A 114,788-nucleotide genomic window follows, 5' to 3' on the forward strand; every position below is an offset into this window, starting at 1 on the left:
GTTGCATACGATTTTGCGTTTGCCGACGGGGATTTTTTACGCGCAAGGCGTAAAAGCAAATGTGCTGTTTTTTGATAAATTTACCCCACTTGATGGCGAAAAATACCGCACGAGCGAAGTTTGGGTTTATGACTTGCGAACGAATACGAATTTAACGCTTGTTACAAATAGCCTAAAAAGCGAACATTTGAGCGATTTCATAGAGTGCTTTAAGGCTGGAAATTTTGATGAGCGCCATGAGAGCGAGAGATTTAAACGCTTTGAAATCGCTGAAATTTTGAAGAGAGATAAGACAAATTTAGACATTTTGTGGCTAAAAGATGAAAGCTTAATGGATAGCGAAAATTTGCCAGAACCTGATGAAATTTTGGCTGAAATTTTGGGTGATTTGAAAACGGCTTTGGGTGAGATAGAGAAAATTTAAAATTTTAAATTGTATAAATTTGTCCTTAAATAAAAAACAAAACGAAATTTTATTTCACCCAAATTCCAGAAATTTAAAACAAAACCCAACTTTAATATGATAAAATGCAAGTGTTTTTTTAATTTTTTTATAAGGATTGCTTATGAACGCATTTTTTGTTTTAGGCGACGATGTGCGCGATATCACAGCTAAATTTGACGGCACTGTGGCGCTAAATATCGTCCCAGATGTGGCGAGCGAGAGCGAAATCATATCGCTTTTAGAAAAAGGCGAGATTGCACAAATCTCAAAAATGGCAATAGCCAAATTTGACGCAGTCTCAAAAAACGCAAAATGCGTAATCGTCTATGGCGCAAAAGGCTTCGATGAGGTGCTAAATTTCGGCCTTAGCAAGGATTTGGCTCTGCCTGTGGTGGGACTATATACGAGCGAGAGCAAGGCGAAAATCGCCGAGAATTTCGCCAAAAAATGTGGCGCACAAATTTTACGCTTCACCACAAAAGATGTCTGCGCTGATTGCCTAGGCGACGCGCTAAAAGGCGCGAAATGCGAAATTCTAACCCCAGTGAGATTTGAAAGCACTCTTTATGCCAAAGCAGCGTCAAACAAAAAATCAGTCGTCCTACCAGAAGCCGATGATGAGAGGATTTTGCGTGCTAGTGAAATTTTACTAAAAAGCGGCGCGGTAAATTTAGTCTTGCTTGGCGACGAGGCAGAAATTAAGGCAAAAGCTGGAAATTTAGGGCTGAATTTAGACGGCGTCAAAATCATAAACCCAGCAAACAACGAATTCTCTGATGAGTTTGCTAACACCCTTTACGAGCTTCGCAAAGCCAAAGGCATGGAGCTAGAAAAAGCGCAAAAATTAGTGCGAGACCGCACATTTTTTGGCACAATGCTAGTGTATAGTGGCAAGGCCGACGCTATGGTCAGTGGCGCTAGCACGACCACAGCCGAGACTATCCGCCCAGCACTTCAAACAATCAAAACAATGCCGGGCGTAAGCACGGTCAGTGGCTCATTTATCATGTGCCTAGATAGCCAAATCGTGATTTTCGCAGACTGCGCTGTCGTGCCAAACCCAGACGCAAACGCTCTTGCAAGTATCGCGATTAGCTCGGCAAATACTGCGCGCGCATTTGGACTAGAACCACGAGTGGCAATGCTAAGCTACTCTACCAAAGGTAGTGGCTCAGGCCCAAGCGTAGAAATCGTAGAAGAAGCCACTAAGCTGGTAGGCGAGCTAGCCCCGGATTTAGCAGTCGATGGACCATTGCAATTCGACGCAGCATTCGACCCTACAACCGCAAGCAAAAAGGCCCCAGGCTCAGCAGTAGCTGGCAAGGCAAATGTATTTGTTTTCCCTGATTTAAATGCAGGAAATATCGGCTACAAGGCAGTCCAAAGAACATCTGGCGCAGTGGCAATCGGCCCAATCTTGCAAGGTCTTAAAAAACCAGTTAATGATTTAAGCAGGGGTTGCAAGGTCGAGGATATCGTAAATACAGTGCTTATTAGCGCAATTCAAGCAGGAGTAAATTAATGGAAATTTTAGTCATAAACTCAGGTAGCAGTTCAATCAAATTTAAATTCCAAGATATGGATAATAAAACTTGCCTTGCAAGCGGCGTCATCGAAGAGATTGGCTCAGAGCACTCAAAAGCCAAAATTGAGGCAGGCGAATTTGAAAAAGAGGTCAAAGAGCCGATTAAATCGCACGAAGAAGGCATTGAGATAATGTATCGCTTGCTAAAAGAAAGTGGCACGCTAAAAGACATCAACGATATCGAGGGTATCGGACACCGCATAGTCCAAGGCGCTGATTATTTCGACAAAGCAGCCTTCGTAGATAGCGATGTGCTAGCCAAAATCGAAGAACTTTGCCCGCTTGCCCCTCTTCACAACCCAGCAGCAGTTGCTGGAATCAAATCATGTATGAGCGCGTCAAAAACTCCAAATGTGGCTGTTTTTGACACTACATTTCACCAAAGTATGCCAAAAGAGGCTTTCATGTATGCACTTCCGTATGAATTCTACGAAAAAAACAAAGTCCGCAGATACGGCGCACACGGCACTTCTCACTGGTATGTATCACGCACAGCGGCTGAATTTTTAGGCGTGGATTATGATAAATTTAACTGCATTACCCTACACTTAGGAAACGGTTCTAGTATCACCGCTATCAAAAATGGCAAATGCGTCGATACTTCAATGGGTATGACTCCACTCGAAGGCCTTATGATGGGCACTAGGTGTGGTTCGATAGATCCTGCGATTATCGCGTATATGGAGCGCGTGGCAGGTCATGGCGCACAAGAAATGGACGCGATAATGAACAAAAAAAGCGGACTTTTGGGCGTTTGTGGCACTAGCGATTTGCGCAAAGTCGAGGAAATGATAGAAGCAGGCGATGAAAAGGCAAAACTCGCCTATGATATGCTAGTCTATCAAATCGTCAAACTCGTAGGCGCATACTACGCAGTGCTTGGCAAAATCGACGCTATCGTCTTTACCGGCGGTATCGGGGAGAACGCAAATATCTTGCGCGAGAGAGTTTGCGAGAAGCTAGCGCATTTTGGTATCGCAATCGACAAGGCTGAAAACAATATCCGCAGGAAAATCAACCGAGATCTAAGCACGAGCGAGGCAAAAATCAAAACTCTAATTATCCCTACAAACGAAGAGTTAGCGATCGCCGAGCAAGTAGTCGAGGTGCTAAAAGCTAAAAATTTAGCCTAAATTCCGTAAATTTTAGGCGAGAAATCGCCTAAAATTTGCCTATTTTTCAAAATTTACGCTACAATATGCGCTTAAATTTTAAAATTTCACTTCCACACAAAATTTAAAATTTCACCGAATTTAAGGGTTTAAAATGAGTAAAATTTATTTTATCAGCGATTTGCATTTCGGACACGAAAACATCATGAAATACAGCCCAAAATACCGAAATTTTAAGAGCGTGGCCGAAATGGACGAGTATCTAATCGCCCTGTGGAACGACACTGTGAGCGATGATGACATCGTCTATAATCTAGGTGATCTCTCATTTCACAAAGACAGCGCCAAAACAGCGCGGATTTTAGAGCGATTAAACGGCTCGCATAGGCTGATTTTGGGCAATCACGACAAACAAATCATCGCAAACGCCGATTTGCAGGGCTATTTCGACGAAATTTGCGATTATAAATATTTCAAAGCCCCAGGCGTGAAAAAGGGCTTCGTGCTGTTTCACTACCCGATTTTGGAGTGGAACGGCGCGCATTATGGCTCGGTGCATTTATACGGCCATGTGCATGACAAAACCCCGCCACTAAAAGGGCGCGCGATTAATGTTTGCTATGATTATAACGGCAGATTTTTGGAATTTAAAGAAATTTTAAAAATGGCTGAGAAGCTGGATTTTAGCGGGTTTATCCACAACAGTAGCGATGATGAGAGCGAAGAGTAATGGGATTTTTAGCGTGGGTTTGGGTTTTTGGCATAGTTTGGAATACTGTGCCGAAATTTGACAAATTTTAAATTTGCGTGAATTTTCTAAATTCGGCGCAGAATTTAACTTCGCTCAAAATTCAAAGCTTCTTAAAATAAAACGCATCATCTTTTCGATAATCCAAAAATCATCGTATTCGCCGTCAATATAAATTTTGCAATTCTCAAATTCGTTTAAATCCATAGCGCACCTATTCAATCACAAGTTGCATTAGATACAAATCTTCGCCGTCGGTTACTTTTAAATTTCTGCTCCCGCATTTTGGGCAGATGAAGTTGTTTTGCTCCAAAACGCCGTTATATCCGCACTTTTCGCACTCTATAACGACATCTTGGATATGAATTTTTAGCTCGGCATTTTCGCAGACCGTGCCCTGCCTAAACACATCGTAGCAACTCTGCAAATAATGCGCTTCCACGCCACTAAGCCTGCCTACTTTGACTACGATTTCTTTGATTTCTCCGCCACCGTTTTCGTTTAAATTTTTCTCGCAAAGCTCCACTAGGCTTTGCACTATCGACATTTCGTGCATATTATCTCCATTTTATTAAAATGTTTTTATCATCAAATAATTGATTTTTTTCTCAATATCAATACCTGTAACTTCTAAAAAATATTTTCTCAAATCATCTTTGTCTTGTTTTGTAATTATAGGTATAATTTTTTCGCCATGCTTGGTTTTTATAGCTAAAAAACTAAACGAAAATAGACTGCCAAGCGACCCATTTCTGATGATAGAAAGTATCATGAACGGGCAGTAAATCACTATGATTAAACTGCTAAAAGCGTATGCCATATTTATCGCACCCACAAATAAAGAAAAAATCACTACTGCCAAAAAAATAGGCAGCAACATCGTCCTTTTGTCGATAATAAAATTCGTCTCTTTTAGCGAATTTGTTCCTATGGATATAATAGGACTTAGAGCGATTTTAGAATTAAAAAATTTAAATTCATCGTCGTTCGTGCCTATGCGTTTTTTGAACCAAATAGCCAGTATTATTGTCGCAATAATTGACGAAATAAAGATTATATTGTTGTTAAATTCGCTATAAATTGTCCTTGTAGTCATAAAAGTAATAACTCCATTATCAAAAAGTATCTTTGTTAAAATTAAATCAAAAATGGCAGGGAAAAACATATAAAACGAAATTTCTTTTATAAAATCTCTTATAACAATCGGATTTTCGTCATAATTTCGTAAATTTGATTTTTTGACATTTGGTTTATTTTCTAAATTTTCGTTTTCCAAATTTATCCTTTTTCGTTTAAATTTTTCTCGCAAAGCTCCACCAAGCTCTGCACTATCGACATTTCGTGCATATTATTCCTTTAATCAATAATAAATTTTTGCACCAGTTTTTAAAATTTAAACTCATCTCCATTGATTTTTAAATCAACAGAATTATCTTTTTTATTAATGCCTATTTCGGCAACACCGCCATTTTCACCCTTTTTATACCCTTTTAACTCTACAAGTTCTCCTTTATCAAAAATTCCAACTTGGATTAATTCTCCATTTTCGTTCCACATTTTTGCCTCGCCGTTTAATTTATCGTCTATATAAAATCCCTCTTGTTTTTTTACACCATTTTTATGATATATAGTATTAAGCCCGCTTTGTTTTCCATTTTTTAAATTTCCTATAATTTTTATCTCTCCGCTTTCATACCAAGCCGTAATATTTCCGTCTGAAAAACCATTTTTAAATTCTAAAATTGCAAATTTCGCACCATTTTTATAAAACATAGTTCTTGTGCCGTGAAATTCTCCATTTACAATTTCATCTATTGATTTAATTTCGCCACTTGAATATTTCTGAATAATTTTTCCATTGTGATTAGAAAATTTTGATAAGTCAATTAGCTTAGAACCAAATTTTAATATTTTTACTTCTTTATTGTTTTCATCATATCCATCGAAAATACTATAATACAAATAAACACCAAAACCACCAACTAGCAACATCAGAAAAACAAACAAATATTTTTTCATATCACACCCGACAAATTTAGCAAATCCTAGGCAAAAGCTCACCCTTTGGAAGCTCCAAAAATCGCCCTGAGCCATACGCATTTTGGATTATCACCCTATTTTGCGATTTTGCCGCGCCTGTTACTTCGCCGATGATTTCGGCATTTTTATCAAATTTACGCAACACTTCCAAAGCTTTTTCTTCATCGCCGTTAGCAATGACCGCGACAAAAGTGCCTTCGTTTGCCAGTTCGTAAGGCTCAAAACCTAGCAACTCACACACGCCCACGACTTCATCGCTCAGCGCGATTTTTTCTTCAAAAACCAAAATTTCATTGCCCGAAATCTCGGCAAATTCGTTTAGCACAGCGCTCAAACCCCCACGCGTAGCATCTCGCATGGCACTTATTTTCACGCCACTTGCTAGTAGCTCCCCTACTACGCCATTTAGCGGTTTGCAGTCGCTTTTAAGCTCACTTTCAAGCGAAAGCTCATCTCTGGCGGCCAAAATCACAGCCCCGTGTCTGCCGACATCTCCGCTAAGCAGGATTTTATCGCCGATTTTGATATTTTTCGCTTTTATGTTTGGCGCTAGAATTTGCCCTATTCCGCTTGTGTTTATGAAAATCTTGTCGCATTTGCCGTGCGGAACGACCTTGGTATCGCCACAGACAATTTTTACGCCACACTGCTTTGCTGTGTCGGCGATAGAAGCTAAAATTCTCTCAAATTCGGCGAATTCCAGCCCTTCTTCGATGATGAAACCAACACTGATAAAAAGCGGTTTAGCGCCGACCATACAAAGGTCGTTTATCGTGCCACAAACTGCGATTTTACCGATGTCGCCACCGCTAAAAAATATCGGCGTAACGACATACGAATCAGTCGTAAAAGCTAGCTCGCCACTGGGATTTGGCAAAATCGCGCTGTCGTTGCACTCACGCAAAATTTCATTATCAAACGCCCTAAAAATCGTATCATTGATGAGTTTATTCATCTCTTCGCCACCACCACCGTGGCTAAGTAAAATCGTTTTTTTCAAAATTTTATCCTTATTTTGTAAAATTTTACGCAAAATTTTATGAATTTCGTGCGTATTTGAAATACGCAGCACACGCGCCCTCGCTACTTACCATGCACGAGCCTATCGGGTTTTGCGGGGTGCAGACCTTGCCAAAAACCTTGCAATCATAAGGTTTTGCCTTGCCGCGCAGTATCTCGCCACAAATACACGCCCTATTTTCGCCCCTGCTCTGCAAATTTTGCAAAATTTCAGCGAATTTCACTCTCGCGTCAAATTCGGCGAATTCGGCTTTTAGCTTCATACCGCTTTTTGGGATTTCCCCTAGCCCACGCCACGAAAAATCGCAAATTTCAAAATATTTATCTATCAAATTTAACGCGGTTTTGTTGCCGTCAGTCTTAACCACGCGGTCGTATTCGTTATAGACTTCAAAAGTGCCATTTTCAAACTGCGTTACCAAATTTAGCACACCAGCCATAATGTCAAGTGGCTCAAAACCGCTCACGGCGATTGGTTTTTTGTATTTTGTGGCGATATTTTCGTAAATTTTGCTTCCTGTGATGACGCTGACATGGCTAGGTCCCAAAAATGCGTCGATTTTGGCGTCTTTATCTTGCAAAATGGCTTCCACAGGGGCTGGGACGGTTACATGATTTATGTGAAAAAATAGATTTTTAAGCCCCAAATTTATCGCTTTATCGACCAAAACCGCACTCATCGGCGTGGTCGTCTCAAAGCCAATCGCAAAGAAAATGACATTTTTATCAAGGTTTTCTAGGGCGATTTTTAGGGTATCGAGTGGGCTATAAAGTGCGCGTATATCGGCTCCGTTCGCACGCAGTTTTTGCAGGCTCGTGGTGCTTCCAGGGACGCGTAGCATATCAGCCAAAGTGCAAAAAATCACGCCGTCCATACTAGCTAACGCAATGGCTTCATCAATGCGAGTTCTAGGCATTACGCACACAGGACAGCCCGGACCATGCACGAAATTTATATTCTCGCCGACTAAATTTGGCAGACCAAATTTCATAATGCTGTGCGTATGACCGCCACAAATTTCCATTATATTTATGGGCTTTGTGCTTTTTTGCTTTATCGCTTCTGATAGCCCTAAAATCAGCTTTTTATCTCTAAAATCTTTTATCAAATCCATTTTTACTTCTTTGTAAGTTTATAACTTTCTTCGATTAAATCGTATGTCGTCGCCTCGTCGCAAACGCCAAATACCACGCTAATCCAATGCTTTTTGTTCATGTGATACGCCTCTATGACACTCTTACCGTCGCGCAAAATTTCGCCCAAATTCGGCTCGATTTTCAAATTTAAAATATCAAGCGTTTTTTCGCTCATAAACGCGCCAGGTTCGACGCCCAGAGTTTTTACGCTCACGCCCTTCATCAGCACGGCAAACCATTTTTTGTTTTTTTCGTGGCGAAAAACGCAAAAGCCCGGCGCACTTTTCCACAAATACTCAGGCTTTGCGCGATACCTGCGCCAGATTTCTTGGATTAGTGCTTCTGCTTCCACCACGCGCCTTATTTTAAAATTTTTGCTTTCGCTGTCATCTCGTAAATTTTAAATTCATAAATTTTAGTATGACTTAACGCACCCAAAGCCGCTGTCTCGAAAGCGTCCATAAATTTCGCACAGTATTTAGCGCTAAGAATTCGCAAAGCCACTAATTTGGCGTTTTTGTCTGTGATTTCATAGGCTTTTGTTTTTGCGACCACGCTTTTGTATTCGGTCGTAAAAACCCTATTTCCAAGCTCTTTTGAATTATCTTTTATCGCTTCAAATTCGGCGTCGTTTAAATTTGGCACAGCGTTGAAACTGACGCAAACCACGCTTACATCGCGTCCGCCAGTGAAAAGTTCAGCTTTGCGTCCTTTTGTCGCGCCGTGAATAAAAATACTCTCGCCACTACGCACGATTGAAAGCGGAATCGAAAAAATCTCGCCATTATCTCTCATGCATGAAAACACGGCATATTCGGCATTATCGATTATTTCGTAAGCCTCACTAACGCTTAAAGCTCTATCAATTCTACGCAAAATTTAGCCTTTGAAATTCGCTAGCCCCATATCGCCCTCATCTGCCGAAATTTCGCCACTATTCATCTCTTCGGCGATTTGTTCGTAAATTTTCAAGCTCTCTAAGGCGACGGCTGTGTCGATTTTTTCCATCGCAAAGCCCACATGAATAAGCACGAAATCCCCCACGCTAACTGGCTCAGAAATCAGATCCAAGCTCACGCCACGCCTCACACCAAGCGTTTCGACGGTCGCGAAATTATTTTCATCTATTGAAATCACTTTTGACGGGATTGAAAGGCACATTATTTGAATTCCTTTTTAAATTCCAAAAATTTTAGCCATTTTTCCACGCCCTCGCCTGTTTTGCTATCAAGTGCTATGACTGCGGCTTTTGGATTTAGTTTTCGCACTTCTTTTACAACTTCATCAACGCTAAAATCAAAATGCTCGATTAGCGAGTGTTTGGTGACTACGACCAAATCCGCTGCACGAAACATTACAGGGTATTTTGCGACCTTGTCGCTTCCTTCTGTAACGCTTAGAAGCACGACATTTGCGTGTGCGCCGACATCGTAGCTTGCAGGGCAGACGAGATTTCCGACATTTTCTATGAAAACCAAATCAAGCCCAGTGGTATCGAGGTGATGAAGCCCTTCATGCACCATAAATGCGTCTAAATGACATGCTTGTCCTGTGGTGATTTGATGAGCGCGCGCGCCTGCTTGCAATACGCGATCGGCGTCGCGATTGGTTTCTAAATCGCCCTCGATTACGCCGATTTTAAATTTACCGCTTTTGATAGTGGCTTCTAGTAGCGTTGTTTTGCCACTTCCTGGGCTACTCATCAAATTTACGCACAAAATCCCGTCTTCATCAAAATGCTCTCTGATATGCGCTGCTTCGGCATCGTTAGCTGAGAGAATTTTTGTGATTACTTCAACGGTTTTTTTATCATTTAGCACAGGGTGGGCGTGGTCGCCGTGAATTTCGCCGTGCTCGTGCTCGTGCGCATGCCCGTGAGAGTGAGCATGAGCGTGATTATGCTCGTGAGTGTGCGTAACTCCGTCAGAGTGCGTGTGGCTGTGAGTGTGTCCTGTGATAGAACATCCGCAATCTTTACACATTTTTTATCCTTTAATTTGAGATTAAATATATAAGAAAAATTAAAACCAAAGCCCACACCACCGACCAAATAACAAATTTTTTCCAAAATTTATTGCTACTTTGCTCGTGGGTTGCGACTTTGTTTTGTGAGTTTTCGTAAAAATCTTTTGCCCTCATATCCGCGCTACTTAAAACTGCGCGCCTGACATCGACGAATTCGCCATTATAGCGCATTGCCCCGTCTGGTTCGATCCTGTAAGAATCTATTTTTTTAACGCTCCATAAAACTTTATTGGTTGCGCTTTGCATTTTGATTAGGGCTGAAATTTGCCCCTCGCTATCAAGGGCGTAAAATTTTAAAATTTTATCGTATGTAGCCTTGTCGATTTGCCCTAAATCCGCTAAATAATCTAATTTTTCTTTAATACTTTTTTGGTGAAAAGTATGTAAAAACATAAAAATTCCTAATCGTAAAATAACTTACGATTTTACCTAAATTTAATTATTTAACGCTGAAATTTAGCCTTTAATGTAATCGCTGGCATTGTATGCCTTACCCGCGTCAAAATCCCGCAGTAAGCGCACTACAATGCCACTTAAAAGCAAAATCGCAATCAGGTTTGGAATCACCATAAGGCCGTTGAAAAGATCGGCTAGCTCCCAAACAAGGTCGATTTTAAGCAGTGAGCCCATAAAAACAAAGCCAATAACCAAAAGCTGTAAAAATTTCACCCCTTTTGGTCCAAGCAGATAGCGGATATTTATCTCAGCGAAATAATACCAGCCCATAATCGTAGTAAATGCGAAAAACAAAAGACAAATCGCCACAAAGCTATATCCAAGCTCTCTGCCCAAAAAATTCGACGAAAACGCCTCTTGCACGAGTGCAATCCCGCTAAATACAGCCTTGCCATCAGCCCCAAACTCCACCACGCCCGAGGTCAGTATCACAAAAACCGTAATATTTAGCACGATAAATGTATCTATAAAAACGCTCATAATGCCTAGCATGGCTTGATCGACTGGGTGAGCGACATTAGCAGCGGCGTGAGCGTGAGGGGTAGAGCCCATACCAGCTTCGTTGCTAAATAGTCCCCTAGCCACGCCATATCTCATAGCCATAGCGATACTCGCTCCCGTTGCTCCTCCCCATGCTGCACTTGGATCAAAAGCTGATTTGAAAATCAGCGAAATAGCGCCAGGAAGCTCGGAGATATTAGCGCAGATTATGCTAAATCCCACCAAAATGTATAAAATCGCCATAAGTGGGACGACCTTTTCGGCTACGCGCGCGATTGCACGCACGCCGCCGATAAAGATTATTGCGCAAACCACAGCCAAAATTTCACCGACATAGACCTTATCGATATTAAAAGCCTTGCTAAATCCGTCTGAAATGGCGTTTGCTTGCACCATATTTCCCATGCAACCAAGCGCTAAGATTATCGCTATGGCAAAAACCACGGCTAAAATTTTACCAAATTTTCCACCAATTCCTTTTGAGATATAAAACGCAGGACCGCCGATAATATGACCACTTTTATCCTTTGAGCGATAAATTTGAGCTAGACAGATTTCGGCGAAATTTGTAGCCATACCAAAAAACGCAGCCAACCACATCCAAAAAATCGCCCCAGGTCCGCCCATAATCAGCGCAGTGGAGGCTCCCACTAAATTTCCCGTGCCAACCTGCGCCGCAATCGCAGTCGAAATCGCCTGAAACGAGCTCATACCGTGTTTGCCTGCCTTTTTGCCATGGAGCGAAAAATCGCCCAAAAGTCTATTTCCGGCAAGCTTAAATTTTAAAATTTGAACGAATTTTAATCTGATTGTAAAATACACGCCAGTTCCGCAAAGAAGAGCTATGAGAAAGTATGGCCCCCAGATAAATGAGTTTATGTCGGTTACGATTTTGATAAAATTTTCCATTTTGTCCGCCTTAATCTGCCTCGATTTTGTTAAAAATCGATTATTTTACTTTTTTCGCGCTTAATAAAACTTAAAATTTTATAAATTTCAGTTTTAATTTATAATTGTAAGAATTTATGGCGCCAAATTTTGCTAAAATTCGCGCCGTTTTTAAAAAATTTGAAATTCATCGAGGCTAAAATGAATCTAAAAAACGAAAATATCTCCAAACTCTCAAATTTCCCAATTATGTTTTTTGCCGTAACAATGGGGCTTGGCGGGCTTAGTATCGCTTATCGCGCCATTAGCGAGGCGTATGGTGCGCCACATTTTATATTTGAAATTTTGCGATTTTTCGCCCTTGGCGTGTTTGCGCTAATTTCGGCGTTTTACACGGCAAAAATCATCAAATTTCCGCGCGCTGTGCAGGCAGAATTTACCCACCCAATCAAGCTAAGTTTTTTTGCTACATTTTCGATTAGCCTGCTTTTACTAGCCATTGCGTTTAACGATATTAGCGCACTTCATAGCGTATTTTACGGCGTAGCGATGATATTTCATGCGTTTTTGACGCTTTATATCATTTCGTTTTGGATACAAAAAAATATGCTCATCACCCACTCCAATCCAGCGTGGTTTATCCCGATCGTAGGCAATCTCATCGTAGTCATCGCCGCGAGCGAAAAAGGCGAATATCTGTGGTATTTTTTTAGCATTGGGATTTTCTTTTGGATTGTGCTTTTTAGCATTGTTTTTTACCGCATTATTTTTCACGACCAGCTCGCACAAAAATTCGTCCCAACGCTTTTTATAATGATTGCGCCCCCGTCCGTGGCGTTTCTGGGCTATATCAACATCGGCGGCGAGTTTGATATGCTCGCTAAAATTTTGATAAATTTAGTGCTATTTTTCACGCTTTTGATATTTTTCATGGCAAAAAGCTTTTTTGGGCTTAAATTTTTCCTATCATGGTGGGCTTTCACTTTCCCGACAGCGGCTGGGTGCATTGCCTTTATGAAGGCGTATTTTTTAAGCGCGGAAGTGTGGTTTGCAAGGCTCGGGCTTGGTATGTTCGCGCTTTTGTGTGTTTTGATTTGCATAGTTAGCTACCACACTATAAAAGGGCTAATCAACGGCGAAATCTGCGTGCAGGAGTGAAATTTAGCGCAAATTTCGCCAGATATTGCAAAATTTACGCTAGCCAAAACTACCAAAAATCTTAAATTTAGTATTAAACATTAACTTGCTATAATCGCCAAATTTAAATTTTAGAAATTTTAGGAGAAAAAATGGAAGGTTTCGCAGCTACCGTCGTGGTGATTTGTGCGCTAATCGCGCTGGTTTTGAAGCTTGGTGTCAAAATCGTGTCGCAATCTGAGATTATGATTATCGAGCGACTTGGTAAATTTCACAAGGTTTTAGACGGCGGATTTCATGTAATTGTGCCGTTTTTTGACAGCGTGCGTGCTAAAATGAGCGTTCGCGAACAGCTAGTAGATATCACAAAACAGCAAGTCATCACCAAAGACAATGTCAATATCATGGTCGATGGAATCGTATTTTTGAAAATCGTAAATGGCAAAATGGCGCTTTATAATGTCGAGGATTATCGCAAAGCAATATCAAATTTGGCTATGACTACACTTCGTTCAGCAATCGGCGAAATGAGCCTAGATCAGACCCTATCAAGCCGCGATCAACTAAATTCAAAACTCCAAGTCGCCCTTGGCGATGCAGCCGATAACTGGGGCGTGAAAATCATGCGTGTCGAAATTTCAGAAATTTCAGTCCCAAAAGGCATAGAGGACGCTATGAATATGCAAATGAAAGCCGAGCGCGAAAAACGGGCAATCGAGCTAAAAGCCGAAGCCGAAAAAGCTGCCCTAATTCGCACAGCCGAAGCGCAAAAACAAGAAAAAGTGCTAGAAGCTGAGGCAATCGAGCGTATGGCAGACGCGAAAAAATACGAGCAAATCGCCCTAGCCGTGGGTCAAAAACACGCTATGGATAATATCAATATGGCTATGGCTGCGTCGAAATTCGCCGCTGAATACCTGCTCGCGCAAAGTCGCGTAAATGCCTTCAACGAGCTAGCAAAAAGCGCAAGCAAGGACAAAGTCATCATACCGTATGAAACCAGCGAAATCATCGGCTCGCTCTCTGTGCTAAGCGAATTTTTAGGCAAGGCTGGGAATAAAAATTTAATCACGGAAAACAATCAATGAGCCCACTTATTTTTATCATAATTGGCGTTATTTTGGTGATTATCGAGCTTTTGGTGCTTGATTTCACCTTTGTGTTTTTTGGCGCAGGATTTTTGATCGTGGGGCTATTTAGCTTCGCGCTTCCGCTATCATGGGAGGTGCAAATCCTAGCCTCTTTTGTGCTATCTTTCGCGCTTTTACTCGCCCTAAAAAAGCCACTAAAATCCAAATTTTTCAAGCCAACCGAAGAGATTAAAGACAATTTCTTAGACGAGAGTGGCGAGGGCTATGTCAAAGAGGGTATGGTCTATTTCAAGGGCACGCTATGGCAAAGCGATGAGGTAAAAAACATGGCAGAAGGCACGAAAGTGCGCGTGCGTGGCGTCAAAGACGGACAAATCATGCTAGAAAAATAAATCAAAAAGAAGGTTAAATTTGAGTAGAATTACTAAATCACAGGCATTAAATTTGATAAAAAACGCCCCGCTTCACGAGCTTGGAGCTATGGCGTATGAAAAAAAATTAGCTCTTCACCCAGAAAAAATCACGACTTTTGTAGTCGATCGCAACATTAATTACACAAATATCTGCTTTGTGGATTGCAAATTTTGCGCGTTTTGTCGCAAAATAAACGAAAAAGACGCCTATATTTTGAGCTTCGATGAAATCGATGCGAAAATCGACGAACTAATCGCAATCGGCGGAACGCAAATCCTTTTTCAAGGTGGCGTTCATCCGAAACTAAAAATTGATTGGTATGAAAATCTAGTAGAGCACATAGCCCAAAAATACCCGCAAATCACGATTCATGGCTTCTCTGCAATCGAGATTGATTATATCGCTAAAATTTCAAATTTAACGCACAAAGAAGTTTTATCTAGGCTTCAAGCAAAGGGGCTTTACTCAATTCCAGGTGCTGGGGCTGAGATTTTAAGCGATAGAGTTAGGGACATAATCTCGCCTAAAAAAATCGGAGCTGATACTTGGCTAGGTGTGCATAAAGCAGCTCACGAAATAGGCATGAAAACCACAGCCACGATGATGTTTGGCACGGTAGAAACTGACGAAGAAATCATCGAACACTGGGAAAAACTGCGAAATTTGCAAGACGAAACAGGCGGATTTCGCGCTTTTATCTCGTGGAGTTTTCAATCAGCAAACACAAAACTCATCGCCGAACACCCAGAAATCAAAAAAACAAGCTCAAATCGCTATTTAAGGCTTCTAGCCGTAGCAAGGCTGTTTTTGGATAATTTTAAAAATATCCAAAGCTCGTGGGTTACGCAAGGCAGCTACATAGGGCAACTCGCACTTAAATTTGGCGCAAATGATTTGGGTTCGACCATGATGGAAGAAAATGTCGTAAAAGCTGCCGGTGCGTCCTTTCGCATGAGCGCAAACGAAATGATAAGCTTAATCAAAGACATCGGCGAAATCCCGGCTAAACGCAACACAAACTATGATATTTTGGAGATTTATAAATGATAAAAAGCGAAATTTTAGCAAAAAACACCAAAGTAGATTTTCTCACACAAATCGAAAATTCCCTGCCGGTGGCGAGTTTCAAGCTCGTTTTCAAAGCCAGTGGCGCAGTGAGCGAAAAGATAAATGGCCTAGCCAAACTCACCGCAAAAATGCTAAATGAGGGCACAAAGAGCCTAGGGGTAAATAAATTTTACGAAAAACTCGATATTTATGCGATAAATTTCGATATCGACGCAGGGTTTGAGACCTTCGTAATCGAGGTAAATTCGCTCAAAGAACACTTCGAATTTGCCCTAGAAATGCTGGATAACTTGCTAAAAGAACCAAATTTCACAGATGAAATTTTAGATAAAATCAAAACCCAAATTTTAGGCGAAATCGATATTTTAAAGAGCGAATTTGACTATATCGCAAACCAAGGCTTGCAAAACTGCCTTTATTCGGGCACCAAACTAGCCTCCCCGCTAATCGGCGATGAGGATAGTATCGCGCAAATCAGCCTTGAAAATGTCAAGGAATTTTTCGCCTCGCTTGATCTTGCAAACGCCTATGTCCTCGTAGTGGGCGACGCGCAGGGCGCAAGCGATGAGGCTAGCCTTGTGCGCAAAAATATAACCAAAATTTTAGAAAATTTTAATGCCACAAGCGCGCGCGAACTACCCGTTTTTGCGACAAATTCTACACCCAAATCTCAAATCATCGCCCAAAAAAGCGAGCAAGCCTATATCTATTTTGGCGCGCCATTTTTCGTAGAAAAAAGCGAGAAATTCATCGCAAATGTGGCGCTTTTTATCCTTGGTTCGAGCGGATTTGGCTCACGCCTCATGGAAAACATCCGCGTCAAACACGGACTTGCATACTCTGTGTATGCCAGAGCGAATTTCGACCTGTCTAAGCGCGATTTTTGGGGATTTTTGCAGACCAAAAACGAAAATTTAGCCAAAGCCTACGAGCTAATCAAATCCGAAATCGCAAATTTCGTCCAAAACGGCGTAAGCGAGAGCGAGCTAGAAAGTGCGAAAAAATTTATCCTAGGAAGCGCGGTTTTGCAAAAAGAGACTATGTTCAAGCGCGCAAATATCAGTGCCAACGAATACTATCAAGGCTTCGAATTTGGCGAGTTTGAGCGAAATTTAGAGCGCACAAAAAACCTAGATTTGCGCACGCTAAATGAATTTATCGCCTCGCACGCTGAAATTTTAAATTTAAGCTTTTGCGTGGTTTGCTCAGAAGTCGCAAAGTCAAATTTTAAATTATGAAATTTAGCCCCAAAGACAGCGCAACGCTCGCTAAAATCGGCGTTTTTTCATTGCTTGATTTAGCCTTGGCACTTCCAAAAAGCTATGATGATTTCAGCGTCAAAGATGAGCCAAACACAGGCGAAAACACGGTTTTGATCGAGTGCAAAACAGCAAGCCGTCGCGCCAACGGCATGCTCATCATCAGCGCATTTTGCCTAAGCTGGGAGTGCGAGATCAAAATCGTCATCTTCAACGCCAAAAGCTGGCACCACGGCGTCTTTAAAATCGGCAAGCAGATGTTTATCCACGGCAAAAGCGACAACGCTTACGGCGCGTGGCAGTTCGTAAATCCCAAAATCGTCACCAAAGTAGGCGAAATTATCCCCAAATACAAAAACGCCCTCACGGACGCCGCGACGCAAAAGCTCATTTCAAGCTACATTTCCAAGCAGGCCTTGCTTGATGAGGGGCTTGACGAAAATGAGGCTGAATTTTTAATGCAAATTCATCAAAACGACCAAAACAGCGTGCGTTTGGTGCAAAATTTAGAAGAAAACGAAAACGGGCTTGAAATTTTAAAATTCGTTGAAATTTATAATTATTTAAGAAAATTAAAAGCCAAAAAAATGGATTTTAAAGCGCAAATTTACCCTTTAAACGACATTTCCTCGTGGCTTAGCACCCTGCCTTTTACCCCCACAAACGACCAAATAAAGGCGCTTGATGATATCAGAGCCGATCTATCTAGCCCGCTTGCAAGGCGCAGAGTGGTAATGGGCGATGTGGGTTCTGGCAAGACGCTAATAATCCTTGGCGCAGCCTTGCTAAACTACCCACGCACCAGCTATTTAATGGTGCCAACCTCGATTTTAGCCGATCAAATTTACGCAGAAGCGGTGCGACTTTTGCCAGAGTTTATGAATATTTTAGAGGTCAAAGGTGGCGAGAAATCGCTAAATTTAGAGGGCGCGCACCTAGTCATCGGCACGCACGCCCTGCTCTATCATGATTTGACGCCATCAAATCTCATCATGGTCGATGAACAGCACCGCTTCGGCTCAAATCAGCGCGAAAAAATCAACGCCCTCACCCAGTGTGGCGAGTATCGCGCGCATTTCGTGCAATTTAGCGCCACGCCGATCCCGCGCACACTCTCGCTAATCCAATCCGAGCTTGTGAATTTTAGCTTTTTAAAGCAAATGCCTTACGAAAAACATATCCACACGCTAATCTTGCAAAACGCCGGATTTGAGGGCTTTATGAGCCATTTAAAGCGCGAAATCGACAAAGGAAATCAAGCAATCATCGTCTATCCGCTCGTCGAACAATCCGAAAAATTGATTTACCAAAGCGTCGAGGAAGCCGCGCCGTTTTGGCAGGCGAAATTCTCTGGCGTGTATGTTACACACGGGCGCGACAAGGAAAAAGAGGAAATTTTGCTGAAATTCCGCGATAATGGCTCACTGCTAATCACCACAACCGTCGTAGAAGTGGGCATTTCACTACCAAGACTTAGCATAATCTTAATCGTCGGAGCCGAGCGCATGGGGCTAGCCTCGCTTCATCAATTGCGCGGTCGCGTGGGGCGAAACGGTGGCGAGGGCTGGTGCTATCTCTACACGAAATTAAAGCAAGCGCCAGAAAGGCTAAAAGAATTCGCGCAAACGCTAGATGGATTTAAGGTCGCAGGAATTGATCTGAAAAACCGCCAAGGCGGGGATTTGCTCGATGGCTCGGTTCAGCACGGAGCGACATTTTCGTGGTATGATTACGAAGAAGATATAACCGAACGAGCCAAAAGCAGAGCGGAAAATTTCGCCGATACGCAAACAAGTAGCGAGATTAAATTTTAAAATCGCCAAATTTGCCCTGATTTGTCATTGCGAGCTAGTGGAGTAAATTCGCCCTGATTTGTCATCGCAAGATTTCCGCTACCGCAAGTTTTTAAATACTGCCCTGATTTTGTCATTGCGAGCGTAGCGAAAATTCCTTTGCCTCTAATTTGTCATTGCGAGTAGCGAAGCGACGAAGCAATCTACGAGTTTAAAATTCAAAGTGCGTGTTTTTGTTGTCATTGCGAGCGTAGCGAAGCAATCCAGGGAAATTCAGATAAATTTTGATAAATTGAAATTCTCTCTAAATTTTACTGGATTGACTTCGCCTACGGCTCGTCCAAACCTGTCGTGCTTCGCACGCCACCGCTACGCTTGTTTTGCTTCGAAAACTTCGTTTTCTCGCAATAACATATTTTTTTGTCATTGCGAGCGTAGCGAAAATTCCTTTGCCTCTAATTTGTCATTGCGAGTAGCGAAGCGACGAAGCAATCTACGAGTTTAAAATTCAAAGTGCGTGTTTTTGTTGTCATTGCGAGCGTAGCGAAGCAATCCAGGGAAATTCAGATAAATTTTGATAAATTGAAATTCTCTCTAAATTTTACTGGATTGACTTCGCCTACGGCTCGTCCAAACCTGTCGTGCTTCGCACGCCACCGCTACGCTTGTTTTGCTTCGAAAACTTCGTTTTCTCGCAATGACATATTTTTTTGTCATTGCGAGCGAAGCAAAGCGACGAAGTGCTGTTTTTGTCATTGCGAGCTTTCGCAGAAAGCGAAGCAATCTACGAGTTTAAAATTCTTTGCGGTGAATTTGCAAAAATACTGACCTTAAATTTTTCACTCGTAGATTGCCACGGCGACTGCATCGCCTCGCAATGACAGATTTGGGCGAATAGTCGCGGTGGCGCAAAAGTGATAAAAAATGTGATTAAGGGTTAAAGGCAATTTTCCCATTCACATTTGCATTTATAAATATCAAATTTTAGGGTTTTAGACTCCTCTAAATCAAACCATAAAGATGAAAAAGTATAGCCGTTTAAAATTTTAACGAAATTTCCGCCTTTTTGATAAGCCCTTTTTCTTATTTCGCTTGAAATATATAAACTCCCAAATTTTATATAATCGTCATAGTCGAACATTTTATTAAAATCGTCAATCATAAAATTTAATAACTCTGAACTATTTATCGCCTCACCCCCCAAAAACTCGCAGTTGCCTTTTTTATTTAAAAAGCGGTCTTTATTTGGACCACTTACAAAAGATAAAATAATATGCTCTTTACTTGCTTTTGCATAATCGCCACTATGGATTTGTTTATCTACACAGCCCCAAAACAAAAGAGCCATTAAAATCAAAACCAAATTTCTCATAAAATTCAAATTTCACCCTTTATCTTTTTAAGCCACTCATCTAGCGTTTTTTCGAAGCCGATTTGTTTGCTATGGTAAAATTTCACTTTCGCGCTAGTGTATTCTTGCTCCACCCAGCCACCGAAATCATGCGGATAAAGGTAGTTTGCGATCTCTTTGTCCGAGTTTATCAAATGCCTTGGCGTAGGCAAAATTTCGCCCTCTCGCACGAATTTCAAAGCCTCGTTTATGGCGTTGTAAGCGGAGTTTGATTTGGGCGAGTGTGCCAAATACACCGCGCATTGTCCTAGTATTATGCGAGCTTCTGGGTAGCCGATTTTGCTGACTGCCAAAAGTGTATTAACCGCCATATTTAGGGCATTTGGATTGGCGTTGCCGATATCTTCGCTAGCTAGAATCACCATACGCCTAGCGATGAAATCAGCGCTCTCCCCAGCCTCGATTAGGCGCGCCACATAGTATAGGGCGGCGTCCGCGTCGCTTCCGCGCAGGCTTTTTATCATCGCGCTTGCTAGTTCGTAGTGCGTATCGTCCGAGCTTACCCCCTGTGCTACGGCACTCGCGCGCAGTGTTTTTAGAGTATCGAGAGAGATTTTACTATCAGCCAAAATCGCAAATTCGAGCAAATTTAAAAGACTTCGCCCGTCCCCTGCGCTAGTGTGTATGAGATACTCTCTGGCATCATCATCGCACGCGAAGCCCAGCTCGCCCTGCACCCGCTCAAAAAGCTCTCTCATTTCCTGCGCTCCCAAAAGCTCAAACTCGAAAATCATCGAGCGAGAGCGAATCCCAGAGCTTATGACAAACTGCGGATTTTCCGTGGTCGCGCCGATGATAATCGCTTCATAATTTTCCATTGGGATTAAGAGGACCTCTTGCTGGGTTTTGCTTAGGCGGTGGATTTCGTCGATGAAAATCAGCGGTTTGGCTAGCACACCAGAGTGCGTAGATAGGATTTTGCGGATATCTTCGACTTTTAGGCTCGTGGCGTCAAGCTCGTAAAAATCGTAGTTCAGCTCGCTTGCGAGCACGCGCGCCATAGTGGTTTTGCCACACCCTGCCGCGCCGAAAAATATACTATGCGGAATTTTGCCAGAAGCGATAAATTTTTTAAAAAGCTCCACGATTTTTTTTTGACCTAGAATTTCATTTAAGCTTTTGGGACGAAATTTTAGCGCTAGACTTTGCATGATTAACCTTTGAAATTTAATGCGTGATTGTAGCAAAGTAAGGATAAATTTTAAGTTACACGCCAAATTTACGAAGCGCAAAGGCTTCGTAAATTAGCGTTTGATGAGTTTGAAAATAAAAGAGATTGCAAAAAGCACAAGAAAGACAAAAAACAGGATTTTCGCAATCCCTGCGCTTGTGCCAGCGATCCCGCCAAAGCCGAAAATTCCAGCCACGATTGCGATGATTAGGAAGATTATGGCGTATCTTAGCATTTTAGCCTCCATTAAAAATTTCGCCAAAGCGATTGGGGAAATTTTAACTCTATTTGGTAATGAAATGATAAATTTTTGTGAAATTTTGACAAATTTAGGTAAATTTTAAAAAACGCTACCGCAAGCGAGGCAGTATTTCGGGCTTGTGGCAGCGTGGAATTTCAAGTAAATTTCGTAAAATTTTGCGCTAAATTTTACGCAAAATTATTTCACAGGCAAGACATCATCGACATCTATTTCTACGCCGACTAAATCCTTATCCACCTCGCCGACTATGCGGATTTTAGTATCTGGGCTCACGACTAGGCCGTTCCAGTCATCATCGTCGATATCGACGGTGATAGAGGCGCCACTTTTATCCACGAATAGATATTTATCGTCGTTATTTAGGCGTTTTTTGATATTTCCCACTAGGGTTACCTTCGTATCATCGCGCAAATCTTTCGCCTCTTTGACGCTAACTACGCGGTATGATTTGGCGCCGTATTCGACGAACTCGCCCTTGCTGCTGCCATCACCTCCGACAAAACCACCCTTTGCCAAGGCAAATGCGCAAACCGCGCTAAGGATTAGAAATTTTTTTACCATAATTCGCTCCTTTTAAGAAATTTTTTATGTGATTTTACAATATTTGAATTAAATCTAAATTTAACGAATTTTTTTAATTTTAAAATTTGAAATTTTATACATTTTCGAGGGGGCGCGCTCGCTAAATTTCTCATCTACGATGATATCTGCGATATCTCTGGCATACTCCTCGTCGAATTTCTCGCCGTGCAAATTCGCCGAGCTCGAATACATCGCGCCAAATTGACGCAAAAATTTCGCATGCTCACAGCCTTGCACATAGCGAAGTGAAATTTGATTTGGGTAGATGAAGGTCGATTTTTTCGCCCTTCGCACGAGATTTTTAAATTTTTCTGGCACGCGCGCTATGGTTTTTAGCTCGTTTAAATTCGCCGTAGTTAGCACGCATGGGGTGTTTTTGGGGCGCATTTTCGCGCGGTTAATCTGCGTAAAGTCCTTGCTTAAAAAACCGGCTGTGGTGTCTGTCTGGGCTAGGTAAATCATAGCGGAAGTGAAATTTCGCCCGAAATTTGGGCGAAATTTTTATTTGTAGTTTGTGATTGCGCGAGATAGGATTGCCTCAGCCTTGCTAGCGTCCTCGAAATCCTTGACCTTCACCCATTTGCCCGGCTCCAATGCTTTGTAAGTTTCAAAGAAATTTTTGATTCTATCAAGGGTGATTTTTGGCAAATCGCTTAGAGATTTGATATTGTCGTATCTAGGGTCGATTTTGCTAACCGGCACGGCTAGAAGTTTTTCGTCCATTCCGCTTTCATCTTCCATAACCAAAACGCCGATTAAGCGGCATGGGATAACTGAGCCTGCTTGAAGCGGGTATTCATTTAGCACCAAAATGTCGGCAGGATCGCCGTCATCTGCTAGTGTATTTGGCACGAAGCCGTAGTTTGCAGGGTAAAACATCGCCGAATACATAACGCGATCGACGCAAACTGCACCGCTTTCTTTGTCGATTTCATATTTTATGTTTGAGCCGTAAGGGATTTCGATTACAGCGTTGATTTTATCAGGGTTTGAACCTGCTTTGATTTTAGAAATATCCATTTTTTATCCTTTTTATTAAATTTGTAAATTTACCACGCACTTATAGAAAATCCCGTGAAAACTCCGCCACCACCGCTGTTTCCTGCTACGCTCACGGATTTTTTGGCTTCACAACCAGCGCAAAAAACCAAAACAGAGAAAACAGCGCAAATTCTAAGGCAAAATTTCAAGCCAAATTTGGGGCTAAATTTCACAAGAATTCCCTAAATTTCACTCATTAGCCGATGATTTTTTTCGCGATTATATCGTTGATATCTTCGACGATTTCTTCGATTGTGCGTTCGCCATCAACTGAGTAAAAAATCTCTTTTTTGCCGTAAAATTCGCGGATTGCGCCGATTGGTTCGTTGAAGACTTTCATGCGGTTATAAAAGACTTGCTCGTTATCATCAGCTCCCCTTGCACGACCCAAAACGCGCTCTTTGGCTGTGTTTTCGCTAACTGCAACTTCGATTACTGCGCTAAGCTCGATCTCATCATCGCTTTTTAAAACTTCGTCGAGTTTTGTCATTTGCTCCACGCTTCTTGGGTAGCCGTCGATGATGATAAAATCTTTTGGCGAGCTTTTAATCGCAGAAGTTATCGTGCCTACAACCACTTCAAGCGGGACTAAATTTCCAGCTGAGATAAAGCTGTCGATTGTTTTGCCTAGTTCGCTACCGCTTGCTACCTCTGCGCGAAGCAAATCGCCAGTAGAGTAGTGAGCGATACTCTCGTTGTTTTGCGCGATCAAGCTAGCGTCTGTGGTTTTGCCGCTGCCCGGTGCGCCGATGATTAAAAATAGATTTTTCATTTTTTATCCTTTAAATTTATTCTAAGTCCTAATTCTTGGAGCTGTTCACTACTAACCTCGCTTGGAGCCTTTGTCATAGGGCATTGCGCTCTTTGAGTTTTAGGGAAGGCGATGACATCTCTAATGCTACTTGATTTAGTTACTAACATCATAAGTCTGTCAAAACCAATCGCGATACCGCCGTGTGGTGGCGCACCAAAGCTAAGTGCGTCAAGCAAGAAACCAAATTTTTCTCTTTGCTCGTCTGGCTCGATTTTAAGCAGTTTGAAAACCTTTTCTTGGATATCAGCTTTGTGGATTCTGATACTTCCACCACCAAGTTCCACGCCATTTAGCACGACATCGTAAGCGATAGAGGTGATTTCTTCCATATCTGGCTCATCGACATTGTTTGGCATAGTAAATGGGTGGTGCATAGCCGAGTAGCTTCCGTCGTCGTTTTGCTCGAACATTGGGAAATTTACAACCCACAAAAATTCGAGTTTGTTCTCGTCGATAATGCCAAGCTCGTTTGCAAGGAAAAGTCTAAATCTACCCATATAATCAAGCACAATTTTTTTCTTTCCAGCGCCGAAAAATACGACATCGCCGACTTTTAGGTCACAGCGTTTGACTAGCTTGGCCACATCTGCTTCATCGAAAAATTTAACCAAAGGTCCTTTAAGGCCATCTTCTTTGACTTGGATAAATGCTAGACCTTGTGCGCCAAATTTACGCACATATTCTTCGAATCTTTGCATTTGGCGTTTGCTAAATTTCAAATCTCCACCCTCGACGACAAGGGCTTTTACGCGGTTTTTCTTAGTCTCTTTTGCGATATTAGCGAAAATTTCATTATTTGAACGCGCGAAAATATCAGCCACATCGATAAATGGCATACCAAAGCGAAGATCTGGTTTATCGCTACCGTAATTCTCCATAGCGTCTTTATACTCCATTACGCGAAATGGCGTAGGAATATCGTGTCCGCAAGAGGCAAAAATATCCTTCAAAAATGTCTCAGCGACCTTCATTACATCGTTTTGATCGCAAAAGCTCATCTCGACATCTATTTGGGTAAATTCTGGCTGACGATCTGCGCGCAAATCCTCATCGCGGAAGCATTTTGCCACTTGGAAATATCTATCAAATCCAGAGCACATTAAAAGCTGTTTGAAAAGCTGTGGGCTTTGCGGAAGCGCATAAAAGCTACCCGGATAAACGCGGCTAGGCACCAAATAATCCCTCGCACCCTCTGGCGTAGCGCGAGTTAGCACAGGGGTTTCAACCTCGACAAAACCAAGTCTATCAAGCGCATTTCGTGCCGCAATAGCCGCTTTTGAACGCATTGCAAAGCGCTCAAATTTATCGCTCGTCCTTAAATCCAAAAATCTGTATTTTAGGCGAATTTCCTCATTTACGCTCTCATCTCCGATGACAAATGGCAATGCACGGCTCGGATTTTCGATGATTAGCTCATCGACTACGATTTCAATCTCTCCGGTTTTTAAATTTGGATTTTCCAAACCCTCGCCTCTGGCGCGCACTTTTCCGTTTGCGCGCAAAACATATTCGTTTCTGACATCGTTTGCTATTTCGTAAGCACTTTTGCTATCTTTTGGATCGCATACTAGCTGTAAAAGTCCGCTTCTATCGCGCAAATCGATGAAAATAACGCCACCATGGTCGCGGTAAGAATTCACCCAACCACAAACGCTAACATTTTCGCCGATATTTGCTTTGCTTAGATCGGTGCAATAATGACTTCGCAATGTGTTCTCCTTAAAAAAAATAATTAAAACCAATGATTATAGTTAAATTTTGCTTTTACAAAGCTAATTTTTTATAAAATCGCGCCATGGAAAATTTAATCGCATTACAAAAAAATTTAAAATTTGTCGGAATCATCGCCAAAACAGAGGCGGGAATTTTGCCCATTATGGAGGAAATTTCTAAAATTTTGCGCTTGGGGGGCATTGAAATTTTATGCGAAAAAACCTGCGCGCAGTATTTTGGCAAAACTGGATTTAGCATAGATGAGATTTTATCTCGCACCAAAGTTTTAATCAGCCTTGGAGGGGACGGCACGCTAATCGGCATAGCTAGAAGCGTGCTAAAAAAAGGCGCATATATAATAGGTGTAAATGCTGGCACACTTGGCTTTCTAACAGACATTAAAAATAGCGAATTTAACGCATTTTGGCGCGAATTTATGACTGGGAAATTTAGGCTAGATAAACTGCCAGTTTTGAGCGTGAGCTTGGAGCGCAAAAACGGCGAGAAGCTCGAAATCAGCGCATTTAACGATATGGTTATCACACGCTCTCATATCTCGTCAATGGCGAAAATCGACGCGTTTTTGGACGATACGCACTTCAACACATACTATGGAGACGGCGTCATAATCAGCTCGCCAGCAGGCTCAACAGCGTATAATATGAGCGCAAACGGCGCGATAATCTACCCGCTTTGCGAAGTTTTCGCTATAACGCCGATTTGCTCACACAGCCTGACCCAACGCCCGCTAATTTTGCCAAAAAGATACAAACTAGGCTTCAAAAACAGCGGAAATTCCGAGCTTTGCGTAGTCATCGACGGACAAAATTTTTACAATATGGACGAATTCAAAAGCGTGGAAGTAAAAATTTCAAAACACAAATCCCAAATAATCCGCGCTAGCTCATACGATTATTTCGCGGTTTTGAAGGAAAAATTGCGCTGGGGACATGCTGGATGTTAGAGAGAGTGTATATCAAAAATCACCTTAGCTTCAACGAAATCGAGCTAAATTTCGCCCCAGGGCTTAGCGTATTTACCGGTGTGAGCGGTGCTGGAAAATCTGTGCTAATGAACGCGATTTTGGCTGTGTTTGGGCTAAGGGAAGCAGAAGCAAAGATCATAGAAGCCGACATTAGCCACGAATTTGGGCTTGATGAGTTTGGCATAGAAAACGAAACGCCGAATAATTTCCGCATTTTGCGGGATAAATCCGTGCGGTATTTCATAAACTCACAACTAATTTCAAAGAAAAATTTGACCAAAATCGCGGGCGAATATGTGAAATTTCTAGGCGCAAAAAATGCCGATGAAATAAACTCTGCCTCGCTTTTGGAGTTGCTTGATTTTATGATTTGCAAAAATGATAGCACTCATGGCGCAAATTTGGCGAATTTTAGGGCTAAATTTAGCGAATTTTTAAGAGTGCAAAAAGAGCTTAAAAAAATCGAAGAAGAAGAAAACAAAATCGAAGAACTTAAAGAATTTGCCAAATTTGAAATCGAAAAAATCGAGCAAATTTCGCCTAAAATCGGCGAATACGAAGAGCTTTTAGCAATCAAAAAAAAGCTTAGCAAAAAAGATAAAATCGAAGAACTTTGGGCGAGAGCCGAAGGGATTTTCGAATTTGAGCGAAGCGTGATAGAAGCGCTAAATCTAAGCGAAATGGATAGCGCGTTTTTCGAAGATAGCATGAACGAGCTGCGCGTAAAAATGGAAAGCTTAAACCTAGACGAACTAGATGAAATCGATATCGAGGCAGTGTTAAACAGACTAGAAGCGCTTTCAGGCTTAAACAAACGCTACGGCGACATTGCCGGCGCGCTTGACACGCTTGAAAGGCGCAAAATAGAGCTTGCGCACTACGAGCAAATCAGCTTTGAAAAAAGAGATTTAAGCGCGAAATTTGGCGCGCTAAATTTGGAAATTTCAAATTTAGCTACTCTTATCAGCGCGAAACGAAAAGCAAGTAAAAACGCGCTAGAAAGCCTGATAAATCGCTATTTGGGCGATTTGTATATGCCTAGCGTGAGGCTGGAATTTTTAGAGCAGAGCTTGGAAGCAAACGGCAGCGACGAAGTGCGCGTAATGCTAAATAATACCGAATTTAAAAATTTAAGCTCAGGCGAGACAAACCGCCTGCGCCTCGCCTTCATCGGGGCAAATTTGGAGATTACAAACCAGGGAAACGGGATTTTAATCCTTGACGAGATTGATTCGAATTTGAGCGGAAAAGAGGCGATGAGTATCGCAACCGTGCTAGAAAAAATCTCGAAATACTACCAAATTTTCGCTATCTCGCACCAGCCACAACTCAGCTCCAAAGCCCACTCGCACTTTTTAATCACCAAAAATGGCGAAATTTCGAGCGTAAAACTGCTAAATGAGAGCGAAAAAATCACAGAACTAGCCAGAATGATTAGCGGAGAGACGATAAGCAAGGAAGCATTAGAATTCGCCAAAAAGTTAAAAAATTAGCTAAATTTAAGCCAAAAATGAAACTAATTTGGTATATTTAATCTTTGTTTAATTTTAATTTGGCTATTTTGGCGTAAAATGTTTTGTTTATAAATTTTTAAGTGAGTTTTATGATTATTGATACACATTGCCATTTAGATGATAGTAGCTATTTTAGTGACCTTGACGCCGTAGTTCAAAGAGCAGGCGAGCACGATGTCGGCACTATCGTCATCCCTGGTGCTAGTATGTCGGATTTAGCGCGCGCTAGGGAGATTTCTCACACTTATACAAATGTATTCTTCGCCGTGGGCGTGCATCCTTATGAAATAGATGAATTTGACATTAATACGCTAAAAGAGTTCGCAAACGACTCAAAATGCGTGGGTGTGGGCGAGTGCGGTTTGGATTATTATCGCTTAAATGATCTTAGCGACGAGGAAAAATCTAGCGAAAAAGCACGCCAAAAAGAGATTTTTTTGGCACAAATTGAGCTTGCCAAAGAGCTAAATTTGCCACTAATCGTGCATATTAGAGATGCAAACGAAGATGCTTATCAAATTTTAAAAACTCACGCAAATGAGCTAAACGGCGGTGTTTTGCACTGCTACAATGCAAGCCCACTACTCGCAAATTTAAGCGAATTTGGATTTTATTTTGGAATCGGCGGTGTTTTGACATTTAAAAACGCAAAAAATTTAGTCGAAATTTTACCAAAACTTCCACTCGATAAAATCGTCGTCGAAACAGACGCGCCATATCTTACTCCGCACCCTCACAGAGGCGAGCGCAACGAGCCAGCCTTCACGAGCCTTGTCGTAGATAAGATAGCCGAAATTTTGGATAAAGATGTAGAATTGATTAAAAGTATCACTACGCAAAATGCTTACAGACTTTTTGCAAATCAAATTAAAGGAGATTAATGAGAGTCATTAAAATCATTTTTTTGATGCTAATTTTCGCAGGTTTTGCGCACGCTAGCCAGTCAAAAATTTCACGGGTAAATCACGACTACATTATGAACGAATTTGGCATAGAAAACAACCTTTCAAGCCAAAAAGTCGTTGCTGACATTTACCGCTCTATCGATTCTTCGGATAAAAAATTATTCAAAGACATCATCACTTCACAAGCTCACAATGCCTTTTTGGTAAAAACCGAAATCGAAAGCATTGAAGCGCCTGAGTTTTTACTCTACCTTGCTATGGTAGAATCTCACCTCAAAAACACCGTTACTTCGCACGCCAAAGCAGGCGGTATGTGGCAACTCATGCCTACAACTGCCAAAAATTTCGGCCTGCGCATAGATACACATGTAGATGAGCGTAGAGACCCCGCAGCCTCGACGGACGCTGCGTTTTCGTATATTTTGCATTTAAGACAAAATTTCGGCAAATGGTACACTGCCCTAATGGCGTATAATTGTGGCGAAGGCTGTATGAACAGAGCCATAAAAGCGGCTGGAAACGATGATTTAGGCACCTTACTTTCTAGCAATGCAGTGCCAAAAGAGACCAAAAATTTCATCAAGCGCATTATCAAATTCGCCTACATCGCCCAAAGCGATAGTATGCAAAAGGTGCTAAGATTCGAAAACGAGCCGTGGGCGCTAAAACGCATTGCCGTAGCCCCAGGCACGAAGCTAAGCGCGATCGCCAAACAAATCGGCATTTCGCAAACCCAAATGAATAGCTACAATGCACACATTACAAACGGCGTATCGCCTAGCAACGGCAAGTATTTTTTCTATATCCCAGAGAGCAAATATACAGAATTTGTCCTAAGCAGAGGCGATTTTCAGGCGTATGAACCAAACCTTATCAAAAATCGTCCAAAGCTAAGTTTTGCGAAATTTAAGCCTCAGCACGAGCATATAATCAAGGTCGAACAGATCGAAAAAACCGCTCCGACATTTGCCTCTAAAACTGACGAAAAAATCCGCACAGTCGCAATGGCGTTTGATCTCAAATTTTAAATTCGGAGTAAATTTTGCATTTTAAAAAATCAATAATTTTTAGCGCGCTTGTCGCGCTAATCTTTGCTGGGTGTTTTTCATCACACAGAAATTATCCGTCATCTAGTTCAGGCTCAAAAGCCCCTAAAATCGGCAAAAACTCGCCTGCAACCATGCGCCCTTACAAGATAAATGGCAAAACCTACTACCCCGAGCAGGTCAGTATCGGCGATACGCAAAGTGGCATTGCTAGCTGGTATGGACCGGGCTTTAACGGCAAAAAGACAAGCAATGGCGAAATTTACGATATGAACGCCATGACCGCCGCGCACAAAACCTACCCGATGAATACTATGGTCAAGGTAACCAACCGCGACACTGGCGCAACTGCAACCGTGCGCATAAACGACCGCGGGCCGTTTGTGAGCGGGCGCGTAATCGACCTTAGCAAAAGCGCAGCTAATAAAGTCGGTGTCTTCGCCAAAGGCACGGCTCCTGTGAAGCTCGAAGTCGTGGGATTTTATGGTCAAACTATCAAAAAAGGCGCACCAAATGCGACGATTGTGGGCGGAAATTTTATGGTGCAAATCGGAGCGTTTAGAAACCAATCTGGCGCAGCACGCTTCACGCGAGAAAACGACGCTCTGCACGGATATCCTAGCGTAATGCGCGAGTTCGACCTTGACGGCGCGCCGATTTATAGGGTATTTTTAAGCGGATTTAAAAGCGAGAGCGAGGCACGCGATTTCATCGCCAGCGGCTCACTTCAAAACGCATTTTTCGTGCGTGAGTAAAATTTATGGCTAAAATTTAGGCGAAATTTCGCCTAAATTTGATTAAAATTATCTAAATATCTAAAATTTTGGCTTAAACGACAAAATCTAGGATAAAAACTGCTACAATCTCCCTTGTAATCTATATTTGCAAGGGGTCATTTAAATGAGAGCAAAAAATCTTAAAAAAAATGCAAATTCTGTGCTAGCAAAAACATAGTAAAAAATGGTAAATCAAAAAATAAAAAACAGCTTTATAAATGCAAAGATTGCACAGACAATTCATACTAAAAGCAGATATATCAGAAGTCGTCTATAATGATTATATTGCAAATTTAAATCTAAAATATCTATCTAAATTTAATAATTTATCTTCACGCACAATTCAAAGAGCCTTTACTAGACTTAAAGCAAAGTCCCCGCAAAAGCTAAATTTGAATAACAAAGAGATAATTATCCTAGCTGATACTACCTACTATGGCAAAGGTCTTGACTCATATAACCTGCACCGAATTTAAAATACTTTTAAATGACTTTGGACTCGAATTTAAGAAGTTTTTGAACGAAAAAACCATAAGTGAAAACGGCAAATCTTTTTATACTCACAAACGGCTTAGAAGTGCCTATTTTAGCCTTAAAAGAAATCTTTCTTTACTTTTTACTTACGAGAATTTGGACCTTGTGCCAAATACAAATAATTCATTAGAGGCAAATTTTAATGATTTAAAGACAAAACTTAGAAATCACAGATGGTTAAATTTAGCTAACAAAAAGAAATTTATATCTTGGTATTTTTTTATAAAAAACAGTATCAAAAAATAGTCTAATTGATAAAAGTCATCCTAAATTTTGTCGTTTAGGCCAAAATTTATAAAAACTATAATCTTGCATTTTTCGCTTTAATCTAGCTTGAAGCGAGCTATCATCTGGCGTATCAATCACAAAGCCGCCATTTGGGATTCCGCCGTGATGACCTGCTATGGCGTATTGCGCTATCAAAGAGCCATATGGATTTTGTGCGTATTTTTCACGCGTACACTGCGCCCCACAAATCGAGTGCTCGACACGGATATTTTTGCCATTAATTTTTGCCTGAAAATCTTTTTGATATTTACCCAAATCATGCAAAAGCCCGCACAAATACGCTAGACTTTTAAAAGGGGTAGTAGCGAAATTTTCGCATAAGATTGCTGAGTTTTGACTATGCTCTTTTAGGGTTTGGATATCGCCGTTTTCTCTTTTGTGTGCTATAAAAACCACAATCACCCCCAAATTTTAAAAGCTAAATTTATCCGAGTGTGATTTTGATACCCAAGGCCCTGCAAACCATATCAAAAATTTCGATATCTAAATTTGGATTATATTCATCAAGTATGGCAAAAACCTCTGCTCTCATATCCTCGCTATGACCTGGGTGCGCTTCGTCGTAGAGGGCCCCAACCAAATCAACAAGGCTAAAATTATCGATATTTTTCTGCCTCATTGCAGTTTTTAACTGCTTTGAAATTTGCCATTTGAAATTTTGCATTTAAGCTTGCTCGCCCTCTGGTTTTGCGAACCACTGCTTAATAAAAATCCCCACATAAATCGCCAAAGCAGCCCCGTAGCAGATATATTCGCTACTGATGAAATCGAAATATCTCACGCACATATTTGGCACGAGCATTAGTGGCACAACGCATAGTAGCAATGCGCGCTCTAAGGCGTTGCATTTTTTCACAAACCAGCCTTGAAGCACGGAGCTAAACGCAAACATACCAATAAGCGCGCTAGCAAAAATAAGCGCGATTTGGGCGGGATCTGAGATCCATGTAATGCCCTTTGGATCCATTGGGGTGGTGATTGACTCGATTAAAAGAAGTTTGTTATTGAAAAAAAACGCAAACGGCAAAATCGCTGTTCGCAAATCATAAATAAATCCCTGCACGCCCACGATTACAGGGTTTGCCTTTGCAATACCTGCGGCGGCATACGCTGCAATTCCCACAGGCGGAGTATCATCGGCTAAAATTCCGAAATAAAACACAAACAAATGCACCGCAATCGCAGGCACAAGCAAATCATTTCTATCGGCTAAAATCAAAATCACAGGCGCAATTAGGCTAGAAACCACGATATAATTCGCCGTAGTCGGAAGCCCCATGCCTAAAATCAGGCTCATTATCGCCGTCATTAGCAAAATCAACAAAATATTATCCCCAGCCACAGCCTCGACTAGATCAGATAGCACAGCTCCTAGACCAGTTAGCGAAATAGAGCCGATGATGACACCAGCAAGAGCGGTGGCGACTGCGACTGTTACCATGTTTTTCGACGCTGCGACCATAGCCCAAAAAATATCGCTAAAACCTTGGATAAAATCTTGCCTTAGAATTTGCTCTTTGTAGATTAGTTTGCGAACTGGCTCTTGCAAAACCATTATGATAAATAGCACGCCAATCGCATTAAACGCCGCTGCAAAGGCACTTTGTTTTAAAATCAAAAGTGTGTATAAAAGCACCATAATCGGGATTAAAAAGTGAATTCCGCTCAAAATTAGTTTTAGTTTTGAAACTCTTTTGTAGTTTGAATTTCCTTTAAGCCCTAGCTTACAGCTCTCTAAATGCACGATAAAAAATAACCCCGCATAGCACGCAAACGCAGGAATTAGCGCAGCAATCATAATGTGCGTGTATTCCATACCCAAAAACTGCGCAATGATAAAGGCAGCCGCGCCCATGATAGGTGGCATGAGTTGGCCATTTACGCCAGCTGCGACCTCGATTGCGCCTGCTTTGACTGGGCTAAGGCCTGCTTTTTTCATAAGCGGAATCGTAAAGGTTCCCACGGTAACGACATTTGCAGTCGAGCTTCCACTAACCATGCCAGTTAGACCACTAGCAATAACGCTAGCCTTAGCTGGTCCGCCACGAAATCTACCCAAAAGCGCAAACGCTACATTTATAAAATACTGCCCCGCACCAGCGCGCTCTAAAAGCGAACCAAAAAGCACAAATAGATAAATATAATTTGTGCTAACTCCCACAGGCACGCCAAAAACACCCTCTGTGGTAAGAAACATGTGGCCGGCTAGCTTTTCGATACTTGCGCCGCGGTGCGCGATGACATCTGGCATATACTGCCCAAAATAGCAATACAGCAAAAACAAAAATGCAATTATCGGAAGCGCTAGACCCATCATACGGCGCCCAGCTTCGAATAAAACAAAAATTCCTAAAAACGCAATTACCACATCTCTTTGCAAATAATCGCCTGGTCTTTGCGCAATCCCGTAAAAATCAATCGCAGGATAAAGTATCGCAAATGTCCCCACAGCCAGCAAAATATAATCATAAAATGGTATGTAAAAATGCGCCTTAGAGTGAGAACGAGCAGGAAAAAGAGCGAAAATGATAAAAATCGCAAAACCTAAGTGGATAGATCTAGCGCGCGTGCCATTTATCGGAAAATACGCGATATAAAGCTGAAAAACAGCCCACGCAAAGCACACTAGCGTCACAAGCCAAAATAGCTTTTTCGACGAAAATTCTCTACTTTTTACCTCTAATACCTGCTCGTCTTTTTTCATCTACTGCCTTATTTTAAAATTCCAGCTTCTTTAAATACCGCCTCAGCCGCTGGGTGAAGTGGTGCGCTAAGACCTTCAATCAGGGATTCTTTGCTAACCAAATTTAGCGCAGGGTGAAGCTGTTTATACTCGTCAAAATTATCTAAAATAGCCTTTACGATCGCTCTTACGGCTGTATCGCTCTCGCTCTCATCAGCGACTAAAACAGCCTTTACGCCAATCGTCGTAGTGTCGTAATCAATCCCCTCATAAAGCCCTTTTGGAATCACGCCTTTTGCGAAATATGGGTATTTTTCTACGATTTTATCAGCTGTGGCTTCATCGATACCAACCAAATCAACGCTCATAGATGTCGCTACATCGATGATATTTGCGGTTGGGTGTCCTACCATAAAGAAATATCCGTCGATTTTCTTATCTTTTAGCGCCATTGGGCACTCTTGCACGGTTAGCACGCTTCGTTGCGCCATTTTAGCTAAATCAATGCCGTATTCATTAAAAATCAAAGTGCTTGTTACTTCATTTCCGCTACCTGGATTTCCTAAATTTATCTTTTTGCCATCTATATCAGCATAAGCCTTGATTCCGCTATCGCGCGCGACTACAAATGCCAAAAGCTCAGGATAAATCGAAATAACAGAGCGAAGTTTCGGATTTGGCTCGCCCTCGAATTTGCCCTTGCCATTGTATTTGTCATAAACGACATCGCTTTGAACGAAGCCGAAGTTAAGCTCTTTTTTAAGAACATTATTGACATTATATGTCGATCCACCTGTGGATTGAACTGAACATTTAAAATTTTTATCGGTATTTACAAGGCGACAAATCGCAGTGCCCACAGGATAGTAAGTCCCTGTCATTCCACCTGTGCCGATATTGATAAATTCTTTCGCACTCAAACTACCTGCAAACATCGCTAACGCAGCGACACCAACACAAATTTTTCTCATATTCCCTCCTTGTGAAATTTAAGCTGATAAGTATTGCTAAATTTGGATAAAATTCTAATAAAATTTAGCCATTTTCACAACAAAATTTTATCATAAGCCGATTTTAAATCCAGCATTTGCCTGTGTTCTTTCACATCATGCACCCTGATGATACCTGCGCCATTTTGCGCTGCTAGCAAATGCAAATACAAAGACCCAGACAATCTCTCTTCCACGCTTGATTTGTGGTAAAAATCAATCACGCTTTTTCTACTAGCCCCCACCAAAAGCGGTTTTTCGTGGTGCAAAAAATGCTCTAAATTTTTGATTAAAATCAAATTTTGCTCGGCCGTTTTGCCAAAGCCAATCCCCACATCCAAAATCACATCTTCCACGCCAAGTTGGACGATTTGCGCCAAATTTCGCGCGAAAAACTCATCAATCTCGCTAATCAAATCATCGTAATGTGGCGAATTTTGCATGTTTTGTGGCGAGTTTTGCATGTGCATTAGGCAGTATTTCGCGCCGTAATTTTTGATAACACTGATTAAATTTAAATTTGCACTAATATCATTTATAAGGCTAAATCCGTGATCTAGCGCGAAACGAGCGCAGTATTCATCAAAGCTATCAAGGCTAAATTTGACCTTTTCGTGTAAATTTTGCCTATAAATTTCGCTTATTACGCCATTAATGCGCGCAAACTCTTCATCTGCGCCACAATACTGGCTTCCAGGGCGCGAGCTAACCCCGCCAATGTCGATATAATCGGCTCCATCTTCAATCATCTTTTCAATTTTTGTGATTGCTTCGTTTAAATTTTGGGTGCGAGAAGCGGGATTGAAACTATCGAAATTTAGATTTAAAACCCCCATAATCTCGCAAATTTTGGGTTTTTTGAAATTTTGCCCCAAAAACTGCGCCAAATTTTTTAGCCCAAAATCCTGCGCTTTTTCTTTTTTTGAGAGAATTTCAACCTGCTTATCGTTTGCAATCAAAAGCGCGTCTGAGTTTGCTCCGCCTGTGATCACATGCTCAGCCGTTACGAGCTCTGCGCCTATGCTAAGGGCATCTTGCTTTAAGATATTTGCCGCAGGGGTGCGTAAATCTTTGATATAAAAAAAGTTCAGAATTGACTTTTTGCGCATGATTTTCGCACCCTCTTTTGTGCAATTAATGCGCGCGCAAAGCGCCATAAAATCGGCACTATTTGAAATTTTAAAAATTTTCATTATTTGCCTTTGATTATCAAAAATAGCGGTGGCAATACAGCGTGGGATTTGGCGTTGTGTTCGATGAGATAGACGAGCTTGTTTATGTGTTCTAGCTCGGCTTGGCTAAATTTAATCCCAGCTTCGAAGCACTCGATGACAAGTTGCATGACAAGCGATTTTAGGGTGAATTTATCGAGCGAGCCAACGCGTTCTTTATTTATGCACTCGTTAATAAACGCATCAATCTGCCTCAAATCTATTTTTCGCAAATTTAGTCCCGTGCGCTCGCGTTTTTTCTCGCCAAGCAAATTTTGCACCATTAGCCTAGATCTAATCGTCGGCAGCAGCAGTGTAATCGAGGGCGCAACGAGGAAAAATATGGTATTGCGCGGTGGCTCTTCTAGGATTTTTAAAAGCGCATTTTGCGCCTCGTCGCGAAATTTAACCGCGCTAATTACGATGATTTTGTTTTCTACCTCGGCGATATAGGCTTCGTCGATTATCTTTCTAGCTTCGTCGATTTTAAGCTCATCGCTTTCGAAAAAGCGCAAATTTTTAGGGGAAAATTCAGATAGAATTTTTGCTTTAAAACCCGCATAATCGTTCGTTATAAAAATTTGATTAATGAGTTTCAAAGCACAACTTCGCCAAAAAGCACCGCGTCGATACTTTTGTTTAAAATTTTAAAGAGTTGAAGCAGTTTGATATCTAGGCTTTCATCGTTTTCGCTTAGCTGAAAGCTGTTTGGCAATGCCTCGTCGATGAGCCACAAATAGCTGTCCTCGTGGCTTTTGGCTATTTTGGCGTAAGTGTGATCGCCCCTGCCTATGTAAAAATAAATGAAGCCGTTGCTAAATGAGAGCGAGAGCATATCATTTAGCAAAGCGACCTGTTCTTGGGAGGTAATCTCTTGGTTATAAAGCGATGAAAACTCGAAAAATGGCAGAAGCGGTCTGGTGTTTTTGCTATCGTTTATCTTGCTGACGATATATTCGCCAAACCACCTTCTCTCATCATCGCACATCACCACAAACGAATACCCGCTATATAGCAGACGCATTTTTGTCGCTAATAGCGGTATCCAGTGCTCTTTGCGATTTTCGAGCCACTCCATATCTCGCTCGTTTTGCAGAGTTTTAGCACTCCAAGTGTATAAATCTTGCATTATTTATCCAAATTATATGCTTTATGCAAGGCTCTAACTGCTAGCTCGCCGTATTTTTCAGCCACAATCATCGAAATTTTAATCTCGCTAGTTGAGATCATTTGGATATTGATACCCTCGGCTGCTAGTGTGCGAAACGCTAGCGAAGCGATACCACTGTGGCTTTTCATACCCACACCCACGATTGAGACCTTTACGACCTCATTATCGCTTTCGATTACGCATTTTGGATTAGAAATTACTGAGCGCATGATTTCTAGGGCTGGTTCCATTTCGTTTTGTGGAATCGTAAAGCCTAAATTTGTCGCTCCGTCAATGCCGATATTTTGGACTATCATATCTACATTTATCTCTTTTTGCGCCAAAGATGAAAAAATCTCAGCCGCAACGCCCGGTCTATCATCTACGCCTCTGATTGTGATTCTTGCTTGATTTCTATCTAATGCTATTCCGCTGATTACTGCGTCTTCCATATTTTCTTCTCCTGTTATTAGTGTTCCTTGGTTGTTATTAAAACTGCTTCTAGTTACCAAATTTACTTTAAGCTTTTTGGCTAACTCTACGCTACGATTTTGCAAAACCTTAGCTCCCATGCTAGCAAGCTCTAACATCTCTTCATAGCTGATTTTATCGAGCTTTTTCGCCTTTGGTTCAATGCGTGGATCTGTCGTATATACTCCATCGACATCTGTGTAGATTTCGCATGTATCAGCATTTATCGCCCCAGCTATCGCCACAGCAGATAGATCGCTTCCACCTCTACCAAGAGTAGTGATATCGCCCTCTTCGGTAATGCCTTGAAATCCCGCTACTACGACGATTTTGCCCTCTTTTATGGCTTTATTCATGTTAGTCGGATCGATAAAGCTAATACGAGCTTTGGTGTGCATTGTATCTGTTACGATACCAGCCTGTCTGCCAGAAAACGCCACCGCAGGGTAGCCTTTTGCATTTAGTGCAAGTGCTAAAAGCGCGCTAGTAACCCTCTCGCCAGCACTTAGCATCATATCCATTTCGCGAGTGTTTAGATCTTTTGTAAAATACTCTCCATACTCGACCAATCTATTTGTAACGCCACTCATCGCAGATACAACTACGACTAAATCATGGCCTTCGTTTTTAGTCTTTATCACGCGCTCGACAACCGCTTCTATGCGCTCTAATGTGCCTACGCTAGTGCCACCGTATTTTTGAACTATAAGCATTAAAGGTATCCCTCCTCTTTAAAATATTTTAAAACAAGCGCATAAATCGGCTTTTTGAAGTGATTTACATGCTTTAAAACTTGATTTGCATTTACAAATTTAAAATCATCAAATTCAGGCTTATGCGTTTTGATATCAAGCCCTTTTAGGCTTTTTAATCTTAGTAAAAAATACTTTTGCATTTGCCCGTCCCATGGGCGCATTTTTTGCGCCACAGCCTCTGGAAAATCGTAGCTGTGCCACTGCGGACACTCGGCTATGATATCGACATCATCTGTGCCTATCTCTTCTTTTAACTCGCGTAAAATCGCCATTTTTGGCGTCTCGCCCTTGTCGATACCGCCTTGGGGAAACTGCCAAGCCCCGCGTATATCACTGCGCTGGGCGATAAGCACATCACAACTAAACGGATACGAAGGCGCAAGCACGATAGCTGCGACATTTGGTCTGTAATTTTTCTCCATATTAGCTCTTTGAAAAAAATTTGCAAAATATTAGCGAAAATAGGTATAAATTTGGCTAAAATTCAAAGAATTTTTGCTAAATTTCGCCCTTTAAATTTGGCTAGGAAGAAATTTTGCATATTTATATTCATATCCCGTTTTGCACCTCAAAGTGCCCGTATTGCGCGTTTGGCTCACGCATGGACGCATTTAAATTAGCTAAAAACTACTTTGACGCGCTGGATTTCGAAATTTCAAATTTCATTAAAAAAAATAAAAATTTCAAAATTTCAACCCTTTTTATCGGCGGCGGCACGCCAAGTGTGGTATCGGCGCAGTATTATGAAAAGATTTTTGAAAAACTCTCGCCAAATTTCGCCCAAAACGCCGAGATTACAACCGAGGCAAACCCAAATTCTGCCAAGCCCAAATGGATAGAGCAAATGCGAAAATTTGGCGTAAATCGCATAAGTTTTGGCGCACAAAGTTTCAATGATGAAAAACTCAAATTTCTAGGTCGCGCACACGGAAAAAATGAAATTTTCAAGGCCGTGGATAACGCCAAAAACGCGGGAATTTCAAATATAAATTTGGATTTGATTTATGCTAGCAAATTTGATGATAAGCAAAATTTAGAATTTGAGCTTGCACAGTTTGCGCGCGCGAAAGTAACGCATCTAAGCGCATACGCCCTTACATTGGAGCCTGGCACGCCATTTTTTGGGCGCTCAGAGTTTGCCAGAGATGATGAAAATTTGGCTAAATTTTTCTTTAAAAAAGCTAGCGAGCTAGGCTTTACGCAATACGAAATTTCAAATTTCGCCCAGCCTGGCAGGCGTTGCGCGCACAATGTGGCGTATTGGAGTGGCGAGGATTACGCTGGATTTGGCGCGCACGCTGTGGGCACGAGCGGATTCGTGCGATACAGCGGCGCAGGCAGTATCGAAGAATACATACAAAATCCGCTTGCAAAAAGCGTGGAAAATTTAAGCTTAGAGGATAAAATTTTGGAGAAAATTTTCCTTGGATTTCGCTCGTTTTTAGGCGTGAGGGGCGAAATTTTGCGCGAAAGAGAGCTTAAAAACGCCCAAATTCTAAGCGCAGAGGGCAAGCTGGATTTCAAAAACGGCGTTTTTTACAATCCAAATTTCTTGCTAGCCGACGAAATCGCCCTATTTGTGAGCGAGCATTAAATTTAAGATTAATGAAGTTTTAGCTAAAATACGCAATCTTTTTGTTTAGGAATTTTAATGTTTGGTATCAGTTTCCCTGAAATTACGATAATTTTAATCGTCGCAGTCATCGCCCTAGGCCCTGAAAAGCTCCCTAGCGCGCTAGTTGAGATTGCAAAATATTTCAAAGTCATCAAAAAATCAATCAACGACGCAAAGGCCACTTTCGACCAAGAAGTCCGCATAGCCGAGCTCAAAGAGGACGCCAAAAAATACAAAGAAAGCATTAGCAAAACCACAGAAACCATGCGCAAAAAGCTTACTTTCGAGGAGCTTGACGAGATAAAAAGCGGGCTAAATTCTGTCAAAGATACGCTAAATGCAGGGCTAAGCGATATAGAAAGCTCTGTTAATACCACGCTAAATGAAGCGGAAAATTCGCTAAATTCTACGCAAAATTTAGCGCAAAATTCTACGCCAAATTCGGCGCAAGCGCAGGCGCAGCCAGAAGCGCACCCGCAGGCGCAGCCAGAAGCACACCCGCAAGCGCAAAATTCAAATCCAACACAAAATTCAAAAGAGTAAAATATGTTCGAAGAGTTAAAACCACACCTTGCCGAGCTTCGCAAACGCCTAGTTATCTGCGTAATCACGGTAATTCTTATGTTTGTCGTATGCTTTAATTATTGGGAAATAATCTTAGATTTTATGAAAGCCCCACTTGTCAAAGTCCTTCCAGATGACGGCAAAGTCGTATTCACCCAACTTGGCGAAACCTTTTTTACAGCGATGAAGGTTTCGTTTTTTACCTCGCTTTTGCTCTCTATGCCGATAATTTTCTGGCAAGCATGGCTTTTCGTCGCCCCAGGGCTATATGATAACGAAAAAAAATATGTAATTCCATTTGTGCTAAGCGCTAGTGTGATGTTTTTTTTAGGGGCTGCGTTTTGTTATTATTTCGTAATTCCAGTAGCTTTTAACTTTTTGATAAATTTCGGTGGCGAGGCATACTCTGCTATGCTTAAAATCGGCGAATATGTCGGGTTTTTTACAAAATTAGTTGTGGCTTTTGGCATTAGTTTTGAGCTTCCAGTAGTTACATTTTTCCTAGCCAAACTAGGGCTTATCACAAACAAAAGCTTGACTAGTTTTTTCCGTTTCGCGATTGTTATAATCTTCGTTTTTGCCGCGATTATGACACCACCTGATGTTTTGAGCCAATTCATGCTAGCTGGCCCGCTAATCGTGCTTTACGCCCTTTCAATCCTCATCGCAAAAATGGTAAATCCATACAAAGCAGGCGATGACGAGGACGAGGCAGACGAGAACGAAGAGAGTGAGAAAAGCGCACAAGGCGCAGTAAAAGAGGCGTAATGGATCTAAATTTAGTAGATAGCTATGATTACCACCTGCCACCAAATTTAATCGCAAACGCCCCGCTAATGCCAAAAGAGAGCGCAAGGCTTTTGGTTTATGAGAGAGAAAAAAATAAAATTTCACACCTTAAATTTGGCGATTTGGCTGAAATTTTGCCACCTTGTGAGATTATATTTAACGATACCAAGGTCATAAAAGCGCGAATTTTCGGGGCTAAATCAAGCGGCGGCAAGATTGAGCTTTTGCTAAATTCGCCGTTAAATGATAATAAATTTAGCGCATATATCAGAGGGCGAGTAAGCGTGGGTAGCGAGCTAGTTTTTGATAAAAATTTGCGCGCGCGGGTCGTAGAATGCTGTGAAGATGGGCTTAGAGTGGTGGAGTTTAGCCGTGATAATCGCGCGCTTGGCACACACGAAATTTTCGCTCTCACTGATGAAATCGGCCATGTCCCGCTACCGCCATATATCAAGCGCGAAGACACCAAAGACGATGAGAGCTGGTATCAAAGCATTTTCGCGCGCGAAGCTGGTGCTGTGGCAGCTCCGACTGCGAGCCTGCATTTTAGCGAGGAAATGCTTAGCTCGCTTAGAGCAAATCACGGGATTTACTACATTACCCTGCATGTGGGCGCCGGGACATTTAAGCCGGTTGAAGCAAGGGATTTAAGAGAGCATAAAATGCACTCCGAATTTTACAGCATTGCGCAAGATACGGCTGGTATTTTAAAAAGCGATAAAAAAATTTTAGGTGTAGGCACTACGGTTACTAGAACTGTGGAAAATTTCGCACGAAATGGCGCGAGATGTGGGGCTTGCGAGCTGTTTTTGCACCCAAATAATCCGCCTATTAGGCAAAATTATCTACTTACAAATTTTCACTTACCAAAATCTACTTTAATTATGCTGGTTGCTAGCTTCATCGGCCTTGAAAAGACCCTTGAAATTTACCGCGAAGCAGTGGAGCAAAAGTATAGATTTTATTCTTATGGCGACGGGATGATAATACTATGATTAAAGATTACGCGTTACTTGGGATTTTAGGGCTTTTGGCATTAGTTTTGGTGTATAGAATCGTATTTCGCAAGGCACTTAGGCGCAGGGCGTATAAGGGCGATATTTTCCCTAAAAAAGAGCCAGTCGAAATAAAACCTGTAAAAAAGAAAATTATCCCGATAAATCAAGTCGATATCTTAAAACCGCTTAAATTTCAAAGTGAAATTTTATTCGAAGAGTGTAGCAGATACGATAGCTCGGTCTTTATCAAATTCCCGCCAGACGCGCCACGCTATTATGACGGATATGTGATAAATCTCTCAAATGCGATTTACCATATCTGCCTATTTTTCTTGCAAAATGTCAAAGACCCTACCCTTATAAAAATCGTATTTTCCGTGCGAGATGATAAGCCAGGACTATCAAGGATGCAACTCTTAGTCGATATCAGCGTCAAAAAAGAGATCCGCACCACATATATCCACAACCTAAAAACTGCCCTCATAAGCGGTAAAGTCATAAACGACCCATACATTTCCAAAGCCAAACAAAGCATAGGCGATGTCGGCAAAATCGCGGAGCTAAGCAACGATAATGGCGGAACCCATATCAAATTGCACGCTCAATGCTCGTATTTGGAGCAAGAAAACAGACTTAGAAGCAAAAAATACAATTATCAAATTTTAATCGCGCACAAAGATAAAGAAATTTTCGATGATTTGAAGGATTTTTTAGATAGCACTGGTTGTAATGTAGTGCCAAACAACACCTGGGAAAATCTCAAAACACACCTAGCAGACCGCATTTACAAGGCCGATATCGTGCTAATTGATAGCGAGATTTTGCGCACAGACTCGACTGCGATTGCTTATTTAAATTTAATCGACAAGGAAGAGGCACATTTCGTATTTTTGCGCAAAAATGCAAATTCGCAAAAAGCATTAAATGATTTGAAATTTAACTTTTTCAAGCTGGATATGCCGTATTTCCACGATGAAATTTACGCTATTTTGGATTTAGTAAAACAGCTAAAAATAGACAAAGACTTTTTGAAAGTAGAGTAAAAAAGAGAAAAAAATAGGCTAGGAAAAATCCTAACCTAAGCAAAATTATAGATTTTCAAATGGGTTTGTAACGACTTCGTTGTGATCTACGACATAAGGGATAAGAGCTGCTTGGCGAGCGCGTTTGATTGCTTTCTCAACCATCTCTTGGTATTTTTTGCTAGTGCCAGTTAGGCGTCTTGGCATGATTTTAAAACGCTCTGAAAGGCAATATTTTAGTAACCCTGTGTCTTTGTAATCGATAAATTCGATTTTAGCCTCTGTAAATCTGCAATATTTTCTGCTATATTTTCTTTTTTCTGCCATTGTTTTTCCTTAATTAAAATGGAATTGTATCGTTGCCTTCGTCATATTTGTCCGAATCAACATCGTATTCTGGAATTTGGCTCTCATAGCTCTCTTTTTTCGGTGCTTCATAGTGATTTTGTGTGGTTTGGTTCGCGCCATATCCGCCAGAGCTTTGGCGATTTGGGTTAGAGTAGTTTGAGTGTTGGTTGTATCCGCCACCATAACTATTACCGCTATTTGCTCCGTAATTTCCACTATTTGCGCCGTAGCTATTGTTTCCGCCATTTCCACCTTGTGGAGCACTTAGCATTTCCATAGACTCTACCACTACGCTGTGTTTTGAGCGGTTTTGACCATTTTGGTCTTGCCATTGATCGAGCTTCAAACGCCCCTCAACTAGCACTTTTGAGCCTTTTCTTAAATATTGATTTGCGATTTCTGCTGTGCGTCCCCAAAAATCAATGTCAATAAAGCAAGTCTCTTCGCGTTTTTCGCCATTTCCGCTATTAAATTTACGAGTTACAGCAATGCCAGTTTTACCGATTGCGGTGCCAGTTTGTAAATATCTAAGCTCAATATCGCGAGTTAAATTTCCAACCAAAACTACTTTATTAAACATCTAAAATCCTTTTATTCAGCGGTTTGCTCTGCTTGTTCTTTTGCCTCAGGTGCTACGCGTGGTTCGCGCTCTTTTTTAGCTGGGCTAAGTTTAATGCCTTTGCTTAATTTTTCCCATGCCAAAACCTCGCGTTTTGTCTCGTATTTCACAGTCAAAAATCTAATGATATCCTCTGTGATACGCAAATTTCTAACTAGCTCAGCGATTAAGCTTGGCTCGGCAGTAAAGTAAATGACAAAATAAACACCGCGCTCATATTTATCGATTTTATAGGCAAGTTTGCGTGCGCCCATTTCGATGACAGAGGCGATATTTCCGCCATTTTTTGTAATGATTTCTTTAACGAAATCAACTTTTGTTTTTACTTCATCATCAGTCAGCGTAGGCTTGACAATGAATAAAACCTCGTAATTTCTCATAAATTCTCCTTATGGATTTTTAGCTCGCAAATGTAATCTGCGGGCAAGGATTTTGCAAAAAATGCAACCTGTATATTACAAAATTTTGACTTAATCTTTGCTTTTTAGCCTAGTTTTTCTTTGATAAAATTCTTTGCAATTCCAAAAGCGAGGCAAGCAAATACTCATCTTTGATTAAATTTTTCTCGCTTTTTAGCGCAAATTCGAGTTTATTTAAATGGATAAAAATTTTGCGAAATAAATTTTCATTTAAACTTTGAGCGTATGTTTTTAGCTTGTTTGCGATATTTGGCGGCGGAGTGTATCCGAAAATCACCTTAAAATCGGAATTGTTCGCGGTTTTTATCGAGATATGAAGCTTAAAAATTCTATGCAAAAATCTGTAAAATTGATTTATCAGCTCCATGTCGTTGTATCCGCCATTTTGAGCCAATCTATAAAAATCCTTGCGAAAATCACTAAGGGTGAAAATTTTATCGAAAAGCTCCTCGTAGCTTATCTCGCTCAGCCCATAGACCATATCATTTACATTTTCCAAATTTAGCTCAATCCCCAAATTTGCGAATTTTTCAATCTCGGCTGCGCTTAAATTTAGGTTTTCGTTGTGGATTTGATAAATTCTATTTAGCGCGGCGCTGTTTGCGAAAATCCCCACCATTTCGCACTTTTGCGCTAGCAACCCCATGGCTTCCTTCATACTGCTTGGGCGGAAAAACCTCACCTCATTTCCACCAAACTCCCGCACAAAATCGCTACTTGCCGCACCCTCACTCTCGTTTAATTCGTAGATTAAATGGTTGTTTTCGTCGTTTTTGCAATACTCAATCAAACGGCGAATTTCATCTTTTTTTATGCAAGAGTTTGTTTTTATATGAAGCGTGTTGCTCTCGCCAAAAAGCGATGGCTCCAAAAAGCTCTTTGCCACGCTAAATTCATACTCGCCAAAATACAAACTCATAAAATTTTCGGCCCCATAAATTTGCTTTAATCTCCAAGCATAAAGCTCGTTTTGAAAGTCATCTACGCCTCGAAGCAAGATAAAATTCGCCACATTTCCAGAAGCAATCCTAGCATCAAAATCTCTTTTATACATTATATTTTTTTCACCACTCTTCCCATAATCACGCCACTTGCGATATTTGCGTCTGTGATTTCGACCAAAACTGGCGTTAAAATATCGGCGGTAAAATTTGTAATAAAAATTTTCGCACCCTTAAATTTATCATCGAGTTTGGCAGTTACGACATTTGCATTTTCGTCGATATAGCAGCGAAATTTAGCCCCCAAATTCTCTCTCGCCCAGCGCGCAAATTTACGATCCATAAAGTCAAATGCGACCTTATCAGCCTCTCTTTCTAGCTCATTTAGCCTCTCGCAAGTCGCGTCTATGTTTAAAAGCAGGTAATTATAAAATTTCTCATCACCCCTGCTTTGCGCCTTTAAAAGCCTGTGCAAAATCAGATCCGAATACCGCCTAATCGGACTTGTAAAATGAGTGTATGTATCAAAACCAAGCCCAAAATGGCCGCGCGAAATTGAGCCGTATTCGGCGCGTTTTTGCGCTTTGATTATGAGTTTATCGACCTCTTCTCGCATGCCAAGCGCGTCAGCTTGGGCTTGGATTTCGCCTATCATTTTTGCCAAATTTGGCTTATAAATCGCGTCTATTCCAAACAGCGCCAAATCGTCCAATAAAGCGAAAATTTTCTTTAATTCAGCCGCGCCGTGATTGCGGAAAACGCCCGTTTCTATGCGCTTGGCAGCGGCTTTGTTAGCTAGAAGCATACAATCTTCTATTAGCTTGTGTGAGGGTGTATCGCTCTCAAATCTAGTCGATTTCAAAAGCCCCGCCTCATCGATACTCATGCGAAGTTCTTTTGTGCGAAAGTCAAATCCATGCTTTAATCTTTGCGCTCTAAGTTTTTCGCAAAGCTCATTTAGCGGAAGCAGCCAGTCTAGGATTTCGCTCTCGCACCCGCTTTTTGTGCGCAAAATCTCATCGACCTCATCGTAGTTAAAACGCCTTTTTGATTTGATTATGCCCGAAAACAGCTCCTCGCTAATCACGCCCAAATTTTCATCAAGGCAAATTTTAAAAACAAATGCTAATCGCGGTAAATTCGGCATTAGCGAGCAGATATTTTCGCTAAGCTCGCGCGGAAGCATTGGGACGGATTTATGCGGGAAATATATCGAAAACCCTCTTACCTTCGCTTCCTTGTCAATCGGAGAGTATTCGCTGACATACTCGCTCACATCGGCGATTGCGACATAGACTATGCGATTTTTTTTATCATAATAAATCGCGTCGTCAAAGTCCTTGGCGTCGATTGGATCAATCGTGCAAAAGCTCAAATTTTGCAAATCCACGCGATCTGGGTAGAGCGCGGGATCGACCGATGAGCCAAAGCTAAGGGCTTGTTCCTTGCAGGCTTCGTTAAATTCGTCATTTTTGTTATAAATCGCAAGTGAAATTTTCTCATCGACCCACGGATCGTCTAAATTCCCCAAAACTTCGCAAATTTCATTGCTTAAATTATCAATTTTCAAAAGCGTGCCAGGTGGAAGCATTTTAAGCGATTTTTGCGTGGCTTTGAGCGGATTTGCAAGGCCTGTTTTGACATTTACGCCCAAAATTTCGCGTCCGAAATTCTTCGTATAAACCACGCTTGATGAAAAGGCAGGTTTCACGCACATTAGCACCTTTGCGTGGATTCTAGCCTTTTTTGAGTTGATAATTTTTGCTAGGATTATATCGCCTAAATGCACGCCATTTAGGTATTTGTTTTCGATTATCAAATCTTTTTTGTATCTATCATCGTAGCTTTGCAAATACCCAGTCCCATCGCGCGCGATATCAAGCCTGCCAAAAACATAGCTATTATTTAGATAAATTTTGCCTTTGTGAGAGCTCAATGCGCCTAAATTTAGCAGATTTCGCACTAGCTCTTTTTGGTCAGAATTTAGATTTTTTTCCACTACTCCAAGGCTAAGCGAGCTTAAAAATTCCTTCATAATCCAGCCCTTATTTTAGCTTCGAAAAACGCCTCTTGCTCCAAGCCAAATTCCACTAGCAAATTTAGCGCATTATCGATACTGCGCTCATCGAAGCAGTGATAGATCCCCATTACGGTTTTGGCTACTTTTAGCATTTCGTATCGCCTCGCACTCTCAAATGGCGCTTCGTCGATTAAATCAGAAAAATATATGTCTTTGGCGATTTTTTCTAGCCCAAAATGCTTAAACAAAACCTCCCCCACGCTCTCTCTACTCATACCGGTAAATCGCATTTCCACATCGGTGAAATCCTGCGGGAAAAGGCAGTTTTTGATATGCAGATAAAACTCGCTGTTTTTATCGTGCTTGGCGATATACTCGCTGATAAAAACTCTACCAAAATCCATTAAAATCACGCTAGATAGGATATCTGGCGAAATCTCTGGGTAAAATTTAATCCACTCTTTTAAAAACAGATGTCTTTTTAGCGAAATTTCATTAAACCTAGCGCGATCTGTCTTATAACACTCGAAATTTAGCTCAAATTTACCCTTAAAAATACTAAACAAAAATAGCGCCCTAACCCCCTCTCGTCCATAAAATTTAAAGGCGTTTGGAAGGGTTTTTTCCATGCTAATTTGCGCAAAAGTGCTAAATGCGTAGTCTAGTATCCTACTCTCAAATTCTGGGTTATTCATAATCTGAAAAATAACCTCATCATCGCTACTAGCGTTTTCAAATGAGCTTAAAATTTTTAAAATTTTATCGTTAAATTTAGGCATTGAAGCGATTTTTTCGCTAATAAAGCTTTGCATATCTACATTTTCCGTTCATAAATTTTGCGTTTATAATATCACAAAAAAGCTACATAAAAGCATTTTTGCGCTAAAATCACGCAAAATTTTTTTTGAAAAGGATGGCTCATGGCAATTACCGTGTATTACGACAAAGACTGCGATTTAAATTTAATTCGCTCAAAAAAAGTGGCTATGATTGGCTTTGGATCACAAGGTCACGCTCACGCTGAAAATTTACGCGATAGTGGCGTAGAAGTAGTGGTCGGACTAAAAAAAGGTGGCGCAAGCTGGAAAAAGGCCGAGGATAAGGGCTTTAAAGTATTAAGCGTAGCTGATGCGACAAAAGTGGCAGATGTCATAATGATACTAACCCCAGATGAATTTCAAGCCGAAATTTACAAAAACGAAATCGAGCCAAATTTAAAAGACGGCGCAGCGATCGCGTTTGCTCACGGATTTAATATCCACTTCGGACAAATCAAGGCTCCAAAAAACATAGATGTAATTATGATAGCGCCAAAAGCCCCAGGACACACTGTGCGCAATGAATTTGTAAATGGTGGTGGAATCCCAGATCTAATCGCAGTAGAGCAAAATGCTTCTGGCAAGGCAAAAGAGATCGCTCTAAGCTATGCTAGCGCGATTGGTGGCGGTAGAAGCGGTATCATCGAGACTACATTTAAAGACGAGACCGAAACAGACCTATTTGGCGAACAAGCAGTTTTATGCGGCGGTCTATGCTCGCTCATAAATGCTGGTTTTGAGACCCTAGTAGAAGCTGGATACGCCCCAGAAATGGCGTATTTCGAGTGCTTACACGAAATGAAACTAATCGTAGATTTGATCTATCAAGGCGGTATGGCTGATATGAGATACTCTATCTCAAACACAGCTGAATTTGGCGATTATGTCAGCGGACCACGCGTCATCAACGAACAATCAAAAGCCGAAATGAAAAAAATCCTAAAAGAGATCCAAGACGGAACTTTTGCGAAAAACTTCATTTTAGAGCGCCAAGCTGGCTATGTCAAAATGAACGCAGAGCGCAATATGACCGCAAACGCGCTGATTACCAAAACAGGCGAGAGACTTCGTGGTATGATGCCATGGATCGCAAGCGGCAAAATCATCGACAAAGATAAAAACTAATCTTGGCTAAAAAACGCACCAAAGGGCGCAAAAACGCGCCCTTATTAAATTTCAATCCAAATTTCATAAAATACATTTTAATCGCAATTTTTTGCTTTACCTGCGCCGCTCTTTCGTATGCCATGCTAAATAAATTTTTCAAAGACGAGCCAAAAATTGTGCTTAAAGTCCCGCGTGATGAGAATAAAAGCGAAATTTCAAAACCCATAATTCAAAAAGATAAAAATTTGAGCGCGGCAAAACCTGCCCCCCAAATTTTGCCTGAGATAAAAGAGCAAAATTTAACCCAAATTTCAAAAACAAAAGAGGAAATTATCGAGGAAGAACTAGCCAAAATCGCAGCCCAAAGTATAGGCGAAATCACGCCAAAATCGCAGGAAAAAACAGAGCCAAAAATTTCAGCCCCTAGCAATAAACTAGCCAAAACCCTGCCAAAAGGCTCAAAACCAAAACTAGCTATCATAATGGACGATATCTCCACAAGCGCGCAAATAGCGCGTATCAAGGCTTTGCCGATAAAGGTTACGCCATCGATTTTCCCGCCGGCGAAAAATTACAAAAACACCCCGGCTCTGGCTAAGAATTTGCAAAATTTCGCAATTCATTTGCCAATGGAGGCAGAGGTCTTCGCTCACGATGTAAAGGCGCTAAAAGTGGGCGATAGCTACAAAGAAATCGAAAATTTTCTAGCGCAAATCAGAGCTGATTTCCCGCACGCTAAATTTATCAACAACCACACGGGCTCGAAATTTACGGCAAATTCAGCCTCGATGCGAAATTTAATCAAAGCCATGCAAAAATACGATTTTTATTTCGTCGATTCTCGCACGAGCGCGCAGACCAAGGCACCCGACGAGCTTAAAAGGCAAAATTTGCGCTATGTTTATAGAGATGTTTTTATCGACAACACAGACGAGGTAAAAGCTGTGCGCCAAATGCTACAAAAAGCCGTGCAAATCGCTCAGAAAAGGGGCTTTGCCATAGCTATCGGCCACCCCAAAAAATCCACCTTCACCGCCCTAGAAAATAGCGCAGATATTTTAAACGGCGTCGAAGTCATCTATCTAGGCGAAATTTATGAATACTACAAATAAGCTAAATTTCAAAATCCCTGCCCTATCCAGACTGGGCAAAACAGAGCCTAAAACCCTGTATTACAAGGGAAATTTAGAGCTTTTAGATATGCCAAAAATCGCAATCGTAGGCTCTCGCAAAATGAGCATTTACACCAAAAATTTAATCACAAAATTAGCCCAAAAACTCTCAAACGCTGGTATTTGCGTGGTCTCAGGGGCTGCGATTGGCTGCGATATCACGGCGCATGAGGGCGCATTTTCGCGCACGATTGCTGTTTTTGCAAACGGGCTAGATGAAATTTATCCCAAACAAAACGAGGATATGATACGCAAAATTTACGCTAATGCCCTCGCACTGAGCGAATACGAAGACGGCACGCCTGCGCGAAATTTTCAGTTTTTAGAGCGCAACCGCATAGTTGTAGCCCTCTGCCAAGCCCTAATCGTAGCCCAAGCCGAGCCAAAATCAGGCTCACTTCAAAGCGCGCGCATTGCAAGAGAGCTTGGGATTCCTGTCTTTGTCCTGCCACACAGAATCGACGAGAGTATCGGCACCAACGAGCTTTTAGCCAAAAAAGACGCCACGCTAATTAGCGATTTGGATAAATTTGTGGCTAAATTTAGCGGAAAAGAAAAACCCAAAAATCTCTTTTCGCACAGCGATGAAATTTTGGATTTTGTCGCGCTAAATTCGAGCCTTGATGAAGCATTGCTGAAATTTGGCGAGCGCATTTACGAATACGAATTAGAGGGAAAAATCATAATCGAAGCGACGAAAATTTCGCTTGCGTAACCCAAAAAAAGGATTAAATTTGATAGTAGCTTTCGATGTGGGACTTAAACGAATCGGCGTAGCAATCAGCCCAAATGGCGCACTAGCCCTTCCTAGCGAGCCTATTTTGCGCAAAAACCGCAACCAAGCAGCCAGGGAAGCTAGCGAGTTTTTGCGCACAAGAGGGGCGCAAAAGCTCGTCGTTGGCCTTCCCAAAGGCGGTGCAAGCGAAGAAGAGATGGAGCGTCGCATAAAGCATTTTGTCTCGCTTTTAGAATTTAATGGCGAAATTTGCTACCAAGACGAGAGTTTTTCTAGTGTCGAGGCGAAGGAATTCGCGCTAAAAAGCACGAAAAAAGGCGGTGTAAATGAGAAATTTGATAGCGTCGCAGCGATGATAATTTTGGAGAGATTTTTATCTAAACAAAGCTAAATTTTGCTAAAATAGCCAAATTTCAAGGGTTAAAAATGAGAAAAGATTTATTAAAAAATACCAAAAAAATCATCGTAAAAGTCGGCACAAGCACACTTACAAATAGTGATGGCTCACTAAATGAAACATTTATCAAATCCTTAGTTGCCCAAATTTGCGAACTCAAAGCACAAGGGTATCAGGTTGTGCTAGTTAGCTCTGGCGCTGTTGGGGCTGGTATGGGCATACTAAAAATCGAGCAAAAACCAAAAGAGCTAAGCGCCAAACAAGCCCTAGCAGCCGTGGGACAGGTCGCTTTAATGCACCTGTATGAGAGGCTTTTTTGGGCGCATGATGAGATTATCGCGCAACTTTTGCTAACGCGCATTGATTTTAGCGACCGCGCGCGCTACCTAAGTGCGCGAAATGTCGCTACCGCCCTGCTTTCGCAAGGCATTATCCCTATCATCAACGAAAACGATCCAGTCAGTGGCGATGAGCTTAAAATCGGCGATAATGACACAATGAGCGCGCTAGTAACCGGGCTAATCGACGCTGATTTGCTCGTGCTTTTAAGCGATATCGACGGGCTTTACGATAAAAACCCTAGCACGAACCCTGACGCAAAACTGATAAAAATCGTAAATTTTATCGACGAAAACACCCTTAAAATGGCAGGCGATGTGGGGTCGAAATTTGGCACTGGTGGCATGGCAACAAAGCTTAGTGCTGCTAAAATGGCTACTAAAATCGGCGCAAATATGATAATCGCAAATGGAAAAGAGAGCAAAATTTTAGCCAAAATCATCGCTGGCGAGGAGGTTGGAACGATTTTTTGCAAAGAGGAAAAATCCATTAGCGCGAAAAAATACTGGCTAGCTTATGGTGCCAATGTGCGTGGCGCAATCAGCCTTGATGAGGGCGCATGCAAAGCCATAAAAAACGGCAAAAGCGTGCTAGGCGTGGGAATTGTGGGTGTAAGTGGCGAGTTTGAGCGGGGCGATGTCATCGAAATACTGGGCGCGGATTCACAGCGCATCGCGCGCGGTATCGCAAACTACTGCGCCTCTGAAATTTCGCTGATTATGGGGAAAAAATCGAGCGAATATGAGAAAATTTTACCTAGCGTAAGCGATGATTATATCGTGCATGCAAACAATATTGTCTTAGGATAGATTATGGAAATTTTAGAATTAGCAAAACGCGCAAAACGCGCAAGTATCGAGGTCGCAAAGCTAAGTAGCCAGCAAAAAAATCAAATTTTGCTTGGCGTGGCTGATGAGCTAATCGCTCAAAAAGAACTTATCAAAGAACAAAATCAAATCGACATAAAAAACGCGTGCGAGGCAGGTATCTCCGAGGCTCTCATTGATAGGCTCACGCTAAATGATAGCAGGATTAGCGCAATGAGCGTGGCTTTAAAAGAGTTAGCCAATTTTCCTGATCCAATCGGGCAGATCGTGGGAGGCTGGCGACACCAAAACGGCATGAGTATCGCCAAAGTGCGCGTGCCTCTTGGCGTAATCGCTATGATTTATGAAAGCAGACCAAATGTCAGCATAGACGCCGCCGCACTCGCGCTAAAAGCGGGCAATGCGATAATCTTGCGAGGCTCAGCTAGCGCTCTTGCCTCAAACATCTGCCTAAGCGAAATTTTTTGCCGTGTGGGAGAGAAAATTGGCATGCCTAGCGGCGCAGTATCACTCATAAAATCCAAAGAGCGCGAAGATGTGCTAAAACTAATCCAGCTAAAAGAGTGGATCGATGTGCTAATCCCTCGTGGTGGCAAAAATCTCAAAGACTTCATCACGCAAAACGCGCAAATCCCAGTCATCATCACAGGGGCTGGCGTCTGCCATACATTCGTCGATGAGAGCGCAAATTTAAGCAAGGCAGTAGAGATTATCAAAAATGCAAAAACCCAACGCCCAAGTGTCTGCAACGCGCTAGAATGCCTAATCTTACACGAAAATATCGCAAAGCAAATTTTACCGATTTTATTAAAGGAAATGAACGAAGTAGAATTTCGCCTAGATGAGAAAATTTACGCGAAATTTACAAATTTCGCAAACACCAAAAAAGCGGATTCTAGCGACTTTGGCACGGAGTTTTTATCGCTAATAATGGCTGTTAAAATCGTAAAAAATACCGCCGAAGCGATTGAGTTTATCAACGAAAATTCCAGTGCGCACTCAGAAGCGATTTTAAGCCAAAATTCCGCCAATATCGAAAAATTTCTAAACGAAATCAATAGCGCAGTCGTCTATGCCAACGCTTCGACCAGATTTAGCGACGGGGGCGAGTTTGGATTCGGTGGCGAGATCGGCATAAGCACACAAAAGCTTCACGCGCGCGGTCCAATGGGCGTGGAAGCACTCACTACCACGAAATACATCGTGCGTGGCGAGGGACAAATCAGATAAGGAAAATGCGATGAAAATAGGATTTATAGGCGCAGGAAATATGGGCGCAGCGATGATAGAGGCGCTCGTGGGGGCGGAATTTGAAAAGGATAAAATTTGCGTTTATGGCAGGGAAAAAGGCGAGAAGCTCTGTGCAAAACTAGGCATAAAATCCGCTAAAAATGAGGCAGAGCTTGCAAATTTTGCCGATATTATTATTTTGGCAATCAAACCTGCCGTTTATGAGAGCGTCCTAGAAAAAATAAAATATAATTTGGAAAATAAAATTTTAATTTCGCTTGCGCCAAATTTCAGCGTCTCACGCATTGGCGAGCTTTGCGGGGCGCAAAAAATCGTTCGCGCCATGCCAAATACTCCTGCCAAAATTTCACTTGGAAATACTGCGCTGTGTTTTAGCGGAGTTAGCGAAGAGGAAAAAGCCAAAATCAGAGAAATTTTTAGCGCATTTGGGCAGACTTACGAGATTGATGAGAGCAAATTTGCGATTTTCACAGCCATTAGCGGAAGCTTGCCAGCGATGATTTTTAACCTAATCGAAGCCGCTAGCGACGGGGCTGTGCGCGGTGGGATAACGCGCGAAATGGCGCACGATATCATCGCTAATGCCGTGCTTGGCTCAGCTAGCCTATGCGCTCGCACCAAAGCCCACCCGCGCGCACTCAAAGACGAGGTCTGCTCGCCGGGAGGCACCACCATAGAAATGGTCGCAACACTCGAAAAAATGGGCTTTGCCACAGCTATCATCGAAGCGATAAAAGCTTGCGAAGAAAAGGCAAAAGGCTAAATTTAGCTTTTTGCAAAATTTAGCCAAATTTGCATTTTTGCGAAATTTAGCTCATCGCTCAAAATTTTCAAAATTTAAAAGCATTAAAAAAGCGCATCTAGCGGGGCTAGACGCGCTTTAAGACAAAATAAAAACTGAAATTATTTATCTCTTAAACCAAGTTCTGCAACTAGTTTTGAGTATGTAGCGTAATCTTTGTTTTTTAGATATTTCATCATTCTTTTTCTTTGACCTACGATTTTAAGTAGTCCAAGGCGAGATGAGAAATCTTTTGGATTTGCTTTGATATGATCTGTAAGATATGCAATTTTTGCAGAAAGTAGCGCGATTTGCACCTCTGCTGAACCTGTATCTTTCTCTTTTCTAGCGAATTTCGCAACTATTTGTGCTTTTTGAGCCGTGTCTAAAGCCATAATGACCTCCTGATCGGTGAAATAAAATAAGCGGTAATTATACTAAATTTACCTAAATTTTTGCTTTTTTTGGGTAAAATAATCGGATTTATCAAAAAAGGAGAGAAAATGCTCTTTACAAAAGCGTCAGAATACGCCCTACTTGCGATGATTTGCATAGCTCAAAATCAAAATAGCGAGTCTGTGGATGTCGATACGATATCTGAAAAACTTCAAATTTCACGCAGTTTTTTAGCCAAAATTTTGCAAAGCCTAGCTAGAAGCAAGCTTTTAAACTCATTTAAAGGCGCCAAAGGCGGATTTAGCCTAGCCAAAAAACCTAGCGAAATCACCCTACTTGAAATCATCACAAGTGCCGAAAAACGCAAAGCTTCGATTTTTGATTGCACACAAGAAGGCACCAAAGGCTGCCCAAACGGACGGGCTTTGTGTCGCGTAAATCTCATGTTTAACGAGCTTCAAGACAAAGTCGATGAGTATATGCAAAATGTCACCTTGCAAGACATTATCAAAAAAGAGCGTTAATGAAAATTTACCACCTAAGCCACACCGATTTAGACGGATACTCTGCCCAGCTCGTAGTCGCGCACTACCTTAGTGGCGTGGAGTTTTTTAACGCAAATTATGGCAAAGAAATCGTCGAAAAATTTGACCAAATTTTGGGCAAAATCGATGAAAATTTGCAAACTAATCCAGACGCAAAATCACTTGTTTTGATAACTGATCTAAATTTACTCCCCGCTCAGTGCGAGAAATTTCAAACTCAATTAGCGCAAAAAAACGCCAAAATTTTATTGCTCGATCATCACCAAAGTGGCGCAGAGTGCGCGCAGAAATACCCTTGGTATCTGCTAGATAATTCTCGTTGCGCTACCAAAATCACCTATGATTTTTTCAGCGCGATTTTTGGCGAGGACGAAGAGCTAGCGAAATTTGTCAAGGTCGTAAATGCAGTCGATATCTGGTTAAAAGATGAGAGCGAGTTCGAGCTTGGCAAGGTTTGCCTTGGTATGGTTTCAAATGCAAAAGAGATCAACAAAATCATGTTCGAAGAGCAAAGCAGAGAGTATATAAATTTTTTGCTAAATAAAATTTTTGAATTTCAAAATTTAAGCGAGCCTCACATCGCCCTAGATGACGCGCTTCACGCTATCAAAAAAAGCTTTTTTAATAGCGATCGAAACGACACACTAAGCAACCTAATCTCGGATTATGTCGTCACGCTCCTTGGCGCGCAAAAAGAGAGATTTAGTATCCAATACGAGGGCTTTAAGGGCATTTTGACCTATAATATCGGCAATGTCAGCGTCATCGGAAATGACTTTTTGACGCGCAACCCTGATATGGACTTTTTCATCGATGTAACCTCAAAAAAAACGCTAAGTTTCCGTGCAAACGGCAAAGTCGATGTGAGCGCAATGGCGAAAAATCTACTTGGCGGTGGCGGACACGCGAACGCTAGTGGCGGGATTTTTATCGGCTTTAAAGACGCGAATTCATACGAAGCGATAAAGTCCCAAATCGAACAACTCATAAATTTAAAAACCCAAAAGGCAGACAATGAAATCTGAAAACGAAAATTTAAACAACGATGATTTAATCTACGAGCTAAATATCACACTCGAAGCCATGCTAATCTACGCTGGCGTCAGACGCGACAAACTCCAAGCCGCCGCACAAGCCTATATCGAAAATATAGACGAAGTCCTGCAAAACTCAGACGCACAGGGTGCAGACGAGCCAATCGCTGTGGTGGAGTTTTTGCGCGCAAACAAACCTGAATTATTTAATTAAAATTTTAAAAAATTTATTGAAGGGAGATTTTTATGAAAAAATTTTTAGTTTTAGCATTTGTAGTGCTTTTTTCGACACACGCTTTCGCAGCGGATAAAAAATACCGCTTGCGCCTAGCTAGCACCTGGGAGAGCACTATGCCAGTTCTGGGCGACGCGGCTAATGAGTTTAAAAAATACGCCGAAGAGCTAAGTGGTGGGCGTCTTGAAATCCGAATTGATACACCATCAAAACACAAAGCCAGCTTTGGTGTTTTTGATTTCGTCAAAAGCGGTCAGTATGATTTGGGCTATACTTCGCTGTATTACTACAAAGGCAAGGACGCAAAGACCATGCTATGGACTGCCGTGCCATTTGGTATGACTACTGATGAACAACACGCTTGGTATTATTATGGTGGCGGAAAAGAGCTAAATGATAAAATGTTTAGCGCGTATGGCATGAAGACATTTCTAATGGGCTCAACCGGCATGCAAATGGGCGGTTGGTTCAAAAAAGAGATCAACTCGTTAGCTGATTTGCAAGGCATTAAATTTAGAATTCCTGGCTTTGGCGGCGAGGTAATGAGCAAACTAGGCGCTACGATAAACACTGTCCCAACTGGCGAGCTATTTATGGCGCTAGAAATGGGCACAATCGACGCTGTGGAGTGGGTAAGCCCGGTGTATGATATGCCTCTTGGCTTCCACAAAGTGGCGAACTACTACTACACAGGCTGGCAAGAACCAGCTGGGGATTGCCAAATTTTGGTGAATTTAAAGGCTTTCGAGAAGCTTCCTGCTGATTTGCAAGCTATCATCGAAGCAGCAGCTCGTATGGCTGGCGAAAACTTCCAAAACAAGGGCTTTTATGAGAATTCTAAAATTTGGGCAGAGCTTAAAGCACAATTTCCAAATGTGCAAGTCCGCAATTTCCCTGCCGATGTAGTCGAGAAACTAAGAAGCGCGACAAATGAAATTTTAGATGAAGAAAGCGCGAAAGATCCGCTTTTCAAAGAGATTTTGGATAGCCAAAGAGCATTTTTAAAAATCGGTCGCGAGTGGAACAAAATCAGCACAAACGCCTATATCAACAACACTTCAAGCGATTCAAATACTTCAAATTAATTTGTAGGGCAAGCTTGCCCTACTTTTAAATTTTAATTTTGTGGCAGTTTGCAACGATTCAAAAAATAGCACGCAGGACAAAATCCACTCACACCCACGACAAACGGCACTAGCCCCACTGCGCCCCACCAGCTGTGATAAAACGCCCCAACTACCATGATTATCGCACCGATTACTATGCGAATCATACGGCTTTTTATGCTTTGCATACTCTCTCCTTTTTTCTAAATTTTACGAATTTCGCACGATTATAGCATTTTAAGAGCGCGCGCATAGTGATAAAATCACCGAAAATTTGTCAAATTTAAAAATTTTCGTGGCTAAATTTGACACAAAAGTGTCTGAAATTTTGAGTAAAATCCAATCGAAATTTAAGAGAAAGGATAGAAAATGCGAAATTCAGGCGTGCCATTTGAGATTAGCGAAAAGTTCAGACTTTGGGTTTTAAGGACGATAGCCTATATCAACGAATACAAAATGTTCGACAAAGAAGAGGAAGACGGGTATGATTTCGCTGGTTATCAAAGCAAAGTTGATAAAAATTTCATCAAATCCGAGCTTAGCAAATATGAAAATAAAAATTTAAAAACCTATAAAATTTTAGATGACAACCTAAATTTCATTTGCAAATTTTTAAATCTAAACCAGACCGAGCACGATATACTCGAATTTTCGATATGCGTTCGCGTATTTGACAATCACAACTTTTTTAGAGGGTGCAGATACACAGATAAAATCACTAGCGCAAATCTACACTACGCTATCGCAACAATCCTAAATTTAGACCAAGACGCCGTAAGAAAGGCACTGGATAGAAAATCAAATTTGATGAGTAGCTATATTTTTAATAAACTGTGCCACAACAACTACAAACCCAGCATAGACGAAATACTTGACTACGCCGATGAGAATTTCCCATACAAAATGGTCGAAAGTGGCACAGATATTGAGTATTTGTTTTCATACTATTTGCGCAAATGTAGCGATTGCGAGCTAAATTTTAGCGATTACGACTATCTCAAAATCGATGAAGATAGCCTAAAAAACTTCGTATCGCGTGGGCTAAAAGGCACAAATATCTTGCTTTATGGCGAGCCGGGCACTGGCAAGACAGAATTTGTCAAAATGTTTGCCAAAAGCGTAGGCAAAAGCCTATACGAAATCCCATATTGCGATGACGATGACTTTCGCTCCGAAAAGGGCGACGCTAGATTTCGCAAAATAAAATTTACAGACAAAATTCTAAAAGCGCACGAGGCTTTGATAATGTTCGATGAAGTCGAGGATGTATTTAAAAGCAACGATATCTCCAAAGCCATGATAAATCGCACGCTAGAATCCAACGCCGTGCCGACATTTTGGGTCACAAATGACATAGAGTGCATGGATAATGCCTATATTAGGCGATTTGATATGGTGATTGAGTTTTCTTTGCCGCCAAAGTGCAAAAGGCTCGAAATTATCCAAAAATACGCCCAAAACCATATTTGCGAGCGCACAGCCAAAAAACTAGCCAAAATCCCCCAAATCTCGCCTGCGCTGATTTCTGGCGCAACAAAAGTCATTTCAAATATCAAGAACGGAGATAGAGATGAAATTTTCAAAAAACTCATTTTTGGAAATTTAAAGGCGCAGTTTGGCGAAAATTTCGGCGCAAAAAAGAAAAAACAAAAAATCAAAATTTCGCCCAATTATGACATAGCCTGTGTGAATTCGGCGCTAAATTTGACAAATTTAAGCACCGAATTAAAAACGGCAAAGAGCGCTAGGATTTGCATTTACGGACCTAGCGGAACTGGCAAAAGCGAGTTTGCGAAATTTTTGGCAAAAGAGCTAGACAAAGAGCTGATTATCAAAACCGCTAGCGACTTGCTAGATGCCTATGTGGGCGCAACCGAGCAAAATATCGCCATGGCGTTTAAGCAGGCTAAAAAGAAAAAAGCGGTGCTAGTTTTCGACGAAGTCGATAGCTTTTTGCAAAACAGACGCGGTGCGCGCGCCTCGTGGGAAATCACCCAAGTCAATGAAATGCTAACGCAAATGCAGGATTTTGGCGGAATCTTTATCGCCACGACCAATCTAATCGACACGCTTGATGAGGCTAGCTTGCGCAGGTTTGATATGAAGCTGAAATTTGACTATCTAAGCGCAAAACAAGCACTTAGGCTACTTGAAAAGGGCTGCGTGGCTATGGGTATAAAAATCACAAATTCAGCAAAAAAGCGCCTAGCAAATTTAGCCTTTCTCACGCCGGGCGATTTCGCCACCATTATGCGCGCGCACAAATTCGCCCCAATTGAGAGCGCAGAGGATTTTATCGACCGGCTGGGAAGCGAAATTTCGCATAAAAATCATAATGCGCTAGCAGGTAAAATCGGCTTTATTTAAAGCGAAATTTGGCTGAATTTCAGCCAAATTTTATTATTTTTTCTAGTCTTTCAATTTCAGACTCCAAGCCTTCAAACCTTTGCAATTCACCTACTTCAATCTTTTGATTGACGCCGTTTTTGAAGTGCGAAAGCCCAGATATTTTGCCATTTATCGTGAAAAAATTTTTCCCAGATTTTTTGGCAAAATTTAAAATTTCAACCAAAATTTCCACCATAAATTTCGGCAATTCATACTCGCCATAAGCTAGCCAAATATCGCTAAAATCGGCTTTGATTTTGGATTTTATCAAATTTAAATTATACAGCGCATCACATTTATCATAGAGCTTTTCGCTTAAATTCGCAGGATTTGAACTTATTAGCGGATAAATGCTAAGCACGCAGTATCCATTATAGCCGCTAGCTTCGCAAAAATCGATGATTTTTCGCATTTTTTCGTTGCAGATATAAAGGTCGGATTCTTGGGGGTTGCTTAGCAAGATTAGCAGTTTTTTGTCATTTGCACTCTCTTTGCTAGGGCGTTTTTCTAGTATGTATCTGTAAAATCTAGCGTCGCTAGCTTCTACTTTTTCGCAGATTGTGGGGCGATACTGGCTCGGATAGATAGCGGTAATGTCTCGTAAATATGTCATTTTATCTCCTTTGAATTTGCAATTTTAGCAGGCAAATTTGACAAAAAATGTCTATCTTTTCTGTTAAAATCGCAAAAAATTTTAAAAAGGGGCGGAAATGAAAAATGCAGCAGCGATAAAAAAAGATGGAAAAATTGGCTTAATAGACGAAAACGGCAATGAGATTATCCCTTGTGAATATGATGGCGTGATACGCTGTGGGTATGGTATGACAACTGTAATGAAAGATTTTATGTATGGAGTTTGCGACGAAAATGCAAATTTGATAATCCCGTGCATTTACGATGAAATTCAGTTATACAAAAATTTTATCGTTGCCATTAAACTTGGTCGAAAATGCGGACTTTTTGACAAAAAAGGAAATTTGATAGCGGATTTTATCTACGACTATATATACACCCACGATGAGATACTCTTCATAGTCAATAAATCGGGAAAGCGTGGTATTATAGATAATTTTGGCAAAGAGATTCTTCCTTGTGTATTTGATGGCATTTTCTTTTGCAAAGACAACTTTTTTGGTGCGAACAAAGACGGCAAATGGGGATTTATCGACAAATTTGGAAAAGTTATTATTCCATTTGAGTATGATAGTGTAGGAAATTATACATATTTGCATCAAGAACTTTTTATACGCTATAACCACGAATTAAAATCTAATTTTATAAAAAGCGAAAAAAACAACAAATTTGGCTATATCGATATGAAAGGCAATGAGATTATCCCTTGTATCTACGATGATATTAATCAGTTATGTTTATCCCAACCGCAAAGAGCATTATTTATGATTAAATATGGTGGCAGATATGGCCTCATAGACGATAAAGGCAAGATTCTTATACCTTGCATTTATAGCTATATCGATATTATTTATGAAGACTTGATTGTTGCCCATGATAACAACAATTTAATGGGTATTATCAACCATAATGGTAGAGTTATATCTCCATTTATATACGACATTATCGAACCTTTTCACGATGATATGAGCCTTGTTAGCAAAGATGGCAAATACGGCTATATAGACAGGTCGGGGCAAGAAGTTATACCTTGTATCTATGATTTTGCTGATTATTTTAGAGACGAACTTGCCTGTGTAGGGTTAAATGGCAAATTTGGAGCGATTGACAAAAAAGGCATATTTGTTATCGCACTAAAATTTGATAAGCCTTTTATTTTTAATCACGGAGTTGCCGTTGTAAGCCAAGAAACAAAAATTAAAAATGATATATATAGCCATCTCTATAAAGGATTGATAAATAAAAAAGGCGAATTTTTGGCTCCTTGTATTTATAACACCCTAGAAGATTTTAGAGATTTTACTTGGGATAGTGCTTGCATCGAGATTTTCGATGAAAAAGAAAATTTTGATACAGAGCAATGGGGAATGATTGATAATGAGGGCAATGTTTTGGTGGATTTCATATACGATGAGGCCAAGCCATTGGAGGATGATTTTGCAATTTTGTGTAAAAATGAAAAATATGGCGTAATAAACAGAAAAGGCGAATTTATACTACCGCTCAGATATGATGAGATATGTTGGTCTGAATATCAAAGCGTAGTTCGACTCAAAAAAAATGACAAATGGGGACTATGCGATAAAAACGGCAAAGAGATAACCCCTTGCATTTACGATAAAATAGCTTTTTTCAGGAATATAGATCAAAAAACTGAGTATTTTGGTTTGCGATTTTTTTCATGATAAAAACAGCAAATTTAAAGCCGAGTGGATACATTTGACAAAAAATGTCTATTGATTTAGCTATAATCATAAAAACTAAAAATTTTTATAAAAGGTATAAAATGGAGTTAAAATCTATCAAAGATTTATTGGATTATAAATTTAAAGTTCCGTCGTATCAAAGAGGATACAGGTGGGAAAAGACACATGTCGAAGCACTGCTTAATGATATTTTGGAATTTTCTGACAAACAAAATGATGAGTTTTATTGTTTGCAACCTTTAATGGTAAAACCTATAAATGTCGAGAAAAATATAAATTTATCAAAAATAAAAGACCAAGCAGATGAAAATGGCGATATAGAATATGAAAAATTACAAAATTTAATCGATGAAGCTAAAAATAGTAGCAAAGAATATAGCGTCATCGACGGGCAACAAAGACTAACTACTATATATTTGATTTTGAAAATTTTAGATGAGCCAAATTTTGAATTGGACTATGACAGAAATAATGTATTTAAGAATAAATTTACTGATATACGCCACGAAATTTATAAAAGCGATGAGAGTGCTGATGAATTCTATATTAGCAATGCAATCATAGCTATAAAAGATTGGGCAGACAAACATAAAAATGAAAAAGAAAATTTTATAAAATCTCTAAAAGAAAAGGTAAAATTCATCTGGTATGAACTAGATGAAAAAGAAAATGAAAAAGAAGTTTTCGCAAGGATAAATAGCGGTAAAATTCCACTAACCAACGCCGAGCTTATCAAAGCAACCCTTATCAATGAGTGCAAAGACAAAAAAGACAAAATAGAACTTGCCAAAGAGTGGGACGAGATAGAATATTACTTGCAAAACGACGAAGTTTGGGGCTTTTTGACGACAGCAAAAGCGTATCCGACTAGGATAGAGTTGATTTTTGAAATTTGCTTAAATCAAGAACACAAAGATGATGATAAATATGTAACTTTTTATGAATTGCAAAAACGATACAAGCCAAACAATACAAATAAAAATAAAAATGACGAAGAGAAAAACCATTACGAAGATTTTTGGAAAGAAGTCAAGCAAACATTTTTGACTTTGCGATACTGGTATGAAGACTATGAAATTTACCATTTGGTTGGATTTTTGGTAGCGGCAAATTTAAAAATAGAAAGTATATACAAAGAAGCAAAAGAAAAAGAAAAAACAAAAAGCAGTTTTAAAGTAGATTTAAAAAGCAAAATAAAAGAAAAAATAAAAAAGGATGAGTTAGAAAAATTAGAATATGGTAAAAACAACCAAGACATAACCAATATTTTGTTGCTATTTAACATAGCTACAATTTTAAATTCTGGATCAAATTTTACTAGATTTTCTTTTAATAAATTTAACAAAGAAAAATGGAGTTTAGAGCATATTCACGCACGAAACGAAGAAGAGATAAAAGGATTTGAACAACAAAAAAAGTGGCTAAATGATTTAGAAAACTATGTAAAAAACGAAGACCTAAAAGACAAAATAAAAAAATTTTCAAAAGATGATAATTTTGCCGAGTTGAAAGAAGAAATTTACAAAGAATTACACGAAGAAAGTGGCACAATAGATGAAGTAAAAAATTTAGCTCTGCTTTCAGCAAGATTAAATAGCGAATTAAATCATGGAGTTTTTCCAAAAAAAAGGGAAAAAATCAAAGAAATGGACGAGCGGGGCGAATTTATACCGATTTGCACTAAAAATGTCTTTATGAAGTATTACAGCGACGGAAACAATAAAGCGTTTGATAGATTTAAATGGACTAATGGCGACATGGAAAAATACCTTGAAACCATAAAAGAAACGCTAGAAAATTTTTTCAATAAGGATAAACAATGAATTTTAAAGAACTAATAGAACAATACAAAATCGAAATCCCTATGCTTCAAAGGGATTACGCACAGGGTAGAGATGACACAAAAACAACGCAGATAAGAGAGAAATTTTTGACTTCTATTTTTGAAGTTTTAAGTGGCGAAAAAGCCAATTTGCACCTTGAATTTATATATGGAAGCGTAAAAAATGGCAAATTTATCCCGCTTGACGGACAGCAACGCCTAACAACGCTATTTTTACTGCATTGGTATTTTGGATTTGGCGAATTAAAAGACGGCGAAAAGTCAAAATTTCGTTATGAAACAAGGGTTAGTTCAAGGGAATTTTGCGATATGCTGGTAAATTTAAATTGTGAAAATTTGAAAAATAATGAAAAAATTTCGGCTCAAATCAAAGATGATGCAAAATTTTTAGCATTTTGGCAAAACGACCCAACGGTAAAATCAATGCTAAATATGCTCGATACCATACACGAAAAAGCAAAAATTTCAAAGAATATAAAACCTGAAAATTTAAATAACATAGACTTTGATTTTTTGAATATGGGCGAATTTGGTCTAAGCGATGAGCTGTATATCAAAATGAACGCAAGGGGCAAAGGGCTAACTGAATTTGAAAATTTTAAAGCAAAATTTGAAGATTTGTTAGAAAAAGAAAAATTTAGACACTTATTGCGTTATTTTAAAAATAAAATCGATAAAGATTGGGCTGAGAAATTTTGGGAATTTAGAGATAAAACAAGCCAAAAAAAAGAAGACCGCAACCCAGCTGATAGTGTCGATACGGCATTTATGAACTATTTTTATTTCATAAGCGAAATGCTGTTTTATAAAAGCAACGAAAACAGCCAAAAAGAAGCAAAAGATGACAAAAAAGCAGAATTTGATAAAAGCGAAGCATTAAAAATTTATGAAAATTCGCAAGAAAATATAGAATTTCTATTTTCAGCTTTGAATAATGTAAATGAAATTGAAAAATATGCAAACGAAATTTTTAAAGAAGTGCCGATTTATTGGGGCAAACAAGATACAAACAAAGACACAGATATAAAACAATTCCTTATAAAAATTGAAAAAGGATATTATGAAAAAGTTATATATTTCATAATAATTTCTAACTATCAAAAAGAAAATACAAAATATCTAGTTAGACAAGCAAGAAATATAATGTGTTCTATAAAACAACCTGATGGGCGAGGCGGTGTTACATATAAATCAAATTTAAGAGCGCAAGATATTTATTCTATTTTAAATTTTATTGATGGCAAAGAAATAAATTTCACAAAAAATAAAGAACTTTTTGAAGAGAAAAATAACATAAGCAAAAATTTAAAAGATATAGAAGAAATTATTTTTAAATTAGAAGACAGCGAAATTATTCAAGGCGATTTGGGTGCAGTATATAAAGCCTATGGAAACAATGTCGAAAAATACTCAAATTTGTTAAACAATGTTAATAATATTTTTGACAAACAAACGAAAGCGGTCGATATTTTAGGAATGCTTGTTCGTTACGAAAAAATAGATTTTATTTATCATGGTGATACAAATATCGGTAACAAATACTATATAGGCTCAGGATTAAAAGATTGTTGGAATTTTGTATTTTCAAATAATAATGACAAATATAAAGATATAATCGACTTATTTGCGCAAGAAAATCTCAATCCTAAAACAACTTGCGAACGATATATTATGGATTGTGAAAATCAACAAAAACGAGATTGGAGATATTATTTTGTGAAATATAGAGAGATATTTTTCAAAGAAACAGATATTAAATTTAATGTCGATTATAAAGGTAAATTTAAAAAAGAAGAAAAAGAAAATGAATATAGAAATGTATTTATAATAAAAGAATATAGAAACAAATTTGAAATAGAAAAAATGGGTGGTTTAAGTGTTGGTATATACTACACGCATATTAATCCTTTTATTTATTGTGCTGTTATAAAAAATATAGAAAAAGAATTCGACAAAGAAATAAATGACAGAAAGTATTTTATCAAATATGGCGATAATAGCTATTCTTACGCAGCAATAGAAAATTTTATCGAAAAACTATATTGCCTAGATGATGGTTGGCATATCTATTTTGACAAAGAAATTCGAGTATCTGATGAGATAAGAGAAAAATTTGGGCTTAAAAATGCACAAGATGAAGGATTGGTTTTAACGCACTCGCCAGATATAGATACAATCGAAAATCTTAAAAGCTTATTAAGATGCATCAGGTCATAAGAGCCGAATTTACTTAATATAAAGTTAAAAGGACAAAAATATGCTAAATTTAGACAAATTCCCCCTAGAAATCGGTGCTTTAAAAAGAAAACAAGGCTCAAATGCGTTTGTTAATGATAGCCGCGGGATGGCTTGCCTTATCGATACGCAAAAGAACAAGATTAGTTTTGGACTTTTTAGACCGGCAGGTGCTCATTTTGGCACATTTAGCGTCAAGGACGAAGAAGAAGCTATACAAATAATCAAAGATTTCAAAGTTGGCGATAAAAAAATTACTGATTATTCGCCATACTACGATGATAGTTTAAAAGAAAGAGTATCGGATTTAAAAAACGATATAGAATTTCTAAGAGACACGATAATCGATGTGCAAGACAACGAGCGAAATTTAGAGAAAAAAATATCAAATTTAGAAGAGAAAATAGCGGTTTTAGAAAACACAATAATCGATTTAGAGCACAGACTAGATGGCATAAACGATAGGCTTGAAGCTAGTTATTTGTGATAATCGCGAGATAAGCAAAGTTTCGCAAGACTAACTTATCTCGCCTAGATACCCCGCGATTTGCGCCTTTATCTCATCATTTAGCCAGGCTGGTTCGACGACCTTGATATGTGGCAAAAACCGATAAATCAGCGGTTTGACCTCCATAGGATTGCTAAACCCAAACTCAATCTCAATCGAGCCGTCCTCGCACTCCCTTGTAAAATCGCAGTTGATATATGGTTTGCGCCTAAAATACTTCGCGATCACTTCATCTATCCACAGCCTCGCCCTATACTTGTCTTCTAGCTCGAACCACACCGAGCGCGCCTGTTTTATGCGCTTTTGCACCTGCACAGATGTTTTGAAAACCTCGGGCGTGATTTTTATATTTTCGATATCTTTGAAATGAAATTTCTTAAACCTATCCCCTTCGCCACAGTCGAACACAAACAAATACCAAAACCCCTCCAAAAACGCGATTTTTATGGGTTTTGCTCTGAATTCATGCTTGCCGTAAGTGCATTTGATGATATTTTTGTTTTTTATCGCTTTTTGGACAAGGCTAAATTTCTGTATTGATTTTTTATCCAGCTTTTCGTTGCCAAAAAACGCCAAAATCTGCTCGTCCATGCCCCCAAGTAACCCAGAAATCAGCTCGCTATTTTTGAAATAAAAATCAGAGGATATGTTTTCGCACAGACTTGCTATCAGGCTTAGCACCAGCCTCTCCTCGTCGCTTAAATCCCGCATTTGCGCGCTAGGGTCGTATTTCCAGCTCCACCCCTCTTTCACCACGCCATAATCCCTCAAAATCTCCATATCTCTACCTATCGTCTTTGCATTGACACCGAAAATTTGGGCTAATTCTTGCGTTTTTGCGGGGCGAGATTTGATGAATTCAAAAATTTGATTTAATCTTTTATTTTTTTTATTTTCCACTTGTTTTAGCGGTAGCATGAAAAATCCTTGAAATTTAGTAAATTTTGCCCTATTTTATCAAAATTTTTGGCATAAAATTTTAATCTAATGCGATAAAATTTACGAAAAATTTTAAAGGGCAGATTATGAAATATATCATAGGAATTTTGGTTTTTATCGGATTGATTTTCGGCGGGGTTTTTGCGCTACTTTGGAGCGATTTTGGCAACTCTATCACTAAGCCATATATCGAGCGATACCTTTCACAAAAAACAGGCTTTGATATTAGACTAGATAAATTTGACCTTAACTGCGACGATTTCGACATTACGGCGCTAATTAATGGCGAAATTTCAGCGCATTTGGTGGGCAAATACGACATTTTTTCCAAAAGCTTCGACACAAACTACGAGCTAAACGCAAAAGATCTAAAAAGCTTTGGCGTAGCACTTGACGAGGAAAGGGTTTCGCTAAATGGTCGCGTGCTAGGAAATATGCAAAAAATCAGCGCAAACGGCGCAGGACGGGCGTTTGATAGCGATGTGAAATTTCTAGCCAACCTTACAGATTTTATGCCCACAGACCTGCAAATCGTAGCGCCAAATTTAAATGTCGCCAAAATTTTAGCCGTGGCAGGTCAGCCGCTTTACGCCAGTGGAAATGTCGCCATTAACTCCAATATCATCGCCACAAACGGCACACCAGAGGGCAGTGCAACCATAAAATCGCAAAATTTATTACTAAATGAAAAGGCGCTAAAAGATCTAAACATAACTATCCCAAGTGGCGTTAAAATCGCGCTAAACTCCGATATCAGCGTGAGCAAGGGTATCGCCAAAGCCACGAGCGAAATCAACTCAAATTTGGCAAATTTAAGCGCGAAACAAAGCATTTTTGATATGCAAAAACGCACCCTTCAAAGCGATTTTACCCTAAGCGTGCCCGAACTTAAAAATTTAGCCAAAATCATAAACTACGAAACCTCTGGCGATTTACTCGCTAGTGGCGAGCTAATCAGCGATTTTAAGGATTTTACGCTAAAAAACACAAATATAAACGCCTTTAAAAATGGGCTTAAAGCCGTGATAAATGGCGCGTATAATGCGCCTAGCAAAGACGGCAAAGTTAGCGTGAATTTCGCTATTAGCGACTTTGCCAAACTCTCTCACATCACAGGGCAGAAATTTTCAGGCTCTGGCAAGGGTGTGGCTGATATCACGCTAAAATCGGGCAAACTAGCTAACCTAGCCCTAAATCTCGACGCGCTTGGCGGAAATTTGATAGCTAGTGGCAACCTTAGCGCGCTAAGCGTGCGCGCAAAATCGCTAAATTTGGCAGTTATAACCTCGTTTTTGGGCATGGAAGCTATCGGAAATGGCGCGATAAACGGCGAAGCCAAACTAAATCTCGCCTCCGGAATAAATGGCGAACTTAGCGCAAATATCGCTAATGGCGTGCTTTATAAAAAATACCTCGACAAACTTAGTGGCAAATCTTTCCCAAGCGATACGAAATTTAGCCTAAATTTGGGTGCAAATATCAAAAACTCGCTTGCGAATTTTACCGCCAAACTTGGCTCAGATTTGGCGAATTTCGACAAAATAACAGGGGCTTATAATCTCAAAACTAGCACTCTAAACGCCGATTATAGCGTCAATGTGCCAAATTTAACCAAAATGAAATTTCTAACTGGCATTGAGCTGTTTGGTAAATTTAACGGAAACGGCAAAATTGATTACAAGCCTAAAAATTTCGCCGTTTCGTTTGCGTCAAATATCCTTGGCGGGGCGATGAACGGCAAGATGATAAACGATGATGTCAGCGTCAAACTCACGAAATTCGCGGTCAAAGACCTGACCGATATGCTTGGTGTGCGCCACATTTACGACGGCGTTGGGGACATGGATTTTAGCTACAACACAAAGTCCAAAAAGGGCAAATTTAACTCCCTCATAAATCAAGGACGCCTAAAAAGTAGCGATTTTATGGGCGTTGTAAGCAAAATTTTAGGTCGCGATTTAGCGGGCGAAGTTTATAATAATGTAACCTTGGACGGCACAATCGTGCAAAATTTAATCACTTTTAACACAAATATGAGCGCGCAAAAAAGCAAGCTAAATGTAAGCGGGGGCAAATTTGACACCCAAAGCAAGCAAATCAATATCCCGGTTAAGGCAAATATCGAAAAAACGGATATTAGCGTCCAAATCACCGGCACCACGCAAAATCCAAAATATAGCGTCGATTCTGCGTATTTGAAGGAAAAATTAAACAAAGAAATCAGCAAAGGTATCGACAAACTCCTAGGCGATAAGGGGTCTAAATCAGGGCAAAACACTGGCGCGAATTCTGACGCGCAAAACAATGCCAAAGAAAAAAGCCGTGAAGACAAGGCAAAAGAGGCTGTTAAGGGGATTTTAAAGGGGCTGTTTTAGCGCAAAATTTGGCTAAATTTTAAAATTTAGCCAAATTTTAAAATTTTTAAAATTTTAAAAAATTTCGGCGCAGTATTTTGCAAACCAAAATTTAAACAAAACGCAAAATTTCAAAATTTCAAATCTCAATCACCACGACCTTGCCCCTGCTAAGGGCGATTTTGCCTGATTTTTCCATCTCTTTTAGCACGCGCGATACCGCCTCTCTGGCACTTCCGATATGATTGGCTATATCTTCGTGCGTCGCGCACACTTCGCCGTTTGCGCCCAAATTTTCGCGCAAAAAGCCCATTATGCGCTCGCTAAGTGGCGCGAAAATCGCCTGCTCGCTTGCCATTATGACTTGCGAAAAGCGTTTGGCTACGATTTCTAGGGCGAAATTTAGCACAGCAGGGTAGCGTTCTTTTAGGATTTTGAAAATGCTTGGCGGGATTACGATGAGCTCGCACTCGCTTCTAGCCTCGACGCTAAGGCGGTTTTGAGCAAGGGCGAACTTGCAAGTATCGCAGATCATACAGCTCTCGCCGTTTTGTATGCTAAAAACGGTCAGCTCCTTGCCCCCAGTGCCGATAAATGCGCGCAAAAGCCCGCTACGAAGCAAAACATAGCCCAAACAATCCTCGCTAGCATAGATTATCTGCCCCGCTCTGAGGCGCTTTTTATACGCGTTTTTGTAAATCAAGCCCAAATCATCGCCCTCAAAATCAAATTTATCGCAAAAATTTCCCTTCAAAAACTCCCAGTCTTGCGCTTCTAGCATATTTCACCCCTAAAAATTTTATAAAGCTTTCATTTTACACTTTTAAACTACCATTTACTTTAAATTACTAATATTTTGAAAATTTTTAAGGAGATGCAATGAAAAGCCTAACCCTGCCACTAATCGTATCGTGCGCGCTCTGTGGCGCAAACGAGCTAGAAAAACCAAAGCAAAATTTCATCGAAATTTATCAAAACGATAGTTTTTTGACCCAAACTTTTAGCCCGGGCTCTGCGAAATTTAGCGTAGAAATCCCAGCCCAGCTCGATTTAGGTCTGCTTGAAATCAAAAGCGAGTGCGAGCTAGAAAACCTAGGGGATAGCGGGATTTATGAGATAAAAAGCGACGAGAGAAAACGCCTAGAAGAGGCACTTGCAAAGGTAATAGCGCAAAAAAAGGCAATCCAGGCTAAGATTGAATTTAGCAAAAATTTGGCTAGTTCTGGTAGCGGAAATGCAGATGAATTTTACATGGGCGCGCTAAGGGATTTTGAAAATATCGCTAAGCTTCAAGCCGATGAGAGCGCGCTAAACGAGCAAATCGCACGCACACCAAGTGCGCAAATGAGGCATGCGAATTTAAGCTTTGCGTGTGCGCCAAAGAGCGTTGCGTTGCGATACGCGGCGTTTTTAAACGAGGGAGCGAGCGCGAAAATCAGCGCCGATACAGAGAAGCAAAAGCTTGCTATCACGCAATCAATCCGCGTGAAAAACCCGCTAAATTCGGCTCTTGACGCGCTTAGTGTGGCGATTTATCCGTATGCGTATTCTGCCCTGCTCGCCCCAAGGCCGTTTCAGGCGCAATATATCGGTGGGCAAACTTACGAAGCAGATGGCGTGTATATGCAAAAAGCCATGCTAAGCGCCGCGCCAAGGGCTGCGATGAGCAACCGCGCCGTGCAGGCGACAAATGCCCAGCTCACACTATCGAACTCATACACAATCGAAAATTTAAGCATTGCGCCAAATGAGAGTGCGAAAATCGACTTTGACAAGCAAATTTTAGAGGCAAAATTTAGCATTTTTATCGACGCATACAGCCAAAATTTAGCGTTTTTGCAGGCCAAAACAAAGCTTGAAAAGCCACTCAACCACGCCCTTACGACAATCGAAATTGATGGGGTAAATGCAGGCCAGGACTGGCGCGAGGAAATACCTGCTGGTGTGGATACCAGCGTGTTTTTAGGACAAAATCGCCTAATCAAAGTCACCAAAAAAATCGATGAGAAAAACACCAAAGAAAACTTTTTTGGCACCAAAAAAACCACGATTTCTAGCTGGAATTACGAGGTGAAAAACACAAGCAAGCGGGCTTGGGATATCGAACTACTCGCCAAAATGCCACTAAGCGCGGACGAGAAAGTCAAAATCACTGATAAAAGTGGCACAAAAGCTGATAATATCGACACTGAGGGCCGAGCAAGCTGGAAATTTAGGCTAAATAACGGCGAGGCAAAAACGATAAATTTCGGATATGAAATCAGCGACGCTAGAAGTGAGTGAAATTTGAATTTGGTGGCTAAATTTAGTTAGGCTCGGGCGGATTTTGTATATTTAAAGCTAAGGAAAGTTCAATTTTTTCACAAAATTTACATAGATTTTGCCTGAGTTTTTAACTATTTTTAGCAATCAATTCTTTTTTTACACAACTGCTGACAATAATTTTGCTCAAATATTATTAAAAAACTTTTCGTCGATTTCATAATCTTTTATTTCTTTTAAACCAAGCCCATATTGAGCTAATTTTTCCATAAATTCTTCACCGTCGATTAAATCAATCTGTTTTTTACCTGACTTCATAGCCTCTTCTTTGGCATCTCGCGTAAAACTTCCCGTAGTTATAAATAAACCTTTTTCTATATCGGTTGTTAAAGAACCGCGAAAATCCCGTATCGCAGAAGCACTTACAGAACCACTATATCGCTTACACTGAAATGCGACATTAAATGTAAAAATTCCATTTAGTTTAAATTTTCCCGTTCCGTCTATTCCGCCATCGCCTGTTTTTTTAGTAACTTCGACATCTACGAAACCGCACTCTCTAAGCAATCTTTGCGCAAGTATTTCAAAAGCAAAAGGGTTCATATTTGTTAATATTTTAAATAATCTATTTTTCCAAGTTTGAAATTCTTCATTTTCTTCGACATATTCTAATTTTTGCTCCAAAACTTTGTCTTTTTGCTTATTTTCTTTTATTTTTTTATTTTTATTAAATTCTTCAATTATTTCTTGCGGATTTATATTTGCAAATTTTGCAAATTCTGGCGTTATAGACCATACCCCGCGACTACTATTTGTTATGATACCAAAAGATTTTAGATATGTTCTAGCCCAAGCCAATTGATACTCTAATTCGCTTTTTTGAGTATCTAAATGCATAATTTCTAAAAAATTATCATCAATGTTTAATATTTCAATAATTTTATTGAATATTTCGGTATTTGAAGCAGAATTTCCTTTTTCTTTTAAAGCCAAAAATGTAGCTTCTATAAGTTTCTCAAACGGGTATTTATCGTGTATGATTTTCCAATTTGAATTTTGTTTCATCTTGTTTCCTTTTTTTATAAATTCAAGCTAAATTTTTTGCAAAAAATGAATTTCGCCGTGCGAATTCGCCAAAATTTGGCATTTCACACGGCAAGTAAATTTACAAAATCTCTTTTCTTAGCTCGCTAGGGGTTTTTGGCGAGATGAGAGCCGGTGCGATGTCAAAAATGCTAAATGCACCGCTTTTGCCATCTTTATGCAGTCGGTGCGCCGCTCTTGCATACGCCACAAGCACGCTAGCTGTGAATTCAGGGTTTGAATCGAGTTTTAGGCTAAATTCGATTAGGTGTTTTGTCTCGCCATTTTCGCCTGTGCTGCCGCTTCTTAGCACGAAGCCACCATGCGGGATTCCGCCGTGTTCGCGTTTTAATGTCTCTAAGTCGATAAAATGCACGGTTGTATCATAATCGGCGAAATAATTTGGCATTGTTTTGATTTCGTTTTCGATTTTCGCCTTGTCTGCGCCATCTTCGGCGACCACGAAACACTCACGCAAATGCTTTTCTCTCGTGCTTAAATTTGGATTTTCTCCGGCTCTGACACTCGCCAACGCACTTTCAATCGGCACAGTGTATTGTCTAGCATCGACTACGCCTTTGATTCGGCGGATAGCGTCAGAATGCCCTTGGCTCACGCCTTTGCCCCAAAATGTGTAGCTTTCGCCACTTTCTAGCACACTTTCGCCCACAAGGCGATTTAGCGAAAATAGACCCGGATCCCAGCCGATAGCGATAATGCCGACATTTCCGCCGCTTTTAGCAGCCTTATCGACATTTGCGAAGTGTTCAGGGATTTTAGCGTGTGTATCGAAACTATCGACAACGCAGAAGTTTTTGGCAAATTCTGGCGTTTGTGTCGGCAGATCAGTCGCCGAGCCACCGCAAAGCACCAAAACATCGAATTTGCCTTTGAAATTTAAGATTTCATCTATGCTATAAACACTCGCGCCGCAGGTTTTCACGCTAGCTGGCTCACGCCTAGAAAATACGCCAAAAACTTCCATATCGCTTGTGTTTCGCACGGCAAGCTCCACGCCACGACCTAAATTTCCATAACCTAAAATTCCTATTTTGATTTTACTCATTTTTTATCCTTTTTATTAAATTTTATTTCTGAATTTTGCCTATTTTTGGGCTTTCACGGCACCATCTCAAATCGCCAAAATCGTTTTGAAAAACCAAAAAATATCATAAAATTTCCTATTTTTTAAACATAAAATACACAGCCAAAACTAGGAAAACAAAGCTTATAATGTGGTTTATGCGAAAGGCTTCGCTTTTGAAAATCAGCAGCGCAAACACGCTAAAAACGCTAAGCGTGATGACTTCTTGCATGACTTTGAGCTGCCAAATGTCAAACGAACCGCCGTTGCCGATGTAGCCGTATTTGTTGGCAGGGATTAGCAGACAATACTCGAAAAACGCCACGCACCAGCCAAATAGAATAATCCCAAAAAGCCCAAGGTTGCTAAAAAACGGGATTTTGGTAAATTTCAAGTGCGCATACCACGCAATCGTCATCAAAACATTTGAAAATATAAGTAAAATTATGGTGTAGTATGGTTTCATTTTGCGCCACCTAAAATGTAATTTAAAATTTCCAAACAATCGTGTTTGTGTGTTTTACTCAAAAGTCCAAAAATTTGAAACATTTTAACAAAAACTGCGATATTTGACGAATTTATTTGCAAGTATCCATTTTCTTTGCTTTGAATTTGTCGTCCTATAAAGCTAAATTTGCCTTTTTCGTCTTGTAAATTTGCCACAGGTATGCAAAAATAAAGCATCGGCATAGTGCCTACTGCTCGTTGTTTTTCACGCACGATAATTTCACAAAGCATATCCTTGCTTTCAAATTTATGCACTAAAAGTGGGTAGGAAACTCGTGATTTTAAAAATTCTATTTCCCCGATTTTTTCGCTTATAAAATGTTCTCTTGTGATTTTTTCTTTTTCATCTATAAAAATATTGTTATTTTCTATTTTTAAGCGTAAATTCTCTAACTCTTTTTTTGAAATCAAATTTGTTTTTAATCCAAACTCTAAAAATTCGCTAAGTTCGTAAATTTGCTTTTCTTTGCCGTTTGCTCCGATAAAATGAACGATTTCATCTTTTTCTATAACTCTGTCATATCCGATTTGCCACTCTATGTAGTGCTTTGGCGTGATTATAGTCTTAGTGGGTGCGACTGGCTGTCCGTAGTCGCTAAAAGCAAGTCGCTCTTTTATGCGAATTTTCCCAGTGGCTTTGCTGAGTGGAAATTCGTAATTTAGGCTTTTCATACATATTCCTTAAATAATTTATCAAAATAATTTGTGATAATAGGCTTTGGTTTTAAATCCAAAAATTCATCTGAAATTTTTAAAAATTTAGCATTATCTATGAAAATATCCAAATTTCCAAAATAATATGGTAATTTTGAAGCAAACTGCTTGAAATGGTGAATATAACAGTAATATTTCAAATTTTCGGCAAAAACTTTTATAGAATTTGAACTTGGCTTACTCATAAAAGTTTGATTTCGTTTGAGTGCATTTATATCGCGCAAAGTATGGAAAAACGCCACTTCTTTGCGAGTATCGCGGGGATTTGGATATTTTTTAACATAATTTGTTATAAAATCAAAATCATTTAGGCTAAATTTAGTGCCCTCGTAGGTTTTAAATTTATATTTTTTTATAAATTTAAAATCCATACCAAGCGAATTTTTCTCATATAAAGCGATGATAATAGGAAAAAAAGTGCTTGAATTTGGCGTAAAAATTTCAGAACTAATAATCAAATCATCAATCAAACGATAATTTGCTCTAAATTTCGCCAAAGCTTTGAAATTTGTTTGCTTTATGAGATACGAAAGCGGGTGCAAAACGCAGACAAATTCAGGCTCTAAAACAGCGTAAGAACGCAAAAATGAAATTCCTAAATCTCTGTAAATTAGCTCTTTGTCAATCTCAAACAAATCTTGCTTTATTTTATTTCTTATGATTGAAGTTTTATCATTGTATGGTGGATTGCCGATTATAATGAGTTTTTCGTTGTTTTTAATATCAAATTTGGCTCTATTTAAATTTAATAGCGAATTTGTGTAAAATTTGCGAATTTTAGGCGATACTTTTTGCAGTGCAATCTCATCAATATCGGCTCCGATATATTTTAAATTTTTAGTGAAAAAATCTCCATAACCACAACTGCTATCAAGCAGTGTAAATTCGCTCAAATTTGCTACTTTTTCAAGCATTTTATAGGCGATTTCCACTATAAACTCAGGCGTATAAAAGCTTCCGAGATTTATCGTATTTGTGCGATTTAGGTGAGATTGGGTCATTTTATTGCTCGAATAAATTTATTATCATATCTGTATTGTCAATACTGAGTTGTTCTATAACAGACATTGTATCTTTTAAATTTTTTATTTTATTATTTATATTATCTGTATAATTAAAACTTGTTTGCAATAATTGCGAAAACCTATAAAAATGAGAATATAAGTCATGGCAATTGGAATAATTAAAACTATTTAAAACTATAAATTTTTCAAGTTCATACGATGGAAAAAGATTACCTTGTTTTGCATTCCATATTTTAGCAATTCTAATAAATCTTCTTAAATTCTGATTATTAATTAAATAATTATTTAAGTCATTTGGATTAGTTATTAGCCACTTGTAATTTTTATCTGGTATATATAAAACACCAACTTTTTTAATTGCAGGAACTAAGTCAAATTTTATATGGTTTAATTCTAAAACAATGCTTGGAAAATCTTGGTAAATTTGTGATTTCGGATAACATTGTATAGCAAATTCTTTTAAATAATTTAAATATGTTTGTGGTTGATATGGTGTATATTTAAAACACACCATAATATCAATATCTGAATTATCATCAAATTGCCTTGATATTATAGTTCTTCGTGTGTAAGAGCCAAATAATATTGGTGTTTCAATATGATTTTGAAAATAATCCATTAATCTTTTAATGATAGCATTTTTCGATATAGAAATTTTTGTTTTTTCATCATCTCTTACAATGGCTCGTTGTGCTAAATCGTTTAAATAACTATTTATTGTCATTTTTATTGCCTTTTATTTTATCGATTTCATAAATAGTATTTTTATCTGTTTCAATTTGTTTTTTTGCATTTTCATACCCATAAGTTGAAATAGGTAGAGAATTTATATTTAATTCATCTCTTTTTTTACTTAAAAAAGAAATTTTTTCAATTTTTTGATTTAATTCCAAGCTTGATATTTCAATTTCTCTAAATATCCTAATTTCATTTCTTAATGATAAAAAATGATTTCCGCTATTTTGATGTGAAATATATTTTTCTTGTGGATTTAAAAATATAATAATTACAGTAATTAAACCAGCTGTAATGTTAAGAATAATATGGCAAATAGAAAAATTTACAAAAATATTAGATATAGATAACATCAGTGTAATAATAGAAAAAAGCATTAGCATATAATATAAATATCTCCATTGTTTAGCACTTTCAAAATGACCTTTCGCAGAATAAGTACAATCTTCTTCTAGTCGAAATGCTTCATCAATTATTTTATTATCATTATTATCCATATTTTCACTTCACTCCCAAATTTGCTAGTTCGGTGCAAACTTTGTTAAATTGTTCTTTTGCGTTTGCTAGGCCATTGCGATTGGTTTCGATGACGCTAGCAGGGGCTGAGGCCATAAATTTCTCATTTCCTAGCATATTTTCTAGCTTTGTGATTTCTTTTTCAAGCTTGGTTTTTTGCGAATTCAAGCGATTTATGATAGGGTTTAAATCCACGCCTTCAAGTGCGACAAAGCTTTCTAAATTCGCACTCACATCACGCACGGCATTTGCCACAGGAGCGCTTACAAACTCTATTTCATCGCATTTGGCAAGTGTTTTGATATAATCTTTCGCCTCGCTTAAATCAAATGAGCTTAGCACAAAAGCCTTTGCGATTTTGGCATTTCCCAAATCAATCGTCGCTTTTGCCCTGCGGATGCTTACAATCGCTTCAATCACGCGCTCAAAAAGCTTTTCGATCCCTTCGTTTTGCGCCGAAGTTTTTGGGTATCTCATCATGGTTACGGATTCTCCGCTCTCCAAAGAAGTCCCGCTTAGCTCGTGATATAAATACTCGCTGATAAACGGCATAAATGGGCTAAGCAACTTCAAAGCTTCTTTAAAAATCATACCAAGCTCAGGGATTGCAGCCTTGTTTGCTTTGCTAAGCTCAATACCCCAATCGCAAAATTCGTCCCAGAAAAATTTGTATAAATCAGTCGCAGCGTCGTTGAAGCGATACGCGTCGAGATTTGCCCTGACCGAATTTACACACGCCTTAAAACGGCTTAGCATATACTCTCCAAGCTTCGTTTTAACCAAATTTTCGTCCAAATCACCGAATTTAGCCGAATTTAAAAGCAAAAATTTACTTGCGTTGTAAAGTTTATTTACGAAATTTCTATAAATCAAAAGCTTATCATCACTTAGGCGCAGATCTCGACCCTGCACGCACAAAACTGTCAGTGTAAATCGCAAAATATCGGCTGAATATTCGTCGATTTTATCGAGCGGATCGACGATATTTTTGCTTGATTTACTCATTTTTTTGCCGTCTTTGTCCTTAACTAGGGCGTGAAGATAGACATCTTTAAACGGCAGTTTGGAAGTAGCATTTTCGCATTGGAAAAACATTCTTGCAACCCAAAAGAAAAGTATGTCAAAGCCCGTAATCAGCATAGTATTTGGGTAAAATTCCTCCAAATCACTCTCATGCCATTTTTCATCTTTTAGCGCATCGCCGTTGCCCCAGCCAAGTGTCGAAATCGGCCACAAGCCACTTGAAAACCAAGTATCAAGGACATCTGGGTCTTGCGTGAATTTCGCGCTACCGCATTTTGGGCATTGGCTTGGATTTTCATTTTCGTCCGCCCACTCGTGTCCGCACTCGCAGTAAAACACAGGGATTCGGTGTCCCCACCAAAGCTGACGGCTAATGCACCAGTCTTTTAACTCTCTCATCCACGCATTAAAGCTATTTATCCAGTGCGCTGGGAAAAACTCAGCCCCACCGTCATTTACCATTTTTATGGCGTTTTTAGCGATGTCTGATTTGACAAACCACTGCTTTGAGATATAGGGTTCGACGACATTTTTACAGCGATAGCAATACCCGACTTGATTTTCGTAATCTTCGATTTTTTCGATGAAGCCCAGCTCATCAAGCTTTGCGACGATTTTATCTCTGGCTTCAAGGCGTTCAAGTCCAGCGAATTCGCCACAATATTCGTTTAAAATGCCCTTTTCATCGAAGATTGTGATAAATTCCAAATCGTGGCGATTGCCGACTTCGTAGTCATTTTGATCGTGAGCTGGGGTTACTTTTACGCAGCCTGTTCCAAACGCCATATCGACATGCTCGTCGGCGATGATTTTGATTTTTCGCCCTATAATAGGGAGCTGGACAAATTTTCCGATTAAATTTTTATAGCGTTCATCATTTGGATTTACCATGACAGCGGTATCGCCAAAATAAGTTTCAGGGCGAGTAGTCGCTACAACTATAAATTTATCTTTTTCGCCGTCCAAATAATATCGCACATAATAAAGTTTGCCTTTATTCGCCTTGTGTTCGACTTCCACATCGCTTAGGGCGCCGTCGTGAGTGCACCAATTCACCATATAATTGCCACGCACAATAAGCCCTTTTTCGTATAAATTTACAAAGGCTTTTCGCACGGCGTTTTTAAGCCCGTCGTCCATGGTAAATCTCTCTCTACTCCAAGCAGGACCCACGCCAAGACGGCGAATTTGCCTAACTATCGTGCCGCCGCTTTGCTCTTTCCACTTCCAAACATGTTTTAAAAACTCATCTCTGCCGATTTCTTCTTTTTTTATGCCTTTGGCTAAAAGTTCGCGTTCGACGACATTTTGAGTGGCGATTCCAGCGTGATCAAGCCCTGGTTGATACAGCGCTTTGTATCCGTCCATGCGTTTATAGCGCGTCATAATGTCTTGGAGTGTGCAAGTCAGCGAGTGTCCTATGTGTAAAACGCCCGTTACATTTGGTGGCGGCATCATAATGCAAAATGTTTTGCCTTTTTCTTGGATATTTTTGTTGCCGTCGATCTCGAAATAACCGCGTTCTTCCCAAATTTTATAAAATTTTTCTTCAACTTCTTTTGGATTGTAAAAATCTGCCATTTTAACTACCTTTTTATTTGATTTTAAAAACTGATGATTATAGTTAAATTTCACTAAAAACCAGTTAAAATTCGAAATTTTATCGCCGAATTTGCCCTAAATTTGCGATATTTTAAGCAAAATTTTAGTAAAATCAAAGATTTAAAATTTTCACAGAAAGGTTGCAAATGGATTTTGCTATCGAGCTATTTTTGACGATTACTGCACTTGCAATCGTTCTAAACATAGTTTTTAAAGTTTTTGAAATCCCTAGCATTATCGGATATATCGTCGCAGGTGTGTGCTTCACGCAGATTTATAGTCTTACGCGCGACGAGAGTATGTATATGTCGCAAATCGCCGAATTTGGTGTGGTTTTTCTAATGTTTAGCATAGGATTGGAGTTTAGCTTCAAGCACCTAATGAGTATGAAAAAGGATGTCTTTTTCAACGGATTTTTGCAGGTTGCAGGCACTGGGCTGATACTCACTCTCATAATAGATCAAGTTTTAAGCGAAAATATCAAAACAGCCATTATTATCGGTCTTGCGCTATCTTTAAGTTCTACTGCAATAGTGCTAAAAAGCCTAAATGACTCTGGCGAAATAAATCGCAATCACGGAAGAAAAGTACTTGGAATTTTGCTTTTCCAAGATTTGGCTGTGATTCCGATTTTGCTGATGATTGATATTTTTGCCTCCACAGATAGCACGCCTGTAAATGAGCTGATTTTGCACACCGCCATAAGTGCTGCGATTGTGATAGTCTCGCTCATAATCCTTGGCAAATTTGTCATAAATAGCCTTTTTACCTATGTCATCAAGGCAAATTCGAGGGAAATTTTTATCGCTACGGTTTTATTCGTGGTAATCGGGGCTAGCTTTTTGGCTCATGTGTTCGGATTTAGCTACACACTGGGCGCATTTATCGCTGGTATGATTATCGCTGAGACCGAATACAAGCGCGAAATTGCCGCAGGTATGAGCTCACTACGCGACATTTTGCTAGGACTTTTTTTTATCACAATCGGAATTCAGATTAAATTTGACATTATCGCCAACCACTACGGCGTGATTTTACTAGGAATTATCATTATAATGGCGTTAAAAGCAGGTATTGTATATGCGATACTCATCATATCAACTCACAAAAGAATTGCGCTCAAATCAGCCCTATCTCTGGCACAAATAGGCGAATTTGCCCTAGCGATTTTCGCACTTTTGATTTCCAAAAATTTAATAAACAAAGAAAACGCGCAAATTTTAATCGCAATCGTTGTGGCGACGATGATTTTGACACCATTTATCCTAAAAAACCTAAATCGCATCGCAAACCGCTTCGAATCCAAGGTCGAAAAACTCGAAGACGAGGTGCATAAGGTCAAAATTTCGCCTATGAAAAACCACTTCGTCATCGTCGGATACGGCAGAGTCGGACAAGAAATACTGCTTAGACTACGCGATAATGGTCTGCCATATATCGTAGCCGAAAGCGATTTGGAGCTTGTGGATCTTGGCAAATCGCGCGGGGAAAATGTGCATTTTGCCAATATGATGCAAAAAAGCGTCATCGACGAATTTAGCCTACGCCAAGCCTCTGTGATAATCCTAACGCTCACAAACCAAGAAAAACTCGATATCGTTACAAATATGCTAAATAAGGAAAATTTAAGCGCAAAAATCATTGTGATGTATTCAGGGCCGTATCGCAAGGTCGAATTAGAGGGCGAATACGGAGAGAATTTTATATTTATGAAGGAAGAGCGCATGCTGGCTGGCTCGCTTTTGCAAGAGGCGTTAAGACAAAAATTACAAAGCTAAAATTTGAAAAATTTAAGTAGAATATAGAAAAAATAAAGGAAATTTAGTGATAAAAATCGAAAATTTGCATAAAAGTTTCGGAAAATCCGAAATCATAAAAGGTGTCAGCGCCGAGATCAAAAAAGGCGAAATTTTCGCTATCGTAGGACAAAGTGGCGCGGGCAAAAGCACCCTACTTCGCTGTATAAACGGGCTAGAAAATTACCAAAGCGGTAGCCTAAAAGTCGCTGGCAAAGAGGTGGCAGATTTAAAAGGCGATGAAGTGCGCGAATTTCGCAAAAATATCGGTATGATTTTTCAACATTTCGCGCTGATGAGCCGAAAAACGGTCGCCGAAAATGTCGCCACACCGCTTAGGTTTTGGAAATTTGAGGAAGGCTATATCAAAGAGCGAGTCGCCGAACTCTTGGAGCTTGTAGGCCTCAAAGACAAAGCAAACGCCTATCCTAGCGAGCTTAGCGGTGGTCAGAAGCAAAGAGTAGCCATTGCTAGGGCATTGGCGCTAAAACCGCAAATTTTACTTAGCGACGAGGCAACCTCGGCGCTCGATCCAAACACAACGACGCAAATTTTAAATTTGCTTAAAGAAATCAACCGTTCGCTTGGCATTACGATAGTTTTGGTAACGCATGAAATGGAGGTCGTCAAAAGCATAGCCAACCGCGCCATGCTCCTAAAACACGGCGTTGTCGTGGGCTCTGGCGATATCGTGGAGCTGTTTTTGCACCCTGATGAGCATATGAAGGAATTCCTAGGCGAAGAGGAAGTGCTACCGCCAAATAATATAAATGTAAGGCTGTTTTTCCCGCCAGATGTCGCGTTTGATAGCATTATCACGCACATGGCGCACGAGCTTGGGATAAATTTTAATATCGTCTGGGGTAAGTTAGAGCGCCTGGATAAAAGCGTCGTGGGCTCGCTCGTGATAAATGTCCTACCAAGCCAACTTGAAGCTGTGGAGAAATATATCAGCAAAAAGGGCGTGATTTACGAAGTCGTGGAGAGAAAATAATTTTTCCCAAAAAATTATAATTAAAATTAAAAATAAAATCGGCGAAGTCATTTGAAATTTGACTTCGCCAAGTGAAATTTGGCAAAGCCTAAGCCCTGCCAAATTTGCCAAATTTAGCGGATTACTAACCCTTGTGGGATACCGTTTCTAATAACCCAAACTAGGACTTTTTTGCCTTTGTAAGCTTTGATATATTTGTTAAAATCATCGATATTTTCGACATCGTTTTGACCGATTTGGATAATTATATCGCCCTTTTTAAACCCATACTCGCTAGCTTTTGAATCAGCTTTTACATTTGTTACGATTGCGCCTTTTAGATCTTTATTTAGCGCATATTTTGAGCGAATTTCATCATCTAGGTTTTTAAGGCTTAGCCCCTCTAATGCGCCCTCATCGACATTTGAGCTACCAGCGTTAGATGATTTATCCATGCTATCTAGTTTGAGGGTTACTTTTTGGTTTTTGCCGTCGCGCTCAAACTCGATTTCGACCTTGCTACCTGGATTCATCGAGCCGACCAAATTTTTAAGCTCATTTGCGTTTTTGACAGGTTTGTCATCGACTTTTATAATCAAATCGCCCCTTTTAATGCCCGCTTTATCCGCTGGCAAGCCCTCTTCCACGCTCGAAATCAGCGCGCCTTCTTTGCTATTGTAAATCTCTTTTTGCTCTTTTGACATATCGCTAATCGTTACGCCGATATATCCGCGCTCGATTTTGCCGTCGCTAATGAGCTTTTTGGCGATATCTTTGACCATATTTGACGGGATTGCAAATCCGATGCCGTTGTTTCCGCCACTTCTGCTTAAAATCGCCGAATTTATACCAATGAGCGCGCCACGGCTATCGACTAACGCACCGCCTGAGTTGCCCGGATTTATCGAAGCGTCTGTTTGGATAAAATTTTCGTATTGATTAAGCCCGATATTGTTTTTATTTAGCGCAGAGACGATTCCTTGTGTAATCGTGCCACCCACGCCAAAAGGATTTCCGATAGCAAAAACTATATCGCCCTCCACAGCCTTTGACGAATCAGCAAATTTAATCGCAGATAGCCTTTTTTCCTCGATTTTGATAATCGCCAAATCGGTTTTCGAATCCGTTCCTACGACCTTGGCTTTATACTCTTTGTCATTATCGAGCAGTGTAACTACGATTTCATCGGCATTTTCGACGACATGGTTGTTTGTGACGATGTATCCGTCATCTGAGATAATCACACCTGATCCCAAAGAGCTGACCTCGCGCTCTTGTCTAGGCAGGTTAAAATCGAAAAATTGCTTAAAAAACGGATCGTTAAACATCTCCGCCATTGGGTTGTTTGCGACTTTGTGTTTTGATTTGGTCGAGATATTTACGACAGATTTTTTCGCCTCGGCAATCGAGCTGTGGTATGAGAGAACGACATCCTTGCTAAACTCAGGATTTACGCGATCAAATTTCGCCCCAGCCTCGCTGATATCGATATTCGCGCCAAAAAGCGAAGCGCTAAGTGCCAAAGATAGCAAAATGGTTTTTTTCATTTAAATTCCTTTTGAATAAAATTTTCGTGCAATTATAAATTTCTAGGGCTAATATTTGTTTAATGTAATTACAAGATTTATAAACAAAATATATTAAACTTGATTGACATAGACTAAACTTTTATGATATAATCAATATAAAATTTAGACAAAAAAGGAAGGTAAAATGGCAAATTCTAGCCTTTATGAGACTCTCGGCATTAGCAAATCTGCCAGTGCTGACGAGATTAAAAAAGCCTATCGCAGGCTTGCTAGAAAGTATCACCCAGATATCAACAAAGACCCCGGCGCAGAGGAAAAATTCAAAGAAATCAACGCAGCATATGAAATTTTAAGCGATGAGAAAAAACGCGCTCAGTATGACCAATACGGCGATTCTATGTTTGGCGGTCAAAATTTCCACGATTTCGCCAAGGGTTCGGCTGGCATGGGCGATTTAAATGACATTTTAAACAGCATTTTTGGCGGATTTTCTGGCGCAAAAAGCTCACGCGGGGGCTTTGATTTTGGTGGCGGATTTAATCCGTTTGGATTTAACTCTAATTTTAGTATGGATTTGGACAGACATAGCGCGATTGAAATTCCATTTGATACAGCCATAAATGGCGGGGAGATGAGCGTAAATTTAAATGGTGAAAATATCAAATTTAAAGTCCCAGCAGGGATAAATACTGGCGAAAAACTACGAATTAGAGGCAAAGGAAATTCAAACGGTAACCAAAATGGAGATTTGATCTTAGAGATTAAAATTTCGCCAAGTAGTGAATACGAGAGAAACGGCGATGATTTGAGCAAAAAAATCGATGTCCCGCTAAAAACTGCGCTTTTTGGTGGCAAAATCGAAGTTCAAACCCCCAAAAAAACAGCCACGATTAAAATCAGTAAAAACACCAAAAATGGACAGAAATATCGTCTCAAAGGCTATGGTGTGCAAAACCGCAAAACCAAAATTTTAGGCGACCTCTACGCCGTAGTAAATATCGTCTTGCCAGACGCCGATAGCCTAAGCGACGAGGTTCGCGAGGCATTAGAAAGCTTATAAGGAGAGAATATGCACGATTATGACGAGCCGGTTTATCTAATCTCAATCGTAGCCAAGGTGCTAGATATCCACCCCCAAACCCTGCGCCAATACGAACGCGAAGGGCTAGTCAAGCCGGGCAGGACGGACGGCAAAATGAGGCTGTATTCGGCGCGCGATATGGATAAAATCCGTATGATAGTAAATCTCACAAAGGAGCTCGGCGTGAATTTAGCGGGCGTGGATGTGATTTTTAGACTGCAAGATCAAATCAGCGAATACGAAAAAGAGATCGAAATTTTGCGCAGCAAAATCTTAGAACTCGGTGGCGAGATTTGAAAATTTAGCGAAATTTGAAATTTTGAGCTATGAGCCAAATTTGCTAAATTTCGATAAATTTCGCCAAATTTCCCCCTGTAATTCGATAAATTCCCCAAATTTCCCAGCGATAAATTTGACAAATTTTAAATTCCACCCAAAACTACGAAGTCTTATCTACTAATTTGCAAAAATCTTTTTCATCGAAACGATTAAAATTTTAAGTTTTTTTTATGGGGGGGGGGGGGGGTAAAATAAACGAATTTTTTTAAAAAAGGAGTTTAAATGGGATTAATAGCATTTAAAGAAAATAGAAAAATTGGTTTTAAAAACGAAAAAGGCGATATTGTTATTTCTTGCAAATACGACGAAATTTGGGACAATAACAAAGAAAGCATGATTAAGGTTATGGCAAATAATAAATTTGGTTTTGTCGATAAAAAAAATGAATTTTCCATACCTTGCCAATACGATGATGTTGGTATTTTTAGTTGCGATATGGTTTCTGTATGTAAAAATCAAAAATGGGGAGTTATAGACAAAAAAGGAAAAAAAATAGTAGATTTTATTTATGATTTTATTGAATATTTTAGTGAAGACTTAGCACCAGTTTGCATAAACGACAAATGGCATTATATAAATAAGTCAGGTAAAGAAGTTATCAAGCATGATTTTGATTTTGCTGGACATTTCAATAACGGTATAGCCGAAGTAAAAAAAGATGGCAAAAAGTATTTTATAGATAAAAACGGATTGGTGGTTAATCATGTTTGATCCAATGACATGGGCTATTTTTGTTTTTATAGTAAAAGGTCTACAAGCGCTATTTTCTTCTGGCGAAAAAACAATAACCAGTTCATCGGGCAAAAACATTAAAATTAAGTTAGAAGATACACCAAAAATATTGTTAGACGGCAATCAAGAAAGCGGAAAAGATACTCTAATCCATATATTGCAAGGAAAAGGTTTTAGAGACAATTATGAAGCAACTACGATAAGTAAAGATGAATGGGTTAAAGCAAACAATTCATTGTATTTAATAAAAAATGTAGCTGGTTCAAAAGCTGCTCGCATGGCAAAAGAAAAAATAAGGCAAATAGCTTTTGAAGAAAGCAGGGAACAAGATGGCGTAGTTACTTTTGTTTATGTTTTTGATGCTTCTAAATTTGTTAGCAATAAAAAAGCAGAAAAACAAATAATAAATGAAATAGATATTTTTAAAGAAGAAATTTTTGAAGAAAATCATAAACATAAAAGAAAGAATAAAATAAGATTGAAAATACTTGGAACTCGTGGAGATCAAATCGAAACTACAAAAATTAACAATATAGAAAACACTATAAAAATAAAAATATTAGTTGATTGCAAAGTATTTGATATGACAAAAAATCCACAAGACGCATTAATGAATTTTATTATAGGAGATTAAAAATGATTAAGATAACAATACAAGGCAAAAACCAAGAAGAAAATCAATTGGCTTGGGAAAATGGAAAAACAGTGCAAGGCGAAATGGAGTTACAAGAAAATTATTATGAAATATCACAAGTCATGGAAAAATATGATTTTGTGCGTAATGGAGTTGAAGAAGCAAAACTTACACAAAATATAAATTTAATGTATATTTTTCACCCCGAAAAAGACGATATAGGGCGAGTTAGAGTTGCTATGATTATTTGGGATAATAACTCTGACCAAAACGAAATAGAACAAACAGTAAAATTGGCAGGACTTGAATATCAAAGATTTTTGCAAATTAAAACCGAGGCAAAAACTAAAAATCTAAAACAAACTGCTAAATATATATTAATTGGTGGCGGAATAGGACTATTAGTCGGTGCTGTTGCGACCGATACAGCCCTAAAAGCTATAACTTACAGTGTAATTGGCTCTATCGGAGGTTATGCTGTAAAAACTTTTACAAAATAAAGGATAAAAAATGCAAGAAAAAAATGAGCTACTTTCTATTCCTGCCAAAACAGAAATTTTGGTTTTAGACGATATGACAAAAGAAAAATATAGTATAAGTCCAAAAAGATCGGAACCACTAACAAAAGGATACGAAATGATTTTGGCAGAAGATGAACGATTTAGGGATTATTTTGTCAAAAAAGAAAATAAAGTTATATGTCCTATACAAAATTTAAACGAAAATTTATATTTAGTTCATTCTGGTATTAGGAATAATTTGTATTTTCCTTTAAAAGATTTTCAAATTTTATATAGAGATGAATTAAGAACAATTTTGAGCGATATGTCAAAGAGAATGGGTATAAAAAAATATGAATTTGAATATTTTGAACAAGAGATAAATTTAGAAAAATTTAGAAAAGATTTAAATATCGGAGCTGGTGGAGAATATAAAGCGGTTAAAGCTTCGGCTAAATTTTCAAAAGAAGTTTCACGGAGCAAAGAAGCAAAAGCTTATGAAGGAAAATTTATAAAAGGGGAATTTCCAAATTCTGTTGCAGTTTCAAAAGAAGAGTTGCAAAAATTTATAGATAAAGAGCAAATAAATTTATCTGCTTTACCGCCTGAATTTGCTAGTGAGGTGAAGTATTATTTGGACTATGGCGTAATAAATGCAAAAGGTGGTTCGCTAGAACAAACGGAAGAAATGGCTACTTCTTTACAAAAATGCGCAAATTCTCTGGTAAATATGTCGCTAAATGTCGGCGTGGCTGGTTTTTTAAGAGCAGGTGTTGAAGCGAATTTTATAAACGAAAGCGAGACTTCTTACTCATTTTACAGCAAAATTCGCTGGAAATTGGAGTTTTAATTAAACAAAATTTTTAAATAAAAAGGGGCAAAAATGATAACCCTAGCGATAATAAAAGGCTCGACACTTTTTGTGTATAACGGCTCGAAGTTGCTTTTCAGTAGAAGTGCGGTTGGCGTTACGCTTCTTGGCTTTACAGCCAGTAGCGTAACACTAGCTAGCAAAACCAGCATTTACACTTACGATGAAAAAGGCAGACAGATAAGCATGCGACCAAGATAATCGTATGATTTTGTGATAGGCAAATATGTCCCAAGCAGAAAATTTAACAATAACCCAAATACATATTTTGATAAACCCCTACAAAAAAAGGATCACAAATAAAACTAGCCAAATTTTACGAATTAAGAGATGAAAAAGGAGAATTAAATGCAAGATTTTAATCTAACAAAACTAAATTTGCCAAGCGATGAAGTCGGAATTTATTTAAAAATCGATGAAGTATTAAGCGGTGACATAGATACTCAGTTTTGCGGTATTCCCGATATTTATACCACAAGAGAAAAAATAAAATCTCAAATTTTTTCAAACTGGGTTAAGCTAAATTCGCAAAGAGATAAATTTGAAAAGTTATATCCAAATTTGTTTAAATTCGAAAAATATAATGACGGATATCAAAGCGCAAATACCGAAAGCCTAACACGCTGTATAGAACGATATTTTGATGAAGGGACACAATTTAATGTGGGCTTAAAATCAAGCTTCGGTCATATACAATGGTGGGTTGGTTTGGAAGAAAACAATTCTTGTAAGCTCGACATAAAAGAGATTTTATCTCAATATATCCAAAAAGCAAAAACAATATGCGAATTTGTTGATACCTTAAAAAATTTAACGAAAGATGAGTTTTTGTCGCTAGATAGAAAATTGCCTCTTAAAGATAAATTTAAAATTTTAATTTTAAAAAAGAATAAATATTTGCAAAATAATCAAGAGCAATTCGATTTATTGTTAGATTTAGTTTTAAAGCGCGGAAAGGATTTTTCAGGCGTTTTAAGCAACAAAAATACTATAAAACTAGAAAATGAAAGCGAGAAATTAAAGCCTTTTTATGAAGCGATAGAAGATATGTTAAAAAATTTGCCGATAAACATTTCTAGCGACGAGCTTTCAGACGATATTAAAAATAAGCTAATGCAAGAAATATTACTAGATGAGACGGATTGTAGTTTTGTGGCATTGTATCAGCATTTGCATGTGTTTGCCAACCCAAATGTATTTTATATATACACACATTTTGCGGATACTACCTTGAAATTTCGAGCACTCGTTATACAAAATATTCTTGGTTTGCTAAAATTTTTGGCGGACGATACGCCTAGCCTATTTCCGTATATTTCTACAATGATTTTGCACCCAGTTTGGTGGATGAAATTATTAACGCCTAAACCAGATCTTATGAAAATCGCATTTCATGGTTTTGATGAAGAAGCACAAATAGTAAGTCTATTTCATTATGAAAATTGGCACTATATAACAGAAGAAAAAGATAGACAACAATTAAACAAAATCATAAAGTCTATAAACACAGAAAATTTGAAGCAAATCACAGAAATTTGCAAAAAATTGACAAAAGAAGAAGTTGAATTTTTGGTATGTGCGTTTAATAAGATTGAAAAATTTTACAAGGAAGAAAAATGATAACCCTAGCTACGATAAAAGGCTTGGTGCTGGTGGTGCATTTTGCTAGACACATGACAATGAATTTAACGCATTTTAAATACGAGAAACCACGCTCAAAATCCAAGCTCGTATTGCATGAAACAAAGGCTTATAAAATTTTCTAAATTTTAAAATTTATCTAAATCAAACCGGTGCGCGGGGTGCGCACCGATAATAGAAGAATTGCTTTTAAAGGATTATTAATCCATTTGTTTGCGTAAAAATGTCGGCTCTTCTAACTCATCATAAGTTTCATCGCCGTTGAAATCGCCACTAGCTACTTTTTGTTTAGCGAAAAATGAGGTTCTAGCGTAGCTTTCTATGATAGCTTGTCTGCTATCAGCGACGCTTTGTTTAGTTACTTGCTTTTTTTCAGCTGCGCTCTTTTCGAAGCCAGTAGCTATCAGAGTAACCTCTACGCGGTTGTTTTCGATACTATCATCTGTTGTCGTTCCAAAGATTATATCCGCGTCCTCGCTGACAGCCTCTCTGATGATATTCATAGCGCACTCGATTTCGATAAGCGAGCAATCAGGTGAAATTTTGAAATGAACCAAAACGCCTTGTGCGCCGTTGATTGAAACATTATCAAGTAGCGGTGATTGGATAGCTGCTTTTATCGCTTCCTCTGCTGCGTCCTCGCCGTCGCATACACCTGTGCCCATTAGCGCCATACCGCGGTGTTGCATTACCTTGCGAACATCAGCATAATCCACATTCATATCGCTATCGCCTGATTCTAAAATCACAGAAATCATACCATTTACAGCTTGTGCTAGGACATTATCGACCTTTTTGTAAGCCTCTTTGATACCTGTTTTTTTATCAATGATTTTCAACAAATTTTGATTTGGGATTACGATTACAGAATCGCACTCTTTTTTAAGCTCTTCTAAGCCCTCTTGCGCTAGGCGCATGCGTTTTTTACCCTCGAAATCAAACGGAGTTGTAACGATACCGATTGTTAGGGCCTTTTTCTCCTTAGCAGCTTTTGCTACGATTGGAGCCGCGCCAGTGCCTGTGCCACCGCCAAAACCAGAGCCTACAAAGACCATATCAGCGTAATCTAGGCGATCTTTTAGATCCTCATAGCTCTCCTCAGCAGCGCCACGACCCATAGTAGGATCCATACCGCAACCAAGCCCTCTGGTTAAATTTGGTCCAAGTTGAATTCTAGTTTTTGCAATTGATTTTTCTAGTGCTTGAACATCTGTGTTAGCTACCATAAGCTCGACATCAGCCTTAGTAAAACCCTCTCTAATCATGTGATTAATCATATTGCAACCGCCGCCGCCGACGCCGATTACTTTCATTTTAGCGCCATAAACACCTTTGTTTTCTTCCACAATAAATCCTTTCATTGCAATCTCCTCTATTAAATTTAAAAGCTATTTTTTATCATTGTCATAAATTTTTCAAACATATTTGGCTTCTTTTTCTCTGGAAGCCCAATGCCCAGCCCGCCGTTATTTGCCATAGTGTTAGTGTTAGTAACACTGCTTTTTACCTCTTCTGTTTCTATCGCTTGCGTTACTTCTTTTTCATAGTATGTCGAACTCTCTCTGCTTGTAGAGATTTTTATAGTTTCGTCTTTGTAACGAAGCTCGCCGTTAGAATCAATCTCATACGGCGTAAAATCGCCAAATCCATACATACAAAGTCCAACCGCACAAGCATTAGCGCTATCATAAGAAATCTCAGAAAGCCCACTAACGCTCTTTGGTCTAGCCACTCTAACAGATATGTTATCAAAAACCATAGTGCCTAGGTCTCTGACATCATCTAGCTTAGCCATACCACCAGTGATGACTACGCCAGCACCAAGCCTGTCTTTGTAGCCACTTTTATCTATTTTATCGGCTAAAAGATCGAAAATTTCCTTAACTCTTGCTAATATTACTTGCGAAATAATTTCAAGGGAAATCAACTTGCTCTCATCTTCCCTTTCACCCATGATAGGCAAATTTACCTCGCTGTCGCCCTCGTTTATCAAATCATTATATGTGATTTTTATATTTTCTGCATAAGGTAGCGGTGTGTGAAGCGCGCGAGAAAGGTCGTTAGTGATGTTATTCGAACCTAACATAACAACATCGTTATAACGCAATGAATTGCCTAGGTGAATAACCACATCGCAAGTCGCTCCACCCATATCTATAAGCACTACACCTAACTCTTTTTCATCTTTTGTTAGCGCAGAAATTGATGAGGCATAGCCAGATAAGACTATATTGCTAACCTTTACCCCTGCCATTTCTACTGATTTTTTCAAATTTTGGATTGAGCTTTTTGGAGCGATTATGATATGAACCGATACTTCTAGCCTCGATCCACTCATGCCAAGAGGATCTTCTATATGCTCTTGCTCGTCGATTTTGAAATCATAAGGAAGCACATGCAAAATAGTATAGTCGTTCGGGACATTGGCTTGCGCTTGGGCTACCTTCATAGCGCGATCTATCTCGTGGATACCGATCTCACGCTCCATAGTGATTACGCCACGCGATTTGACACTTTTGGCATACGAACCAGATATCGAAACCACCGCTCTATCGTAGTTGCGACCAGCACTTTTGATAGCGCCTTTTACAGCTTGTTTGATTGAGCTAGCAGCCTGCTCGATGTTAGTAATCACACCCTTTTTTATACCTAAGGTATCAGCTACACCTACTCCGCTAATGCTCAACTCGCCGTCATTTTTGGCTATTAAAGCACGAATTTTGTTAGACCCGATGTCTAAGCCTAAGATATACTCACTCACTATCTCTACCTTTATAATATCTTTCGAGTTTATAACGCTTTTCAAGAAGTTTTAACAAATCGCCTTGGAGATTTGAATTTATCATACCGTCGATTCTTTGCGCCACCATAGATTTGTTTTCGTTTATGCTAGTATCATCACCTAAGCTTTGTTCTGTGATTTTATAGACCAAAGCCTTATCGTCAAAAAGCACAACGCCCTCTTTGGCTGGTTTAGAAAACATTTCGCTGATAAATTTATAAAATTCATCATCTCTAAGCGAAGTTGTATTTTGTGAATTTAGCGTAAATTTGCCAAATTGGGTTCCTTTGAAATCTTTAAGTGCGTTTTGCGCATTTTCGTTTAAAACCTCGCTAGCCCTAACCACGCGGTAATCAGCCGCCGCTAACTCTTTTGCCTCTTCGAAACTAAGAGGTTTTGGCTCGTCTATGCTAGCGATTTTTACGATTAAATTTCCGTCATTGTAAGCAAAAGGTTTTAAAATCTCGCCGACCTTAGCCTCTCCAAGCTCACCCACAGGAAATGTGCTAGGCGTGGCGATAATGGTTTCATTGGTATCAGCTTCGCCTTTTTTGATTTCCAAATATTTTTTTAGCGCTGTTTTTTTGGCTTGATCGACGCTAAAATCCTTTATCACGCTATCTTTTGCTGCGGCGAAATCTAGCACCTTATCATCGCTTCCACGATATGCTGAGCGATTTTCGTTATAAAATTTTTCCAGCTCGGCGTCGCTAGCCTCTGCTGTTTTAGTCGGCATGAAGTATGTATTTAGGGTGTATTTTTTCTCACTCATATAGTGATTTTTTTCGCCCTCCCAAAATTTCTTTAACTCATCGTCGCTAAAACTGACATTATCATCAGCGTAAATCATCTGCGCTTGCACGCTATCTTGCACCAAACCAGAGGCCGTGATAGCCTCGACGATATCCATATTTGGCACGACTTTTATCGCATCGCTAAGCTTTTCTAGCGTGATTGCTTTTTGTAAATTTCGCTCAAATTCTTTTTTGGTAAGACCCGAATTTTTGACGCTATTATCGTATAAAGTCTGATTAAAAACGCCATTTTCTTGGAAGGCTGGCGCATTTACCACAAACTGGGCCACATCTTTTTCCGTAGCCCTTAGCCCCAAATCGTTAGCGAAATTTAAAAAATATGCCTCTTTAATAAGCTCGTTTGCAGCGATTTCGTCTAGGCGCATTTGATCGGCTTGCTCCCTAGTAAATCTGCCGTCACTCATGCTATAAAGACGATTGTAAAGCTCAGAATATTTCGTATTTAGTTCTTGGTTAGTAACAGAAATTTGTCCTACTTTGGCGATAGAACCAGCTCTGTTTGCGTTCATATCATACGCGCCCCAGCCCACAAAACCAGCACCGACGAAAGCTATCGTGCTAATCCAGATAGTAGGTATGAGCGACTTTTTATGCTTTTGCATCCAATTGATCATAAATTATTTCCCTTTAATCAACTAACAAAATGTGTTAGTATTATACAGATAAAAACCTTATGTAACACTGAAAAATAGGCATTTTTGTCATTTTATAACGCGTTAGTAACATTTTTTTACAAAAAAGTTAATTATGGTTTAGTAAAAGCATTTTGCAACTATTTTCCAAAACCGCGATTTTTTTCGCAAGGCTCTGCGCGCTTCTGGCATACGCAAACACGCCATATCCTCTAACCACGATGATATCACTATTTTCGCTCATCATATAATTGTAAATTTCGTGCGGTGCCCTATCGTGCCAATCATCGTAATTTTTCGGATCGTAAATTTCAAGCCGTTTTATGATAGTCGCACCATAATAATCGCGCGGTATGATAAAGTCGTGTTCTAAGGTATATGCAAGCAAATACGGCGGCATAGCGTAAGCAACGAATTTGGCTTCTTTAATATTTTTATATATATTTAAATGTATATCACTATCTATACTCGCCTCTTCCCAGCGATAATCTTTTTTGGCAAACAACGCCACGAAATCGTCCAAGCCTAGGCTATCAAAAATGGCATTTTTTTTGTTGATAATGAATTGATTATCCTTAACTTTGGCTGAAATCGAGCCGTGAAAAATGCCAAAAAGCTCCTTTCTAAACATCGAAAGCGAAATTCTACGCAAAATTTCGTAATAATACTCGTCCATTTTTTACCTTTTACCTAAAAAATGCGCTATTATACTAAACTAGAAATTTTAAAAGGATTAAGTTTGCAAATTCCTCATATTCCAGTTTTATTTAACGAAACACTTAGCGCATTTTCGGACACCCAGAGTGGCTACATACTTGATTGCACCCTAGGGTACGCAGGACATAGCCAAGGTATCTTGCAAAGCCTACCAAATGTCCATTTAATCGCATGTGATAGAGATAGCGAGGCGATAAATTTTTCGAGTAAAAGGCTAGAAAATTTCAAAGATCGCGTGCAAATCCATAAGGCAAAATTTAGTGAAATTTTAAAAATTTTGCCAGATGAAAAAATCAAAAACATAAGGGGAATTTTAGCCGATATCGGCGTTTCATCGCTTCAAATCGACAAAAATGAGCGCGGTTTTGGGCTAGGAAGCGATGAACTAGATATGCGTATGGACAGCTCCTGCTCAAAAGATGCAAAATTTATAGTAAATAATTATACAAAAGATGAACTTACACGGATTTTGCGCGAATATGGCGAGCTACCAAACGCATATCAAATCGCTGAAAAAATTATCCAAGCACGCAAACTCTCACCTATTACCAGCGCGAAAGATTTGGCGCAAATAATCGGCACTAAACCCGCCAAAAACAGAAGCGTAAGCCCTGCAATCCTCGCATTTCAGGCAATCAGAATCGAGGTAAATAACGAACTTGGCGAGCTTGGCGAGCTTTTAAATTTAATCGAACAAAAAGCAAAAAATAAAGTCTTAACTAATGCAAAAATTGCTATAATCTCCTTTCACTCGCTCGAAGATCGTATCGTAAAAACGCGTTTTAAAGAGTGGGAAAAAGCGTGTATTTGCCCAGAATTTGCACTAAAATGCGAGTGTGGAGCTAACCACAATCTAGGCAAAATCATAAGCAAAAAGCCAATCACCGCTAGCAGCGAAGAGCTAGCGCAAAATTCTCGCGCAAGCAGTGCGAAGCTGAGAATTTTTCAGATAAAATAGCCAATTTAGGCTATTTTAGTAAAATTTTATTAAAAATTATAAGCAAAATTTTGTGTAAAATATTATGCTAAATTTTACTTATAATTTTTCGAATTTTGAAAATTTTAAAATTTAAATGGAGAAAATTTTGAATAACGAATATGATTTTATCATAAATAATTCCGTCCCAAACAGAACCAAATCCGCGCCCAAGACGAGCGAATATATCAGCGACGAACAAAACCAAATTTTGCAAAACTACCAAACCACAAATTTCAAAGAGGTAAATTTATCCTTAAACAAACTTTTGATGACCTACTTGGTGATGATGTTTGTATTTTTGCTAACCGTGCCGGCGATTTTTATCCGAAACGAGATTTACTACATTTCGCGCGACATCGCAGAGCTTCGCACCAAACACGAGGTCCTACTCGAAGAAAACCGCGCGCTTAAAAACAATATCGAGTTTTTGCGCTTCAAAAAAGAGATTATCGACGCCGTCAATCTCGATGACCAACCAAACTAACGCCCATTTTGGCTAACTAACGCACTAACTAACAAAAAATTTATGTGATTAATTTTAAATTTATTTCGCTACCGCAAGTCTGAAACACTGCCCCGAAATTTTGATTTGCCATTTAATCTGTCATTGCGAGAATTTTGCGTTAGCAAAATTCGTGGCAATCTACGAGCTAAAATCACCGAACGATAAATTCGCAAAATTTATAAAATTCCGTAAATTTCAAAATTTTAGCAAACAAACTAACTCTAAATTTTACACTCATAGATTGCTTCGCTTCGCTCGCAATGACAAATGTGGCGCAAAATTTAAACAGAAAACATACTTTAAATTTTACCGAATTGCTTCGTCGCTATAAAAAACAACTTCTCGCAGTGATAGCAAATTTGCGAACTCTAAATTTTAAACTCATAGATTGCTTCGCTTCGCTCGCAATGACAAATTCAACTACATTTACTATTATTATTGTGGAAATTTTGCAAAAATAAATAAAAGGCGTGGCTATAAGCCGAGTTCTGTCTGTGCGGTCATTTATCTACACTGGTTTTTGCAAACCAGTTCTAGCGAATAGTATTTCATAAGACCTTACCTTCTATTCTTGCTGCGAGTTGGGTTTGCACTGCCGCCCATGTCTCCATGCGCGCGGTGGGCTCTTACCCCGCCCTTTCACCCTTACCACAGCGCGAACGCTGTGGCGGTTTGCTTTCTGTTGCACTTTCCCTATGGTTTCCCACGGCGTCCGTTAGACGCAACTCTGTCTTATTGCAGCTCGGACTTTCCTCTTGTTTATCACAAGCGACCGCTCGCCACGCCGAAGCGCAATTATAGCCTTTTATGCTTAAATTTCACAATCGCCAAATTTGGAAAAATTTGTAAATTTTAAACTATGAGCTAGAATTTTAAAATTTAAAATTCTCTGAAATTTTGCCATTTACCATACTCTTAATTTTAGCTTTGTAGATTGCCACGAATTTTGCTACGCAAAATTCTCGCAATGACACTTAGGGCAAATTTTGTTTGATTTGTCATTGCGAGGAGCGAAGTGACGAAGCAATCCAGTAAAATTTCAAAAAAATTTAAATTTTAGAATTCTGCGAAATTTTGCCATTTGCCCTGCTTTTAATTTAAACTTTGTAGATTGCTTCGTCAAGGCTACGCCTTTCCTCGCAATGACACTTATGGCAAAATTTCGGCGCAGTGTTCAGGGATTGCATCGGCGAGGAATTTTAAAATTTATTCTACTTTTTCTTTGAATTTTGCGTAGAATTTGCCGTGGCATTTGCGTCGATATAGCCCATATCCACGAGTTTTTCGAAGATTTTTTTCACCACAGGACCTGCCGCGCTTCCGCCACCGCCTCCGTGCTCGACTAGCACCGTGACGGCGTATTTTGGGTTTTCATACGGACCGAAGCTCGTCATCCACGCATGCGAGCGGTGGAAATAATCCATTTGCGACTCTTTTAGGCGTTTGTTTGTCTTTTGCGATAGTCCTACGACCTGCGCGGTGCCGGTTTTGACCGCGAGCGGGACGACAGCGTCTTTCATGATTTTATACGCAGTTCCGCCGTTTGGATTGTTGCCTACCTCATACATTCCACGGCGCACAAGTGGGAGTTGATTTTTTTCAGCTGGGGTGAAAAGCTCGCCCGGCTCGAAGCTAATCTCTTCGCCGTCAATGCTCTTTAAAAAATGCGGGATTATCGCCTTGCCTGTGGCGATTTGGGCTGTGTTTTTGGCTACTTGCATAGGCGTTACTAGCACATCGCCTTGACCGATTGAGGCATTTACGGTCTCTCCTTGATACCATGGGCGTTTGAATTTCTGCATTTTCCACGCCTTATTTGGCATGGTGCCTACGAATTCGTTCGGCAAATCCACGCCCGTTTTCACGCCGTATCCCATGCGGTTAAGGTAAGCTGACATATAATCAATCCCCACAATCAGCGAACCTTCGTAAAAATATATATCACAGCTACTTTTGATAGCCTGCACTAGGCTCACTCTGCCATGCCCTCCACTACTCCAACACCTAAATCTGCGCCCTCCAAGCTCAATCGCACCACCGCAAAACGCGCTCCAATTCTCATTTATCTTGCCACTATTTAAAAAGCTCATTCCCACAGCCATTTTGATTACCGAGCCTGGCGGATAGAGGCCATTTACGAGCTTGTTTGTAAATGGGTGGCGCGGATCTTTGATTAGCTCGTCCCACTGAGCCTGCGAAATTCCGCCCACAAAGGTGTTTAGATTATACTCAGGGAAGCTTCCAGCGCCCAGTATCGCACCGTCTTTGAGATCAATCACGATCGCCACGCCGTCTTTGTCTTTGAAAATTTCCTCTAAATATCTTTGGAATTCCAAATCAATCGTCAGCGAAATCTCGCTACTGCTTGGCTCCTCGTATGAAATCTCCTCGACAACCTCATTTAGCGCGGTTACCTTGGTCTTGCGCTCGCCCCTTTTGCCCTGTAAAATTTCATTATAATACCCCTCCACGCCGCTTCTGCCGTTATATCCAGTAAGGGCCGAGAGAGGGTTAGATTTGATATCTTTTTTATTCGCGCGTCCGACATAGCCGATGATATGTGAGGCAAGATGATTATGCGGATAATAGCGTTGCGAGGCGGGCTCGACACGGATATTTTCGTGCAGATTCAAATTCGCAAAATGCGTGATTGTTTCGTTGTAATCCAAAAATTTAACGACTTCGATAAAATTTTGGTTATAAACCGAGTTTTCGTCCTTGTAAATTTTGCGCATTTGCGTGGTGTTTAAATCCGCGAAATATTTGCTGATATTTGCTAACTCAGCATCCAGCGCGCTATCTTTTAAATGTGGCGCAATCAAAAGCGAAAATCCGATATTATTAATCGCTAGCGGGCGATTTTTGGCGTCTAGTATCTGTCCCCTCACAGGCGGGATATACTCGGTCGAGACGACATTGTTTTTGGCGATTTGCTCGTAAAATTCGTTTGATTTGATAGCTAGATAATACACCCTAACCAAAAGCACGGTAAAAAACGCCAAAACAAAGAAAAAGACGAATTTTAATCTCATACAAATCGCCCCTTAAAAAAGAGCAAACTAAGCAAAATATCGACCACGATATAGCTTAAATACTCGCTTCCCACACTCATAGCGTCAGCTTTTTTGATATACGAAATCGCGCCATTTACCCCCAAAATCAGCGCATAAGCAATCACCACATAAAAGCCAAGCAAAAAGTTGCGGAATTTGATATTTCGCAGGCTAAATTCGTAGATAAAAGTGTAAAAAATAATGTAAGCTAGCGCAATGCTAAATAGGTTAAATCCGTAAATTTGCTCGGCGCAAAATAGATAAAAAATCGCAAAATAGTAAGCGAAATTGTATTTTTTAAATTTGTTTTCATGCTCGAATTTTAGCACCACCAAAGTCACGAAAAAAAACCCCAAAAGTGGCGGCAGTCCCCGATACATCACGCTTAAAAGCAGATAAAACGCGACGCCAAAGCTTAGGGCAAAATCGACTATAAGGTATAAATTACCGCGACTTCGTTGCATACTGGAAACTTTTTGCAAGATATACAATCTGCCCAAATTTTTTGGGCTGGAAGCTCGTCTTTGCTGATTTCTTTAAAGCCGTTTTGCTCGAAAAAATGCTTTTGATATGTCAGAGCAAAGACATTTTTTAAGCCGTAAAATTTCGCCTCGTCTAATAAAGCTTTGACGATTTTTGAGCCGATTCCTCGCCTGCGAAATTTCGGCGAAACGACAAATGAGCGAATTTCTGCAAGATCTGCATTGAAAATTTTCAAAGACGCATATCCTGCAAGTTCGGCGTTTTGTGGTTTTTGGGCGAAATACTGCGTGTAAGAGGCGCAAATTTGGGAATTTTGATTTGAAATTTCACTAGAATTTGCCCCTAAATTTTCGCTATCAAATTTTGGCTCAGTATTTTCTGGCTTGGCGCACGCCTCATCGCAAACATACGCTAGCGTGTATGAGCGGATATATGTGGCGATCTCATCGTCGCTTCTAGGCAAAATCACACCGCTTTCGACTTCGGCTTTTATCATTTCTTGCATTGCGCCTATGTCGCACAGACGCGGTTTTTCTAGCACTATCATAGTCCAAACGCCCTTTTTATGATTAATTCGCGCGCTTTGGCTACGCCAGAACCTTTTAGCGTCGAAACAAAAAGTGCGCCAGGATCGCTTTTAAGCAATTTTGCGCGCCCAGCTTGATTTAGTTTGTCAGCTTTCGTGTAAAGGCGCAAAATTTGCTGATCGCCTCGCAAAAAGCTCTCCACATACTCGCGCAAATTTCTATCAATATCCAAATCGAATTGGCGTGAATCTATCAAATGGACAAAAAGCTTGATATTTGGGCGGTTTTTGATAAATTCGTCCAAATTTTTCTGCCAGATATAGTGCATTTTTTTCGATACTTTTGCATATCCAAAACCCGGCAAATCCACAAACATAAGCGAAAAATTCTCGCCTAAATTTGCCAAAGCTTCATCAAATTTTTCATTTTCGCTAAATTTTTGCCCAAATTTTACTTCGAAATAATTCACAAGTTGCGTCTTGCCCGGCGTCGAGCTTGATTTGGCTAGCCCCTTGCGCTGAGTTAGAGCGTTTATCAGGCTGGATTTGCCCACATTTGAGCGCCCCAAAAACGCCACCTCGCTCATCGCAAACTCTGGGCTATCGGCAATCCCTGCGGCGGAAGTTATAAATTTCGCGTCGTTTATGTTTATCATTTTTGCTGATCTTCTACTTGAAAGATTAATCTCACAGGCTTTTTGCCAGCACCGCCACCTGGCGCGGATTTGACCTCGTAGGTGCCTTTGGTGCGATTGACCACAATCTGCTCGCCAAAGACCTCTTTTTTGGTCTCAGTTTCGTGTAAATGCGCGTTTCCTTCGAGCGTGTAAGTCTCAGCGCCCGGGGTGTATGTCAGCACTGCGCCCTGTCCGTCGTAGTGTTTGTCATTTACTAGCACCTTAAATTTCGCATTTCCTGTGGCGACATATTTTGTGGGTTGCTTTTTTGCGTCGAAATAAATCGTAACCTTATCCGAAGTTAGCGTATCATAGGAGCCTTTTTTTATCTTTACATTGCCCGTTAGGGTGCTGATTTGTTTGACCTCGTCAGCGAAAAAATTATCCGCCGTAACCTCGACTAGCTCAGGTGCGCCAAATGCGCTCATACAAGCCAAAAGTGATGAAAAAATCGCTAATTTGATGAATTTTTGTCCTGCGTGTAATACCATGCGTGAATTCCTTTTGAGTTTGTTTTTTTATTTTTTGTATCGTAACTGATTTTTTCGCCAGTTACTTTGTTTTCGCCCTGAGTGAGGGTGTATGGCACATCTGAGCGAACGATTTTGTTTTTGAGATTATAGGTGATTTGCTCGGATTTGTAATCTATTTCGTCGCTGTTGCGGTAATGCGCCGAACCGCTAAATTTGATATTATCGCCCTTTTTAACGGCTAAATTTGAGCTAATTGTGTGATTTATATCATCTAAAATCACAGCGTCAAATTCGTAAAATTCATCGCGATCTTTGTAGCGAATCCCATTTTTCGCCCTAAATTCTCCACTGATTTTCTCGCCCACTTGATAATCTCTCACGCCTTGCATTTCGAGATTTGAAACATTTAAATTTTCCTTAAACATCTCCTCGAAATACGGAGTTTGCACGCTTAGAAACACCATAGCGACGCTAAAAATCGCGATTACGACATAGAAAATTTTTATAACCATTTAGAGTTCCAAATCTCTCGCATATTGTTTTTATCGACCAAAATTTCAATCATCTCGCGCACCGCTCCGTGCCCGCCACGCGCATTTAGCGTATAATCAGCCCTTAGCGAATTTAGCGCGTCGCTTGGCTTGAAACTCATGCCAACAGCGTTTAGCAATTTCGCGTCGTTTAAATCATCGCCAATCGCCGCAGCCTCGCTAAAATCGAGCCCGAGTTCGGCTAAAATTTCGCTAGCTCTGCCGAATTTGTCCTTTTCGCCCTGAAAAACAAAAGGAATTTTAAGCTCTTTTGCCCTATTTGCCACGATTTGCGAGTTTTTGCCTGTGATTATGGCAGCGTAAAGACCGCACCTTTGCCACTCTTGGATCCCAAAGCCGTCTTTGACATCGAACCTCTTCATCGTCTCGCCACTCTCTGCATGATACAGCGCGCCGTCAGTGAGCGAACCATCGACATCTAAAAAAATAATTTTTATCATAAATTTTCCCATAATTTGTAAATTTAAAAGCTAATGATTTTAGCCAAATTTTGCTTATAAAACAGCCATTTTAAAGTAAAATTTTAAAGCTTTGGTTAATAAATAAAAATCGAAAAAATATAAACCAAACAAAACAAAATCGGCAAAATTATCGCAAAAATGCAAAGCGAACTTTTTATGCGCCTTTTGTAATACGCTCTTTGGTCGCTAAAATTCGGCGTGCGCGCAAATTTTATGATATAAAAAACCACAAAACAAAGCGAAATCAACCATAAAAGTGGTAAAAATCCAAGAAATGCCAAAGCAAGAGTTGTTTGCATTTTGCGCCTAAATCCGTGATAAAATTTGCGCTAGTTTCGCTGAATTTAGCGAGCCGATTTGGCGCAGGTTTTCTAACTCGCTGCCGTTTTTAAAAAACAAAATCGCAGGCGGTCCCATAATGCCAAATTCTCTCTTAATCTCGCTCGTTTGGGGGCTGTTTTGGGTCAAATCAACCTTAACAAGCGTGAAATTTGACAAAATTTCAGCCAAGCTCTCATCGCCAAACGCCGCCTCACTCTCTTCGCAGTTTTTGCACCACTGCGCCCAAAAATCCACAATCACGGGCTTTTGCGAGCCTTTAATCATCTCGCGTAACTCGCCCAAATCTCGCACAAAAATAAAATTTTCCCCATTTTTCGCACTTTGCGTCATAACGCCTTTTTGTGCTGAAATTTCGCTAAGTGGCTTGGTAAAATCTCTCGCCCCGCTTGCGAAACCGATTAGCAAAAGCACGCTATAAACGGCGATTAAAAGCGCGAGTGCGCGTTTTAGTGCATTTGCGCGCGCATCAAACAATCCCAAAACCCCAGCCATTAAAGCGCACAAAATCGCGTAAAATAACAGTGCTAAATTTTCGCCGATTATGAAGCGCACTATCCAAACCGCCATAAACAAAAGCAAAAATCCAAAGATTTTTGGCACCACTTCCATCCACTCGCCAGGCCTTGGTAGCGCGCCTCCAAGCCCGATTATAATGAGCAAAACCCCGCTTCCAAGCCCCAAGGCAAAAAGCGCACTAGCTCCAAGCAGGGTATTTGCGCTATTTGCGATGTATATTAGCGCAGCACTAAGTGGAGCAGAAATGCAAGGGCTAACCATAAGTGATGAAATCGCCCCCATTAAAAAAACGCCCACAAATCCGCTTCTCGCGTCGCTTTTGGCACTTAGGAAATTTTGCAATCTGCCAGGAAGCCTAATCTCATAAAGCCCAAAAAGCGAAAACGCCAAAGCCACAAAAATGGCAGCCGTGATGATTAGGGCGATTTTATTTTGCAAAATACCTTGCAAATTTTCGCCCAAAACCGCCACCCCAGCGCCCAAAACCGCATACGAACTCGCCATGCCAAGCACATAAATCACGCTTACAATCAGGCTTAATTTCACGCTTGGCTTGCTAGCTGTTTTAGCCACTATAATCGACGAGAGTATCGGTATGAGCGGATAAATGCAAGGTGTCAAAGAGAGCAAAACGCCAAAACCAAAAAACAAAATCAAGGTCATAAAAAAGCTTTTGTTTTCGAAAATTTCTAAAATTTGCGATTGGCTTAAATTTGAGCCAAAATCCCCCGAATTTTGCTCTAAATTTTGTTCTAAATTTTGCTCTGAAATACCTGCGCCGGGATTTTTCAACGCCGAAATTTCATAGCTCTCGCCACTTTTATTTAACGCAAAGCCTCTGTTTTGTGGCTCGTAACAAAACCCACCCACAGTGCAACCAAGAAATTTTACTAAAATTTGAAAATTTTTGCTATCTTTTGCGTTTGCAAGCACTAGCCCCATAGGCAGGGCAATGCTAAAATTTCCGTCATAAATTTGGTGATTTTTATACGCTTTTGGTTGTGGGAAATTTAAAAGTGCGCCAACTTCTGCGCTATCAATGAAAATTTTTATCTCATCTTTGTAAATATAAATCTCATCTGCGACGCGAAAATTTAAGCTAATTTCGCTTTCGCTTGTGTTTGTATCGACGATAAAAGCCTCATTTGGCGCGATTACTTCACCAAAAAGTGTGATAAAAAACAGAAAAATAAAAGATAAAATTCTCATTATTTGCCTTGAAATTTTTTCGTAATATTATCAAAAACATATTAAATTTTAATTCTTTTAAATGTATAATCTAAGTTTTATTTTCAAAAAAGGAGAACAAAATGACTGAACAAACTAGCGATACACAACTCAAACAAATCGCATACGAGGGCAAAAAAATCAAAAAAATGAACAAAGAATTTTACGAGAGCGAGCTTGTAAAATTTCAAATCGAGTTACTCAAACTTCAACGCTATGTCAAAGATAAAGGGCTAAAAGTCTTAATCATCATGGAAGGTCGCGACGCAGCGGGCAAAGGTGGCACAATCAAACGCCTAACCGAGCACCTAAACCCACGCGGTTGCCGTATAGTCGCACTCGAAAAGCCAAGCAATGTCGAAAAAACACAATGGTATTTCCAACGCTATGTCGCGCATTTGCCAAGTGCGGGCGAGATTGTGATTTTTGATAGAAGCTGGTATAACCGCGCTATGGTCGAGCCTGTAATGGGATTTTGCACCGATGCTGAACACAAAGAATTTTTGCGCCAAGTGCCGAAATTCGAGGAAATGCTAGCAAATTCTGGCATTATTTTGTTTAAATTTTATTTCTCAGTTTCAAAAGAGGAGCAACAAAAACGCTTCGAGGCGCGCCGCACAGACCCTCTTAAACAATACAAACTCTCCCCAGTAGATGCCAAATCACAAGAACTTTGGGAGCAATACACTTTGGCAAAATATTCAATGCTACTAGCCTCAAACACCGATATCGCGCCATGGATCGTGCTAGATAGCAATGATAAAAAAGCTGCAAGATTAAATGCGTTTCGCTGCATTTTAGCCAGAATTGATTATGATGGAAAAATCGATCCTAGCGAATTTAAAGTCGATGTGGATTTGGTCAGAACCGGCACAGAAGAAATCATGCTTATGGAAAATAGCCTTAGAAACGAGGGCTTGGAAAAACTAGAAACCCTAAAAAAAGCGCAAAAAGCCGAAAAACAGGTAAAACTAGGCACAGGTAAGCCGAAAGATAAAAAATAACCGAATTTAGACGCCGTTTGTGCGTCTAAATTTATCTTTTCTTAAATTTTTGATTTAATTTAACTAAATTTATATAAATTTTGATAAAATTCGCGGGAAACCAAACCACACAAAGGTAAAACATGACATATAAATTCGAAAATTTATACCAAAATTTAAGTTTCTATGCGAGCGAAAAATCTCGCCATATAGCGATTTATGACGAAGATATGGAGATTAGCTACGCAGAGCTTAAAGCCAAAGTCGATGCGATTGGCGCGTATTTGCAAAATAGTGGAATTCGCTTCGGCGATAGAGTGGCTATGTATGTGCAAAACGGCTATGAGTTTTTCACCATTTTTCTAGGTATTACCTCAATCGGCGCGGTCGCTGTGCCTATGAATACCTTCCTTAAAAACGAGGAAATTGAGTATATTTTAGACAATTCGCGCTCTCGCATGATTTTCGCTTCAACCGCCCTTAGCAAGGAGCTTAAAAGCATTAGCGCACCAGATATCAGACGCATAATTTGGGTTAAAGGCAAAAGCGATGAGCCAACCCCAAACTCAGCCCTTCCAAACGCACAAACACAAGGCGCACTTAGCGAGCACAATGTCAGCTTCGATACTGTGCTAGCCTGTAAAACCAAGCTAGAAATCGCAAAATCTCCGACCGAAAACGATCTAAGCCATATCGTCTATACCTCAGGCACGACAGGTCGCCCAAAAGGCGCTATGATTCGCTACAAAAACATACTTTCAAACGCCGATAAAGCCACCCCTCGCTACAATGTGAGTGGCAAGGATAGATTTTTGGTATTTTTACCGATGTTTCATAGCTTCACGCTGACTGCGACGCTGATTTTATCGCTATACAACGGCGCGAGCATAATCGCTCTAAAATCAGTTTTCCCTATCACAAATGTCCTAAATACCGCCCTAAAACGCAAAGCAACGGTATTTTTGGGAATCCCGTCAGTTTATACAATGCTAGGCAAGGCAAAACTTGGCTGGAAATTCAGATGGTTTAATAAGCTTAGAGTATTTATGTCAGGTGCAGCCCCTCTTGCACAACAAACAATCGACGAATTTTACAAAAAATTCCCAAAAGCCCACCTTATCGAGGGTTATGGACTTAGCGAGTGTTCGCCTATCGTATCGCTGAACTACTACGACAAACAAAAAATCCTAAGCGTAGGCACACCGCTTGACGGATACGAGGTCAAAATCGTAAATGATGAAACCATGGAAGTCGCTCGTGGCGAGATCGGCGAGATTATCGTGCGCGGGGATTGCGTCATGGAAGGCTACCTAAATATCCCGCCAGAAGAGACACTGACAAACGGCTGGATTCGCACGGGAGATTTGGCATATATGGACGATGAGGGATTTATCTATATCGTCGATCGTATCAAAGATATCATCATCGCCAAAGGCATAAATGTCTATCCGCGCGAGGTCGAGGAAATCATCTACAAAATGCCACAAGTCGAGGCCTGCGCGGTCGTGGGTATCAGAGATGAGTACGCAGATGAGGAGGTCGTAGCTTTCGTGCAACTCAAAGAAAATCAAAAATTAAGCGAACGCGAAATCAAAACTTATCTGAAAAATCACCTAGCAAACTACAAAATTCCAAAGGTCGTGCATTTCGTGCCAGACCTGCCACGCAACGCCACTGGCAAGGTTCTAAAACGCGCCTTAAAAGAGCAAATCGCAAAAGATAATAACGCGTAAATTTCACCTTTATCACGCTAAATTTAACCCACAAATTGTGGGTTAAATTTGGTAAATTTTATAAAAGATTTGATATATGAAAATTTTATTATGGATTTTACCTGTTGTTTTCTTAGCTATTATACTAAGGATTGTAGAACTAGATAAGAAAAAGTCAAATTTTGTAGTTACAGCCGATACAAATATATCTAAAAACTCACAGCTTTCAAAATATGTTACGCAACAAGAAGTTGAGAATTTTGCATTTCGCTACTGGGATATTGATTTTGCAGAAGTTAAGAAAAATCCAAAAATGGAAGAATTTCGTCAAATTTTAAAAACAAAAGATACGGTTAGAATTTTAAATTTTATGAAAGATAATAATATTAGCGTTGATGAACCGCTCCATAAAGGTGTTACAGCTTTAATGTATGCTAGTTTTTATGATGATGAAAGCACTATGAAAGAGCTTATAAAAATGGGAGCTGATATTCATAAACAAGATAATCATAAAATCAGTCCTATGGCTTATGCTATGGAAAATAACTCTACAAAAGCAGTTAAACTTTTATATGAAAATGGTGTTAAATTTGAAGAAGTTACTATGATGCAAACAGCTCTTGGAGTATTGGGTTGGGGCGAATATGTAGAGTTTGAACCATATTATGATGAAAATAATATGCCACATATTAAATATAGAACTTTTGAAGAAATGCATTATCATGAAAAAACATATATGGCAGAGAATTTTTTTAGAACACTATTAAGAAACAATCAGCTTGATATTTTAGAGCTTGTATTACAAAGTGGGTATAAGCCATACTTATATGGATATTATTTGGGTGGAGATATTAGCAAATATACAAATAACCTTGCAGAAGCCGATAAATATTATATAGAAAGAGCATATAATACTAAGGGTCGTAGGACTTTTGCTGATCCGAAAATAGAGTTGGAGCTAATGCGTTTTTATAATTCGCTATATTTTCCCATACTTCAATCCCCATTTCCAAAACCTAAAATAGCAGTGCTTAGAAAATATAATGTCCCAATAGATGAGTGGAATCCAAGTAAGGAATTTTTGAAAAAATTATATAACAGAGAGTGTTATGGTGCTTGGAGAAGCCAGTTTAGCCCTAGAAAAAATGGAGAGACATATTATTTAAGAATACAAGACCGCCAAACTAAATTTTTATACGAAAATTGTTTAGATAAAAACGGAACTTTTGAAGATATTGAAGAGTATATAGTGTTTAATCAACAAATGAAAATTCTGCATAAAATAACAGCAAGCGAAGAAAGGAAATTTGGCTACGGAAACAATCGTGTAGATATGAATATCACTTCCGATGAAATTAAAAAACTTCAAAGCAAATATAACAATAATTTAGAATAATAAAACTAAAATAAACTAATTTTAAGGAGAAAAAATGACAACAGAAAACATAGAAGCTAATGAGCAAAGATTTACGGCTGCTATAAGCGACTTTTTGGTATTACATTTCTAGCCACTGCACATGCGCGCTTTGACACATTTTTATACGAAGCTATTCACATACCATAACTAACAACTAAATTTAAATAAAAATTTTAATTCAAATTGCAACTTTAAAATTTTTCACTATAATTCGCATTTTTTATCTACAAAATTTCTACAAACTCGCCAAAAACCAATGTCTATTTTGAGCTATGAGCCTGAAATTTTTATCCAAGAAGTAGAAGTAATAAATTTTGGCGCCGAATTTGACGCCAAAATTTGCGAGATTAAACTAATCTTTGTTTTTTGAAATACTCTTTTGGAGCCTTGCAAAGCGGACAGGCGCCTGGGGCCTTTTTGCCACGATGCACATGACCGCAAACTTCGCAAACCCAAACTTCCTCATCAAAACTCTCGAAAAATCCCTCTTCAAGCAAGATTTTTTGAAGCTCGTTGTATTCGCGTTCGTGCTCGACTTCGACCTTGCCGATAGCGTTAAATAGCCTTGCGACCTCTTTTTTGCCTTCTTCTGTCGCGATTTGAGCGAAGCTTGGATACATGCTTTCATGCTCGTATCTCTCGCCAGCTGCTGCGTCGATTAGGTTTTTATCCATTTTATCTAGCGGAATTCCGGCTGCTGCGTGGTGAGCTTTGAGCTCGGCTCTTGCGTGCCATTTTTCATTTTCAGCCGCTTCGTAAAAGTGGCGCGCGATAGCGTGAAAACCAGCTTCTTTGGCTAAATCGCCGTAAAGATCGTATTTGTTTCTAGCTTGTGATTCGCCAGCAAACGCCTTCATCAAATTTACCTGTGTTAAATCCTCAGTGATACATTTCATCGGCTCTCCACAGCATGTCAAAACTGCGCCCTCGCCTACTTTTTGCACTTCGACTTCACAGCCGCATTTGTCGCATTTGTATGTTTCGTATTGTCTCATACTCTCTCCTTTATCAAAAATTCAAAATTTATGATAACCAAAAGCTCATTAAACTCTACTTAATAAAAATTATTATTTAGAAGTGAAATTTCAAATACAAATTTACATATAAATTTAATAATTGTTGTGTTTTGCGCCCAAATTTTATGATAAAATCGCCCTTTTTAAATTTTCATCAAAGGAAAGAAATGAAAAAATTATTTCTAACTACACTTCTTAGTGCAAGCGTTGTAAGTTTTGCCTTGGCAGAAAAATTAGTTGTCGCAGCTACTCCTGTGCCACATGCTGAAATTTTAGAGCATATCGCACCAGAGCTAAAAGCCGCTGGATACGAGCTCGAAGTCAAAGTTTTCAACGACTATGTTACTCCAAATTTAGCCACAGATGACGGCAGTGTGGATGCGAACTATTTCCAACACGAGCCATATTTAGTGGAATTTAACGCCAAAAATGGCACAAAACTCAAAACAACAGTTGGCGTGCATTTAGAACCGATGGGAATTTATAGCAAAAAAATCACAGATCTAAAAGATTTAAAAGACGGCGCCAAAGTAGCTGTGCCAAACGACCCTACGAACGAATCTCGCGCTCTTGATGTGCTTGCGGATGCAGGATTAATCGAGGTTAATAAAGATGTAGAGCTCCGTACAGCCTTAGATGTAACCAAAAATCCTAAAAATATCCAAATTTTAGAGCTTGAAGGTCCAAATTTGCCTCGCACACTTGATGATGTCGATATCGCTGTAATCAACTCAAATTTCGCTTTCAACGCGGATTTAAACCCAGTTAAAGACTCGCTTTTCATCGAAAAAGCAGTCGGCAACCCATACACAAACATCGTCGTCGTCAAAGAAGGCAATGAAAACCTACCAAAAATCAAAGCCCTTGATAGCGCACTTCAAAGCGAAAGTGTGAAAAAATTTATCGAGGAAAAATACAAAGGCGCGATTGTTCCGTCGTTTTAATCCAAATTTAGCCTACGAATTCGTAGGCTAAATTTCGCATTTTTTATCATATTACGCATATATTTACAATCTTTTTTTATAATGCGCGCAAAAATTTTCAAAAAAGGAAAAAAATGAAAAAATTCTTATCAATCAGTTTCGTCGCCGCTATGGCGCTTTCGCTAAATGCTGGCGTGCTAGCTAGCGTCAAAGGCACAGATATCACGGTTACAGACGAGGATATCGCACCAGTCTTCGCTCAAAACCCACACGCTACCCCAAGCGATGAGGACAAAAAACAACTAATCGATCAAATGATTAAATTTAAACTTATGATTGCCGAGGCTAAAAAAAGCGGTATCGTAAATAGTGAAGAATACAAAAAACAAGTCGAACTTGCAAAAGATGAAATCGCCTTTGCTCTGTGGCAACAAGAGCAGACAAAAGATGTCAAAGTAACCGACGAAGAGGCCAAAAAAATCTATGATGACAACAAAGACAGCTTCATGCAACCAGAAAGCGTCGTGGCTAGCCATATTTTGCTAAAAGATGAAAAAGAGGCAAAAGACGCTATCGCTAAGCTAGAAAAAGTCAGCAAAGACAAATTAAAAGCCGAATTTAACAAACTTGCCAAAGAAATTTCAACAGATCCAAGTGCCAAAGAAAACGGCGGCGATTTGGGCTCATTTGGCAAAGGTATGATGGTAAGCGAGTTCGAAGAGGCTGCGTGGGCGCTAAATAAAGGCGAGATTAGCAAAACCCCTGTGAAAACTCAATTTGGCTATCATGTCATCTACAAAGAAGACCTAAAAGAGGCTGCTCCTGTGGAATTTGACAAAGTAAAAGAGATGATAAAAGCTCAAATTGCGCCAAGCAAACTAAACAAAAAAATCGACGATATCGCAAACGAGCTATTTAGCAAACAGACAGTAGAATACGCAAAATAAAAATTTTAATTTAATGCGCGAAATTTAATAAAATTTAAGTTTCGCGCAAATTCTAAATTTCAAATTTAAGGGAAATTCGTGCTTACATCAATCGTAAATTTTATCGTAGAATTCGTCGCAGCATGGGGATATTTCGGCATTTTTGCGATGATGTTTTTAGAAAGCAGTTTTTTCCCATTTCCAAGCGAAGTCGTGATGATTCCAGCAGGATACCTCGCTAGCAAGGGCGAAATGAGCTTTGCCATAGCATTTGCATGCGGGCTAGCAGGGAGCGTGGCTGGGGCTGTGTTTAACTACTATTTGTGCTATTTTTTCGGGCGCAAATTTATTGATAAATTTGGCAAATTCATCGGCGTAACAAACGAAAAATTCGCCAAATTTGAAGCATTTTTCAACAAACACGGCGAAATTTCTACATTTAATTGCAGACTAATCCCAGGTATCCGCCAATACATCAGCCTGCCAGCAGGGCTTGCAAAGATGAATTTAGCGCGATTTTGCACATTTACAGCACTTGGTGCCGGGATTTGGGTGCTGATTTTAATGCTACTTGGATATTTTATTGGCGAAAATCAAGAATTGATTAAGGAAAAATTGCATATAATCACTTTTTTTTTGTTGGGATTTGTCCTGCTTCTTTCTGTGCTTTATATACTTCATATCAAGCGAAAAAACCGCTAAATTTAAAAAAATCTTAAA

Annotated in this window: 124 protein-coding genes and 1 other RNA gene (1 of these 125 only partly in view); 61 read left to right on the forward strand and 64 right to left on the reverse strand. The window is 39.7% G+C overall.

Annotation, left to right across the window (positions count from 1 at the left end; genetic code table 11):
- The 4 genes from OFN91_RS02210 to OFN91_RS02225 all read left to right on the forward strand — a co-directional run.
- On the forward strand, nt 1–424 hold the 3' portion of the coding sequence (locus OFN91_RS02210; RefSeq protein WP_270873109.1) for a class I SAM-dependent DNA methyltransferase. Its footprint begins 1,004 nt before the window's first position; 424 of the gene's 1,428 nt are visible here — the last part of the coding sequence; the start codon falls outside the window, past its left edge; its stop codon occupies nt 422–424.
- A 142-nt stretch (nt 425–566) separates the two neighbouring features.
- Nucleotides 567–1,967, forward strand: coding sequence for a phosphate acetyltransferase (gene pta, locus OFN91_RS02215; RefSeq protein WP_270873110.1), 1,401 nt, complete (start codon nt 567–569; stop codon nt 1,965–1,967).
- Entirely contained in the window at nt 1,967–3,163 is a 1,197-nt protein-coding gene (locus OFN91_RS02220; RefSeq protein WP_270873111.1) for an acetate kinase, read from the forward strand. Before pta ends, OFN91_RS02220 begins: the two co-directional genes overlap by 1 nt.
- Before the next feature lie 133 nt (nt 3,164–3,296).
- Nucleotides 3,297–3,872 (forward strand): metallophosphoesterase, encoded by a 576-nt coding sequence (locus tag OFN91_RS02225; RefSeq protein ID WP_270873112.1) that lies wholly within the window; start codon nt 3,297–3,299, stop codon nt 3,870–3,872.
- A 232-nt stretch (nt 3,873–4,104) separates the two neighbouring features.
- Here OFN91_RS02225 and hypA read toward each other — a convergent pair whose 3' ends face one another.
- The 11 genes from hypA to OFN91_RS02280 form a co-directional block, all read right to left on the reverse strand.
- Nucleotides 4,105–4,446, reverse strand: a complete 342-nt coding sequence (gene hypA, locus OFN91_RS02230; protein ID WP_270862463.1) for a hydrogenase maturation nickel metallochaperone HypA — start codon at nt 4,444–4,446, stop codon at nt 4,105–4,107.
- A gap of 15 nt (nt 4,447–4,461) precedes the next feature.
- Nucleotides 4,462–5,166: a hypothetical protein gene (locus OFN91_RS02235; RefSeq protein ID WP_270873113.1), complete on the reverse strand. Its 705-nt coding sequence runs from the start codon at nt 5,164–5,166 to the stop codon at nt 4,462–4,464.
- A gap of 110 nt (nt 5,167–5,276) precedes the next feature.
- Nucleotides 5,277–5,909 (reverse strand): toxin-antitoxin system YwqK family antitoxin, encoded by a 633-nt coding sequence (locus tag OFN91_RS02240; protein WP_270873114.1) that lies wholly within the window; start codon nt 5,907–5,909, stop codon nt 5,277–5,279.
- A 16-nt stretch (nt 5,910–5,925) separates the two neighbouring features.
- Nucleotides 5,926–6,930 carry a hydrogenase expression/formation protein HypE gene (hypE, locus tag OFN91_RS02245; protein ID WP_270873115.1) on the reverse strand — a complete coding sequence of 335 codons (1,005 nt, stop codon included), beginning with the start codon at nt 6,928–6,930 and terminating at the stop codon, nt 5,926–5,928.
- Between the two features lie 37 nt (nt 6,931–6,967).
- Nucleotides 6,968–8,065 carry a hydrogenase formation protein HypD gene (gene hypD, locus OFN91_RS02250; protein ID WP_270873116.1) on the reverse strand — a complete coding sequence of 366 codons (1,098 nt, stop codon included), beginning with the start codon at nt 8,063–8,065 and terminating at the stop codon, nt 6,968–6,970.
- A 2-nt stretch (nt 8,066–8,067) separates the two neighbouring features.
- On the reverse strand, nt 8,068–8,439 hold the full coding sequence (locus OFN91_RS02255) for an MmcQ/YjbR family DNA-binding protein (protein ID WP_270873117.1): 372 nt from the start codon (nt 8,437–8,439) through the stop codon (nt 8,068–8,070).
- An 8-nt stretch (nt 8,440–8,447) separates the two neighbouring features.
- Complete coding sequence (locus tag OFN91_RS02260) at nt 8,448–8,963, reverse strand: pyridoxamine 5'-phosphate oxidase family protein (protein ID WP_270873118.1); 516 nt, start codon at nt 8,961–8,963, stop codon at nt 8,448–8,450.
- Nucleotides 8,964–8,966: 3 nt separating this feature from the next.
- On the reverse strand, nt 8,967–9,248 hold the full coding sequence (locus OFN91_RS02265; protein ID WP_270869434.1) for a HypC/HybG/HupF family hydrogenase formation chaperone: 282 nt from the start codon (nt 9,246–9,248) through the stop codon (nt 8,967–8,969).
- Nucleotides 9,248–10,069 (reverse strand): hydrogenase nickel incorporation protein HypB, encoded by an 822-nt coding sequence (hypB, locus tag OFN91_RS02270; RefSeq protein ID WP_270873119.1) that lies wholly within the window; start codon nt 10,067–10,069, stop codon nt 9,248–9,250. Before hypB ends, OFN91_RS02265 begins: the two co-directional genes overlap by 1 nt.
- A gap of 10 nt (nt 10,070–10,079) precedes the next feature.
- The gene (locus OFN91_RS02275; RefSeq protein WP_270871784.1) at nt 10,080–10,505 is read right to left on the reverse strand and encodes a hypothetical protein; all 426 of its coding nucleotides are present in this window, start codon (nt 10,503–10,505) and stop codon (nt 10,080–10,082) included.
- Between the two features lie 63 nt (nt 10,506–10,568).
- Complete coding sequence (locus OFN91_RS02280) at nt 10,569–11,978, reverse strand: alanine/glycine:cation symporter family protein (protein ID WP_270873120.1); 1,410 nt, start codon at nt 11,976–11,978, stop codon at nt 10,569–10,571.
- 180 nt (nt 11,979–12,158) lie between these two features.
- Between OFN91_RS02280 and OFN91_RS02285 the strand changes: the two genes are divergently transcribed.
- From OFN91_RS02285 to recG, 6 genes are all read left to right on the forward strand, one after another.
- The gene (locus OFN91_RS02285; protein ID WP_270873121.1) at nt 12,159–13,115 is read left to right on the forward strand and encodes an SLAC1 anion channel family protein; all 957 of its coding nucleotides are present in this window, start codon (nt 12,159–12,161) and stop codon (nt 13,113–13,115) included.
- 131 nt (nt 13,116–13,246) lie between these two features.
- On the forward strand, nt 13,247–14,182 hold the full coding sequence (locus OFN91_RS02290) for an SPFH domain-containing protein (protein ID WP_270873122.1): 936 nt from the start codon (nt 13,247–13,249) through the stop codon (nt 14,180–14,182).
- On the forward strand, nt 14,179–14,577 hold the full coding sequence (locus OFN91_RS02295) for an NfeD family protein (protein WP_270873123.1): 399 nt from the start codon (nt 14,179–14,181) through the stop codon (nt 14,575–14,577). The genes OFN91_RS02290 and OFN91_RS02295 overlap by 4 nt, the downstream gene beginning before the upstream one ends.
- A 19-nt stretch (nt 14,578–14,596) precedes the next feature.
- Nucleotides 14,597–15,646: a dehypoxanthine futalosine cyclase gene (locus tag OFN91_RS02300; protein WP_270873124.1), complete on the forward strand. Its 1,050-nt coding sequence runs from the start codon at nt 14,597–14,599 to the stop codon at nt 15,644–15,646.
- A complete protein-coding gene (locus tag OFN91_RS02305) occupies nt 15,643–16,905 on the forward strand; it encodes a M16 family metallopeptidase (RefSeq protein ID WP_270873125.1) in 1,263 nt (420 codons plus the stop codon). Before OFN91_RS02300 ends, OFN91_RS02305 begins: the two co-directional genes overlap by 4 nt.
- Complete coding sequence (recG, locus tag OFN91_RS02310) at nt 16,902–18,740, forward strand: ATP-dependent DNA helicase RecG (RefSeq protein ID WP_270873126.1); 1,839 nt, start codon at nt 16,902–16,904, stop codon at nt 18,738–18,740. The genes OFN91_RS02305 and recG overlap by 4 nt, the downstream gene beginning before the upstream one ends.
- Nucleotides 18,741–19,656: 916 nt before the next feature.
- Here the strand turns inward: recG and OFN91_RS02315 are convergent.
- The 9 genes from OFN91_RS02315 to aspS all read right to left on the reverse strand — a co-directional run bounded on the left by OFN91_RS02315 (nt 19,657) and on the right by aspS (nt 25,709).
- Nucleotides 19,657–20,100 carry a hypothetical protein gene (locus tag OFN91_RS02315; protein ID WP_270873127.1) on the reverse strand — a complete coding sequence of 148 codons (444 nt, stop codon included), beginning with the start codon at nt 20,098–20,100 and terminating at the stop codon, nt 19,657–19,659.
- Nucleotides 20,097–21,281, reverse strand: coding sequence for a replication-associated recombination protein A (locus OFN91_RS02320; RefSeq protein ID WP_270873128.1), 1,185 nt, complete (start codon nt 21,279–21,281; stop codon nt 20,097–20,099). Before OFN91_RS02320 ends, OFN91_RS02315 begins: the two co-directional genes overlap by 4 nt.
- A 93-nt stretch (nt 21,282–21,374) precedes the next feature.
- Complete coding sequence (locus OFN91_RS02325; protein WP_442867994.1) at nt 21,375–21,548, reverse strand: DUF1328 domain-containing protein; 174 nt, start codon at nt 21,546–21,548, stop codon at nt 21,375–21,377.
- A gap of 192 nt (nt 21,549–21,740) precedes the next feature.
- Nucleotides 21,741–22,124, reverse strand: a complete 384-nt coding sequence (locus OFN91_RS02330) for a YgiW/YdeI family stress tolerance OB fold protein (RefSeq protein ID WP_270862482.1) — start codon at nt 22,122–22,124, stop codon at nt 21,741–21,743.
- 60 nt (nt 22,125–22,184) lie between these two features.
- A complete protein-coding gene (locus OFN91_RS02335) occupies nt 22,185–22,607 on the reverse strand; it encodes a Sua5 YciO YrdC YwlC family protein (RefSeq protein WP_270873129.1) in 423 nt (140 codons plus the stop codon).
- 39 nt (nt 22,608–22,646) lie between these two features.
- Entirely contained in the window at nt 22,647–23,165 is a 519-nt protein-coding gene (gene ppa / locus OFN91_RS02340) for an inorganic diphosphatase (RefSeq protein ID WP_270873130.1), read from the reverse strand.
- Nucleotides 23,166–23,194: 29 nt separating this feature from the next.
- Nucleotides 23,195–23,359: a hypothetical protein gene (locus tag OFN91_RS02345; RefSeq protein WP_270873131.1), complete on the reverse strand. Its 165-nt coding sequence runs from the start codon at nt 23,357–23,359 to the stop codon at nt 23,195–23,197.
- 23 nt (nt 23,360–23,382) lie between these two features.
- On the reverse strand, nt 23,383–23,958 hold the full coding sequence (locus OFN91_RS02350; RefSeq protein ID WP_270858806.1) for an adenylate kinase: 576 nt from the start codon (nt 23,956–23,958) through the stop codon (nt 23,383–23,385).
- Nucleotides 23,955–25,709: an aspartate--tRNA ligase gene (aspS, locus tag OFN91_RS02355; protein ID WP_270873132.1), complete on the reverse strand. Its 1,755-nt coding sequence runs from the start codon at nt 25,707–25,709 to the stop codon at nt 23,955–23,957. Before aspS ends, OFN91_RS02350 begins: the two co-directional genes overlap by 4 nt.
- Nucleotides 25,710–25,795: 86 nt before the next feature.
- On the opposite strand from aspS, the gene OFN91_RS02360 reads away from it, so the two are divergent.
- The 8 genes from OFN91_RS02360 to OFN91_RS02390 all read left to right on the forward strand — a co-directional run bounded on the left by OFN91_RS02360 (nt 25,796) and on the right by OFN91_RS02390 (nt 31,719).
- Nucleotides 25,796–26,677, forward strand: a complete 882-nt coding sequence (locus OFN91_RS02360; protein ID WP_270873133.1) for an NAD(+) kinase — start codon at nt 25,796–25,798, stop codon at nt 26,675–26,677.
- On the forward strand, nt 26,671–28,191 hold the full coding sequence (locus tag OFN91_RS02365; protein ID WP_270873134.1) for an AAA family ATPase: 1,521 nt from the start codon (nt 26,671–26,673) through the stop codon (nt 28,189–28,191). Before OFN91_RS02360 ends, OFN91_RS02365 begins: the two co-directional genes overlap by 7 nt.
- A gap of 110 nt (nt 28,192–28,301) precedes the next feature.
- On the forward strand, nt 28,302–29,093 hold the full coding sequence (locus OFN91_RS02370) for a TatD family hydrolase (RefSeq protein ID WP_270873135.1): 792 nt from the start codon (nt 28,302–28,304) through the stop codon (nt 29,091–29,093).
- Nucleotides 29,093–30,145 carry a lytic transglycosylase domain-containing protein gene (locus OFN91_RS02375; RefSeq protein ID WP_270866374.1) on the forward strand — a complete coding sequence of 351 codons (1,053 nt, stop codon included), beginning with the start codon at nt 29,093–29,095 and terminating at the stop codon, nt 30,143–30,145. Before OFN91_RS02370 ends, OFN91_RS02375 begins: the two co-directional genes overlap by 1 nt.
- A 14-nt stretch (nt 30,146–30,159) precedes the next feature.
- Nucleotides 30,160–30,918, forward strand: coding sequence for a septal ring lytic transglycosylase RlpA family protein (locus OFN91_RS02380; RefSeq protein WP_270858800.1), 759 nt, complete (start codon nt 30,160–30,162; stop codon nt 30,916–30,918).
- A gap of 195 nt (nt 30,919–31,113) precedes the next feature.
- Complete coding sequence (locus OFN91_RS08300) at nt 31,114–31,188, forward strand: IS1/IS1595 family N-terminal zinc-binding domain-containing protein (RefSeq protein WP_442868049.1); 75 nt, start codon at nt 31,114–31,116, stop codon at nt 31,186–31,188.
- Complete coding sequence (locus OFN91_RS02385; RefSeq protein WP_270873136.1) at nt 31,158–31,415, forward strand: hypothetical protein; 258 nt, start codon at nt 31,158–31,160, stop codon at nt 31,413–31,415. The genes OFN91_RS08300 and OFN91_RS02385 overlap by 31 nt, the downstream gene beginning before the upstream one ends.
- 40 nt (nt 31,416–31,455) lie before the next feature.
- Nucleotides 31,456–31,719, forward strand: a complete 264-nt coding sequence (locus OFN91_RS02390) for a hypothetical protein (RefSeq protein ID WP_270873137.1) — start codon at nt 31,456–31,458, stop codon at nt 31,717–31,719.
- 15 nt (nt 31,720–31,734) lie between these two features.
- Here the strand turns inward: OFN91_RS02390 and OFN91_RS02395 are convergent, their stop codons facing one another.
- The 9 genes from OFN91_RS02395 to OFN91_RS02435 form a co-directional block, all read right to left on the reverse strand.
- Nucleotides 31,735–32,157, reverse strand: coding sequence for a CRISPR-associated endonuclease Cas3'' (locus OFN91_RS02395; protein ID WP_270873138.1), 423 nt, complete (start codon nt 32,155–32,157; stop codon nt 31,735–31,737).
- A gap of 28 nt (nt 32,158–32,185) precedes the next feature.
- Entirely contained in the window at nt 32,186–32,425 is a 240-nt protein-coding gene (locus OFN91_RS02400) for a hypothetical protein (protein WP_270869658.1), read from the reverse strand.
- Nucleotides 32,426–34,465, reverse strand: coding sequence for a TRAP transporter permease (locus OFN91_RS02405; protein ID WP_270873139.1), 2,040 nt, complete (start codon nt 34,463–34,465; stop codon nt 32,426–32,428).
- Nucleotides 34,466–34,473: 8 nt separating this feature from the next.
- On the reverse strand, nt 34,474–35,415 hold the full coding sequence (locus OFN91_RS02410) for a TAXI family TRAP transporter solute-binding subunit (RefSeq protein WP_270873140.1): 942 nt from the start codon (nt 35,413–35,415) through the stop codon (nt 34,474–34,476).
- A gap of 74 nt (nt 35,416–35,489) precedes the next feature.
- The gene (gene folP, locus OFN91_RS02415; RefSeq protein WP_270873141.1) at nt 35,490–36,626 is read right to left on the reverse strand and encodes a dihydropteroate synthase; all 1,137 of its coding nucleotides are present in this window, start codon (nt 36,624–36,626) and stop codon (nt 35,490–35,492) included.
- Nucleotides 36,626–37,243, reverse strand: coding sequence for a DNA polymerase III subunit delta' (locus OFN91_RS02420; RefSeq protein WP_270873142.1), 618 nt, complete (start codon nt 37,241–37,243; stop codon nt 36,626–36,628). The genes folP and OFN91_RS02420 overlap by 1 nt, the downstream gene beginning before the upstream one ends.
- Complete coding sequence (locus OFN91_RS02425) at nt 37,240–37,773, reverse strand: HobA family DNA replication regulator (RefSeq protein ID WP_270861889.1); 534 nt, start codon at nt 37,771–37,773, stop codon at nt 37,240–37,242. The genes OFN91_RS02420 and OFN91_RS02425 overlap by 4 nt, the downstream gene beginning before the upstream one ends.
- A complete protein-coding gene (locus tag OFN91_RS02430) occupies nt 37,773–38,978 on the reverse strand; it encodes an aspartate kinase (protein ID WP_270861890.1) in 1,206 nt (401 codons plus the stop codon). Before OFN91_RS02430 ends, OFN91_RS02425 begins: the two co-directional genes overlap by 1 nt.
- Complete coding sequence (locus tag OFN91_RS02435) at nt 38,978–39,442, reverse strand: RNA pyrophosphohydrolase (protein ID WP_270859098.1); 465 nt, start codon at nt 39,440–39,442, stop codon at nt 38,978–38,980. Before OFN91_RS02435 ends, OFN91_RS02430 begins: the two co-directional genes overlap by 1 nt.
- A gap of 113 nt (nt 39,443–39,555) precedes the next feature.
- Between OFN91_RS02435 and hemW the strand changes: the two genes are divergently transcribed.
- The 5 genes from hemW to OFN91_RS02460 are packed head-to-tail and all read left to right on the forward strand — an operon-like array spanning nt 39,556 to nt 44,029.
- Entirely contained in the window at nt 39,556–40,614 is a 1,059-nt protein-coding gene (gene hemW / locus OFN91_RS02440) for a radical SAM family heme chaperone HemW (RefSeq protein ID WP_270873143.1), read from the forward strand.
- A 57-nt stretch (nt 40,615–40,671) separates the two neighbouring features.
- On the forward strand, nt 40,672–41,178 hold the full coding sequence (gene tatB / locus OFN91_RS02445) for a Sec-independent protein translocase protein TatB (protein ID WP_270873144.1): 507 nt from the start codon (nt 40,672–40,674) through the stop codon (nt 41,176–41,178).
- A 3-nt stretch (nt 41,179–41,181) separates the two neighbouring features.
- Complete coding sequence (gene tatC, locus OFN91_RS02450; RefSeq protein ID WP_270873145.1) at nt 41,182–41,967, forward strand: twin-arginine translocase subunit TatC; 786 nt, start codon at nt 41,182–41,184, stop codon at nt 41,965–41,967.
- A complete protein-coding gene (queA, locus tag OFN91_RS02455) occupies nt 41,967–42,983 on the forward strand; it encodes a tRNA preQ1(34) S-adenosylmethionine ribosyltransferase-isomerase QueA (protein WP_270873146.1) in 1,017 nt (338 codons plus the stop codon). Before tatC ends, queA begins: the two co-directional genes overlap by 1 nt.
- On the forward strand, nt 42,980–44,029 hold the full coding sequence (locus OFN91_RS02460) for a hypothetical protein (RefSeq protein WP_270859102.1): 1,050 nt from the start codon (nt 42,980–42,982) through the stop codon (nt 44,027–44,029). Before queA ends, OFN91_RS02460 begins: the two co-directional genes overlap by 4 nt.
- A 45-nt stretch (nt 44,030–44,074) precedes the next feature.
- On the opposite strand, the gene rpsR is transcribed toward OFN91_RS02460, so the two are convergent.
- From rpsR to OFN91_RS02490, 6 genes are all read right to left on the reverse strand, one after another.
- Nucleotides 44,075–44,335, reverse strand: coding sequence for a 30S ribosomal protein S18 (rpsR, locus tag OFN91_RS02465; RefSeq protein ID WP_270859103.1), 261 nt, complete (start codon nt 44,333–44,335; stop codon nt 44,075–44,077).
- Between the two features lie 13 nt (nt 44,336–44,348).
- A complete protein-coding gene (locus OFN91_RS02470; protein ID WP_270873147.1) occupies nt 44,349–44,936 on the reverse strand; it encodes a single-stranded DNA-binding protein in 588 nt (195 codons plus the stop codon).
- Between the two features lie 11 nt (nt 44,937–44,947).
- Nucleotides 44,948–45,355 (reverse strand): 30S ribosomal protein S6, encoded by a 408-nt coding sequence (rpsF, locus tag OFN91_RS02475; RefSeq protein WP_270859105.1) that lies wholly within the window; start codon nt 45,353–45,355, stop codon nt 44,948–44,950.
- Between the two features lie 109 nt (nt 45,356–45,464).
- Nucleotides 45,465–46,448 carry a DNA polymerase III subunit delta gene (locus tag OFN91_RS02480; RefSeq protein ID WP_270873148.1) on the reverse strand — a complete coding sequence of 328 codons (984 nt, stop codon included), beginning with the start codon at nt 46,446–46,448 and terminating at the stop codon, nt 45,465–45,467.
- A complete protein-coding gene (locus OFN91_RS02485; protein ID WP_270873149.1) occupies nt 46,448–48,370 on the reverse strand; it encodes an RNB domain-containing ribonuclease in 1,923 nt (640 codons plus the stop codon). The genes OFN91_RS02480 and OFN91_RS02485 overlap by 1 nt, the downstream gene beginning before the upstream one ends.
- Nucleotides 48,367–49,167, reverse strand: coding sequence for a hypothetical protein (locus OFN91_RS02490; RefSeq protein WP_270873150.1), 801 nt, complete (start codon nt 49,165–49,167; stop codon nt 48,367–48,369). Before OFN91_RS02490 ends, OFN91_RS02485 begins: the two co-directional genes overlap by 4 nt.
- Before the next feature lie 108 nt (nt 49,168–49,275).
- Here OFN91_RS02490 and ilvC point away from each other — a divergent pair, with 108 nt between their 5' ends.
- From ilvC to proC, 7 genes are read left to right on the forward strand one after another with little or no spacing between them, the layout of a single operon-like run.
- Complete coding sequence (gene ilvC, locus OFN91_RS02495) at nt 49,276–50,298, forward strand: ketol-acid reductoisomerase (RefSeq protein ID WP_270861900.1); 1,023 nt, start codon at nt 49,276–49,278, stop codon at nt 50,296–50,298.
- A 2-nt stretch (nt 50,299–50,300) separates the two neighbouring features.
- Nucleotides 50,301–51,392, forward strand: a complete 1,092-nt coding sequence (locus OFN91_RS02500) for a divergent polysaccharide deacetylase family protein (protein ID WP_270873151.1) — start codon at nt 50,301–50,303, stop codon at nt 51,390–51,392.
- On the forward strand, nt 51,376–52,167 hold the full coding sequence (locus OFN91_RS02505; protein ID WP_270873152.1) for a DNA-processing protein DprA: 792 nt from the start codon (nt 51,376–51,378) through the stop codon (nt 52,165–52,167). Before OFN91_RS02500 ends, OFN91_RS02505 begins: the two co-directional genes overlap by 17 nt.
- Before the next feature lie 19 nt (nt 52,168–52,186).
- Nucleotides 52,187–52,579, forward strand: a complete 393-nt coding sequence (gene ruvX, locus OFN91_RS02510; RefSeq protein WP_270873153.1) for a Holliday junction resolvase RuvX — start codon at nt 52,187–52,189, stop codon at nt 52,577–52,579.
- Between the two features lie 35 nt (nt 52,580–52,614).
- Nucleotides 52,615–53,733 (forward strand): glutamate 5-kinase, encoded by a 1,119-nt coding sequence (gene proB, locus OFN91_RS02515; RefSeq protein WP_270873154.1) that lies wholly within the window; start codon nt 52,615–52,617, stop codon nt 53,731–53,733.
- A complete protein-coding gene (locus OFN91_RS02520) occupies nt 53,734–54,981 on the forward strand; it encodes a glutamate-5-semialdehyde dehydrogenase (protein ID WP_270873261.1) in 1,248 nt (415 codons plus the stop codon). It begins immediately after the preceding gene.
- 10 nt (nt 54,982–54,991) lie between these two features.
- Entirely contained in the window at nt 54,992–55,765 is a 774-nt protein-coding gene (gene proC, locus OFN91_RS02525) for a pyrroline-5-carboxylate reductase (protein ID WP_270873155.1), read from the forward strand.
- 140 nt (nt 55,766–55,905) lie between these two features.
- On the opposite strand, the gene rpsO is transcribed toward proC, so the two are convergent.
- The gene (gene rpsO, locus OFN91_RS02530) at nt 55,906–56,178 is read right to left on the reverse strand and encodes a 30S ribosomal protein S15 (protein ID WP_270858995.1); all 273 of its coding nucleotides are present in this window, start codon (nt 56,176–56,178) and stop codon (nt 55,906–55,908) included.
- Nucleotides 56,179–56,286: 108 nt separating this feature from the next.
- Here rpsO and OFN91_RS02535 point away from each other — a divergent pair, with 108 nt between their 5' ends.
- From OFN91_RS02535 to OFN91_RS02550, 4 genes are read left to right on the forward strand one after another with little or no spacing between them, the layout of a single operon-like run.
- The gene (locus OFN91_RS02535) at nt 56,287–56,703 is read left to right on the forward strand and encodes an Rrf2 family transcriptional regulator (RefSeq protein ID WP_270858996.1); all 417 of its coding nucleotides are present in this window, start codon (nt 56,287–56,289) and stop codon (nt 56,701–56,703) included.
- Nucleotides 56,703–57,749: a DHH family phosphoesterase gene (locus OFN91_RS02540; RefSeq protein WP_270873156.1), complete on the forward strand. Its 1,047-nt coding sequence runs from the start codon at nt 56,703–56,705 to the stop codon at nt 57,747–57,749. The genes OFN91_RS02535 and OFN91_RS02540 overlap by 1 nt, the downstream gene beginning before the upstream one ends.
- Complete coding sequence (locus OFN91_RS02545; protein WP_270873157.1) at nt 57,739–57,972, forward strand: hypothetical protein; 234 nt, start codon at nt 57,739–57,741, stop codon at nt 57,970–57,972. Before OFN91_RS02540 ends, OFN91_RS02545 begins: the two co-directional genes overlap by 11 nt.
- A 32-nt stretch (nt 57,973–58,004) precedes the next feature.
- Nucleotides 58,005–59,078, forward strand: coding sequence for a TRAP transporter substrate-binding protein (locus OFN91_RS02550; protein WP_270873158.1), 1,074 nt, complete (start codon nt 58,005–58,007; stop codon nt 59,076–59,078).
- 32 nt (nt 59,079–59,110) lie between these two features.
- Here the strand turns inward: OFN91_RS02550 and OFN91_RS02555 are convergent, their stop codons facing one another.
- Complete coding sequence (locus tag OFN91_RS02555) at nt 59,111–59,287, reverse strand: YgaP family membrane protein (protein WP_270859000.1); 177 nt, start codon at nt 59,285–59,287, stop codon at nt 59,111–59,113.
- A gap of 181 nt (nt 59,288–59,468) precedes the next feature.
- On the opposite strand from OFN91_RS02555, the gene OFN91_RS02560 reads away from it, so the two are divergent.
- Nucleotides 59,469–61,466: an AAA family ATPase gene (locus tag OFN91_RS02560; RefSeq protein WP_270873159.1), complete on the forward strand. Its 1,998-nt coding sequence runs from the start codon at nt 59,469–59,471 to the stop codon at nt 61,464–61,466.
- Between the two features lie 19 nt (nt 61,467–61,485).
- Here the strand turns inward: OFN91_RS02560 and OFN91_RS02565 are convergent, their stop codons facing one another.
- Nucleotides 61,486–62,100, reverse strand: a complete 615-nt coding sequence (locus tag OFN91_RS02565; RefSeq protein ID WP_270873160.1) for a DUF1643 domain-containing protein — start codon at nt 62,098–62,100, stop codon at nt 61,486–61,488.
- A 97-nt stretch (nt 62,101–62,197) separates the two neighbouring features.
- Between OFN91_RS02565 and OFN91_RS02570 the strand changes: the two genes are divergently transcribed.
- From OFN91_RS02570 to OFN91_RS02585, 4 genes are all read left to right on the forward strand, one after another.
- Nucleotides 62,198–63,805 carry a WG repeat-containing protein gene (locus OFN91_RS02570; RefSeq protein ID WP_270873161.1) on the forward strand — a complete coding sequence of 536 codons (1,608 nt, stop codon included), beginning with the start codon at nt 62,198–62,200 and terminating at the stop codon, nt 63,803–63,805.
- 101 nt (nt 63,806–63,906) lie between these two features.
- On the forward strand, nt 63,907–65,649 hold the full coding sequence (locus OFN91_RS02575; RefSeq protein ID WP_270873162.1) for a DUF262 domain-containing protein: 1,743 nt from the start codon (nt 63,907–63,909) through the stop codon (nt 65,647–65,649).
- Nucleotides 65,646–67,886 (forward strand): DUF262 domain-containing protein, encoded by a 2,241-nt coding sequence (locus OFN91_RS02580; protein ID WP_270873163.1) that lies wholly within the window; start codon nt 65,646–65,648, stop codon nt 67,884–67,886. The genes OFN91_RS02575 and OFN91_RS02580 overlap by 4 nt, the downstream gene beginning before the upstream one ends.
- Nucleotides 67,887–67,926: 40 nt before the next feature.
- On the forward strand, nt 67,927–68,391 hold the full coding sequence (locus OFN91_RS02585) for a hypothetical protein (RefSeq protein WP_270873164.1): 465 nt from the start codon (nt 67,927–67,929) through the stop codon (nt 68,389–68,391).
- Nucleotides 68,392–68,421: 30 nt separating this feature from the next.
- Here OFN91_RS02585 and OFN91_RS02590 read toward each other — a convergent pair whose 3' ends face one another.
- On the reverse strand, nt 68,422–69,330 hold the full coding sequence (locus OFN91_RS02590) for a helix-turn-helix transcriptional regulator (protein ID WP_270873165.1): 909 nt from the start codon (nt 69,328–69,330) through the stop codon (nt 68,422–68,424).
- A gap of 107 nt (nt 69,331–69,437) precedes the next feature.
- Here OFN91_RS02590 and OFN91_RS02595 point away from each other — a divergent pair, with 107 nt between their 5' ends.
- A complete protein-coding gene (locus OFN91_RS02595; protein ID WP_270873166.1) occupies nt 69,438–71,726 on the forward strand; it encodes a hypothetical protein in 2,289 nt (762 codons plus the stop codon).
- A gap of 118 nt (nt 71,727–71,844) precedes the next feature.
- Here the strand turns inward: OFN91_RS02595 and OFN91_RS02600 are convergent, their stop codons facing one another.
- Nucleotides 71,845–72,486, reverse strand: coding sequence for a Crp/Fnr family transcriptional regulator (locus OFN91_RS02600; protein WP_270864916.1), 642 nt, complete (start codon nt 72,484–72,486; stop codon nt 71,845–71,847).
- Nucleotides 72,487–72,584: 98 nt separating this feature from the next.
- Between OFN91_RS02600 and OFN91_RS02605 the strand changes: the two genes are divergently transcribed.
- Nucleotides 72,585–73,988, forward strand: coding sequence for a DUF4139 domain-containing protein (locus OFN91_RS02605; RefSeq protein ID WP_270873167.1), 1,404 nt, complete (start codon nt 72,585–72,587; stop codon nt 73,986–73,988).
- A gap of 165 nt (nt 73,989–74,153) precedes the next feature.
- Here OFN91_RS02605 and OFN91_RS02610 read toward each other — a convergent pair whose 3' ends face one another.
- The 8 genes from OFN91_RS02610 to OFN91_RS02645 all read right to left on the reverse strand — a co-directional run bounded on the left by OFN91_RS02610 (nt 74,154) and on the right by OFN91_RS02645 (nt 82,235).
- On the reverse strand, nt 74,154–75,032 hold the full coding sequence (locus OFN91_RS02610; RefSeq protein WP_270873168.1) for a restriction endonuclease: 879 nt from the start codon (nt 75,030–75,032) through the stop codon (nt 74,154–74,156).
- Between the two features lie 100 nt (nt 75,033–75,132).
- Nucleotides 75,133–76,116, reverse strand: a complete 984-nt coding sequence (locus tag OFN91_RS02615; RefSeq protein ID WP_270873169.1) for a diaminopimelate dehydrogenase — start codon at nt 76,114–76,116, stop codon at nt 75,133–75,135.
- A 115-nt stretch (nt 76,117–76,231) separates the two neighbouring features.
- Nucleotides 76,232–76,600 (reverse strand): DMT family protein, encoded by a 369-nt coding sequence (locus OFN91_RS02620; protein ID WP_270859445.1) that lies wholly within the window; start codon nt 76,598–76,600, stop codon nt 76,232–76,234.
- Nucleotides 76,597–77,313: a R.Pab1 family restriction endonuclease gene (locus tag OFN91_RS02625; protein ID WP_270873170.1), complete on the reverse strand. Its 717-nt coding sequence runs from the start codon at nt 77,311–77,313 to the stop codon at nt 76,597–76,599. Before OFN91_RS02625 ends, OFN91_RS02620 begins: the two co-directional genes overlap by 4 nt.
- Complete coding sequence (locus OFN91_RS02630) at nt 77,310–78,323, reverse strand: Eco57I restriction-modification methylase domain-containing protein (RefSeq protein WP_270873262.1); 1,014 nt, start codon at nt 78,321–78,323, stop codon at nt 77,310–77,312. The genes OFN91_RS02625 and OFN91_RS02630 overlap by 4 nt, the downstream gene beginning before the upstream one ends.
- Before the next feature lie 34 nt (nt 78,324–78,357).
- A complete protein-coding gene (locus tag OFN91_RS02635; RefSeq protein WP_270873171.1) occupies nt 78,358–79,104 on the reverse strand; it encodes an SMODS domain-containing nucleotidyltransferase in 747 nt (248 codons plus the stop codon).
- The gene (locus OFN91_RS02640) at nt 79,091–79,612 is read right to left on the reverse strand and encodes an SLATT domain-containing protein (protein ID WP_270873172.1); all 522 of its coding nucleotides are present in this window, start codon (nt 79,610–79,612) and stop codon (nt 79,091–79,093) included. Before OFN91_RS02640 ends, OFN91_RS02635 begins: the two co-directional genes overlap by 14 nt.
- Before the next feature lie 4 nt (nt 79,613–79,616).
- On the reverse strand, nt 79,617–82,235 hold the full coding sequence (locus OFN91_RS02645; RefSeq protein ID WP_270873173.1) for a valine--tRNA ligase: 2,619 nt from the start codon (nt 82,233–82,235) through the stop codon (nt 79,617–79,619).
- Between the two features lie 167 nt (nt 82,236–82,402).
- On the opposite strand from OFN91_RS02645, the gene OFN91_RS02650 reads away from it, so the two are divergent.
- Both OFN91_RS02650 and OFN91_RS02655 read left to right on the forward strand, forming a co-directional pair.
- A complete protein-coding gene (locus OFN91_RS02650) occupies nt 82,403–84,034 on the forward strand; it encodes a cation:proton antiporter domain-containing protein (RefSeq protein WP_270873174.1) in 1,632 nt (543 codons plus the stop codon).
- A 46-nt stretch (nt 84,035–84,080) separates the two neighbouring features.
- On the forward strand, nt 84,081–85,046 hold the full coding sequence (locus OFN91_RS02655; RefSeq protein WP_270862407.1) for a methionine ABC transporter ATP-binding protein: 966 nt from the start codon (nt 84,081–84,083) through the stop codon (nt 85,044–85,046).
- A 113-nt stretch (nt 85,047–85,159) separates the two neighbouring features.
- Here OFN91_RS02655 and OFN91_RS02660 read toward each other — a convergent pair whose 3' ends face one another.
- The gene (locus tag OFN91_RS02660) at nt 85,160–86,572 is read right to left on the reverse strand and encodes a DegQ family serine endoprotease (protein WP_270873175.1); all 1,413 of its coding nucleotides are present in this window, start codon (nt 86,570–86,572) and stop codon (nt 85,160–85,162) included.
- Between the two features lie 166 nt (nt 86,573–86,738).
- Here OFN91_RS02660 and OFN91_RS02665 point away from each other — a divergent pair, with 166 nt between their 5' ends.
- The 10 genes from OFN91_RS02665 to OFN91_RS02710 all read left to right on the forward strand — a co-directional run bounded on the left by OFN91_RS02665 (nt 86,739) and on the right by OFN91_RS02710 (nt 92,477).
- Nucleotides 86,739–87,614, forward strand: a complete 876-nt coding sequence (locus OFN91_RS02665) for a DnaJ C-terminal domain-containing protein (protein WP_270873176.1) — start codon at nt 86,739–86,741, stop codon at nt 87,612–87,614.
- Nucleotides 87,615–87,623: 9 nt separating this feature from the next.
- Nucleotides 87,624–87,932, forward strand: coding sequence for a heat shock protein transcriptional repressor HspR (locus tag OFN91_RS02670; protein ID WP_270859439.1), 309 nt, complete (start codon nt 87,624–87,626; stop codon nt 87,930–87,932).
- Nucleotides 87,919–88,095, forward strand: coding sequence for a hypothetical protein (locus OFN91_RS02675; RefSeq protein WP_270873177.1), 177 nt, complete (start codon nt 87,919–87,921; stop codon nt 88,093–88,095). Before OFN91_RS02670 ends, OFN91_RS02675 begins: the two co-directional genes overlap by 14 nt.
- Before the next feature lie 101 nt (nt 88,096–88,196).
- On the forward strand, nt 88,197–88,685 hold the full coding sequence (locus OFN91_RS02680) for a WG repeat-containing protein (protein ID WP_270873178.1): 489 nt from the start codon (nt 88,197–88,199) through the stop codon (nt 88,683–88,685).
- Nucleotides 88,678–89,340: a hypothetical protein gene (locus OFN91_RS02685; protein WP_270873179.1), complete on the forward strand. Its 663-nt coding sequence runs from the start codon at nt 88,678–88,680 to the stop codon at nt 89,338–89,340. The genes OFN91_RS02680 and OFN91_RS02685 overlap by 8 nt, the downstream gene beginning before the upstream one ends.
- A gap of 2 nt (nt 89,341–89,342) precedes the next feature.
- A complete protein-coding gene (locus tag OFN91_RS02690) occupies nt 89,343–89,840 on the forward strand; it encodes a hypothetical protein (RefSeq protein ID WP_270873180.1) in 498 nt (165 codons plus the stop codon).
- Between the two features lie 10 nt (nt 89,841–89,850).
- Nucleotides 89,851–90,690: a hypothetical protein gene (locus tag OFN91_RS02695; RefSeq protein WP_270873181.1), complete on the forward strand. Its 840-nt coding sequence runs from the start codon at nt 89,851–89,853 to the stop codon at nt 90,688–90,690.
- A gap of 33 nt (nt 90,691–90,723) precedes the next feature.
- Nucleotides 90,724–90,912 carry a hypothetical protein gene (locus OFN91_RS02700; RefSeq protein WP_270866413.1) on the forward strand — a complete coding sequence of 63 codons (189 nt, stop codon included), beginning with the start codon at nt 90,724–90,726 and terminating at the stop codon, nt 90,910–90,912.
- 147 nt (nt 90,913–91,059) lie between these two features.
- Nucleotides 91,060–92,331, forward strand: coding sequence for a hypothetical protein (locus OFN91_RS02705; protein WP_270873182.1), 1,272 nt, complete (start codon nt 91,060–91,062; stop codon nt 92,329–92,331).
- A complete protein-coding gene (locus tag OFN91_RS02710) occupies nt 92,328–92,477 on the forward strand; it encodes a hypothetical protein (RefSeq protein ID WP_270873183.1) in 150 nt (49 codons plus the stop codon). The genes OFN91_RS02705 and OFN91_RS02710 overlap by 4 nt, the downstream gene beginning before the upstream one ends.
- A gap of 75 nt (nt 92,478–92,552) precedes the next feature.
- On the opposite strand, the gene ftsZ is transcribed toward OFN91_RS02710, so the two are convergent.
- From ftsZ to OFN91_RS02730, 4 genes are all read right to left on the reverse strand, one after another.
- Nucleotides 92,553–93,713 carry a cell division protein FtsZ gene (gene ftsZ, locus OFN91_RS02715; RefSeq protein WP_270869815.1) on the reverse strand — a complete coding sequence of 387 codons (1,161 nt, stop codon included), beginning with the start codon at nt 93,711–93,713 and terminating at the stop codon, nt 92,553–92,555.
- 20 nt (nt 93,714–93,733) lie between these two features.
- Entirely contained in the window at nt 93,734–95,113 is a 1,380-nt protein-coding gene (gene ftsA, locus OFN91_RS02720) for a cell division protein FtsA (RefSeq protein WP_270873184.1), read from the reverse strand.
- Entirely contained in the window at nt 95,106–96,563 is a 1,458-nt protein-coding gene (locus OFN91_RS02725; protein ID WP_270873185.1) for a peptidylprolyl isomerase, read from the reverse strand. The genes ftsA and OFN91_RS02725 overlap by 8 nt, the downstream gene beginning before the upstream one ends.
- Before the next feature lie 127 nt (nt 96,564–96,690).
- Nucleotides 96,691–97,257: a class II aldolase and adducin N-terminal domain-containing protein gene (locus OFN91_RS02730; protein ID WP_270859434.1), complete on the reverse strand. Its 567-nt coding sequence runs from the start codon at nt 97,255–97,257 to the stop codon at nt 96,691–96,693.
- Between the two features lie 63 nt (nt 97,258–97,320).
- Between OFN91_RS02730 and rsmH the strand changes: the two genes are divergently transcribed.
- On the forward strand, nt 97,321–98,256 hold the full coding sequence (gene rsmH / locus OFN91_RS02735) for a 16S rRNA (cytosine(1402)-N(4))-methyltransferase RsmH (RefSeq protein ID WP_270873186.1): 936 nt from the start codon (nt 97,321–97,323) through the stop codon (nt 98,254–98,256).
- 127 nt (nt 98,257–98,383) lie between these two features.
- Nucleotides 98,384–98,761, forward strand: a complete 378-nt coding sequence (locus OFN91_RS02740; RefSeq protein WP_270873187.1) for a hypothetical protein — start codon at nt 98,384–98,386, stop codon at nt 98,759–98,761.
- A gap of 482 nt (nt 98,762–99,243) precedes the next feature.
- Here the strand turns inward: OFN91_RS02740 and rnpB are convergent.
- From rnpB to dsbD, 10 genes are all read right to left on the reverse strand, one after another.
- Nucleotides 99,244–99,570, reverse strand: an RNA gene (gene rnpB, locus OFN91_RS02745) — RNase P RNA component class A.
- A 423-nt stretch (nt 99,571–99,993) separates the two neighbouring features.
- Nucleotides 99,994–101,814, reverse strand: a complete 1,821-nt coding sequence (gene mrdA / locus OFN91_RS02750; RefSeq protein WP_270873188.1) for a penicillin-binding protein 2 — start codon at nt 101,812–101,814, stop codon at nt 99,994–99,996.
- The gene (locus OFN91_RS02755) at nt 101,811–102,299 is read right to left on the reverse strand and encodes a hypothetical protein (RefSeq protein WP_270872370.1); all 489 of its coding nucleotides are present in this window, start codon (nt 102,297–102,299) and stop codon (nt 101,811–101,813) included. The genes mrdA and OFN91_RS02755 overlap by 4 nt, the downstream gene beginning before the upstream one ends.
- Nucleotides 102,266–102,865: a GNAT family N-acetyltransferase gene (locus OFN91_RS02760; protein ID WP_270862395.1), complete on the reverse strand. Its 600-nt coding sequence runs from the start codon at nt 102,863–102,865 to the stop codon at nt 102,266–102,268. The genes OFN91_RS02755 and OFN91_RS02760 overlap by 34 nt, the downstream gene beginning before the upstream one ends.
- A complete protein-coding gene (locus OFN91_RS02765; RefSeq protein ID WP_270873189.1) occupies nt 102,862–103,500 on the reverse strand; it encodes a GTP-binding protein in 639 nt (212 codons plus the stop codon). Before OFN91_RS02765 ends, OFN91_RS02760 begins: the two co-directional genes overlap by 4 nt.
- Complete coding sequence (gene lptA / locus OFN91_RS02770) at nt 103,497–104,012, reverse strand: lipopolysaccharide transport periplasmic protein LptA (protein WP_442868046.1); 516 nt, start codon at nt 104,010–104,012, stop codon at nt 103,497–103,499. Before lptA ends, OFN91_RS02765 begins: the two co-directional genes overlap by 4 nt.
- Complete coding sequence (gene lptC, locus OFN91_RS02775) at nt 103,976–104,506, reverse strand: LPS export ABC transporter periplasmic protein LptC (protein WP_270873190.1); 531 nt, start codon at nt 104,504–104,506, stop codon at nt 103,976–103,978. The genes lptA and lptC overlap by 37 nt, the downstream gene beginning before the upstream one ends.
- Nucleotides 104,497–104,985 (reverse strand): KdsC family phosphatase, encoded by a 489-nt coding sequence (locus OFN91_RS02780; protein WP_270873191.1) that lies wholly within the window; start codon nt 104,983–104,985, stop codon nt 104,497–104,499. The genes lptC and OFN91_RS02780 overlap by 10 nt, the downstream gene beginning before the upstream one ends.
- Nucleotides 104,986–105,080: 95 nt before the next feature.
- Entirely contained in the window at nt 105,081–105,305 is a 225-nt protein-coding gene (locus tag OFN91_RS02785) for a hypothetical protein (protein ID WP_270873192.1), read from the reverse strand.
- A 7-nt stretch (nt 105,306–105,312) separates the two neighbouring features.
- The gene (gene dsbD / locus OFN91_RS02790; protein WP_270873193.1) at nt 105,313–107,073 is read right to left on the reverse strand and encodes a protein-disulfide reductase DsbD; all 1,761 of its coding nucleotides are present in this window, start codon (nt 107,071–107,073) and stop codon (nt 105,313–105,315) included.
- Nucleotides 107,074–107,174: 101 nt separating this feature from the next.
- Here dsbD and ppk2 point away from each other — a divergent pair, with 101 nt between their 5' ends.
- The 3 genes from ppk2 to OFN91_RS02805 all read left to right on the forward strand — a co-directional run bounded on the left by ppk2 (nt 107,175) and on the right by OFN91_RS02805 (nt 111,182).
- Entirely contained in the window at nt 107,175–108,095 is a 921-nt protein-coding gene (gene ppk2 / locus OFN91_RS02795; protein ID WP_442868047.1) for a polyphosphate kinase 2, read from the forward strand.
- Between the two features lie 122 nt (nt 108,096–108,217).
- On the forward strand, nt 108,218–109,807 hold the full coding sequence (locus OFN91_RS02800; RefSeq protein ID WP_270873194.1) for a long-chain-fatty-acid--CoA ligase: 1,590 nt from the start codon (nt 108,218–108,220) through the stop codon (nt 109,805–109,807).
- A 76-nt stretch (nt 109,808–109,883) separates the two neighbouring features.
- On the forward strand, nt 109,884–111,182 hold the full coding sequence (locus tag OFN91_RS02805) for an ankyrin repeat domain-containing protein (RefSeq protein WP_270873195.1): 1,299 nt from the start codon (nt 109,884–109,886) through the stop codon (nt 111,180–111,182).
- 368 nt (nt 111,183–111,550) lie between these two features.
- Here the strand turns inward: OFN91_RS02805 and OFN91_RS02810 are convergent, their stop codons facing one another.
- On the reverse strand, nt 111,551–112,198 hold the full coding sequence (locus OFN91_RS02810) for a ferritin family protein (RefSeq protein WP_270873196.1): 648 nt from the start codon (nt 112,196–112,198) through the stop codon (nt 111,551–111,553).
- A gap of 188 nt (nt 112,199–112,386) precedes the next feature.
- Here OFN91_RS02810 and OFN91_RS02815 point away from each other — a divergent pair, with 188 nt between their 5' ends.
- From OFN91_RS02815 to OFN91_RS02825, 3 genes are all read left to right on the forward strand, one after another.
- Complete coding sequence (locus OFN91_RS02815; protein WP_270866432.1) at nt 112,387–113,163, forward strand: MetQ/NlpA family ABC transporter substrate-binding protein; 777 nt, start codon at nt 112,387–112,389, stop codon at nt 113,161–113,163.
- Between the two features lie 113 nt (nt 113,164–113,276).
- The gene (locus tag OFN91_RS02820) at nt 113,277–114,089 is read left to right on the forward strand and encodes a peptidylprolyl isomerase (protein ID WP_270858971.1); all 813 of its coding nucleotides are present in this window, start codon (nt 113,277–113,279) and stop codon (nt 114,087–114,089) included.
- A gap of 78 nt (nt 114,090–114,167) precedes the next feature.
- Nucleotides 114,168–114,770 (forward strand): DedA family protein, encoded by a 603-nt coding sequence (locus OFN91_RS02825; protein WP_270873197.1) that lies wholly within the window; start codon nt 114,168–114,170, stop codon nt 114,768–114,770.
- Nucleotides 114,771–114,788 lie beyond the last annotated feature (18 nt).

Source organism: Campylobacter sp. JMF_08 NE1 (assembly GCF_027737875.1).
Taxonomy (GTDB): Bacteria; Campylobacterota; Campylobacteria; order Campylobacterales; family Campylobacteraceae; genus Campylobacter_B.

Coding starts and splice junctions, on each gene's coding strand:
- OFN91_RS02800 (WP_270873194.1), top strand. CDS start 108,218: ATGACATATAAATTCGAAAATTTATACCAAAATTTAAGTTTCTATGCG.
- OFN91_RS02670 (WP_270859439.1), top strand. CDS start 87,624: ATGCACGATTATGACGAGCCGGTTTATCTAATCTCAATCGTAGCCAAG.
- OFN91_RS02540 (WP_270873156.1), top strand. CDS start 56,703: ATGAAAATTTACCACCTAAGCCACACCGATTTAGACGGATACTCTGCC.
- lptA (WP_442868046.1), bottom strand. CDS start 104,012: ATGGTATTACACGCAGGACAAAAATTCATCAAATTAGCGATTTTTTCA.
- OFN91_RS02350 (WP_270858806.1), bottom strand. CDS start 23,958: ATGAAAAATCTATTTTTAATCATCGGCGCACCGGGCAGCGGCAAAACC.
- pta (WP_270873110.1), top strand. CDS start 567: ATGAACGCATTTTTTGTTTTAGGCGACGATGTGCGCGATATCACAGCT.
- OFN91_RS02615 (WP_270873169.1), bottom strand. CDS start 76,116: ATGAGTAAAATCAAAATAGGAATTTTAGGTTATGGAAATTTAGGTCGT.
- OFN91_RS02410 (WP_270873140.1), bottom strand. CDS start 35,415: ATGAGAAAAATTTGTGTTGGTGTCGCTGCGTTAGCGATGTTTGCAGGT.
- OFN91_RS02280 (WP_270873120.1), bottom strand. CDS start 11,978: ATGGAAAATTTTATCAAAATCGTAACCGACATAAACTCATTTATCTGG.
- tatB (WP_270873144.1), top strand. CDS start 40,672: ATGTTTGGTATCAGTTTCCCTGAAATTACGATAATTTTAATCGTCGCA.
- OFN91_RS02385 (WP_270873136.1), top strand. CDS start 31,158: ATGCAAAGATTGCACAGACAATTCATACTAAAAGCAGATATATCAGAA.
- OFN91_RS02650 (WP_270873174.1), top strand. CDS start 82,403: ATGGATTTTGCTATCGAGCTATTTTTGACGATTACTGCACTTGCAATC.
- OFN91_RS02360 (WP_270873133.1), top strand. CDS start 25,796: ATGGAAAATTTAATCGCATTACAAAAAAATTTAAAATTTGTCGGAATC.
- OFN91_RS02685 (WP_270873179.1), top strand. CDS start 88,678: ATGTTTGATCCAATGACATGGGCTATTTTTGTTTTTATAGTAAAAGGT.
- OFN91_RS02810 (WP_270873196.1), bottom strand. CDS start 112,198: ATGAGACAATACGAAACATACAAATGCGACAAATGCGGCTGTGAAGTC.
- OFN91_RS02695 (WP_270873181.1), top strand. CDS start 89,851: ATGCAAGAAAAAAATGAGCTACTTTCTATTCCTGCCAAAACAGAAATT.
- rpsR (WP_270859103.1), bottom strand. CDS start 44,335: ATGGCAGAAAAAAGAAAATATAGCAGAAAATATTGCAGATTTACAGAG.
- hypD (WP_270873116.1), bottom strand. CDS start 8,065: ATGGATTTGATAAAAGATTTTAGAGATAAAAAGCTGATTTTAGGGCTA.
- OFN91_RS02365 (WP_270873134.1), top strand. CDS start 26,671: ATGTTAGAGAGAGTGTATATCAAAAATCACCTTAGCTTCAACGAAATC.
- hypB (WP_270873119.1), bottom strand. CDS start 10,069: ATGTGTAAAGATTGCGGATGTTCTATCACAGGACACACTCACAGCCAC.
- OFN91_RS02370 (WP_270873135.1), top strand. CDS start 28,302: ATGATTATTGATACACATTGCCATTTAGATGATAGTAGCTATTTTAGT.
- OFN91_RS02480 (WP_270873148.1), bottom strand. CDS start 46,448: ATGTATAAAAGAGATTTTGATGCTAGGATTGCTTCTGGAAATGTGGCG.
- OFN91_RS02460 (WP_270859102.1), top strand. CDS start 42,980: ATGATTAAAGATTACGCGTTACTTGGGATTTTAGGGCTTTTGGCATTA.
- OFN91_RS02660 (WP_270873175.1), bottom strand. CDS start 86,572: ATGAAAAAAACCATTTTGCTATCTTTGGCACTTAGCGCTTCGCTTTTT.
- ilvC (WP_270861900.1), top strand. CDS start 49,276: ATGGCAATTACCGTGTATTACGACAAAGACTGCGATTTAAATTTAATT.
- OFN91_RS02705 (WP_270873182.1), top strand. CDS start 91,060: ATGCAAGATTTTAATCTAACAAAACTAAATTTGCCAAGCGATGAAGTC.
- OFN91_RS02610 (WP_270873168.1), bottom strand. CDS start 75,032: ATGAAACAAAATTCAAATTGGAAAATCATACACGATAAATACCCGTTT.
- OFN91_RS02550 (WP_270873158.1), top strand. CDS start 58,005: ATGAAAAAATTTTTAGTTTTAGCATTTGTAGTGCTTTTTTCGACACAC.
- rpsO (WP_270858995.1), bottom strand. CDS start 56,178: ATGGCTTTAGACACGGCTCAAAAAGCACAAATAGTTGCGAAATTCGCT.
- recG (WP_270873126.1), top strand. CDS start 16,902: ATGAAATTTAGCCCCAAAGACAGCGCAACGCTCGCTAAAATCGGCGTT.
- dsbD (WP_270873193.1), bottom strand. CDS start 107,073: ATGAGAATTTTATCTTTTATTTTTCTGTTTTTTATCACACTTTTTGGT.
- OFN91_RS02545 (WP_270873157.1), top strand. CDS start 57,739: ATGAAATCTGAAAACGAAAATTTAAACAACGATGATTTAATCTACGAG.
- OFN91_RS02665 (WP_270873176.1), top strand. CDS start 86,739: ATGGCAAATTCTAGCCTTTATGAGACTCTCGGCATTAGCAAATCTGCC.
- OFN91_RS02470 (WP_270873147.1), bottom strand. CDS start 44,936: ATGTTTAATAAAGTAGTTTTGGTTGGAAATTTAACTCGCGATATTGAG.
- OFN91_RS02335 (WP_270873129.1), bottom strand. CDS start 22,607: ATGATTTACCTAGCCCAGACAGACACCACAGCCGGTTTTTTAAGCAAG.
- OFN91_RS02755 (WP_270872370.1), bottom strand. CDS start 102,299: ATGCAACGAAGTCGCGGTAATTTATACCTTATAGTCGATTTTGCCCTA.
- OFN91_RS02285 (WP_270873121.1), top strand. CDS start 12,159: ATGAATCTAAAAAACGAAAATATCTCCAAACTCTCAAATTTCCCAATT.
- OFN91_RS02640 (WP_270873172.1), bottom strand. CDS start 79,612: ATGGATAATAATGATAATAAAATAATTGATGAAGCATTTCGACTAGAA.
- OFN91_RS02485 (WP_270873149.1), bottom strand. CDS start 48,370: ATGAAGGAATTTTTAAGCTCGCTTAGCCTTGGAGTAGTGGAAAAAAAT.
- OFN91_RS02730 (WP_270859434.1), bottom strand. CDS start 97,257: ATGGACGAGTATTATTACGAAATTTTGCGTAGAATTTCGCTTTCGATG.
- OFN91_RS02785 (WP_270873192.1), bottom strand. CDS start 105,305: ATGCAAACAACTCTTGCTTTGGCATTTCTTGGATTTTTACCACTTTTA.
- OFN91_RS02820 (WP_270858971.1), top strand. CDS start 113,277: ATGAAAAAATTCTTATCAATCAGTTTCGTCGCCGCTATGGCGCTTTCG.
- OFN91_RS02690 (WP_270873180.1), top strand. CDS start 89,343: ATGATTAAGATAACAATACAAGGCAAAAACCAAGAAGAAAATCAATTG.
- ppa (WP_270873130.1), bottom strand. CDS start 23,165: ATGGATATTTCTAAAATCAAAGCAGGTTCAAACCCTGATAAAATCAAC.
- OFN91_RS02710 (WP_270873183.1), top strand. CDS start 92,328: ATGATAACCCTAGCTACGATAAAAGGCTTGGTGCTGGTGGTGCATTTT.
- mrdA (WP_270873188.1), bottom strand. CDS start 101,814: ATGAGATTAAAATTCGTCTTTTTCTTTGTTTTGGCGTTTTTTACCGTG.
- OFN91_RS02220 (WP_270873111.1), top strand. CDS start 1,967: ATGGAAATTTTAGTCATAAACTCAGGTAGCAGTTCAATCAAATTTAAA.
- lptC (WP_270873190.1), bottom strand. CDS start 104,506: ATGGTTATAAAAATTTTCTATGTCGTAATCGCGATTTTTAGCGTCGCT.
- OFN91_RS02760 (WP_270862395.1), bottom strand. CDS start 102,865: ATGATAGTGCTAGAAAAACCGCGTCTGTGCGACATAGGCGCAATGCAA.
- proB (WP_270873154.1), top strand. CDS start 52,615: ATGAGAAAAGATTTATTAAAAAATACCAAAAAAATCATCGTAAAAGTC.
- OFN91_RS02620 (WP_270859445.1), bottom strand. CDS start 76,600: ATGAAACCATACTACACCATAATTTTACTTATATTTTCAAATGTTTTG.
- OFN91_RS02325 (WP_442867994.1), bottom strand. CDS start 21,548: ATGGAGGCTAAAATGCTAAGATACGCCATAATCTTCCTAATCATCGCA.
- OFN91_RS02575 (WP_270873162.1), top strand. CDS start 63,907: ATGGAGTTAAAATCTATCAAAGATTTATTGGATTATAAATTTAAAGTT.
- OFN91_RS02330 (WP_270862482.1), bottom strand. CDS start 22,124: ATGGTAAAAAAATTTCTAATCCTTAGCGCGGTTTGCGCATTTGCCTTG.
- OFN91_RS02555 (WP_270859000.1), bottom strand. CDS start 59,287: ATGCAAAGCATAAAAAGCCGTATGATTCGCATAGTAATCGGTGCGATA.
- OFN91_RS02645 (WP_270873173.1), bottom strand. CDS start 82,235: ATGGCAGATTTTTACAATCCAAAAGAAGTTGAAGAAAAATTTTATAAA.
- OFN91_RS02780 (WP_270873191.1), bottom strand. CDS start 104,985: ATGATAAAAATTATTTTTTTAGATGTCGATGGTTCGCTCACTGACGGC.
- OFN91_RS02560 (WP_270873159.1), top strand. CDS start 59,469: ATGCGAAATTCAGGCGTGCCATTTGAGATTAGCGAAAAGTTCAGACTT.
- OFN91_RS02595 (WP_270873166.1), top strand. CDS start 69,438: ATGAAATATATCATAGGAATTTTGGTTTTTATCGGATTGATTTTCGGC.
- OFN91_RS02425 (WP_270861889.1), bottom strand. CDS start 37,773: ATGCAAGATTTATACACTTGGAGTGCTAAAACTCTGCAAAACGAGCGA.
- OFN91_RS02240 (WP_270873114.1), bottom strand. CDS start 5,909: ATGAAAAAATATTTGTTTGTTTTTCTGATGTTGCTAGTTGGTGGTTTT.
- OFN91_RS02585 (WP_270873164.1), top strand. CDS start 67,927: ATGCTAAATTTAGACAAATTCCCCCTAGAAATCGGTGCTTTAAAAAGA.
- OFN91_RS02435 (WP_270859098.1), bottom strand. CDS start 39,442: ATGGAGAAAAATTACAGACCAAATGTCGCAGCTATCGTGCTTGCGCCT.
- OFN91_RS02725 (WP_270873185.1), bottom strand. CDS start 96,563: ATGATCAATTGGATGCAAAAGCATAAAAAGTCGCTCATACCTACTATC.
- OFN91_RS02490 (WP_270873150.1), bottom strand. CDS start 49,167: ATGCAAAGCTTTATTAGCGAAAAAATCGCTTCAATGCCTAAATTTAAC.
- OFN91_RS02305 (WP_270873125.1), top strand. CDS start 15,643: ATGATAAAAAGCGAAATTTTAGCAAAAAACACCAAAGTAGATTTTCTC.
- hypA (WP_270862463.1), bottom strand. CDS start 4,446: ATGCACGAAATGTCGATAGTGCAAAGCCTAGTGGAGCTTTGCGAGAAA.
- OFN91_RS02600 (WP_270864916.1), bottom strand. CDS start 72,486: ATGCTAGAAGCGCAAGACTGGGAGTTTTTGAAGGGAAATTTTTGCGAT.
- OFN91_RS02805 (WP_270873195.1), top strand. CDS start 109,884: ATGAAAATTTTATTATGGATTTTACCTGTTGTTTTCTTAGCTATTATA.
- queA (WP_270873146.1), top strand. CDS start 41,967: ATGGATCTAAATTTAGTAGATAGCTATGATTACCACCTGCCACCAAAT.
- OFN91_RS02570 (WP_270873161.1), top strand. CDS start 62,198: ATGAAAAATGCAGCAGCGATAAAAAAAGATGGAAAAATTGGCTTAATA.
- OFN91_RS02535 (WP_270858996.1), top strand. CDS start 56,287: ATGCTCTTTACAAAAGCGTCAGAATACGCCCTACTTGCGATGATTTGC.
- OFN91_RS02400 (WP_270869658.1), bottom strand. CDS start 32,425: ATGCAAAATTTCAAATGGCAAATTTCAAAGCAGTTAAAAACTGCAATG.
- ftsZ (WP_270869815.1), bottom strand. CDS start 93,713: ATGAAAGGATTTATTGTGGAAGAAAACAAAGGTGTTTATGGCGCTAAA.
- OFN91_RS02590 (WP_270873165.1), bottom strand. CDS start 69,330: ATGCTACCGCTAAAACAAGTGGAAAATAAAAAAAATAAAAGATTAAAT.
- OFN91_RS02295 (WP_270873123.1), top strand. CDS start 14,179: ATGAGCCCACTTATTTTTATCATAATTGGCGTTATTTTGGTGATTATC.
- OFN91_RS02635 (WP_270873171.1), bottom strand. CDS start 79,104: ATGACAATAAATAGTTATTTAAACGATTTAGCACAACGAGCCATTGTA.
- OFN91_RS02375 (WP_270866374.1), top strand. CDS start 29,093: ATGAGAGTCATTAAAATCATTTTTTTGATGCTAATTTTCGCAGGTTTT.
- OFN91_RS02505 (WP_270873152.1), top strand. CDS start 51,376: ATGAATACTACAAATAAGCTAAATTTCAAAATCCCTGCCCTATCCAGA.
- OFN91_RS02405 (WP_270873139.1), bottom strand. CDS start 34,465: ATGAAAAAAGACGAGCAGGTATTAGAGGTAAAAAGTAGAGAATTTTCG.
- proC (WP_270873155.1), top strand. CDS start 54,992: ATGAAAATAGGATTTATAGGCGCAGGAAATATGGGCGCAGCGATGATA.
- OFN91_RS02580 (WP_270873163.1), top strand. CDS start 65,646: ATGAATTTTAAAGAACTAATAGAACAATACAAAATCGAAATCCCTATG.
- OFN91_RS02430 (WP_270861890.1), bottom strand. CDS start 38,978: ATGCTTATAGTTCAAAAATACGGTGGCACTAGCGTAGGCACATTAGAG.
- folP (WP_270873141.1), bottom strand. CDS start 36,626: ATGAAAATTTTTAAAATTTCAAATAGTGCCGATTTTATGGCGCTTTGC.
- ppk2 (WP_442868047.1), top strand. CDS start 107,175: ATGACTGAACAAACTAGCGATACACAACTCAAACAAATCGCATACGAG.
- OFN91_RS02275 (WP_270871784.1), bottom strand. CDS start 10,505: ATGTTTTTACATACTTTTCACCAAAAAAGTATTAAAGAAAAATTAGAT.
- OFN91_RS02290 (WP_270873122.1), top strand. CDS start 13,247: ATGGAAGGTTTCGCAGCTACCGTCGTGGTGATTTGTGCGCTAATCGCG.
- rpsF (WP_270859105.1), bottom strand. CDS start 45,355: ATGAGAAATTACGAGGTTTTATTCATTGTCAAGCCTACGCTGACTGAT.
- OFN91_RS02625 (WP_270873170.1), bottom strand. CDS start 77,313: ATGAAAAGCCTAAATTACGAATTTCCACTCAGCAAAGCCACTGGGAAA.
- OFN91_RS02680 (WP_270873178.1), top strand. CDS start 88,197: ATGGGATTAATAGCATTTAAAGAAAATAGAAAAATTGGTTTTAAAAAC.
- OFN91_RS02225 (WP_270873112.1), top strand. CDS start 3,297: ATGAGTAAAATTTATTTTATCAGCGATTTGCATTTCGGACACGAAAAC.
- tatC (WP_270873145.1), top strand. CDS start 41,182: ATGTTCGAAGAGTTAAAACCACACCTTGCCGAGCTTCGCAAACGCCTA.
- OFN91_RS02765 (WP_270873189.1), bottom strand. CDS start 103,500: ATGATAAACATAAACGACGCGAAATTTATAACTTCCGCCGCAGGGATT.
- OFN91_RS02605 (WP_270873167.1), top strand. CDS start 72,585: ATGAAAAGCCTAACCCTGCCACTAATCGTATCGTGCGCGCTCTGTGGC.
- OFN91_RS02815 (WP_270866432.1), top strand. CDS start 112,387: ATGAAAAAATTATTTCTAACTACACTTCTTAGTGCAAGCGTTGTAAGT.
- OFN91_RS02700 (WP_270866413.1), top strand. CDS start 90,724: ATGATAACCCTAGCGATAATAAAAGGCTCGACACTTTTTGTGTATAAC.
- OFN91_RS02265 (WP_270869434.1), bottom strand. CDS start 9,248: ATGTGCCTTTCAATCCCGTCAAAAGTGATTTCAATAGATGAAAATAAT.
- OFN91_RS02565 (WP_270873160.1), bottom strand. CDS start 62,100: ATGACATATTTACGAGACATTACCGCTATCTATCCGAGCCAGTATCGC.
- OFN91_RS02320 (WP_270873128.1), bottom strand. CDS start 21,281: ATGCAAAGTCTAGCGCTAAAATTTCGTCCCAAAAGCTTAAATGAAATT.